Raw genomic sequence first — 115343 nt, 5'->3', positions numbered from 1 at the left:
GCCACCGAGGCCCAGTGGATGCGTAACAAGGGGCTCATGCGTCAGGTGATCAACAGCTTTACTGTGGGGGCATGACCCCCTGGAACCTGCTCGCCCTGCCCCCGCTCCCCGAGGAGCTCCTGCGTCATCTGCTCGCCCCGCTCGGCGACCAGGTGACCGTACGTGTGCCCGCGGCCCGCGACAGGGACGCCCTGCTGGCGGCGCTGCCCGAGGCGGAGATCGTGCTCGGCGACTGGACGGGCACACTCGCGCTGGACGCCGAGGCGGTCAAGGCGGCGCCGCTGCTGGCGTTCGTGCAGCAGCCGTCCGTGGGCGTGGACGGCCACGACCTGGACGCCCTGGCGCAGGCCGGGGTGCCGCTGGCCAACACGCCGGGCGTCAGCGCGGTGGCGGTCTCGGAGTGGTGCCTGGCCGCAACCCTGTCCCTGTCGCGGAAGCTGGCCGCCGCCGACGCCGCCGTACGCGCGGGCGAGTGGCCGCAGCAAGGCCTGCAGCCCCACGAGCTGCGCGGACGCCGGGTCGGCATCGTCGGCTACGGCGCGATCGGCGCCACCAGCGCGGAGATGTTCCGCGCGCTCGGCTGCCACGTCTCCTACTGGACCCGCACGCCCCGCGAGGACCCGGCCTTCGAGGACCTGACGACGCTCATCTCCTCCAGTGACGTCGTGGTCGTGGTGATCGCGCTCTCGGACGAGACCCGAGGTCTGGTGGATCCCCGCCGCATGAAGCAGGGCGCGCTGCTCGTGAACGCCGCGCGGGGCGGCGTCGTCGACCAGCAGGCGCTGGTCACGGCCCTGCGCGAAGGCCATCTGGGCGGCGCCGCGCTCGACGTCTTCGACGTGGAGCCCCTGCCCGCGGACGACCCGCTGCGTGACCTGCCGAACGTCCTGCTGTCGCCGCACGTCGCGGGCGTCACGCCGGAATCCACCGGCCGCCTGCTCACGGCCACCCTGGACAATCTCGGCGCCGCCATAGAGGGCCGCGAGGTGCAAAACGTGCTCAACGCGGCATCCCCGATGATCTCCAGGAAGTTTACGCAATCGCCTACCACATAGGCATTTCACCTGGCACTATGAACAGTTTTCGTGTCTTTAACGACCCCGGTCTGTTCGAGGTAGCTCGTGAGAGATACCGTCTTACGCGACGATCTCTACCAGCTCAAGGGGGGTGCTTACGCAGTGACGACGAAGATGTCGACACACCAACGGGCAGTAGAGCAGATCCGGCAGTCGTACGCCGAGATTCCGGGCGGTGCCGCCCCGCGCCTGGCCAAGTCCACGTCCAATCTCTTCAGGTTCCGCGACCCCGGCAGGACGGCCAAGCTGTCGGCCAGGGATCTCGACGAGGTCATCAGCGTCGACCCCGAGACCATGACGGCCGAGGTCCAGGGCATGACGACATACGAGCACCTGGTGGACGCCACGCTGCCGTACGGGCTCATGCCGTACGTGGTGCCGCAGCTCAAGACGATCACGCTCGGCGGCGCCGTCACCGGCCTCGGCATCGAGTCGACCAGCTTCAGGGACGGCCTGCCGCACGAGTCGGTGGAGGAGCTGGAGATCCTCACCGGCGACGGCCGCGTCATCGTGGCGCGCGAGGACAACGAGCACCGTGACCTCTTCCGGTCGTTCCCCAACTCCTACGGCACGCTCGGCTACGCCCTGCGCATCAGGATCAAGCTGCGCAAGGTCCAGCCGTACGTGCACCTCACGCACGTCAAGTTCACCGACGCGGCCAAGTGCATGCTGGCCATGCAGGAGATCTGCGACAGCATGGTGCACGACGGCGAGAGCGTCGACTTCGTCGACGGCGTCTTCTTCAGCCCGCAGGAGATGTACATCACGCTCGGCCGCTTCGCCGAGCGCGCCCCCTACGTCTCCGACTACACCGGGATGCGCATCTACTACCAGTCGATCAGGCAGCGCAACCGCGACTGGCTGACCATCCGCGACTACCTGTGGCGCTGGGACACCGACTGGTTCTGGTGCTCGCGCGCGTTCGGCGTGCAGCAGCCCGTCGTCCGCTCGCTCATGCCGCGCCGCTGGATGCGCTCCGACGTCTACCGCCGCCTGGTGGCGCTCGACAGGAAGTACGGCCTGACCGCCCGCATCGACAGGTGGCGCGACCAGCCCGTGCAGGAGTCCGTCATCCAGGACGTCGAGACGCCGGTGGAGCGAGGGGCGGAGTTCCTGGAGTTCTTCCACGACAAGGTGGGCATGACACCGGTGTGGATGTGCCCACTGCGGTCCGGCTCCCGCTGGCCGCTCTACCCTCTGGAGCCGGGCAGGCTCTACGTCAACTTCGGGTTCTGGGGCATGGTGCCACTGCCGCGGGGGCAGTTCGACGGCTACTACAACCAGCTGATAGAGCGAGAGGTGCACGAGCTCGACGGCCACAAGTCGCTCTATTCGACCTCGTTCTACGCTCGCGAGCAGTTCTGGGAGCTGTACAACGGCGACGCCTATTGGCCGGTCAAGCGGGAATACGACCCGAACGGTCGCCTGCTGGACCTGTACGAAAAGTGTGTACGGGGAAGGTGAGCAATCTTGGCTCTTGCATCCATCTTTGAGAAGATCGTCGGCACGGGTGCGAACGTCGCGTTCCAGGCGTACGACGGCAGCAAGGCGGGGCCGGATGGGGCCGACCTCGGCATCGAGGTCAAATCACCCATCGCGGTCGCCTATCTGGCGCAGGCGCCGGGCGAGCTGGGCCTCGCCAGGGCGTACATCTCCGGCCACCTCGACGTGCACGGTGACCTGTACACGTTGCTCGACCGCATGTGGAACATCACCACCAACGACCTGACCACCCAGGAGAAGCTCGCGGCCGTCCGCGCCCTGGGCGTCAAGCCGCTCCTCATGCGCGTGCCGCCGCCCCCGCAGGAGATGCGCCAGAGCGCCCTGGCCAGGCTGGGCTCCCGCCACGCCAAGCAGCGTGACGCGGAGGCCATCCACCACCACTACGACGTCTCCAACCGCTTCTACGAGTGGGTCCTGGGGCCCTCGATGGCGTACACGTGCGCCGTGTTCCCCTCGGAGGAGGCGACGCTGGAGGAGGCCCAGTTCGCCAAGTTCGACCTGGTGGCACGGAAGCTCGCACTCAAGCCCGGCATGCGCCTGCTCGACGTCGGCTGCGGCTGGGGCGGCATGGTCATGCACGCCGCCAAGCACTACGGCGTCAAGGCCCTCGGGGTGACGCTGAGCAGGCAGCAGGCCGAGTACGCGCAGAAGGCGATCGCCGAGGCGGGTCTGCAGGAGCTGGCGGAGGTCCGTTTCATGGACTACCGCGACGTCAAGGAGACGGGCTTCGACGCGGTCAGCTCGATCGGCCTGACCGAGCACATCGGCAAGGCGAACCTCCCCTCCTACTTCTCCTTCCTGTACAGCAAGCTCAAGCCGGGCGGGCGGCTCCTCAACCACTGCATCACCCGGCCGACCGGCAAGGAGAAGACGTTCAACAAGGGCGGCTTCATCAACCGGTACGTCTTCCCCGACGGTGAGCTGGAGTCGGTCGGCTGGCTGGTCAGGCAGATGGAGGACCTGGGCTTCGAGGTCCGCCACGAGGAGAACCTCAGGGAGCACTACGCCAAGACGCTGCGCCACTGGTGCGACAACCTCGACGCCAACTGGGACGACGCGGTCGAGGAGGTCGGCATGGGCACGGCCCGCGTCTGGGCCCTGTACATGGCGGGCTGCATCGTGGGCTTCGAGCGCAACAAGGTCCAGCTCCACCAGGTCCTGGGCGTGAAGCTCGACAAGAACGGCCACTCCGGCGTCCCGCTCCGCCCGGCCATCGACTGGCCGTGATCGCAGTTTCAGATGAGGCCCCGACGCTCACGCAGCCGGCGTCGGGGTGCTCTCACTCGACGTAAGAGTGCCCTCGCCAGCAGGGGTTCAACGCGCCGGCTGCTTCTCCTTGGCGTGCTTGCCGCGGCGGAGGACTGACCGGTGGTCACATGACGACGCCGTCGGCCAGGGCTTCGAGGGTGCCCGTGAGAGCGGTCCAGCTCACCTCGGCGTCCCGCGTGCGCCCGTGCGGCGAGCGGAACCACGCCACGAGCTCGGACACGTCATCCAGGGCCCAGCGCAGCCGGTAAAGCTCCAGAATCGCGCGGCTCGGCGTGTGGCCGGTGGCGTCGGCGTACCGGGCGAGGTCGTCGGCGTCCCTGGCCACCAGCCACAGGTCGCGCTCGGGCGGGGCCAGCCCGACCGTGTCCCAGTCGACCAGCAGCCGGCGCTCGCCGGAGCGCAGCAGATTGCCCGGGTGCGGCTCGCCGTGTGTCACGACGGGCTCGCCGGTGTCCGCCGCCATCCGGTCGAACTCCGAGAACCTGCGGCGCAGCGTCCCGGCGTGCTCGGCGATCAGCTCCCTGGCGGGCTCCGCGTACGGGCCGCCCAGCCAGGGCGGACCCGGGTCCTGGAGCGCCTGGTCCAGCCCCGCCCGGCCCGAGAGTTCGAGCGGACGCGTGGGCGTGGAGAGGGGCGGCGGGGTGGCGTGGAGGGCGGCGAGCAGGTCGATGACCGCGGCCCGGTCCTCGGCCGTCCGCTCCTGCCCGAACTCGCCGGAGGTCCCGTCCAGGAAGGGGAAGACGCTCATCGCCCACCGGTGGCGGTCGAGCCGCAGGAGCGTCGTGCCGTCGGCCGCGCGCAGCGGCGCCAGCACGAAGTCGAGCCCGGCCTCCTCGCGCAGCGCCGCCGCCGTGTCCATGGCCAGCCGGAGCCCGTCGAAGCTGCGGCGGCGTACGTCCGCGACCGTGATGAACCACCGCCCGTCGGCGATCCAGTGGAAGTCGCCGAACCCCACCGGCGCGTAGTCCAGCGCGCCCGCCTCGATGCCCCACGCGCCGAGCGCGGGCCGCAGCAGCTCCTCGTCGCACGAATCCGGGCGATCTCGCATGCGGCCACGCTATCGAGGCCGGAGGGGTCAGTTCAGCTGGATGAGCAGCTCGATGGCGGAGCGCGCGTCGCTCACCGTGTGATCCGCCACGACTCCGCCGGTGACGCCCCGGTCGATCCAGATGGTCCGCAGCCCCGCGTCCCGTCCGCCCGCGATGTCCTTCCCGGGGTCGTCCCCGACGACCCAGCCGCCGGAGTGCAGAGACGCGCCGCACCTGCGGGCGGCGATCTCGAAGAGCCGCACATCGGGCTTCCGTACGCCCTCCGCCCCCGAGATCGCCCACCCGTCCACCCGGTCCACCATCCACGGCACCGCCTCTTCGCCCAGCCCCCGCTGCGCGGCGAACTCGGCGGCCCACAGCCTGAACGCGCCCAGCCGGTCGATCAGCGTGTTGTCCAGGTCGAAGAGCACAAGAGGCCGCGTCGTGGGGCTCGGGCCCGCGGGCAAGCCGGTCAACGGAGTTCGCGCTTGAGGATCTTGCCCGTGGCGGTCATGGGCAGCGAATCGCGGAACTCGACGATCCGGGGGTACTTGTAGGCCGCCATGTTCTCCTTGGCCCACGCGATCAGCTCGTCCTCGCTGATCGTCGAGCCGGGTGTGCGGATGACGTACGCCTTGATCTCCTCGCCGTGCGACTCGTTCGGCACCCCCACCACGGCGGCCAGCGACACGGCCTCATGGGTCAGCAGGACCTCTTCGAGCTCGCGCGGATAGACGTTGAAGCCGCCGCGGATGATCATGTCCTTGGCCCGGTCGATGATCGAGTAGTAGCCGTCCGCGTCACGGGTCGCGATGTCGCCCGTGCGGAACCAGCCGTCCTTCATCACCTCGGCCGTGGCCTCGGGGCGGCCGTAGTAGCCCTTCATGATGTTGTGGCCGCGGACGGCGATCTCGCCGGGGCCCTCGCCCTCGACGGTCTTCCAGTCGCCGTCGATCAGCTTCATCTCCACGCCCCAGATGGGGAAGCCGATCGTGCCGGGCTTGGTGGGGCGGTGGATCTGGTTGAAGCTGGCCACCGGCGACGTCTCCGACAGGCCGTACCCCTCCAGGATGCCGATGCCGAAGGTGCGCTCGAAGTCCTTGAGCACCTCCGCGGGCGAGGACGCGCCGCCCGCGACGGCGACGCGGAGGGTGCGGGGCACCTCCGCTCCCTCCGCGTGGATCGTGGTGAGGAGGCCCCAGTACATCGTCGGCACGCCGGCGAAGAAGGTGACGCTCTCCTTGGCCATGAGCGCGAGCGCCTCGCCCGGCTCGAAGCGCGGCATCAGCACGACGGTCGCACCGCGCAGGAAGCCGGTGTTCATGACCACGGTCTGGCCGAAGGAGTGGAACAGCGGCAGCACCGCGAGATACGTGTCGCCGCCGTCGGTGCGGGGGAACATCTTGTCGTTGACCATGGCGTTCAGCAGCATGTTCTGGTGGCTGAGCTCGGCGCCCTTGGGCTGTCCCGTGGTGCCCGAGGTGTAGAGGATCACCGCGGTGTCGTCGGGGGCCGTCTGCACGGTCTCGAACTCGCTCGCCATGCCGCCCAGCGCCGCCCAGATCGACTCGCCGTACGGGGACTCGGTCGCGAGCGGGGTGGCGGGCAGCACGAAGAAGTGCTCGCAGCCCGGCGCCGCCTCGAAACCCGCCTTGCCGCGCTCACCCAGCGGCAGCTCGGGCGTGCCCTCGAAGCAGAACAGCGCCTTGGCGTCGCTGTCCTCAAGGTGGTAGGCGATCTCCCGCGACTGCAGCAGCACGTTGAGCGGCACCACCGTGGCCCCGGCCTTCAGGATGCCGAAGTAGACGAACGGGAAGTACGGCAGGTTCGGGCACGCCAGCGCCACCTTGTCCCCCTTGCCGACACCCCGGGAGACCAGCAGGTTCGCGACCTGGTTGGCGACGGCGTCGATCATGGAGTACGGGAGCCGCATGTCGCCGAAGACGACAGCCGTACCGTCGGGGGTGTTCCTGGCGCTGTCCTCGAGGACGATGGACAGGTTCAGCATGACGCCTTCCTCCTCTAAGCCGGGCTTCGAGCGCCATCCTTGCAGCCCTCCCATACCGACCGGTAGGGGCAAGTTGGCACCGCCCCTGTGGTGTTCCGCTGAACGCGGACCACCATAGGTAAAGCGAGGTCACAACTGCATATGGACGCGTCCGCCCGCCTGGAGTAAGCAAGTACCAAGTTACTTGGAGGAGCCATGGAGTACGACTACGTGATCGTAGGAGCGGGGTCCGCGGGGTGCGTGCTGGCCAACCGGCTCTCGGAGGACCCCGGCGTGTCGGTCGCGCTGGTCGAGGCGGGCGGGAAGGACGACAAGCTGGAGATCCGCATGCCCGCGGGCTTCGCCAAGCTCTTCAAGACCGACTACGACTGGAACTACACGACGGCCAAACAGGGCGAGATGTCCGGCAGGAAGCTCTACTGGCCGAGAGGCCGCGTGATCGGCGGCTCGTCCTCGCTCAACGCCCAGATGTGGGTGCGCGGCTGCCAGCGCGACTACGACCAGTGGGGCGTTCCCGGCTGGTCGTACGACGACGTCCTGCCGTACTTCACCAGGGCCGAGCACCGCGTCGGCAGCAACGAGGGCGACGTCTACGGCACCTCGGGGCCCCTCTACATCTCCGAGCTGCGCAGCCCCAACGTCACCACCGCCGCCTTCCTCAGGGCCTGCGAGGAGCTCGGCCTGACCCGCCTCGGCGAGCTGAACGGCCGCTCCAACGAGGGCTGCTCTCCCACGCCCGTCACCCAGTACCGCGGCCGCAGGTGGAGCTCGGCCGACGCCTACCTGCGCCCGGCCGCGTCGCGGCCCAACCTCCAGGTGATCACCGGGGCGACCGTGGACCGGGTGGTGTTCGACGGCAGGCGCGCGACCGGCATCGAGCACAGCGGGGGCGCCCAGGTCAGGGCCAGGAGGGAGGTCATCCTGGCCGCCGGCGCGATCGGCTCGCCGTACCTGCTGATGCGTTCGGGCGTGGGCGCGCCCGGCGAGCTGCGCGACGCCGGGGTCGCGATCGTGCACGAGCTGCCCGAGGTCGGCAAGAACCTGCAGGACCACCTCTCGAGCGGCGTGTTCGTCGAGTGCAAGCAGCCGGTGACGCTGACCAAGGCCGAGTCGATCAGCAACCTGCTGCGGTACATCGTCCTGCGCTCCGGCATGCTCACCACAAACGTGGGGGAGGCCGTCGCGTTCATCAGGACCTCGCACGAGGAGCCCGCGCCCGACGTCGAGCTGATCTTCGCTCCCGTGCCGTTCGTCGACCACGGGCTCACCCCGCCGACCGGCCACGGGCTCACCGTCGGCGTCGTGCTGCTGCAGCCGGAGAGCCGCGGCAGAGTCGGGCTCAACGGCAGGGACGCCGTCATCGACCCCGCTTACCTGACCGCGGAGGCCGACGCCAAGCGCCTGGTCGCCGGGCTGAAGATGGCCAAGCAGGTCTTCGCCACGGCGGCGATGGAGCCGTACGCGGGCGGGCCGATGGCGCCGTACTGGGCGCCGGAGAGCGACGAGGAGCTGGCGCGGTGGGTCCGCGAGCGCGGCGAGACGCTCTACCACCCGGTCGGCACCTGCCGCATGGGGACCGACGACGCGTCCGTGGTCGACCCCTCGCTCCGGGTGCGCGGCGTCGAAGGGCTCAGAGTGGTGGACGTCTCGATCATGCCGACGTTGAATCGCGGACATACTCACGCACCGGCCATTATGATCGGCGAGAAAGGCGCTGATTTGATAAGGAAGGCGCCTTAAGTCCCTTGACGTAAGTGGTTACTTGCAGAAGGCTTGGGTGGTATGACGCTGACCGCGGACCTGGACCTGTCGCAGATCCCGTTCTGGGGTCTGCCACAGGCCGAGCGTGCAGAGGCCTTTCGCAGGCTGAGGCAGATGGACCACCCGGTCTTCATGCGGGAGCAGGTCGTGCCGTTCGTCGGCGGCGGCCCGGGCTTCTACGCGCTCGTACGCCACGCCGACGTGATCGAAGCCAGCAGGAACGCGGCCGTGTTCAGCAGCGAGCCGTGCTCCAACAGCATTCCCGACATGCCGCGCTGGCTGAGCCAGTACTTCGGCTCCATGATCAACATGGACGACCCCCGGCACGCCCAGTTACGCAGGATCGTGTCCAGGGCGTTCACGCCGCGCATCCTGTCGAAGATGGAAGAGGACCTGGCCAGGGCCGCCGCCGAGATCGTGGACAAGGCGATCGAGGACGGTCCGGGCGACTTCGTCGCTCAGGTGGCCGCCCGGCTTCCCGTGCGGGTGATCTGCGACATGATGGGGATTCCGCCCGAATCTCATGACATGGTCCTGCAGAACACCAACATCATTCTGGGCAACACCGACCCCGAGTACACCGGCGTCGCCCCCGACCTCACCCGCCGCAACGTCGCCAAGGGCCTGGCCAAGCTGATGCGCGCCGGCTACTCGCTCAACCGGCTGGCCGCCCGCCTGGGCGACGAGCGGCGCAAGCGGCCCACGGGCGACCTGGTGAGCCTGCTGGTCAACGGCGAGGAACGGCTCACCCCGCAGCAGCTGGGCTCGTTCTTCATCCTGCTCGTGGTGGCGGGCAGCGAGACCACCCGCAACGCGATCGCGCACGGGCTCAAGCTCTTCACCGACCACACTGACCAGCGCGCGATCCTGATGAACAACTTCGAGGGCCACATCGTCTCCGCGTGCGACGAGATCATCCGCTACGCCACGCCGGTGATCCAGTTCCGCCGCACGCTGACGCAGGACCACGAGATGAACGGCACTCGGTACAAGAAGGGCGACAAGGTTCTGCTCTTCTACAACTCCGCCAACCGCGACGAGGCGGTCTTCTCGGACCCGGACGCGTTCGACATCACCCGCGACCCCAACCCGCACGTCGGGTTCGGCGGCCCCGGGCCGCACTACTGCCTGGGGGCGCACCTGGCGCGCAGGGAGATGACCGTGATGTTCCGGGAGCTGTACACCCGGCTGCCGCACATCAAGTCCGTGGGGGAGCCCGACTACCTGCTGTCCAACTTCATCAACGGCATCAAGCACATGCGCTACACCTTCTGACCGGCGCCAGATCTCCTCACTGGTACTCCTGAGGCGGGCCGAATGCTAGGTTTCGCATTCATGGAGATCAGGACTATCCACGCCAACGGTGTGGAGTTCGCGTATCTGACGGTTGGTGAGGGGCCGCTGGCGCTGTGCCTGCACGGCTTCCCCGACACGGCACACACCTGGCGGCACCTCATGCCCGCGCTGGCCGAGCGCGGCTACCGCGCGGTCGCGCCGTTCACGCGCGGTTACGCGCCCACCGAGGTGCCGGCCGACGGCGCGTACGAGGACGCCGCGCTGGTCGCCGACGTCCGCGCGCTGCACGAGGAGCTCGGCGGCGACCAGGACGCGGTCGTCATCGGGCACGACTGGGGCGCCTTCCCCGTGTACCACCTGGCCGGCCGCTTCCGCCGCGCGGTCACGCTGGCCGTGCCGCCGCCCGGCGCGCTCGGCGCCGGTTTCCTGGAGTACGACCAGCTCAAGCGGTCCTTCTACGTCTTCCTCTTCCAGACGTACCTGGGCGAGGCGGCCGTCGCGACCCCCGGCTTCCTCGAGAACCTCTGGCGCGAGTGGTCGCCGGGGTACGACCCGAGCGAGGACCTGGAGTTCGTACGGCGCAGCATCGGCGAGCCCGCCAACCTGAGCGCGGCACTCGGCTACTACCGGGCCATGCTCGGCACCACGCCGCCCTCCGGCCGCTACCCGGCGCTGGAGGGCGGCATCACCGGCCCGGTCCTCTACCTGCACGGCGCTCAGGACGGGTGCCTGAGTCCCGAGCTGGCCAAAAACGCGCTGAGCCACCTGCCCGCCGGCTCACAGGCGTTCCAGGTGCCGGGTGCCGGGCACTTCCTCCATCTGGAGCGCCCGGCCGAGGTCAACCGCCTCATCCTGGACTGGCTCGGCGCCCCGTCCGCAGCCGAGATGACCCAGGTCCGGCCGCTGGGGTTCACCTCCTGAGGCGGCGGCGCCCGGTGCCGTCGCCGGTCACCTCCGCGCTTTCCTGAGGACCGCGATGACGGGGTGCCGCCCCGACAGGCTGACCCGCACCGCCTCCTCCACCGCGAACCCCGGCGGGATCTCGTCGTGCACCAGCGCCACGGCCACCCCGTCGTCGGCGAGCACCCGCCGGACCTCCCGCCACAGCGGGCCGAGGTCCCGGGCCAGCAGCCCACGCGGCGGCACCTGCCGCCCCCAGGGCGGGTTCACCAGCACCCGGTCCGCGCCCCCTCCGGCCATGGGAATCCGCCCGGCATCCGCCGCGGCCCACCCGAACGACGCCCGGCCTTCCGCGCTGCGCGGATTCGCGAAGAGCCCGCGCCCCTTGCCGTTGTCCGACGGGTGCGCGGCGCGCTCTCCGTGGAAGCATCCGGCGGGGGGCGGTGCGCTTCCGGCGGTCCGGGCGTTGGAGGCCGCCGCGTGCAGGGCGGCGGGGTCGTGGTCGAAGCCCAGCAGGCGCGCGCCGGGCGCCAGCGCGTGGGCCTCGATCAGCGTGGTGCCCGCCCCGCAACACGGGTCGAGCACCGTCCCGGCATCCCCGAGACGGGCCAGCGCCGCCATGGCCGCGGCCACCGGCGGGTGCAGCGTGCCCCGGATCGAGGCCGTCTTGTACGCCCGCCGGTGCAGCGGCCGCGCCGCCGGCCTCAGCGCGATGAGCGCCTGGTCGCCCTCGATGGTGACCCGCCACGACATGGCGTCCCGAGGCGGCCGTGCTCCGTCCTTCCTGGAGTGGTACGGCAGCCGCAGCGGCCGCGCCAGCTCGGCCCCCACCGCGTCCTCGATCTCGAAGCGGGTGTAGTTACGGCGCCCGACGAACGAGGCCGACACCTCCACCGCACTCCCCGGATGCGCGAACCCGTCCACATCCATGGCGCGGACCGCGCGCGCCAGCCGGCGCAGCGCGGAGCGGTCGTGACCGATCCCGTCCACCACGGCGGCGGCGAGCAGCAGATCGTCCGCCGTCCGCAGGCTCATCAGGTCGGCCCCCGGCGAGGCCTCGAACCAGACCTCGCGATGGCGCACCCCACGCACCACGCCCAGCCGGGAACGTCGAATCTCCGTGGCCACCAGGGGCTCGATGCCATGCACGGCCCTGGCCACAGCAAACGTATGCAACTGTCCTTCTCCCACGTCGCGACCCGGGACGGCGCTTGCTCAGCCGTCCCGCATCGCCGGCGGTGGGGTGCTCCGCGACCCGCCGGCGGATCGCTAGCGTCGGTAGAAGAACGTCACGCGCGTCACCCTAGGGTCTGCCGCCCGGCGGGGGCCACAGGTTTTCCTGGCTCGCACGTACGGTGTACGTCCTCCCCATTGACGTAAGTGGCTGCTTTTCGAATGATGGCCTCATGGGCGTTCTCGACTTCGACCTGTCGGACCGCGACTTCTGGGCCAGGCCCATGAGAGAGCGCGAGGCGGCGTTCGAGCGCCTGCGTTCCCTGGAGGCCCCGGTCTTCTTCCAGGAGATGGAGATCGACTTCGCGCCCAGGGGCCCCGGCTACCACGCGCTGGTCAAGCACGCCGACATCCTCGAGGCCAGCCGCACTCCGGAGATCTTCTGTTCGGGTGACGGCGGCGCGACGAACGTGCCCGACATGCCGGCCGAGTTCGCCGAGTACTTCGGCTCGATGATCAACATGGACGATCCGCGCCACGCCAGGCTGCGCAGGATCGTCTCACGCGCGTTCACCCCCAAGATGATCAAGCAGTTCGAGTCGGACGTGGACGCCGCCGCGGCCGCCATCGTGGACGACCTCCTGGAGAAGGGGCCCGGCTGCGACTTCGTGACCGAGGTGGCCGCCCGCCTCCCGCTGAAGATCATCTGCGACATGATGGGCATCCCCGAGCGGGACTACCAGTTCGTCTTCGACCGTTCGAACATCATCCTCGGCGGCTTCGACCCCGAATACGGCGGCGCCGATCTCGAGCAGCTCGCCGAGCGCCTGCTCAACGCCGGCATGGAGCTGCAGCAGCTCGTCCAGGACCTCGCCGCCCACCGCGCCGACCACCCCACGAGCGACCTGACGTCCTCCCTGGTCAACGCCAACATCGACGGCGAGCGGCTGACGATGCAGGAGCTGGGGTCGTTCTTCATCCTGCTGGTGGTGGCGGGCAACGAGACCACCAGGAACGCCATCTCGTACGGACTGCGCCTGCTCACCAAGAACCCCGACCAGCGCGCGCTCTGGCTGGAGGACGTCGACGGGCACGCGGCCGGGGCCGTGGAGGAGATCGTCCGGCTCGCCTCTCCGGTGAACTTCATGCGCCGCAAACTCACCAGGGACCACGAGATGAACGGGCACCTCTACCGCAAGGGCGAGAAGGCGGTCCTGTTCTACTGGGCGGCGAACAGGGACGAGGCCGTCTTCGCCGACCCGTACCGCTTCGACATCACCCGCGACCCCAACCCGCACGTCGGCTTCGGCGGCCCGGGCCCGCACTTCTGCCTCGGCGCGCATCTGGCCAGGCGGGAGATCACGGTGATGTTCCGCGAGCTGCTGCGCCGCGTCCCGGGCATCGAGGGCGGCAGGCCCGACCGGCTGCACTCCATGTTCATCAACGGGATCAAGCACATGGAGTGCGTCTTCTAGCCCTGGGTGCCGAGCCTCAGCTGGTTCTTCACCGTGTGGATGTCGGGCATGAGCTGCTTGCTGTCCGCCGGGATCGACATGTAGACGATGGCCGGGACGTTGCCGCCGGTGTTGACGGCCATGGTCACGATCGTCGCCTCCTCGGTCGGCGACGTCAGCGAGTACGCGATCAGGCGTCCCGTCGAGTTGCCCACCTTGATGGGCTGCTGGGCGATCTTCTTGACCTTGTTGCCGGTGGGGAAGAAGCGCTTGCGGGCATCCAGCACCACCTGCCTGATGACCGGCTCCAGGTTGTCCTTCTGGTAGTACGTGGCCAGCTTCTGCGCCAGCGGACCCGACATGACCTGGGCGTACTTCTCCGGCGCGACCTGGACGTACTGGCGGGTGTCGTAGCCGTACGTGGTCTTGACCGTGGCGCGCTGGTCCAGCCGCCAGGTGCCGCCCAGGCGGGGCAGCGAGACGCCGGCCCCCGCGTCGGGCACCCGGCCGATCACCGGTGCCGCCTTGCCCGAGAACTTCGGCAGCGCGCCGATCGAGGTCGAGGACCTGGTGGGGGAGGACTTCGGCGGGGTCGTGGGCGCCTCCGCCACGGCGTTGGACGCCGGCTCGTCGCTGGCCAGCGGGCCCGCCAGGAACGCCCACAGCAGCGCGGCCACCAGCGCGATCGCCACGGACCCGCCGAGTGCGTAGATCCAGATGGGCTTGCCCTGGCCCTCGTCCAGGGAGTCCTGCTCGCCCATGGCCTGGTAGTCGTCGCCGAAGACGGTGTTCCAGAGCTCCTGCTGGCGTTCGGGAGGCGGGGTGCGGGAGCCGCTGATCTGGCCGGCGGTCACGAACGGGCGGTCGGGGTCCGAGGGGTCGCGGCTCAGGTTGGAGCCGGGGCGCGGACCGTTCTGGTCCTCGGCGGGGGGTGTGGTGCTGGAGTTCGATGAGTCCATGATGGGGGCGGCCCGGTCGTTGAGCAGGTTCTCTGAGTGCTGGGCGTACGTGACCGTCCGCTCCTCGGCGGGGTGGGCCTGGGGCGGCGCGTGCGCTCCCTGAGGCAGGTCGTCGATCTGGTACATCGCCGTGCGCTCCTCCGGCGCGTCGGCGGCGTTCCGCTCGGCGGGCGGCCAGGGGGCGGGGGAGGAGAGGTTCGACCAGGAGTCGGAGGACGAAGCCGGCGGCTGTGCCCACGCCGGGACCGGATCCGGGACCGGAGGGTGGTCACCGGCTCGGCCGGCGGGCTCCATGGGGGCCTGTGGCGACGCGTCCGGCCAGGAGGAGGGGCCCGACGCCTGGGGCCAGGAGGTGGGGACGTCCTGCTGGGACGACTCCGGCCACGACGTCGGCACGTCCGGCGGGCCCGCGTTCCGGCGCGGCGCCTCGGGCCAGGCCGGCGTCCCGAGGCTGTCCTGCGGCGACGCGTCCTGCCAGGACGACGGCCTGTTGCCCTGCTGCGGCCCGTTGCCCTTCTGCGGAGCGTCCAGCGGAGAGGAGGACGGCCCGGTGCCGCCCTGCTGCGGCATGTCCGGCCACAAGGACGGCTCGGTGCTGCCCGGCGGCGGCGCGTCCCATGAGGACGGGCCGGACGCGCTCCGCGCGTCCCACGAGGACGGGGCGGAGGCGCTCTGCGGGGACGGGTCCGGCCAGGAGGAGGCGGCCGGGGGAAGATCGGGCCACGACGAGGGGCCCGACGCCTCGTGGCGGGCGGGCTCGGGGCGGGAGTGGCGCGGCGGCTCGGGCCAGGAGTCGTCGTTGCGTGGCGGCTCCGGCCACGACGGGTCCTGGTGGGCGGGGCGCGGGGCCTCGGGCCATGACATGGGGACCTCCGAGGCCGGGGAGCCGGATGCGTCGCGACGGGGCGCCTCTGGCCAGGACGGTGGCAGGTGGGGTCCGGAATTCTCCGCTGCCATTGCTGCCGCCCCTCCCGAGGTTCTGTCCGGATAACCCGTTATATCCAGATTTGACGTACCAGGCATGATCTCATGGGATTTTCCAGGAGATGCAGGTGATCCCGCAGCCAAACCAGCGAAGCCATGAGGATCCGTGGGCGGGTCCTGCATGGGCAGGCCTACCTCCGGTCGATCAGGCTCAGCTGGGTACACCATGGTGACAAGGGTATTCTTCTGGGACGAATGGGTCACAACGGATACATCACCTTCAGGTCTCGCTGGACCTGAAGGACCCATTGTGCCTGCAGACCCCCCACGAGTATCTGCATTCAGCCGAAGACGTGCGCTACGCTTGACACGTGCGTTCCGCGACCCTGCTTCTTAGCGGGCCGCGACGGCCCTGAAGATTCCCGCCGTCGCGGCTACCCCTCGTTGTGTCCACGGGGGGTTTTCTTATGGGTCCGAATCAAGCCAGAAGGACAGTAGCCGTGAGTGAGTACGATCCGCAGGCGCTGCAGGCCAAGTGGCAGCAGCGATGGGAGGAGCAGGAACCCTACCGGGCGAACGAGGACCCGGCGGACCCGCGCGAGCGTCGCTACATGCTCGACATGTTCCCCTATCCGTCGGGCGACCTGCACATGGGTCATGGCGAGGTGTTCGCCATCGGCGACGTCGTCGCGCGTTACTGGTTCCAGAAGGGCTACAACGTCCTGCACCCGATCGGCTGGGACTCCTTCGGCCTGCCCGCGGAGAACGCCGCGATCAAGCGGAACGCCCACCCGGCCGAGTGGACCTACGCCAACATCGAGACGCAGGTCACCTCGTTCAAGCGCTACGGCATCTCCTTCGACTGGTCGCGCCGCCTGCACACCAGCGACCCCGACTATTACCGGTGGAACCAGTGGCTGTTCAACCGGTTCTTCGAGCGCGGCCTGGCCTACCGCAAGGGCGGCCTGGTCAACTGGTGCCCCAACGACCAGACCGTGCTGGCCAACGAGCAGGTCGTGGCGGGCAAGTGTGAGCGCTGCGGCGCCGACGTCATCCGACGCGAGCTGACGCAGTGGTACTTCAAGATCACTGACTACGCGCAGCGCCTGCTGGACGACATGGACCAGCTGAACGAGGGCTGGTCCGAGCGGCTGCTGACCATGCAGCGCAACTGGATCGGCCGCTCCGAGGGCGCCGACGTGCTGTTCCAGATCGAGGGCCGTGACGAGCCGGTCCACGTCTACACCACGCGGCCCGACACGCTGTTCGGCGCCACGTTCTTCGTGGTCGCAGTGGACGCCAAGCTGGCCGACGAGATCGTCACCGACGAGCAGCGTCCCGCGTTCGAGGCCTATCGCGCCGAGGTCGCCAAGCTGAGCGACATCGAGCGGCTGTCCACCGACAAGGAGAAGACCGGCGTCTTCCTGGGCCGCTACGCGATCAACCCGGTCAACGGCGAGCGCATCCCGGTCTGGGCGGCCGACTACGTGCTGTCCGACTACGGCCACGGCGCCATCATGGCCGTGCCCGCCCACGACCAGCGCGACCTGGACTTCGCGCTGAAGTTCGAGCTGCCGGTGAAGGTGGTCGTGCACACCGGCCTGGCCGACCCGGGCGAGACCGGCGAGGCCACGCCTGGCGAGGGCACGCTGGTCAACTCCGGGCCGCTGGACGGCCTGACCAAGGCCGAGGCCATCTCCAAGATCATCGAGATCCTGGAGCGCGACGGCAGGGGCACGGGCGCGGTCAACTTCCGGTTGCGCGACTGGCTGCTGTCCCGCCAGCGGTTCTGGGGCACGCCGATCCCGATCATCCACTGCGGCGACTGCGGCGAGGTGCCCGTCCCCGACGACCAGCTGCCGGTCACGCTGCCCGACATGCGCGGCGAGGCGCTGGCGCCCAAGGGCGTCTCCCCGCTGGCCAGCGCCACCGAGTGGGTCAACGTCGAGTGCCCCAAGTGCGGCGGTGCGGCCAAGCGCGACACCGACACGATGGACACGTTCGTCGACTCGTCGTGGTACTACCTGCGTTACTGCTCGCCCGGCTACACCGACGGCCCGTTCGACGTCGAGCAGGTGCGCAAGTGGGGCCCGATCGACCAGTACGTCGGCGGCATCGAGCACGCGGTGCTGCACCTGCTGTACTCGCGGTTCTTCACCAAGGTCCTGCACGACATGGGCATGGTCGACTTCAACGAGCCGTTCAGGCGCATGCTGAACCAGGGCCAGGTGATCAACGGCGGCAAGGCCATGTCCAAGTCCCTGGGCAACGGCGTGGACCTGGGCCAGCAGATCGACGACTTCGGCGTCGACGCCGTGCGCCTGACCATGATCTTCGCCGGGCCGCCCGAGGACGACATCGACTGGGCCGACGTCTCGCCGGCCGCGTCGCAGAAGTTCCTGGCCCGCGCGCTGCGCGTCATGTCGGAGGTGTCCTCCGCGCCCGGTGTGCCGTTCGAGACCGGCGACGTGGAGCTGCGCAAGGTCACGCACCGCACGATCGACGAGGTCACCAAGCTGGTCGAGTCCTACCGCTTCAACGTCGCGGTGGCGCGCATGATGGAGCTGACCTCCGCCGCCCGCAAGGCCATCGACTCCGGTCCCGGCGCCGGGGACCCGGCCGTGCGCGAGGCCGCGGAGACGCTGGCGATCATGCTGTCGCTGGTGACCCCCTACGCCGCCGAGGAGGGCTGGGAGCGGCTGGGCCGCACCGGCCCCGTCGCCTTCGCCGGCTGGCCTTCCGCCGAGCCGGAGCTGCTGGTGCAGGAGTCGGTCACCTGCGTCGTGCAGGTGGCGGGCAAGGTGCGCGACCGCCTGGAGGTCTCGCCCGACATCAGCGAGGAGGCGCTGCGGGAGCTGGCCCTGGCCTCGGAGAAGGTGGCGCCCTACCTGACGAACAGCCCCCGCAAGGTGATCGTCAGGGCTCCCAAGCTGGTCAACATCGTCCCGTGACCAGCTGAGTCCCCCCACCGTCCCGGGCGAGAGCCCGGGACGTGACGGGCCTTCAGCCGCCACGCGTTCACGGGGGCGGTCAGAGGCTGCGGAGGGCCGGGAGCAGTTCCTTCTCCGCCCAGTCGAAGAACGGCTCCTGCTGGTCGTGCCCGACCTGGACGAGCGCCACATGCGTGTAGCCCGCGTCGGCGTACTTCCTGACGCCCTCCACGACCGCGTTCACGTCGCTGCCGCACGCCACGCTCTCAGCCACGTCCTCCGGGCGCACGGTGCCCGCGGCGGCGGCGAAGTTCACCGGTCCGGGCAGCTCGGCCATGACCTTCCAGCCGCCGCACGCCGCCCACCGCCAGAGCTTGTGGGCCCGCTGCTTGGCGGCCTCGGCATCGGTGTCGTACGCGAGGGCCAGCTGCCCGTAGACGGGTTTGCCCTGCCCGCCCGCGGCGTTGAACTGCTTGACCACGTCCGCCATCGGATCGTTGACCACCAGCATGTCGCCGTACTCGGCCGCGATCTCCGCGGACTGCCCGCCGGAGGCGGCGATGGCGAGCGGCACCTGCCGGTCGGGCAGGTCGTAGAGCTTGGCGGAGTCCACGTCGTAGAACTCGCCCTGGTAGGTGACGTAGTCGCCGCTGAACAGCTCCTTGATGATCTGGACCGCCTCGGCGAACATCCGGTGCCTGGTGTCCACCGGCGGCCATCCCTCGCCGACGACGTGCTCGTTGAGGTTCTCGCCGGCGCCGAGGCCCAGCGTGAACCTGCCCTTGCTGAGCACGCCCATCGTGGCCGCCTTCTGCGCCACGACGGCCGGGTGGTAACGCATGATCGGGCAGGTCACGTACGTCATGAGCGGCATCCGCTCGGTCACCTGGGCCGCGGCGCCGAGCACCGACCAGCAGTACGGCGAGTGCCCCATCTCCTCGACCCACGGGAAATAGTGGTCGGAGATGACCGCGTAGTCGAAACCGACCCGCTCGGCCGCCGCGGCGTAGTCGACCAGTTCCCGTGCCGGAGTCTGTTCGGACATCAAGGTGTAGCCGATTTGTACCATGCGTCACTGGCTACCCGGGTTTGTCCGCCTTAGTGGTGGCGGACCGGAGATCATCGGTCGATGAGCTCCTCGACCACCAGCGAGAGGCCGATCCCCAGCAGCCAGACGTCCTTGACCAGCGCGATGCCCTGCTCGGACGGGCGCAGGCTGCCCTCCCGCCGCATCCCCGGCGTCTTGAGATACAGCCCGAGCAGCCCTGCCGCGAACCCTGTCAGCGCGGCCCCCGCCAGCAGCGACGGCACGAACGGGGCCAGCAGCGCCGTCCCGAGCGCGATCTCGCTCCTGGAGAGCAGCTTGGCGAAGGCGACCGGGTCCATGTCGCGCAGGAACGGGTAGGTGCCCGAGGCCATGCCGTGCAGGCCCGCCGCGGTCTGTTCGTCGGCGTCGACCTTGCCGAGTCCGGAGTTCAGGATGACGGCCCCGGCGGCCAGGCGGGCCGGGAACTGGTGGGTACGGGCGAGAAGCTTCATAGTTCTCGCCCTTCCCGTGCATTTCCGGCGCATCCCGCACTTGGCCGTTCACGGGACGTGGCAGGGCCGCCCGGGGGACAATTCTTGGGCTGACCTTGGCGGGCGGGCATTAGTGTGCACCTGTGACAAATGGCGCATACCTGAGATACCCGCATTTGCACGGCGACGTGGTGACCTTCGTCGCCGACGACGATATCTGGCTGGCTCCCCTGTCCGGAGGCAGGGCCTGGCGGTTCACCGCCGACCGGGCACCGGTGTCGCACCCCAGGTTCTCCCCCGACGGCGCCCGCATCGCCTGGACGAGCGGCAAGGAGGGCGCGCCCGAGGTGTTCGCGGCGGAGATCGACGGCCCCGAGGGCGATCGGCTGACCTACTGGGGGAGCGCCACGACCGGCGTGCGCGGGTGGACGGCCGAGGGCGACGTCATCGCGATCACCTCCGCCGCGGAGAGCGAGCGCAGCAGGAACTGGGCGTACGCGGTGCCGCTCGACGGAGGACCGGCCACGCGCCTGCCGTACGGGTGGGTCAGCGACGTGGCGGTGGACGGCGCGCGGGTGGCCACCGTGTCGGCGCTGTGGCGCGAGCCGTCCCAATGGAAGCGGTACAGAGGCGGCACGGCCGGCAAGATCTGGGTCGACGCCGAGGGCGACGGCGAGTTCAGCCGGCTGTTCGCCGACAGCACGGCGCAGTACTGGTCGGTCAGCTGGGTGGGGGACCGGATCGTCTTCCTGGCCGACATCGACGGCGTCGGGAACCTCTACTCCGCCCTGCCCGACGGCTCCGACCTGCGCCGGCACAGCTCCCATGAGGAGTTCTACGCCCGTCACGCGGCGGGCGACGGGGAGCGGGTGGTCTACAGCCACGCCGGTGACCTGTGGCTGCTGGAGAGCCTGGACGCGGAGCCGTACCGGCTGGATGTGCGGCTGGGCGGGCCGCGGCCGGGGCGGGCCAGGCGCCCCGCGCCGCTGCGGGTCGGCTCGTTCTCGCCGGACGCGACCGGGCGGGCCAGCGCCGTGGAGATCCGCGGGACCGCGCACTGGGTGACCCACCGCGACGGGCCCGTGGGAGCGCTGCGGGCGGAGCCGGGCGTCCGGGTACGCCTGCCGCGCGCCATCAACGCCGACGGGCGCGCCGTGTGGGTGTCGGACGCCAGCGGGGAGGACGGCCTGGAGATCGGCGCGCCGGGCGGCGAGATCAGGACGCTGGCCGCCGGGCAGCTCGGGCGCGTGCTCCAGCTCGAGGCCGCGCCCGACGGCAAGCACGTGGCGGTCGCCACGCACGACGGACGCCTGCTGGTGGTCGACCTCGAGTCGGGAGACACGCGGGAGCTCGACCGGACCACGCAGGGGGACGTCAGCGGGCTGACGTTCTCGCCGGACTCGGCCTGGCTGGCCTGGGTGCATCCGCATGACGAGCCGCTGTCGCAGATCAGGATGGGACGGGTCGACGGGACCTCGGTGATCGACGTGACGCCGGTGCGGTTCGCCGACTACGACCCGGTGTTCACCAAGGACGGGAAGCATCTGGCGTTCCTGTCGGTGCGGACGTTCGATCCGGTATACGACGCGCACGTCTTCGACCTGTCGTTCCCCGTCGGGTGCAAGCCGTACATCGTGCCGCTCAAGGCCACCACGCCGTCGCCCTTCGACCCCTCGCTGCAGGGGCGCGGGTTCAACGGCGAGGACGACAAGCCGGGCAAGGACGACAAGAAGGACGACGAGCCGCCCAGGACCGAGGTCGATCCCGATGGGCTCTCCTCGCGCGTGGTGCCGGTGCCGGTGGCCGCCGGCCGCTACGGCAACCTGCGTACGACCAAGGACGCCCTGCTCTGGCTGCGCCACCCGCTCGCCGGGCAGCTCGGCGACGGCACCGAGTCCGCCGGCGAGAGCGTGCTGGAGCGTTATGACCTCAAGAAGCGCGCCAAGGCCGAACTGGGCAGGGAGGTGCGCTCGTTCGAGGTGAGCGGGGACGGCGGCCGGCTCGTCACCAACGGCAAGAACGGCCTGCAGACCCGCGCCACCACCGAGGGCGACGAGGTGGTCGGCATCGACCTCGACCGGATCACCGTTCAGATCGACCCGGTCGCCGAGTGGCGGCAGGGCTTCCGCGAGGCGGGTCGTCTCATGCGCGACCATTTCTGGCGCGAGGACATGAACGGCATCGACTGGCAGGGCGTGCTTGACCGCTACGAGCCCCTGGTGGAGCGCATCGGCGCGCACTCGGAGCTGATCGACCTGCTCTGGGAGACGCAGGGCGAGCTGGCCACCTCGCACGCCTACGCGTACGTCAACGGCGGCGGCTACGACCCTCGCCGCCGTCAGGGCCTGCTCGGCGCGGACCTGTCCAGGGACGGCGACGGGGTGTGGCGGGTCACGCGCATCCTGCCGGGCGAGTCCTCCGACCACGCCGCCCGCTCGCCGCTGCTCGCGCCCGGGGTGGCCGTCCGTCCCGGGGACGCGATCGTCGCCGTGGGCGGGCGCCCGGTGGATCCGGTACGCGGCCCGCTCGCCCTCCTGGCGGGCACGGCCGGCCAGCCCGTCGAGCTGACCGTGCGGCCCGCCTCCGGCGGGGACACGCGCCGCGTCGTGGTCACCCCGATCACGGACGAGACCCAGCTGCGTTACCACGACTGGGTGGAGAGCCGCCGCACCCTGGTCCGGGAGGCTTCCGGCGGCAGGCTCGGGTACCTGCACGTGCCCGACATGGCGCCGTGGGGGTGGGCGCAGTTCCACCGGGACCTGCGTACCGAGATGGCCTACGACGGGCTGGTCGTGGACGTGCGGGCGAACGGCGGCGGGCACCTGTCGGAGCTCGTGCTGGAGAAGCTGTCGCGCAAGGTCACGGCCTGGGCGCGGGCGCGCGGGTACGAGCCGATGCGGTACCCGGCGGACTCGCCCCGAGGGCCGATCGTGACGATCACCGACGAGTTCGCGGGCTCGGACGGGGACATCGTCAGTGCCGGGATCAAGGTCCGCCAGATCGGGCCGCTGGTGGGGACGCGTACGTGGGGCGGGGTGATCGGGATCGACTCGCGGTACTCGCTGGTGGACGGGACCCGGGTCACGCAGCCCCGCTACTCGTTCTGGATCGAGGGCCAGGGCTGGGGGGTGGAGAACTACGGCGTGGAACCGGACATCGAGGTGGTGATCACGCCGCAGGACCGGGTGGCGGGGCGGGATCCGCAGCTGGACAAGGCGATCGAGCTGGCGCTGGCCGCCTTGGAGGAGCACCCGGCCGCCACTCCGCCCGACCTCCCACCCCTTCCCTGACCCCGGCGGCCCGGGCCGGCCCTGGTCGCTCGGCTCGGGCCGTCTCGGACCGGGCCGTCTCGGTTCGCGCCGTCTCGCCTGGGGCCATCTCGCCTCGGACCGGGCTGTGCTGCCGCTCGGGTTGCCCAGGCGTCCGCCTGCGATCGCGCGCTCGCCTCGCGGGCGGGTCCGTGGTCGTGCGTGCGTGCCGTCGTGAGGGCGTGAGGGCGTGAGGTCGTGCCGTTGCGCGGCGTGATAGCCCTCGGCCCCCGCGAGGCCCCGGCGTTGCGGGGCCTCGGGGCTGGAGGCGTGGAGGCCCCGCGGAGTCGCGCGGTGCCAGAGAAGCCGGGTCAGAGCACGCGGGCCAGGCGGTCGAGGATCTCGCTGAGGATCGGCTCCGTCGTGGCGAAGTTCAGGCGTACGTGCCCGTCACCGCCAGGTCCGAAGATCGAGCCGTCGTTCAGGCGCACCTTGGCCTCCCGCTCGTACACCTCCGCCATTCCCGGTCGGCCGACGTGCAGCCACGCCAGGTACGTCGCCTCCGGAAGCCGGTAGCCGACGGTCGAGGGCAGGCGGGAGGCGAGCGTGTGGCGGTTGCGGTCGAGGAGGGCACGGGTGGACTCCAGCCAGGCGTCTCCGTGCCGCCACGCCGCCACCGTGGCCTCCACGCCGAACAGGTTCGCCGAGCCGTACAGGAAGGGCGGCTGCGCCTCCAGGGCCTTGCGGACCCCCGCGTGTCCCACGTGGGCGACCGAGCAGCGGATGCCGCCCAGGTTGAACGCCTTCGTCGCGGACGTCAGCGTGACCGTGCGTTCGGGGAGGATCGTGGCGAACGGGATGTGCCGGTGCGGCCCGTAGGTGAGGTCCGCGTGGATCTCGTCCGAGAGGACCAGCAGGTCGTGACGCTCGACCTGTTCGGCCAGCGCGGTCAGCTCCTCGCGGGTGAAGACGCGTCCGGTCGGGTTGTGCGGGTTGACGAGGAGGAGCACCCGGCAGCCCGAGAGGTCGGGCACCTCGAAGCGCCAGGAGTCCCCGTCGGGCTCGAACTGGATGGGATGGAGGGGGCGTTCCATGACGTCCAGCGTCGTCAGGAACGGGTGGTAGGCCGGAGTGTGCAGGGCGACGCCGTCGCCGGGCCGGGTCCAGATCTGGAGGAAGACCTGGAGCGCCTGGTTGACGTCGTTGAACGAGCGCACGAGAGAGGGGTCGGCCGCCCAGCCGTACCGGTTCGTCATGCGTTCGGCGAACGCCTCCGCCAGCGGTCCGGCCGAGGGCTGGTCCAGCCAGGTGGGATAGCCGAGGTCTCCGGAGGCCCGCTGTCGGAGGGCTTCGATCACCTCGGGCGCGGTGGACAGGTCCATGTCGGCCACCCAGGCGGGGATGACGCCCGGCGCGACTTCTGCCCACTTGATCCCGTCGTGTGTTGCCTTGAGGTCTTCAGGGGTGTATGCCTCATTCACCCGGCAATTCTAGGATTGTTGAATGTGATGAGGCGGCGACCCCCCGTGTGGCAGGCTGGGCGGCCATGACGCCCTACCCCAAGATCGATGCCATTGTCGAGACCTACCTGTCGGTGGCCGACGCGGAGGCACCCGGGCTGGTGGAGGGTCTCTATCTGGAGGGCTCGGCGGCCCTGGGCGACTACCGGCCCGACACGAGCGACGTGGACTTCGTCGCGGTGACGGCCGCCGAGCCGCCGTTCGAGGTGCTGGAGCGCATTCACACCCGGCTGGGCGCGTACCCGTTCGAGGGCTGCTACCTCACCTGGGACGACCTCCGCCTGAACCCCTCCGAGCTGGGCCCGCGCCCCAGGGCGCACGGCGGGAAGCTGCACCCCCGGGGCCACCTCAATCCGGTCACCTGGCACACGCTGGCCAGGCACGGGCTGACCTGCCGTGGACCCAAGCCGGACGAGCTGGAACTCTGGCACGATCCAGCCGCGCTGGCCGCCTGGACGGACGACAACCTCGACCGCTACTGGCGACGCCTCGTGACCCGGGCCTCCCGACTGGCCGCGCCCTGGGGCCTGGCCAGCCTGGGGAACTACGGCACCGTGTGGATCGTCACGGGCGTCTCCCGGCTGCACTACACGCTGGCGACGGGCGAGATCACCTCCAAGGCGGGGGCCGGGCGGCACGCGCTCGAGGTGTTTCCGGAGCGCTGGCACCGTGTGGTGAACGAGGCGCTGCGCCTGCGCGAGGCGGACACCGCGCTGCCGACCGTCGCGAGCGCGGTGAGCGGGCTGGGCGACCACTTCGGCACGCCCAGGGCCTCCATGTACGCCTCTCCGTTCGAGCGCAGGCGCGACGTGCTGGGCTTCGCCGATCAGGCGATCACGGCCGCGCACGAGCTGTACGCCGCCCGATAGGGCCCGCACGGGGGGTGCGGCTACTCGGGCCGGCCGGTATTGACGGTGGCTCGGCCCGGGACGCGAATGCGCGTACCAAGGCTTCTCTGGGCGGCGAGGGGTGTCAGCGGGGTGAGCAACTTGCGGGGCGGCCTGCGTCGTGCCCTGCTGGGGCGGAGCGGGAGGATTGGGCAGGCCGGTGCCGCGAGGGGCTTCGTGAGGCGCTGTGGCCGGGCTTGAAACTGACGTCGGGGCGTGGTGCTCGGTCGCGTCCTGGCGCAGCGCCGAGGCCGGGACAGAAGCGGACGTGGCGGCGCATGGCGCAGTGACACCGCTTGGTGAGACGCCGTGCCGACGTCTCAGCGTGCCCCTGGGCCGGCGTCACGGGTGACGTCGGGTGGGGACATGATGATGCCCGCGAGGGTGTCCCCCGCGGGAGGTGTGTTTGGCGCGCGCCGGAACACGGCGCGTGTGAGATGACGCGCGCCGAGGCCCCTACAAGCCCTGGTCCGTTACAACCGGCGCAGGACCGCTACGACCTTGCCCAGGACGCTGGCCTCGTCGCCGGGGATGGGCTCGTAGTTGGAGTTGTGCGGAACGAGCCAGACGTGACCGTCCTTGCGCTTGAAGGTCTTGACGGTGGCCTCGCCCTCGATCATCGCGGCCACGATGTCGCCGCTCTCCGCCACCGGCTGCTGGCGTACGACCACCCAGTCGCCGTCGGCGATGGCGGCCTCGATCATCGAGTCACCGGCGACCTGCAACAGGAACAGCGTGCCCTCGCCGACGAGCTGCTTGGGCAGTGCGAAGACGTCTTCGACGCTCTCCTCGGCCAAGATCGGACCACCGGCGGCGATGCGGCCGACAAGCGGGACGTAAGCCGCCGTGGGGCGGTTGATCGTCGGCTCCTCATTGGTCGCGTCGGGGTCGACCCACAGCACGGGCTCACCCGGCAGGCGCACCTCGAGCGCGCGTGGCCGGTGCGGGTCACGTCGCAGATAGCCCTTACGCTGCAGCGCCGTCAACTGGTGCGACACGCTCGACGTGCTGGTCAGCTGAACCGCCTCGCCGATCTCGCGCATGGAGGGCGGATAGCCGCGCTGTTGCACTGAGTCGCGAATGACTTCGAGGATCTTGCGCTGCCTGGGCGTCAGGCCCAGAGAATCGCGCCGGCGCACCGCGAGGTCGCTGACCCCGTTTGCGCCATCCCGCTCACTCATGCTCTTCCTCCTCGCCTGGCGGGCCGCCTCACCGGCGAACCTCCCGGTCCGTGGTCCTGATGTCGCACACAGCGACCGTATCTCTGTTGAAGATCATCTTCAAACAATTGTTCGAGTCTTCCTCGAAATTGTCGCCAGTGTGGTGTACAACATCGTACGGGAGTTCGATCGACACCGTGTTCGATTTGCTGATCTTTATTTGGCCTTTCCCTCAGGCCGCACGGCAGGAGGTCAACCATGCGAACACCCACAAATGCGGACACGACCAGCCAAGACGCCAAACGACTCACACTCATCGCCGATGCCACGCAGAGTAACGATCGACGAGACAATACGCGGACGGAGGCCGGTTTCCGCGGCAATTCCGGGAAGAGGTTGGGGCCCCGTACGAGTCGCGGGGGAAGGCCCCATTTGCGATTGGTCCCGCCACCGCGCTCCGGCGCCGACGCGGCCGTCATCGTACCGCCGGGCAGGGGAGGAGCCCGTGCGGACGGCGGTGACGAGACGGCGCCTGGCCGGAGATCCGGCGCGGACGGGAGGCCGCGGCGCCCCGGGGGTGGTGCCGATGTGGATCGGGGGATGGGGATGAACGATCGAGGGGTGGTACGACCACCCGCCGCGGACGCGCGGCCGCGGGCAGCCGCGAAAGGGGGCGGGCTGGGCGGTTCCGGGGCAAGGACGACGGCGAGTAGGCGGGTGGTCGGCGGTTCCAGGGGTGGTGGCGTTGAGGGTCCTCCACGGGATCTTCGGAATGCTCGGGAAGGTCTCACCGGTGCGCGGGGAGGCGTGGCCGGGGATGTCAGGAAAGGCGGTCCGGGCACGCGGGGGCGCGTGGCGGGGACTGCACGGGAAGGCGTTTCAGGCATGGGACGAGCCCGCGCCGGAGGCAAGCGGGGAGGCATGACGGGCGATGCGCGGGTGGGCGTGCCCGGCGGTGCGCGGGACGGTGGATCGGCCGTCCAGGGAGGCCGTGCTGGGGGCCTGCGGGGAGGCGCCCGTGGTGGGGACGTAGGCGTCGTGCGTGGAGGCGCCCGCAAAGTTGGGGGTCGCCTCATGCGGGATGGGCGCTCTCGGCGTGGTGCCGGCGGTGTCCGGAAGCGGAGCGGTCGGCTGTTGGGTCGTCGGGTGGCGAGATGGCGTGAGCGGCGGGCGGTGGCGCGGATGCGCCGGCGTTCCGCACCGCCGTTGCGGCTGACCCGGCGCGGGCGGGTCGTGGTGGTGGTCGCGATGGCGCTGCTGTCGCTGGGCGGGTTCTGGCTCGGCACGCGCGCGGCCGGGCACGCGGAGGTCCGGGTCGTGGTGACCGGCCACGCGGGCCTGCCGTGGGTGGAGGTGCACGAGGGCGACACGCTCTGGCACATCGCCGAGGCGCTCACCCGGGGGGACGATCCCGGCCCTGTCGTGGAGGAGATCAAGCATCTGAACGGGCTGCCCGACTCGCTCATCCGGCCCGGCACCCGGCTTTACGTCCCAGGCGACACCGCCGCCTTACGCTGATCGCCCGCGCAGCCGTAGCCCGCGCGCCCGCAGCCGCACATCCGTAGCCCGCACATCCGTAGCCCGTAGTCGGGATGAACGCGGACTCGCCCGCACAGGCGTCACATCACCCCTCAGACTGATGCTCTGGGCGTGGGGCGGCATCGGCGGCATGGGCGGCATCGGGGTCGGTCGGCACATCCATGCGCCCCGGTGGGAACGCGGTCTTGGGCCTGTCTCTGGTCCCAGGCGACGCCGCGCCCAGGGGTGACCGTCTGCGTGGAGGAGTCCGGTGGATGGGTGGTGGTTCGTGTGCCGAGTGGCGTCGGATAGCTTTGTGAGGTTTGTTCACATCCGAGGCCGACCGCAACTCATGTGACGCCCCCAGCAGCGCAAAGATCGCCGTTCGGAGCGACACGCCCGGATCCCGGCGGTGACGATGGGCTGATCAGCGACTTCGCTCCGACAGTGCCGCTCAACTTGCGTTCATGGTCGCGCGCTTCTACGGTTGGACCACAACATCTAGTAGTTACACCGATGTAGTTCACCACACCTTGTGTTTCCGTGACCGCGCCATGGCCAGCCGTGGGGCGTGCGCGAGCGTCCCGTGAGGATGGTTTTTCGCGCGTGTGGTGGCCGCGGGTCTAGGAGGGCGAAAGCGTGCACTGTCCGTTCTGTCGCCACCCTGACACCAGGGTCATCGACAGTCGCTCCACGGATGACGGCGCGGCGATCAGGCGTCGCCGCACCTGTCCCGAGTGCGGGCGCCGGTTCACCACGCAGGAGACCGTACTGCTCATGGTGAGCAAGCGCAGCGGAGTGACGGAGCCGTTCTCGAGAGACAAGGTCGTCGCGGGCGTGCGGCGGGCGTGTCAGGGCAGGCCGGTAAGCGAGGATTCGCTGGCGCAGCTCGGGCAGCGGGTGGAGGAGGCCATCAGGGCCAAGGGCGCGGCCGAGCTCCCCTCCAACGAGGTGGGCCTGGCCATCCTGGGCCCGTTGCGGGACCTCGACGAGGTGGCCTACCTGCGGTTCGCATCGGTGTATCGCGGTTTCGAGAGCCTGGCGGACTTCGAGGCCGAGATCTCACAGTTGAAGGCGGAGAAGGGGGAGTCATGACGGAGACGGCCAGCGGTTCAGTCGCGCGGGGTGGCAAGCGTCCGCGCAAGGGACTGAAGATGAAGCGGATCTTCACCAAGCCCGGCGTGCACCCGTATGACGAGATCCAGTGGGAGCGCCGCGACGTCGTCATGACGAACTGGCGCGACGGCTCGGTCAATTTTGAGCAGCGGGGCGTCGAGTTCCCCGAGTCCTGGTCGGTCAACGCGGCCAACATCGTGACGACCAAGTACTTCCGCGGGGCCGTGGGCACCCCGCAGCGCGAGTGGAGCCTGAAGCAGCTGATCGACCGGGTCGTCGGCGTCTACACCGAGACGGGGATCGAGCACGGCTACTTCGCCAGCGACGAGGACGCCGAGATCTTCGACCACGAGCTGAAGCACGCCCTGGCGCACCAGGTGTTCGCGTTCAACTCGCCGGTCTGGTTCAACGTGGGCACCAAGTCGCCCCAGCAGGTGAGCGCCTGTCAGCCGTACGACGCCTTGGTGAGCACTCCGGGCGGGCTCGTGCCCATCGGAAGGCTGGTTGAGGACGATGCCGTGGGCACGAAGGTCTACGACTCCCACGGTCTCACCCGCGTCATCGCCACCAAGAGCAACGGCGTGAAGGACGTTCTGCGCATTCACACCAAGGCGGGTTACACGCTGGATGTCACGCGCGATCACCTGGTGTGGAAGGCGACCGGCGACGGCACCGGGTCGTTCGTGGAGGCGGGCACGCTCAAGCCGGGTGACCAGCTCGAATGGCATCGGCGTGAGGCGTTCGGCGAAGGCGAGATCGACTTCGAGGAGCTGTCCGAGGCCGCTCTGGCGGGGTGGCTGCAGTCGGACGGCTTCGTCGGGCAGTACGACGGCACCAACAAGTCGCTCACCATCGAGGCGATGACGGTGACCTCTGCCGAGCTGGCCTGGGTGACCAAGGCACTCGACAGCGTCTTCCCCGACGTCCACCGAAAGGAACGCCAGGTCGAGACGCAGGACACCACCCTGGATTGTCGGCGCACCCGCCTGTACGGCACCGTTCTCGAAACCTTTGTGGACAAGTGGGACCTGCGCGCGCGGGGCACCGAGATGGACGTCCCCGCCAGGCTGTTCACCGCGCCCCTCCCTGTGGTGGCCGCCTATCTCCGCAGCGTCTTCCAGGCTGAGGGCTTCGTGGGCGAACGGGAGAAGTCGACCGTCCTCGAGGTCGGCATGATCTCCGAGAAACTGATCCGCGGCATGCAGCGCCTGCTTCTGCGGTTCGGCATCTACGCCCGCGTGGGATTCAAGAAGGACCCACGCGAAGACCGCAAGGGCTGTTGGACGCTACGGATCCAGTCTGCAGGCGACCGGCGTACGTTCGCCGACGAGATCGGTTTCATCGACCCGGTCAAGGCGGACAAGCTCGAGCGCGGCTTCGACAAGCCCGGCCGGCCGACGCGAGCCACCAAGCGGCTGGAGATCGACCGCATCGAGCCGCTCGGCGCGATGGAGGTCTACGACATCCAGACCGAGAGCGGCGAATACCTCTCTGGAAACCTCCGGGTACACAACTGTTTCATTCTCTCGGTGGACGACCAGATGGAGTCCATCCTCGAGTGGTACAAGGAAGAGGGTGTGATCTTCAAGGGCGGTTCGGGTTCGGGGGTCAACCTGTCCCGCATCCGCTCGTCCAAGGAGCTGCTGTCGAGCGGCGGCACGGCCAGCGGCCCGGTGAGCTTCATGCGCGGCGCGGACGCGTCGGCGGGGACGATCAAGTCGGGCGGGGCCACCCGCCGGGCGGCCAAGATGGTCGTGCTCGACGTCGACCACCCCGACATCGAGGAGTTCATCGAGACCAAGGCGCGCGAGGAGGACAAGGTCCGCGCGCTGCGTGACGCCGGTTTCGACATGGACCTGGGCGGCAAGGACATCGTCTCCGTCCAGTACCAGAACGCCAACAACTCCGTGCGCGTCTCCGACGAGTTCATGCGCTCGGTGGAGAAGGGCGGCGAGTTCGGCCTGCGCGCCCGCCTGACCGGCGAGGTCATCGAGACGGTGGACGCCAAGGAGCTCTTCCGCAAGATGGCCAAGGCCGCCTGGGAGTGCGCCGACCCGGGTCTGCAGTACGACGACACGATCAACGACTGGCACACCACCCCGGAGACGGGGCGGATCACGGCCAGCAACCCGTGCTCCGAGTACGTCCACCTGGACAACTCCTCCTGCAACCTGGCCAGCATCAACCTGCTGAAGTTCCTGAAGGACGACAACTCCTTCGACGTCGCCAACTTCGTCAAGCTGACCGAGCTGATCATCACCGCGATGGACATCTCGATCACGTTCGCGGACTTCCCGACCGAGAAGATCGGCGAGACCTCGAGGGCGTACCGGCAGCTCGGCATCGGCTACGCCAACCTCGGCGCGCTGCTCATGGCGACGGGCCACGCGTACGACTCCGACGGCGGCCGCGCCGTGGCGGCGGCGATCACGTCGCTGATGACCGGCGTGTCCTACCGCCGCAGCGCCGAGCTGGCCGGGGTGGTCGGTCCGTACGACGGTTACGCCAGGAACGCCGAGCCGCACAAGCGCGTCATGCGCAAGCACGCGGCGGCCAACGACAACCTGCGCACGATCGGCTCCATGGACGCGAAGATACACAGCGAGGCGTCGCGCCAGTGGTCGGAGTGCCTCAAGCTCGGCGAGAAGAACGGCTACCGCAACGCCCAGGCCAGCCTGCTGGCCCCCACGGGGACCATCGGGCTGATGATGGACTGCGACACCACCGGCATCGAGCCGGACCTGGCGCTGGTGAAGTTCAAGAAGCTCGTCGGCGGCGGCTCCATGCAGATCGTCAACCAGACGATCCCGCGGGCGCTCAAGCAGCTCGGCTACCAGCAGGAGCAGATCGAGGCCATCGTCGAGTACATCGGCGAGCACAGCCACGTCGTCGACGCGCCCGGCCTGCGCAAGGAGCACTACGAGGTGTTCGACTGCGCGATGGGCGAGCGGGCGATCGCGCCGATGGGCCACGTGCGCATGATGGCGGCCACCCAGCCGTTCCTTTCGGGGGCCATCTCCAAGACGGTCAACCTGCCCGAGTCGGCCACGATCGACGACATCGAGCAGGTCTACCTGGAGGGCTGGCGGCTGGGGCTCAAGGCCCTGGCCGTCTACCGCGACAACTGCAAGGTCGGCCAGCCGCTGTCGGCGGGCAACGGCTCCAAGAAGGAAGAGCCCAAGAAGGAAGAGGCCAAGGAGCCCGAGGTCAAGGTCATCGAGGTCAACCGGCCGACCCGGCGGCGCATGCCCAACCAGCGGCCGAGCACCACCACCCGCTTCACGGTGGGCGGCGCCAAGGGCTACATGACCGCTTCGTCCTACCCTGACGACGGGCTCGGCGAGGTCTTCCTCAAGATGTCCAAGCAGGGCTCGACCCTGGCGGGCGTCATGGACGCCTTCTCCGTCGCGATCTCCATCGGCCTCCAGTACGGCGTGCCGCTGGAGACGTACATGAGCAAGTTCGTCAACATGCGGTTCGAGCCCGCCGGGATGACGGACGACCCGGACATCCGGATGGCGACGTCGGTGATGGACTACATCTTCCGCCGCCTGGCCCTCGACCACCTCCCCTACGAGGAGAGGGCGGCCCTGGGCATCTTCTCGGCGACCGAGCGCGCCGCGCAGCAGCGCGGCGAGGACCCGGCGGCGCTGCAGGAGGCGGTCGACCGCGAGGCGTTGGCCCAGTCGGCGCCCATCGAGGAGAAGCCGAAGGCGGAGGCGGAGCAGCAGCCGGCGGTCAAGGAGCTGACCCTGGAGAGCCACCAGCGCTTCACGGCTGACGCGCCGCTCTGCATGACCTGCGGCACCAAGATGCGCCCGGCCGGGAGCTGCTACGTCTGCGAGGGCTGCGGCTCGACCAGCGGCTGCAGCTAGCAGATAGGCGCGTAGCCGGCCAACAGGTGCGTCCGGAACGGGGAGTCGAGGCGAACTCGGCTCCCCGTTCTGTCATGTCCCCGTGCCCTGGCGCGTCGGCTCCAACAAGGGTGAGCGCCAGGTGCAGGGTCCCGCGTGTCGAATGCTCATCGCCCGGGCACCGCTCCGTTACTCTGCCCTCAACTCGCAGTCACGAGATCTCGTCATCGTCGAGTCGTAGTCCTCCCACACCCCGAGGAGACCCATGATCAGGCGACTCGCCGTCATCCTCGCGATCTCGACCACCGTCCTGACCACCCCCGCCCACGCGGCCACCGCCGTCACCGGCGTCGCCCACCGGGGCGCGTCCGCGTACGCTCCCGAGAACACCATCGCCGCCTTCGAGCTGGCGGGCAAGCAGCGGGCCGACATGTTCGAGCTCGACGTGCAGGAGACCAAGGACCACCAGCTGGTCCTGATGCACGACACGACCCTGACCCGCACCACCGACGCCGAGCGGGTCTTCCCCGACCTGTCCCCGTGGAAGGTCGGAGACCTCACGCTCGCCCAGATCCGCGAGCTCGACGCAGGCTCGTGGCTCTCCGGGGAGTACGAGGACGAGAGGGTGCCCACGCTCGGCGAGACGCTGAGCGAGATGAACGGCTCGGGCATGGGGCTGCTGCTGGAGATCAAGGAGCCGGGGCTCTACCCGGGCATCGAGGCCCGCGTCGCCTCCGAGCTGCGCCGCCATTCGAGCTGGCTCGCCCCCGGGCGGCTGGTGGTGCAGTCCTTCAGCTGGGCGTCGATGCGGACCTTCCACCGGCTGCTGCCCGGCGTGCCGATCGGGCTGCTCGGCACGCCGTCCACGGCGCAGCTGCCGGGACTGGCCAAGTTCGCCGACCAGATCAACCCGCCGTACACCACGCTGACCTCCTCGTACGTACGGCGCGTGCACGCACTCGGCATGAAGGTGCTCGCCTGGACGGTGGACGACCCGGACGTCATGCGCCGGATGCTGGCCTACAAGGTGGACGGGATCATCACCAACAGACCCGACGTCCTGCACGACCTCCTGAGCGCCTGACGAATAACCCCCGTGGGGCTGAGGTGTTCATGAAGCACTAGCCTGAATAGTGTGAAATATGGCGCTACGTTGGCCGTATTGCTGTCGGCCTGGTTCATGGCCCAGTTCGACTTCTTCGTCGTCAACGTGGCCGCCCCCTCCATCGAACACGACCTGAACGCGGGCCCGGCCGCCCTCGAGCTGATCGTGGGCGGCTACGCCTTCACCTACGCGGCAGGCATGATCACCGGAGGGCGGCTCGGCGACCGCTACGGCTACCGGCGGCTGTTCATCTGGGGCGTGGCCGCGTTCACGCTCGCGTCGGTCCTGTGCGGGATCGCCGCGAACCCGCCCCAGTTGGTGGCCGCGCGCCTGCTCCAGGGATTGACGGGCGCGGCGATGGTGCCGCAGGTGCTGGCCACGATCTCCGCGGTCTTCCCGCCGGAGCAGCGGGGGCGAGCCCTCGGCTGGTACGGCGTCGCGGGCGGCCTGGGCTCGATCGCCGGGCAGGTGCTGGGCGGCCTGCTGCTGACCACTGACGTGCTGGGGCTCGGCTGGCGGATCATCTTCCTGGTCAACCTGCCCGTCGGCCTGGTCGTGGCGCCGCTGGCCGTCCGGCTGCTGCCCGAGGTCGAGACCGCCCACCGCGCCAGGCTCGACCTGCCCGGCGCGGCGGGCCTGGCCGCCGGGCTGGCCCTGGTGCTGGTGCCGCTCGGCCTCGGCAACAGCCTGGGCTGGCCCGCCTGGACCTGGGTCAGCATGGCGGCGGCCGTTCCGGTGTTCGCGTTCACCTGGCACTGGCAGCGGGTGCTCGGAGCGCGCGGTGGGCAGCCGGTGCTCGACCTGGCGCTGCTCAAGGTCCACTCCTACCTGGCGGGTGTGGGGTCGATCGTCGCGTTCATGGCGTACTTCGCGTCGTTCATGTTCACGCTGACGCTGCTGCTCCAGGGCGGGCTCGGGCTGACGGCCTTCCAGGCAGGGCTGGCGTTCGCGCCGATGGGGGTGCTGTTCTCAGTGACCTCGATCCTGGGGACGCGGCTGGTCAGAAGGTACGGCCTGATCGTCGTCATGATCGGCGGCACGGTCACCGGGCTCGGCCTCACGCTGCTGGTGGTCACGGCCGGTCTCGGCCTGCCGTACGTCATGGCGGCGCTCATGCTCGTCGGCTCGGGCAACGGGCTGGTCCTGCCGCAGCTCATCGGGGCGGCGCTGGTCGAGGTCGCGCCGCACCAGGCCGGCATCGGGTCGGGCATCCTCAGCACGGCGCAGCAGTTCGCGGGCGCGGGCGGCGTGGCCGTGATCGGCGCGGTGTTCTTCGCGGCCGCCGAGGGCGGCCACCACGTCCTTGCCATGCGCTGGTCGGCCGGCATCGACCTGGTGCTGGTGCTGGTGGTGATCGCGTCGGTGGCCTACAACAGGCACCGCGCCATCAGGAGGACGCGGGCAGAGCGGTCCCGTACAGGCGCGAGGCCCGGATCCTGATCACCAGCCGCCGGTCCTCGACCATTTGGCGCAGGAACGTGTACGGGTCCTCGACGCTCTCGTGCATGGCGAGCAGCTCCATGCCCACCTCGTCGCCCGGCTCCGTGCTGACCGGCGACAGCTCCGCCTCGCCCTCGGCCACGGCGTACGACCAGAAGTCGTCGCTGGCCACGTAGAGCGCGCAGCGCGGGTCCTTGTGGAGCTGGCGGACCTTGAGCCGGTCGGCGATGGTCGAGATGCGCGCCACGCGCTGGTGCGGGTCCCAGGTGTAGATGACGGTGGACAGGTGCGGGTCGCCGCTGCCCTTGTTCGTGGCCAGCGAGCCGAACCGCTGGCCGGACAGCAGGCTCGAGAGCTCCTCGTCGCTGAGCGACCGGGGGGCCGGGCTCGTCTCTGGCCCGTACTCCTGCGACATTCGCCGTACTCCCTGCACGACCCATGCAAATGCGGATATGTCAGCCTATCCCCACCATCGGTGGGACTTGTGCCAGGCACGCCGCGCGAGCCCGTCGGGCAGGCGCTACGCCGTGCCCGATAAGTTTCAAGACGTGAATTTTGCCATTACCAGTGGATATGTCGTGCCGATCGACGGCGACCCCATCGACGGCGGCACCGTGCTCGTACAGAACGGGAAGATCACCGCGGTCGGCCGGGACGTGGCCGTGCCCGAGGGAACTCCCGTCGTGGACGCCGCGGGCGGCTGGGTACTGCCCGGTTTCGTCGAGGCCCACGGCCATCTTGGCGTGCATGAGGAGGCGGAGGGCTGGGCCGGTCAGGACACCAATGAGATGACCGACCCCAACGGCGCCCGCCTGCGCGCGCTCGACGCCATCAACCCCGCCGACCTGGCCTTCGCCGACGCGCTGTCGGGCGGCGTGACGACCGCGGTGATCAAGCCTGGCTCCGGCAACCCGATCGGCGGGCAGACGGTCGCGATCAAATGCTGGGGCAGGACCGTGGACGAGATGCTGGTCAAGGAGCCGGTGAGCGTCAAGAGCGCGCTCGGTGAGAACCCCAAGCGCGTGTACGGCGACCAGAAGAAGCTGCCCTCCACCCGGCAGGGCGTGGCCGCGGTGATCCGGGACGCGTTCATGAAGGCGCAGGACTACCAGGCCAGGCGGGCGGCGGCCGAGGCGGACGGCAAGCCGTTCGACCGCGACGGCACGCTGGAGATCCTCGCCCGCGTGCTGGACGGCGAGCTCCCGTGGTGCCAGCACACGCACCGGGCCGACGACATCGCCACCGCGCTCCGGCTGGCCGGCGAGTTCGGCTACCGGCTGATCATCAACCACGGCACCGAGGGCCACCTGCTGGCCGACACCCTGGCCGCCAGGAACATCCCCGTCATCATCGGCCCGCTCTTCACCAGCCGCTCCAAGGTCGAGCTGCGTCAGCGCTCGCTGCGCAACCCGGGCATCCTCGCACGGGCCGGGGTGGAGCTGGCCATCACCACCGACCATCCCGTCGTGCCGATCCACTTCCTCGTCCACCAGGCCACGCTGGCGGTCAAGGAGGGCCTGGACCCCGCCGAGGCGCTGCGCTCGATCACGCTGAACCCGGCCCGGATCATGGGCCTCGACGACCGGGTGGGCGCACTCAAGCCCGGCCTCGACGCCGACGTGGTGATCTGGTCGGGGGACCCGCTGGACGTCATGAGCCGGGCGCTGCGGGTGTTCGTCTCGGGCCGTGAGGTGTACACGTACGCCGACGGCGAGTCCGTCGTCGCGGATCCGTACTACCGGGAATCAAGTGACCGTTAAGCGGCTGTAGATGGGGGCCGCGCATAGTGGGCGCAGCGGTGGATAGAAAGGGATCACGATGACAGCGCAGCGGCCCAGCGTGGCACTCCTGATCGGCCTGGTCGTCTCCAGTGCCCTCGCCCTGCTCGTGTTGGCCGCCATGCTGGTGTCGGGCGGCCCTGTCGGGTTCGCCCTGTCGGCGCTGCTGGCCGTGGCCCCGCTCCCGGTGCTGCTCGCGGCCGTGCTCTCGCTCGACCGGCTGGAGCCCGAGCCCAAGCTGCACCTGGCGTTCGCGTTCGCGTGGGGTGGCGGGGTGGCGATCGTCCTGGGCGTCGCGCTCACGCTCGCGGGACAGGCGCTGTTCACCCGGGCCGGGCTCGGCGCCGCGGTCGTCGACGACGTGGGCAAGGTGCTGCTCGCCCCGCTGATCGAGGAGGCGCTCAAGGGCTCGGCGCTGCTGCTGCTCCTGCGCAGGCGGCAGGAGATCGACGGGCTGACCGACGGCATCGTGTACGCGTCCATGGCCGGCCTGGGCTTCGCCGCCGTGGAGAACATCGGCTACTACCTGCTGGCGTACGACGCGGACGGCGCCGGCGGGGCGGTCCAGCTGTTCGTGCTGCGAGGGCTCATCGACCCGCTCGGCCACCCCATCTACACCTCCTTGATCGGCCTCGGCGTCGCGTACGCGCTCACCCGCCGCACCCGGGCCAGGTTCGCCGCGATCCCGCTCGGCTACCTGGGCGCGGTCTCCCTGCACGGCCTCTGGAACGGCGCCGCCACCACGTCGTCACTGGCCTGGCTGGGGGCCGCGTACCTCGTGATCATGGCCGTGCTCGTGCTGCTGATCGTCGTGACCGTCGTCGAGCGCCGCCAGCTCGTCGCCAGGATGGGCCTCTACCTGCCCGGCTACCAGCAGACCGGCCTGGTCACGCAGGCCGACGTCCGCATGCTGAGCACGCTGTCCGCACGCAAGGCGGCCCGCAAGTGGGCCAGGAAAGCGGGGCTCGGCCGGGCCATGAGCGACTACCAGCACGCGGCGACCGAGCTGACCATGCTGCACGTGCGGGCCGAACGCCAGGACATGGACCCGGCCCGGTTCGCGGCGGAACGCGACACGTACCTGACCGCGATGTCCCACGCCCGCCGCTGGTAACCCAGCTCACCACCGCGCGGTGGGGGAGTCTCGCTCTGCGAAATGGCGCGGATTTACAGGCGCGGACCCTGACAAAATAGGGGAAACGCCGAAGGGAGAGCAGATGAGCTGGACGGAGATCGGGTCCGAGGCGGAGTTGCGTGAGGTGCTCGGTGAGGTCATGCCGAGGGCGGCGACCAAGGAGCGCGTACGGCTGCACGAACGCGACCGCGAGTGGCTGGCGGCCTCCCCGTTCTGTCTGATCGCCACGTCCGACGATGCCGGAAACTGCGACGTCTCGCCCAAGGGCGACCCTGCCGGGTTCGTCCACGTCATCGACGACGCGACCATCGCCATCCCGGACCGCCCGGGCAACCGCAGAGCAGACGGTTTCCGGAACATCCTCAAAAATCCGCATGTGGGATTGATCTTCCTGATCCCCGGCCGCCACGAGACCCTGCGCGTCAACGGCCGGGCCAGGCTCATCCGCGAGGCCCCGTTCTTCGACGAGATGATCGTCAAGGGTCACCGCCCGCACCTCGCGCTCGTGGTGGAGATCGAGCAGATCTTCTTCCACTGCCAGAAGTCGTTCCTGCGCTCCGCGCTCTGGAAGCCGGACACCTGGAACCCCGGTGTCCTGCCCGCGCACGCCAAGCTCGTCAAGGACGTGCAGGTGGTCGAGGAGACCCTCGAACAGCTGGAGGAGTACTACGGCGATGCCTACACCAAGCGCCTCTACGGCTGACGCGGAAAGCCGGCGTCAGGCGGCTGGGGTGGGACCGCCGGGAAACCGGATGATGTTGCGGCCGGTGTAGGCCCGCAGATCGATCACCTTGGGGTCGGCGGGTGGCTTGCGGTGGTCCGCGGAACGAATGTCGCGGACCTTGTGCCTGGCGATGTGTGGCGCCACCGCCACAAGCCTCTTGATCGTGAGCCCCCCGTGATGACTTTGTTACCTATGTATCTACAGAACCCACGATAAATTTGGTGTAAGGAGCGATTCAGTAGGGAAGCGGGCGACCCGCCGGCGTCCGCAGGTCCAGCTCCATGATCAGCCGCGTGCGCCGCTTGGCCGTCGACTTCGTGACTCTGACGCGTCTCATGGTCTCCCCCTCCCGAAGCCCGGCCCGTCTCTCCCGGCCCGGCGGCGGCAGGGCGGGCGCCTGTCGCCCGCCATGCGCGCCAACCTAACCGGCTACCTCCGATCGCTCAACGCATTTCCACGAATGGTCAGGTTCCGGGGGTGAGCCGGGCCGTGACCCCGATCCGGTTCCAGGCGTTGATCATCGCCAGGGCTACGACGAGCAGCCCCAGCTGCTTCTCGCTGTAGTGCCGCGCAGCCTCCTCCCACACCGCGTCCGGCACCGCCTCGCGGTCGGCCAGCCTGGTCGCCTCCTCCGTCAGGGCCAGCGCGGCCCGCTCGGCCGGCGTGTACACGGTGGCCTCCCGCCAGGCGGCGACCGACCAGAGCCGCTCGTCGCTCTCACCGGCCTTCTTCAGGTCCCGGCTGTGCATGTCCACGCAGTAGCCGCAGCCGTTGATCTGGCTGGCGCGCAGCTTGACCAGCTCGATGGTGGTGGTCGGCAGTTCGCTGTCGTGCAGCAGCTTCTCCACGGCGATGAAGTGGTGGTACGCCTGGGGGACCTGCTGTGCGACGTTGATCCGCTGGGTCATGTGTGCCTCCTCATGTTTCTTGCAAGAGGAGGACGGGACAGCCCCCCTACCTGTGACAACTTCCGCGAAAAAAGTGACATCTAACCCGCCATGGACGCGCTGAGCGCGGGGGATCCCCAGCGCATCGGGAATTACTGGCTCGCCGGCCGGCTCGGCTCGGGCGGGCAGGGCGTGGTGTACGACGCCTACGACGCCGAGGGCAACCGGGTCGCGGTCAAGGTGTTGCACGCGGCCGGCGATCGTGCGGTCCGCGGCCGGTTCGCGAAGGAGGCGACGGCCGCGAGACGGGTGTCGTCGTTCTGCACGGCGCGCGTGCTGGCCGCCGATCTGGACGGGCACCGGCCGTACCTGGTCTCCGAGTACGTGCCGGGGCCGAGCCTGGGCGCGGCCGTGCGCGAGGGACGCCGGTTCACCGGCGACGACCTGCACCGGCTGGCCACGGCGGTGGCCACCGCGCTGACCGCGATCCACGACGCGGGGGTCGTGCACCGTGATCTCAAACCGGACAACGTGCTGCTCGGGCCCGACGGCCCGCGGGTGATCGACTTCGGCATCGCCCGTACGCTCGACATGTCGCTGACCAGGACGGGCGAGGTGTCGGGCACGCCGGCGTACATGGCGCCCGAGGTGTTCACGGGGGAGCGGGCGGGCGCGCCCGCCGACGTCTTCGCGTGGGGCTCGATCATGGTGTTCGCCGCCACGGGACGCGAGCCGTTCGCCGCCGAGAACCTGGGCGGCGTCATGCACCGGGTGCTGTCGCACCGCCCCGACCTGAGCGCCTTGCCGCCGGGGGTGGCCGCGCTGGTCGAGGCGGCCATGGACAAGGACCCGGCGGCCCGTCCCGCGGCTCGCGACCTGCTGCTGGCCCTGGTCAGCGGGAACGGCTCCGACATCAGGGGACTGCTGGCGGCGGGCAGCAGGTCCGCCCGGGGCGTGCACGGGCCGGAGCAGGGCGATCCCGCGCTGGGGACGATCGCCGAGGACGCCTACGAGTCGCTGAGTCCCGAGGAGCGGGAGGTGGCGGCCGAGGTGTTCCTGCGGCTGGTGACCGTTGACGAGTACGGGCACGAAGCCGGGCGGTCGGCCGGGTACGACGAGCTGTTCGAGGGGCGTTCCGACCGGGAGTCGACGGCGGTCAGGCGGGTGCTGGACGCGTTCTCGTACGTGATCGCCAACGGCGACGGCACGGTGGCCCTGTCGCGCCCCGGCCTGCTGCGCGCCTGGCCGAGGCTGCGCATGTGGGTGGAGGCCGACCGCGACGGGCTGGCCCTGCTGAACGGCATCAACACCGCCGCCCGCCACTGGGCCGAGAACGGCAGGCGCGACGCCGACGTGCTCCAGGGCAGCCGCCTGGAGCAGGCGCTGAGCTGGGCCGCGACCGGTCGCCGCCACGTCACGCTGACCCCGTTCGAACGCGACTACCTGCGCGCCGGCACCGAGCTGACCAGGCGGCGGGCCAGGCGCAGGACGCTGACCACGGTCGCGCTGGCGGGGCTGCTGGTCGTGTCGCTCGTGGCCGGCGGACTGGTCGTCTGGCAGCGCCAGGAGACGGCCCGGCAACGCGACATCCTGGCCGCCAAGCAGGCGGCCACCGAGGCGGACCGCCAGCGGACCATCGACCCCTCCCTGGCGATGCTGCTGAGCGTGGCGGCGTGGCGGGTCTCGCCGGCGCAGCCGGAGGCCCGCTCCAGCCTGATGGCCTCGCTTCAGCAGCAGGAGACGGCCGTCTTCCGCGACCCGCCTGCCAGGGGCGCGGCGCAGCGGCTGCTCAGCCGCGACGGCCGCACGCTGGTCAGCGCCAGCGAGGGCGGTGTCAACGTGTACGACGTGCGCACCGGCAGGCGTACGGCGTCCTGGCCCCGCATGACGCTGAGCGGGACCATCGCGTTTCCGCCGGCGCTGAGCCGCAGCGGCCGCCTGCTGGCCGAGACCACCACCGAGAGTCTCGGCGTCTGGGACCTGACGACCGGCAGGAAGCTCCTCGAACGGCCGCTCCCCTCACCGGCCCAGGGCGGCTACAGCGTCGTGTTCGGCGAGCACGAGACCACGCTGACCGTGGTGTGGAGCTTGGAGGACATCTCCTACCTGCTCGACGTCTCGACCGGCAAGCGCTTCGGCAAGCCCGTCTTCGAGAAGCGCGGCGAGGCGGCACTGGGGCGCCCGCTCGTGGACCCGACGGGCAGGCACCTGCTGGTGCCGGGAGGCCGTTTGGATCAGTTCGCGCTGCCCGGATGGCAGGCGGAGCGGCCGTTCTCCTCCTGTGCGTATCATCCCGACGCAGTGGCGTTCAGCCAGGACGGCAGGACGCTCGCCTGCACTGACGGCGCCTCCATCGTGCTCGTCGACGCCGCCTCGGGCCGCGAGCGCGGCGATGGGATGATCTGCCACGCCTGCGGGTCCGAGGGCGGGTTGCGGTTCAGCCCGGACGGCCGCCACCTCGCCACCTTCCTCGGAAGGGACGTGCAGGCCTGGGACGTGCGCACTGGGAAGAAGGTGCTCGACTACCGCGCCGAGGGCGAGCTGACCGACGTCGCGTTCGATCCCGACGGCAGCACGCTCCGGTACGTCGTGGACGACGCGGTCGTCAGCGTGGACCTACAGCCGCGCACCCACGTGACGGCCGTGCCGGGCTCTGCCTATCTCAGCGAGGACGGCAGGTGGGCCGTGATCCGGTCCGGCAGGCGCTTCCTGATCTGGGACGTGGGCGCGGGTAAGGAGACCGGCCGTTTCTCCGCCGATTCGCCGGACGACTTCCCAGCCGACTTCTTCGGGACGAGGCTGGCCGTCGAGGACCTCAACGGCAGGGTCTCGCTCTGGGACCTGCGCACATCGACGAAGCTCTGGTCGGTACGGATTCCAGGGAAGGACGCCAGTCCCAGCGACGTGCACTTCAGCCCGGACGGCCGGCGGCTGGCGATGACCGTCGGGTACGGGCAGAGCCTGGTGTACAAGGAGGTCGTGCGCGACTCCGCCGACGGACACGTGCTGGGATCGTTCGACACGAGGTATCGCGGTGGGCCGTTCCTGCCGGGCAGCACGGCGTTCGCGTCGCCGGACCGCGGCAGGTTCGTCGACATCGGCACCGGTAAGCCCGTGGGAGCCGCGTTCGGCCCCACTGAGGCGCTCGCGATCAGAAAGGACGGGCTCCTCGCCGCGTACGAGTCCACGACCGGGCGGGTCGGGCTGTGGACGGTCGACGGGCCGGCGGCACCGCATCCCGCCCTGCCGCGAGCCGCCGGTGAGATCACCTATCTGGCTTTCTCGCCCGACGGCAAGACGCTCGCCACCACGGGGGACAGCCAGCTCCAGCTGTGGGACATCGAGTCCAGGCGGCGGCTCGGCGGGACCTACCTGTTGCAGGAGGGGGATCCGGAGTCGCTGGCGTTCAGCCCGGATGGAAGCACCGTCTACGTCGGGATGGAGAACGCCCTCCACGCGATTCCGGTCGACGGAGAGCGGGTCGCGCGGGAGGTGTGCGCGCGGGCCGGGCGTTCCCTGTCACCCGCCGAGTGGGAGCGGTACCTGGGCGGCGCGCCGTACCAGAACGTCTGCCCGTAGCGGACGGGGGCGGGTGCCCGCCTCCCGTCCACATGCGGAGCTGTTCAGCCCTTGCAGTTGTCCCAGTCCTTGCGGCCGCCCCAGGCCTCCACGCGGCCGCTGGGGTCGCGGGTCCAGCCGGCGTACCGCACGCACTTCCAGGCGCCGTCGATGTGGCCGGTCTCGGCGTAGTACTGGTACTTCTGCACGTCCTCCGACTTGCCGCCGTCCTTGACCTCCAGGTAGGCGCCGGTGAGCGTGCGGCTGCCCGTGTACGCGGTCTTGATCGCGGCCACGCAGTTCTTGCCGGAGCGCTTGTTGTACATCAGGAACACATGCCCGAACACCGCGCCCTCCCGGGTCTCCATCGCTCGGTGGCCGTCCTTGACGCGGTGGAAGCCGGAGCCACAGACGCGCTCGGGGGTGTAGGCGGCCGTGGCGGCGTACGCGGAGGAGGGGATGGCGGCGACACCGGCCGCGACCAGGGCGGTCGCGATGGCGGTTCGGATGAGCACGGTTTTTCCTTCGGCAGGGTATTAAGGACGTCGTTGATCTTTGCGGTGACACTACCGAAAATTGCACAGGGAGTTGTGGTAAATGCCGCTTATTGCGGTCTCTGCGGTCTGGGCCGTCTTCTGGGGCTCCTGGTCGGCCCTGCTGCCCGCCATCAAGCTGGAGCTGGGCATCTCGGCAGGCGATCTGGGGCTGGCGCTGAGCGCCGTGCCGGTGGGCGCCCTGCCGGCGATGGCGCTGGCCGGACGGCTGGTACGGGGCCGTGAACGGGCGGCGCTGATGACGACGACGGCTCTGTTCGGGCTGAGCGTGGCCGGGATCGGGCTGGTGACCGCGCCGTGGCAGCTCGCGGCGGCGCTGCTGGTGGTCGGCGCCGCCAGCGGAGCGCTCGACATCGCGCTGAACCTGGCCACCGGACGGGCCGAGCGCGAGACCGGCCGCCGCCTCTTCCAGCCGGTGCACGCGGCCTTTCCGATCGCGGTCATAGCGGCGGCACCCGCCACCGGCCTGGCCCGCTCCCTCGGCCTGAGCGTCGGCACGGTCCTCCTGCTCATCGCCCTGATCGTGATCGTCACGTCCTTGTCGGTCCTGGCCCTGCCGGCGGGCCAGGGGACACCCGTGAGCTCGCCGGACACCGGCAAGGGACGCCTGTGGGGCGCCGCGATCGTGCTGGGGGCGCTGGCGGCCTGCGTGCTGATCATCGAGAACTCGGTCGAGCAGTGGTCGGTGCTGCTCATGGAGGAGCACCGGGGCGCCGCCCCTCTGGTGTCGAGTGCCGCGCCCTCGGTCTACATGGCCGCGCTGACAGCCGGGCGGCTCCTCGTGCAGGCGCTGCCACGCGTGCCGTTGAAGGTGCTGTACCTGGTGGCGGGGTTAGGCGGGGGCGCGGGGATCGCCCTGGCGGGGCTCGGCGGGAGCGTGCTGATCTCCATGGCGGGCTTCGCGCTGACCGGCCTGGCGCTGGCGCCGCTGGTGCCCGCCCTGCTCAGCCGGGCCGCCGCCGACGATCCGAGCGGGACGCTGGTGTGGTGGGTCTCGACGATCTCGTACACGGGGTTCGTGGTCAGCCCGCTCCTCGTGGCCGGTCTGAGCGCCCGGCTCGGCCTGCCCATGGCCCTGGCCGCCCTCGGACTCCTGGGGCTGCCGTTGGTGGCCCGTTTCGCGGTGGATAAGTCATGAGTTTGGGGAAATTGATGGTTCTTTGGGGAAGAGAGACCACATAACCGGGTATCCCCCCGGCGGATCGACTACGAAGGGGATCACCATGGCTGTCTGCGAGACCTGCGGAAACGACTACGACATGGCGTTCGAGGTGCATGCGCAGGGAGCGGTGCACACGTTCGACTGCTTCCAGTGCGCGATCGAGGGCATGGCGCCCATCTGCGAGCACTGCGGCACCAAGGTCATCGGACATGGGGTGCAGTCCGGCGAGCACTGGTACTGCTGCGCCCATTGTGCGCGTGAGGAGGGCACCAAGGGCCTCGTCGACCGCGTCATGGCCTCCACCGGCACCTGAACGGGAGGGCTACGGCAGCAAGGAGCGGACGCGGGAGACGGCCTCGTCGAGGCGCTCCGGGGGGACCGGGGTCGCGAGGTCGACGGTGATGTGGCCGTTCCTGGCCTCCCAGACGCCCGCGACCCGCCCCTCGTGCACGACCACGGGGGAGATCCACCCCGCCTGGCGGCTCACCTTGGGCTTGAGCGGCGGCGGGATGAGCGGGGCGAGTGAGCGCGGCGCGCCCAGGATGTACTGGTCGAAGCCCGGCAGCAGGTGGACCTCGGCCGAGGCTCCGGTGCCGGCCAGGTCGTCGAGGTGCTCGGTCAGCGCCGACAGAGTCTGGCCGTCGTCCGTCTCCACCTCGGTCAGCTCGGGCGCGAGCTCACGGAACCAGCCCTTCAGCACCGCCTTCTTCGCCACGCCGCCGAACAGCCACGTGTCGAACATCTCCGGCGTCGCCGGCCCGTGCGCGCCCAGGAACGCCCGGGCCACCCGCACCCCGGCCTCCTCGTACGGGGGAAGCGCGGCCGGCCATCCCGGCAGCCAGGCGCGCGGGGCGGTGAAGGTCACTCTGCCGTCGCGCGGCGGGCCGTAGCACAGCTCGCCGAGGCGGCTCAGTGGCTTGAGCAGGGCGCCCCAGCCGGACGAGAGCGCCTCCCTGAGGTGAGCGTCCCCCGTCACCGCCACCACGGCATCGACGAGCTCTTCCCTGGTCAGCGCCCGCACGCCCCCGTCGCTCAGCACTCGCACGCCCCCGTCGCTCAGCGCGCGGGGCACGGCGTCGACGATCGCGGCGATCTCGTCGGCCGTGACCCCGTGGCCGCGCTGCCACGAGCCCTTCTCCCAGAACCGCAGCGTGCTCAGGGCCGCGCAGTAGTCGGCCAGCGTGTCGGAGGGGACGAGGTGGAGGGTGCCCCGCATGATCCACGTCTTGATCAGTGTGCGGTCACCCCACAGAGCCCTGTCGATCTCGTCGTGATCGGGCGTGGCCCGCCTGACCGCCACCGCGAGCTGGGCCGAGGAGGCGACCTGGGCCTGGACGCCGCAGAGCCGCCGCGCGACCGCCACGGCGTCCGGCGCGTCGCCCTCGCTCACGAACTGTCTGCGCAGGCGCCACGCGAGGATCTGGGACCAGGTCACCTTCGTTGCCACGCGTACACTTCTACACCCCGCCACCGACAGACCGGCGCGTCCGGAGCCAGGTGGTCAGCCGGTGAAGCCAATGTCCTCGTAGCGGGTGTCGTAGAAGCCGCGCGCCCCCACGTTGGCCAGCGTCTGCCGGGTGGCCACGTTCTGCGGGCGCTGGTAGAGGGGCAGCACGTTGACCGCCTGCCAGATCAGCTCATCCGCCCGGTTCGTCAACGTACGGGCCCGGGCCGGGTCCAGGGTCTGCGCGGCCCGGCTCATGGCCTGGTCGATGGCGGCCGAGCCGGTGCGGCCGAAGTTGGCGTTCCACGTCTTGCCGTCGGGGGAGTTCGCGTAGATCCCGTAACTGCTGGAAACGGGGAACGGCGTGCCGATGTACGCGAAGGGCGTGATGTCGAAGTTGCCGGGGATGACGTACTTGGTGAAGAAGTCGTCGCTGGGCACGGCCTTGATGGTCAGCTTCACGCCGATCTGCGCCAGCATGGTCTGCGCCAGCTCGCCCTCCTGCTTGCTCACCTGCACCCCCGAGGGCACCACGAACCGCAGGTCGAGTGGCTTGCCGTTCTTCTGCCTGACCGCGCCGTTCAGCTTCCACCCGGCGGCGTCCAGGAGCTGCCGGGCGCGAGCGGGATCGTACACGCCGAGCTTGCCGGCGTTGTCCTGGTAGCCCTCCTGGGTGTTCATGAAGAAGTGGTTGTTCAGCAGGGTGATCGGCCAGTCCAGGCCCTGGAGGTCCGACTGGGCGATGGCCTGGCGGTTGATGCCGAGCTGGATGGCCTGGCGTACGTTCTGGTCCTTGAGCAGGTCGCTGGAGCCGTTGAAGGTGAAATGCCGGAAATCGGGCCCGGCGGCCTGGCGCACCTGCGCGCCCGGCGTGCCCTTGGCCCGCGCGTAGTCGGGAGCCGACGGCCCCACGTCGATGATGTCGAGCTCCCCGTTGCTGAACGCCCCGATCAGCGAGTCCTGCTCCGAAGCCCGATAGATGATCTTGTCGAGCTTGGCCCGGTTGCCCCACCAGGAGTCGTCCCGCAGGAGCGTGATCGTCTTGGCCGTCTGGTCGAACCCGCCGAACTTGAACGGCCCCGCCGTCACCGGGATCTTGTTCAGCCAGGCGTTGTCGAAGGCCTCGGGCGTCTGGTTGGTGGCGGCCGGCAGCAGCGGCCCGAACAGCGACTGCCAGTCCCCGAACGGCTTGTCGAACGTCACCACCACCTCATAGTCGTCCTTGCCCCGCTCCACCTTCTCGATGTCCTGGTAGCCGGTGGGCGAGGCGATGTGGAACGCGGGGTTCCGTCCGTTCAGCGCGTGCCACTGCGCCTGGTAGTCGGCCCAGGTGATCGGCTTGCCGTCGGACCACTTGGCCTTGGGGTTCAGCCGGTACGTGATCACCTGCTTGGGCTGCTGCCGGGTGATCTCGGCGTCGAGCACATAGTCATGGTTGACCGAGATCTCCGCCTTCTCATTGGACAGGAACGGCGAGGGCAACAGCGCGTTGCTGACCGAGGCGGCCACGGCGAGGTTGCCGTCCACATGGTTCCTGTTCCACTGCGCGGGGAACTCGTTGATCCCCCACCGCAGGGTCCCGCCGTCCTTGACCTTGTCACGCGGCTGCAGGTTGATGTCGAAGGCCTTGATCGTACGCTCGTCCCCGCCGCTCGCCCGGCCGCCGGGGCCGCCCGCCCGCTCCCCGCCGCAGCCCGCCAGCAACAGCGAGCCGGTCACTGCGACGGCCACGACACGACGTGATGCTTTCATCGAGCGAATTCCTCCTGGTATGCGCGAGGTCTATACGACTTCGCGCCTCTCGGCGTAATGGCAGGCCGCCCCCTGGTCCTCGCCCAGCGGGCGTACCTCGGGCTCGACGTCCACGCAGAGCCGCCGCTCCTCGTCGGTGAGCTGGGCGCGGAACTTCGGGCACCTGGTGCGGAACCTGCAGCCCGTCGGAGGGTTGGCCGGGCTGGGCAGGTCGCCCTCGAGCAGGATCCGCTCCCGCGCGCGCTCGCGTACCGGATCGGGCAGCGGGATCGCCGACAGCAGAGCCTGCGTGTACGGGTGCGCCGGGCCGTCGAAGACGGCGTCCACCTGGCCGATCTCGGCGATCCTGCCCAGGTACATCACCGCCACCCGGTCGGCGATGTAGCGCACCACGGCCAGGTCGTGCGCCACGAACAGATAGGACAGCCCCAGCCGGGCCTTGAGTGAGCCGAGCAGGTTGATCACCCCGGCCTGGATCGACACGTCCAATGCCGAGACCGGCTCGTCGAGGACCAGCAGCTTGGGCTCCAGCGCCAGCGCCCTGGCGATGCCGATGCGCTGCCGCTGGCCGCCGGAGAAGTCCTGCGGGTAACGGGCGGCGTGTGAGGGGTCCATCCCGACCAGCGCGAGCAACTGGCCGATCCGCCGCCCCGGTCGCCGGTGTCCGTGCGTGCGCAGCGGCTCGGCCAGGATGTCGTGCACCGTCATGCGCGGGTCGAGCGAGGCCAGCGGATCCTGGAAGACCACCTGCATGTCGCGCCTGATCGCCCTGCGCTCGGAGCCGCCGAGCCGCGCGGTGTCGCGCCCGAGCACGACGATGCGGCCGCTCTGGGGCTGCGCCAGCTCCAGGATCTGCGTCAGCGTGGTCGTCTTGCCGCTGCCCGACTCGCCGACCAGGCCCAGCGTCTCGCCGTGCCGCAGGTCGAAGCTGACACCCGCCACGGCGTGCACGGTGCCCACCCTGCGCTTGAACACCGCCCCTTTGAGCAGCGGATATTCCTTGACCAGGTCGCTGATCTCCAGCACCGTACGCTCCTCGCGCACCTGCGGCCCCGGCTCCGCGTGGACGGGCTCAAGCACCCGTGGGCGCACCTCGGACCAGCGGATGCAGGCCGCCCGGTGCCCGGCCCCCACCTCGAACAGCGGCGGCTCCCCCTCGTCGCACGCGTCGATCTTCATCGGGCAGCGCGGCGCGAACGGGCACCCCGGCGGCAGCGCCCGCGGAGTGGGCGGGTTGCCCTCGATGGGCGCCAGCGGCTGCCGCCCGCCCCGGTCCACGCGCGGGATCGAGCCGAGCAGCCCCACCGTGTACGGCATCCGCATCCCGTAGAAGATGTCGTCGACGTCGCCCACCTCGACGGGCCGCCCGGCGTACATGACCAGCACCCGGTCGGCGAACCCCGCCACCACCCCGAGATCATGCGTGATCATGATGATCGCGGCGCCCGTCTTGCGCTGCGCCCGCTTCAGCACCTCCAGCACCTGCGCCTGGATGGTCACGTCGAGCGCCGTGGTCGGCTCGTCACAGATGATCACATCGGGGTCGTTGGCGATGGCCATCGCGATCACCACGCGCTGCCGCATGCCGCCGGAGAACTCGTGCGGGAAGGCCAGCGCCCGCTCGGCCGGATGCGGGATGCCCACGAGTTCGAGCAGCTCGACGGCCTTGACCATGGCCGTCTCCTTGCTCACCCGCTGGTGCACGCGCACTGCCTCGGCGATCTGGTCGCCCACCCGGTAGACGGGGGTCAGCGCGGACAGCGGGTCCTGGAACACCATCGAGATGGACTTGCCGCGGAAGGACGTCAACTCCCGGTCCGGGGTCCCGATCAGCTCCCTGCCGTGCAGCCGCACGGACCCGGTGACGTGCGCGCCCGGCGGCAGCAGCCCCATGACGGCCGCCGAGGTGACCGACTTGCCGGAGCCCGACTCGCCGACGATGCCGAGGACCTCACCCGGTCGTACGTCGAGGCTCACCCCGCGCACGGCGGGGACGCCGTCGAAGGACACGTACAGGTCGCTGACCTCGAGGACCGGACTCACCGCCGCGCCTTCCGTGCGGCCGAGGGGTCGAACGCGTCACGCAGCGCGTCGCCGACCAGGTTGACCGCGAGCACGGTGACTACCAGCAGCCCCGCCACGAACCAGAACGTCCACGGCGCGTAGACGGCCGTCCTGGACCCGTCGGCGATGAGCGTCCCGAACGACACGTCGGGCGGCTGGATGCCGAACCCGAAGTAGGAGAGCGAGGTCTCGGTGAGGATGGCGCTGCTGACGTTGAGCGTGGCGTCCACGATGAGCAGGGACGACAGGTTGGGGAGCACGTGACGGAAGATGATCCGTACGGGGGAGACGCCCATGTAGCGGGCGGCCTGGATGAACTCCCGCTCCTTCACCGAGATCGTCATCCCCCTGACGATCTTCGAGGTGACCATCCACAGGAACAGCGCCAGCATGATCACGAACAGCGGCCACTGCCCGGCGCCGAACAGCGGCGACATGATGGCCAGGATCAGGAAGCCGGGCAGCACGAGCAGCAGGTCCGTGATCCAGCTCAGCGCCCGGTCCGTCCACCCCAGGAAGTAGCCGCCGAACGCCCCGACCATGGCTGCCAGCGCCGTGGAGACCAGGGCCGCGAGCAGCCCCACGACCAGGGACTTCTGCATGCCGCGCAGCGTCACCGCGTACACGTCTGCCCCGGTTTGGAGCGTTCCGAACCAGTGGGTGGCCGACGGCGGCTGCATGAACGCGGTGAAGTCCTTGTCGGTGTACGTCCACCTGCTGAACAGCGGCCCGGCGAAGGCCAGCAGGAACATCAGCGCCAGCACCGCGAACCCGATCAGGCCCTGCGTGGAGCGGAAGAAGCGCGCGGAGACCACCCGCACCCTGGACGGCGCCCGGGCCAGGGCGCCGCCGGACAGCTCCTCGGCCAGCTCCTCGTCGGAAAGCGTCATCACGCCCGCACCCTCGGGTCGAGCGCGGCCTGCAGCAGGTCGGAGGCGAGCGAGGCACAGAGCACGGCGACCGCCGCCAGCAGGGAGATGGCCGCGACGGTGTTGACGTCGTTGCTGAAGATGGAGTTGATCAGTTGCTCACCGAGCCCGTGCCAGCCGAAGATCTTCTCGGTGAACGTGGCCCCCATCAGCAGCGCCGCGAACGTGAACGCGAAATACGTCGCCACCGGGATGAGCGCGGTCCGCAGCGCGTGCTTGATGAGCGCCTGGCGTCTGGTCAGCCCCTTGGCCCTGGCCGTGCGGACGAAGTCGGCGCCGAGCACGTCGAGCATCATGTTGCGCTGGTAGCGGCTGAAGACCGCGACGAGGCCCAGCGACAGCGAGATCGTCGGCAGGATCAGGTGCTGCAGCCGGTCGAGCAGCTGTCTCCAGAACCCGGCTTCGAGCCCGATGCTGTATTCGCCGCTCACCATGAAGACCAGGGTCCTGAAGACGTGCTCGTTGGCCCAGGAGCCGGCCAGGATCAGTGTGTTGGCCAGCACGACGACCGGCACGGCGAGCAGCACGAAGCACAGGGCCGTGGAGAGGCGGTCGAACCACCCGTACTGCCTGACCGCCGCGAAGGCGCCCAGCAGCACCCCGAACAGGCTCCCGAACACCATCCCGAGCATGACCAGCCGGAACGTCACGCCCATGCGCCGCTTGAGATCGTCGTTGACGGGAGCGCCCCCGACGGACCTGCCGAAGTCGCCGTGCAGCACCCCGCCCGCCCATGTGGCGTAACGCTGCAGCAGCGGCGTCTTGTCGTTGAGGTTGAGCGCCGTGAGCTGCGCGTCCACGACGGCGGGCGGAGGCTTGGGCGTGCGCTGCGCGTAGTTGGAACGCGGATCGAGGGCCGTGGCCGCCAGAAGGTAGGCGAGGCTGGCGGCCACAACGACCAGCACGACGTAGTTGAGCAGCCTGCGGGCCAAGAACCCCGCCATCGCTCCCCCTCCGCCGTGCACCGCACATCGGCCTGGTCACCGCCGACGTCGCTCACTCTACGACATCGCCCCGTCACTGTGGGGGAACATGGACCGGGACTCCGCCTTCGCCCCCGCGGGCGAAGGCGAGTGGCCTCAGCGCCCGGAGAGCTCGTCGACCGCGGTGCGCACGTCCTCGCTCGTGATCGTCGTCAGGTCGGCCGAGCTGGCGGACCCGCCGCGCGACGCGTGGGCGGCCAGCCGCACGTCGCGGCGCATGGCGGCGCGCTCGAACAGCGACCTGGCGAAGCGGCCGTTGCCGAGGCCGTCGATCAGCCGCTCCTCGCACACCCAGGCGAACACCTCGTCAAGGTCGCGCAGCGCCTCGTCGTCGAAGGTGTCGCCGGCCTTCTCCGCCAGCAGCACCGCGATCTCGGACAGCTCGCGGGGCGAGTAGCTGGGGAAGGCCACGCGCTGGTTGAACCGGCTGGCCAGGCCCGGGTTGGTGGTCAGGAACGCGTCCATCTCGCGCTCGTAGCCGGCCAGCACGATCACGAGGCGGTCGCGGTCGTCCTCGGCCCGCTTGAGCAATGTCTGCACGGCCTCGGCGCCGAACGCGTCACCGCCCTGGTAGCCGGGGTTGACCAGGCTGTAGGCCTCGTCGATGAAGAGCACGCCGCCGAGCGCCCTGTCGACCAGCTCGTTGGTCTTGATCGCGGTCGAGCCGAGGTGCTGCCCGACCAGGTCGGCCCGGTGCGCCTCGACCACGTCGGGCCTGGCCAGCAGGCCGAGCGCGGCGAAGATGCGGCCCACGACCCTGGCGACCGTGGTCTTGCCGGTGCCGGGCGGGCCGACGAACACGAAGTGCCGCATCTGCGGCGGCGTGGGCAGCCCGCGCTCCTGCCGCATCCGCGCCACCTGGAGCTGGGCCGCGATGGCGTGCACCTGCCGCTTGACCGGCGCCAGGCCCGCCATCCTGTCGAGGTCGGCCAGCGCCTCCTCCAGCGTGGGCGTGGCGACGTAGCCGCGGAAGCGCGCGGTCAGCTCGTCGAACGCCTTGGTCACGTCGGGCGTCGTGGTGGTCACCAGGTCCTGTGTGGTCGGGGTGCCGCCCGCGCCCACCACGCGCACGTCGCGGGCCTGCGCGGCGGCCTCGACCAGGCTGCGCGCGAACCTGGCGTTGCCCAGCTCGTCGACCAGGCCGCGCCGGTGCACGTCCTCGAACAGGCCGAGCAGCACCCGCCTGGTCTCGGCGTCCATCGTGTCGCCCCTGCGCCGCTGGAGCAGCTCGGTGACCTCGACCAGCTCGGCGGGGGAGTAGCCGGGGAAGCGCACCCGGGTGGCGAACCTGCTGGCCAGGCCGGGATTGCTGGACAGGAACGTGCTCATCTCCTGCTCGTAGCCGGCCAGGATGATGATCAGCCGCTCGCGGTCGTCCTCGGCCCGCTTGAGCAGCGTCTGCACGGCCTCGGCGCCGAACCTGTCGGGCTGCCCGTCGGAGGAGTTGACCAGCCCGTACGCCTCGTCGATGAAGAGCACGCCGCCGAGCGCCCTGTCGACCAGCTCGTTGGTCTTGATCGCGGTCGCGCCCAGGAACTCGCCCACCAGGTCGGCCCGCTGCGCCTCGACCACGTAGGGGGTCTCCAGCAGGCCGAACGCGTAGAAGATCTTGGCCAGCGCGCGCGCCACGCTGGTCTTGCCGGTGCCGGGCGGGCCGGCGAACACGAAGTGCCTGGTGGGCCGCTCGGTGGTGTAGCCGGCCTCGGCACGCAGCCTGGACGCCTCGATGGAGGCGGCGATCGAGCGCACCTGCTCCTTGACGGGGGCGAGGCCGACCATGCTCTCGAGCTCGCCGAGCGCCTCCTCGACGGAGATCTGCGGCGGAGCGCCCGTCTTGTCCTGCGGTGACTCGAGCCTGCCCTCGCGCACCCTGACCCGGACCTGCTGCTCCTCGGCCGCGGCGCGCTCCGCCTTGACCTTGCGGGCCAGCAGGAAGCGGTAGACCAGCACCGCGGCGGCCACGGCGTACGCCACCCAGACCGCCACGCTCGCGGTGACGAAGGAGAACGGCACGGCCAGGACGGCGGCGGGCGCGAGCGCCAGCAGCGTGGTGGCCCACGGCGCCACCCAGCGGATGAGGTGGGCGCCCGCGGCGACGGGCAGGGCCAGCGCCACCATCAGGTGCACCGCGTTGGAGCCGGAGGGGAACAGGTCGAGCCCGGAGAAGATGAGCAGCGCCAGGGGGATCCAGCCCGCCACCACCAGGACGGTGGCCGCCGCGCGGGGGAAGCGCATGGTCAGCGCGACGAACGCGAGCAGCAGCAGGACGACGGGGAACGTCGTGAGCAGATTCCACCCGAGTGCCGCGCCCACGCCCATGGTGGCGACCAGCGCGACCACGTAGAGCACCCGGCGCACGGCCGGGGGAATCTGGTAATAACGCAGCCGAACCTTCTCGAACAGATCCCGCGCCGCGACCCGCCCCGCGGTCTGGGCCCTGCCGGACTCCTGCATCACGCCTCCCCGGTCCGCCCCCGGTTATACCGCACCGGACCGACGATTGGGCGCTCCTGACACGCTAGGCGGAGGTCACGAAAGCGGCGATCAACCGCCCGAGTTCGGCGCCCGCGTCCTCCTGCAGGAAGTGGCCGGCGCCGCGGAGCACGGGATGCCGCAGGCCCGACGTGCCGGAGATCGATCTGAGCAGGACGGGCGCCATGCCCCCGGTGATCGGGTCTCCGTCGGAGAACGCCACCAGGAACGGCCGGTCGAGCGTCCTGAGAACCTGCCAGGCAGCGCGGTTGGCGGGCGCGGCCGGATCGTCGGGCGTGATCGGGACGAGGCCCGGCATGGCCTGTGGACCCGCTTTGTACGACTCGTCCGGGAACGGCGCGTCGTACGCCGCGCGCACCTCCTGGGACAGCTCCGTCTTGCAGCCCGCCTGGACCAGCCTGGCGATGTCCAGCACCGGGGCATTGCGCACGGCGTCCCTGAACCGGTGCCACACCTCGGGCATGGGAGTGTCACCCGTGGGCAAGCCCGTGTTGGCCGCCACGATCCTGGCGATGCGGCCGGGATGCTCGGCGGCGATCCGCAGCCCGATCAGGCCGCCCCAGTCCTGGCCGACCACGGTGATGCGGCCTAAGTTGAGCGCGTCCATCAGCAGCGCGCGGGTCCACTCGACGTGCCTGGCGTAGGTGTGCTCGGCGGGATCGACCGGCTTGTCCGAGCGGCCGAACCCGACCAGGTCCACCGCCATCGCGCGCAGCCCGGCCGCGGCCAGCTCGCGCATGACGTGCCGGTAGAGGAACGACCAGGTCGGCTCGCCGTGCAGAAGGACGACGGGCTCGCCGTCGGCGGGGCCGGCCTCGACGTACGCCATGCGCAGGCCGTCGCCGACCTCGGCGTAGCGGGGCTCGTAGGGGAAGTCGGGAAGGTCCGCGAAGCGCTCCTCCGGCGTGCGCAACGTACGCATAGAACAAGATTCTAGCTAGCGTCGCTGGTGCCGGCCGGGGAACTCCCCGACGAGCACCTCTTTGGGAGTGACGCGCAGGACGTCCGAGTCGGCCATGGCGATCCCGCGCACCTCGACCCAGAACCGCCGCTGCAGCGGGTCCGCCGCGAACACCGCCACCCGGGGATCGGTCTCGATGGCGTCCCACGCCTCCGTCTCCGTGATCACCCGCAGCTCGCCCGACGAGGTGACGGACGCGACCGCGCCCGCGACCCTGGGGCCGAGGGAGTCGCCGAAGGAGAGCACGATGCTGCGGGCGTACGAGAAGGTCTGGCGCACCTCCGCGTCCAGCGGGACGGAGGGCTCGGCGCCCACGGGCAGGTCGCACATGATCAGGGACGCCCGCCACGGGCCCGGCCCGCCCCGCCACCAGGCGCGGGCGGCCCTCGCGGCGAACACGGCCAGTGCCGCGCCCATCGCGCCCAGCCCGGCCCGCCACGCCCACGCCGCGGCAGGCTCGATCCGCCAGGCCTCCAGCAGGCCGCCCGCCGCGCAGGCGGCGGCGGACAGGACGACGAGCGCGACGGCGACCGGCAGCCACCGGTCGTCGCGGTGGCGGGCACGCAGGTAGCCGCGGATCATCGGGTACGGCACCGCGACCGCCGCGACGGCCGCTCTCGGCTCCACGGCCAGGGCTCCGCCCACCAAGGGGACCAGCACGGACCAGGTCCGGCCGAGGACGATCCAGAGCATCACGCCGACGTTCCTCTTCGCGCTCCGCTCCGCCTGCGCCTGGACCTGATCCGTCAGGACGCGCTCCGTCTCGGCCAACGCCGGCAGCGGGCGGCCCCGCCACGCCTCCGCCAGCGCCCGTACGGCCGCCAGCGCCGGCCAGCCCAGCACCACGATGCCCGCCAGCCCCGCCCACACCGGATCGAACGCGGACGGCACGGACGGCATCGCGCCCAGCAGCAGCCAGGCGGCGAACGCGAGCACCGACACCGCGCTCGACACGAGCGCCGCGCCGAGCCAGGGGTCCCTGCAGAGCATCGCGGGCACGTACGACCAGAGGCCCACCCGCCGCGCCTGCCTGACCGTCAGCGGCGCCAGCAGCATGAGCACCGCGAATCCGCCGAGCACGGCGCGGGAGCCCCAGTCGAGGAAGAGCGCCGCCCCGGCGATCGCGAGCGTGGCGACGGCGACCAGGAGGCGGGCCTGGCGGGACCAGACCTCCAGGGCCCGCCTGGCCCTGCCCGTGTCACGCGGGTCGACGGGCCAGGCGGGATCGTGGTGCGGGCGCGGCCGGTCCCAGCGCAGCAGGGCGAGGCCGAGGTTCACGCGGGCCTGGGGGTGTCCTGGGTCGATGACGAGCGCGGCCCGGTACGCCTGCTCGGCGCCGGTGTGGTCGCCGCGCAGCAGGGCCAGGTCGCCCCGCATGACCTCGGGGTCCGGCTCCTCCGGCGCGAACTTCCCGGCGAGCGTGGCGTGCTCCACCGCCTCCCGCCAGCGGCCGGGGACGCGGCGCAGGACCGCGGCCAGGCGCAGCCGGGCCGGCCAGGAGCCGCGGGCCAGCTCCACGGCCTGCTCGGCGGCCGGTGCCGCGTCGGCGTCGCGGCCCAGCCGTTCGTGGGCGAGGCTGATGAGCCGGTACGCCCATTCGGCGCCCGGATCCAGGTCGGCCGCGCGGCGGGCGGCGTCGAGCGCGGACTCCGGACGGCCGGCGGTCAGCTGGGCCAGAGACTCGTCACACCATTCGCGTGAGGACCTGTTGGAAATATCGTCATTTCTGCCACTTGCGTCGGTCCCCACAGGTCCATGATCGGTTGGCAGGCCAATGTTGGATAGATGCCGACATATGGCTGTATCTCTCTAGAGAGGTTCCGGTCAGGGGTGGATCGTCCGATACCGCTATGACGCACGCCTGACATACCCTAAGCTGCGACGCAAGCCGGAGCGGTGGGAGTCGAGGCTGAGCAGCTCGGGAGGAGCGAGCGTCGAGCCGGGACTTCCCGCACCACCGACCAAGAGCACGTGCGGGCCCTGTCAACGGATCGGCCCCGCAAGGAGCCCCATGACCGTCACACAGGCCGCACCTTTCATACGGACTGCCGATCAGGAGCACCGGGACCGCCGCTGGTCCATTCTCGTGCTGCTCTGCGTGAGCCTGTTGCTGATCACCGTTGATGCCACGGTGCTGCACATCGCGGTGCCCGCACTCACGGCCGCGCTCGAGCCCTCCGCGGTGGAGCTGCTGTGGATCATCGACACCTACTCCCTGGTGGTCGCGCCACTGCTGATCATGTTCGGCACGCTCGGCGACCGGTACGGGCGCAAACGGCTGGTCCTCGGTGGCTACGTGCTGTTCGGTCTGGCCTCGGCCGGGGCCGCGTTCGCCCCGACGCCGCTGACCCTCATTCTCGCCAGGGCGCTGCTCGGCGTGGGCGGCGCGATGATCATGCCGGCCACGCTCTCGCTGATCCGCCAGGTGTTCACCGACAGACGCGAGCGGGCCATCGCCCTGGGCGTCTGGAGCGCGGTCGCGGCGGCCGGAGCGGCGGTCGGCCCGCTCATCGGCGGCGTGCTCGTCGGCATCTGGTGGGGCGCCGTCTTCCTGATCAACGTGCCGATCCTCCTGGCGCTGCTGCCCGCCGCCGTACGCCTGCTCCCTGAGTCGCCCGTGCGCAAGGACCGCCCGTGGGACGGCGTGAGCGCGGTGCTGTCGGTCTTCGGCATCCTGGCGCTGGCGTTCGGGCTGAAGGAGGCGGGCGCGGGCAACCTGATGCCGCTGTGGGCGTCGGTGCTCGTGTTCCTCGGCGGGCTCGCCCTGCTGGGCCTGTTCGTCCGCCGGCAGCTGCGGTTGCGCGCGCCGCTGCTGGAGGTGGGGCTCTTCAGGCGGCGCGAATTCACGACCGGGGTGGCGGGCGTGCTGCTCGGCGTGTTCTCCCTCGTGGGCCTGCAGCTCATGCTCGCTCAATACCTGCAGCTCGTGCTCGGCGACAGTCCGCTGCACGCGGCCGTCAGGATGCTGCCGCTGGTGATCTCGGCCATCTCCGGCGGGCTCGCCGCCGCCCACATCCTGCCGCGGATCGGCATGCGGGCCACGATGAGCGGCGGGCTCGGGCTCGTCGCCCTCTCCCTGGCCCCCACCCTGAGCTGGGGGGTCGAGGCCCACCCCGTGACGCTGGCGATCTGTTTCGTGGGCATCGGGTTCGGGGTGCAGGTGGCGCTGCTCGCGGCCTCCGACACGATCATGTCGTCGGCGTCGGAGTCCCAGGCGGGCGGGGCCGCGGCCATCGAGGAGACCGCGTACGAGCTGGGCGCCGGTCTGGGCGTGGCCGTGCTCGGCACCATCACCACGATCGTGTACGCCCCCGGCCTGCCCTCCGTGCCCGGCGTGTCCCCGAGCGGCATGGACCAGGCCAGGCAGTCGCTCGCGGGGGCCGCGCACGTCGCCCACGAGGTCGGTGGCAGCGCGGGCGGCGCGCTCATGGACGCCGCCCGGTGGGCCTTCGTGAACGCCCTGCACACGACCGTGATCGTCAGCGTCGTCCTGCTCAGCCTGACCGCCGTCGCGGTGGCCATGCTGCTCAGCCGTGATTGAGGTGTGTCATGTCCCGATTAGGGCAAACAACTACCGTGAAACAGGCCCTCCGTGATCTTGCTGCTTTAGTCGCCCGCGTCGGCGTGGGCGGCATCTTCTTCGCCAACGGCTGGACCAAGCTGGAAGACGGGCTCAAGGCCACCGGAGCGAAGTTCCTCGAGCAAGGCGCTCCCGCGCCCGGCGCCTGGGCCACGGTCACCATGCTCACCGAGCTCATCGGCGGCGCGCTGCTGATCGCTGGTCTGGCCGTCTCGATCACCGGGCTGATCCTGTTCGCGGAGGCGCTGGCGGTCTTCCTGGTCGCCCCGCCGCTCAATCCGATCAGCATGAACGAGCTCATCCTCCTCGGGGCCGCCTCCCTCCTGCTCGCCGTGGTGGGCGCGGGACGGGTGTCCGTGGACCACATGGTGGTGATCAGGAGGAGGGAGACGGAGGCGGCGAACGAGTTCGCCGCGGACACGGAGGCCGACCGCGTCATCGCCTCACTCCGCGAACCCGACAAGCCGCTTGCCCCGGACCCGAAGGAGTCCCCGGTGTCCGCCACGGAGGACACGGCCCCGCAGCCGCGCCCCCGCGCCCAGAAGCGGGACACCACACAGGCGGAGGACCCGGCCCCGGCGCCGGGCGACACGCTGGTGGCGGGCCGCAAGAAGCCCCAGCCCCGCACCCGCCGCCCCGCCTCGGACTGACGCACCGACCGGTGTTCACATGCCGGCGGTGAGGCGGGCGACCACCCGCATCTTGTTCATCGCGTCCAGCGCGGCCACCTTGTACGACTCGGCCAGCGTCGGATAGTTGAACACGGCGTTGACCAGGTAGTCGATGGTCCCGCCGCACCCCATGACCGTCTGACCGATGTGCACGAGCTCCGTCGCCCCCGTGCCGAACACGTGGACGCCCAGCAACCGCCGGTCCTCGGGGGAGACGAGCAGCTTGAGCATCCCGTACGAGTCGCCGATGATCTGGCCCCTGGCCAGCTCCCGGTACCGCGAGACGCCCACCTCGAACGGCACCTTGTCCCTGGTCAGTTCGTCCTCCGAGCGTCCGACGAAGCTGATCTCGGGAATGGTGTAAATCCCGATGGGCGGCAGCTCGTGCATGTCGTCGACCGGCTCGCCGCACGCGTGCTGCGCGGCGAGCCGGCCCTGCTCCATGGAGGTGGCCGCCAGCGCGGGGAAGCCGATCACGTCGCCCACGGCGTAGATGTGCGGCACCTCGGTGGCATAGTTGGCGTCCACCGTGATCCGGCCGCGGTCGTCGGCGGCCAGGCCGGCGGCGTCCAGGCACAGCTCGGCGGTCTTGCCCTGCCGCCCGGCCGAGTACATGACGCAGTCGGCGGGGATCTTCTTGCCGCTCTCCAGCAGGGTCAGCGCCCCGCCCGGGCGGCGCTCGACCGCGGCCACGTTCTCCCCGAAGCGGAACGTCACGGCCAGGTCGCGCAGGTGGTACTTCAGCGCCTCCACGATCTCCAGGTCGCAGAACTCCAGCATGCGGTCGCGCCGCTCCACCACCGTCACCTTGGTGCCGAGCGCGGCGAACATGGAGGCGTACTCGATGCCGATGACCCCGGCCCCCACCACGACGAGCGTCTCGGGGATCCGGTCGAGATGCAGGATCGCGTCGGAGTCGATGATCGTCCTGTCGTCGAACTCGACGCTGTCGGGACGGGCGGGCGACGTGCCGGTGGCGATCACGATCTTCTCGGCGGTGATCTTCGTCTCCTCGGTCTTGCCCTCCTCATGCGTGATCCCGACGGTGTGCGGGTCCAGGAAGCGGCCGGTGCCCTGTAACACCGTCACGTGGTTGCGGGCGAGCTGGCTACGGATGACCTGGATCTCCCGGCCGATCACGTGCTGGGTGCGCATCCCGAGGTCGGTGACCGTGATCTCGTCCTTGACGCGGTAGCTGGCGCCGTACAGCTCCCGCTGGTTGAGCCCGGTGAGGTAGAGGACGGCCTCGCGGAGGGTCTTCGAGGGGATCGTTCCCGTGTTGATGCACACGCCGCCGAGCATGTGCCGTTTCTCGACCACCGCGACACGCCTGCCGAGTTTCGCCGCCGCGATCGCGGCCTTCTGCCCACCTGGCCCGGAACCCAGGACCACAACGTCAAAGTCCGCCACACGTCCAGTCTGGGGGCGGCGTGCCGACGGGAAAAGACCTGTCTGCGAGACTCCAGGTATGTTGCGCCCATTTACCGAGGTGGACGTCTTCACCGCCACCCCGTACCACGGAAACGCGCTCGCGGTCGTGCTCGACGGCGAGGGCCTCACGGCCGAGGAGATGCGGCGGTTCGCCTCGTGGACGAACCTCGCCGAGACCACCTTCCTGCTGCCCCCGAGCACACCCGAGGCGGATTACCGGGTGCGGATCTTCACCGCGAGCGAGGAGCTGCCGTTCGCCGGGCACCCGACCTTGGGCACCTGCCACGCCTGGCTCGAGACCGGGGGAGTGCCGCGGAAGGAGGGCGAGATCGTCCAGGAGTGCGGGGCCGGGCTGGTGCGGGTGCGCAGGACCGGCGACGGGCTGGCGTTCCAGGCGCCGCCTCTGGTGAGGTCCGGGCCCGTGGAGGAGCCGCTCGTCCAGAAGATCGCCGACGCGCTGGGGATCGAGCGCGCCGGCATCGTGGACGCGGAGTGGGCGGACAACGGCCCAGGCTGGGTGGCGGTGCTGCTGGCGGACGCCGAGTCGGTGCTCGCGCTGCGCCCCGGCCTCGTCCCGTGCTTCGTGGGCGTGGCCGGCCCGTACCCCGAGGGGTCGCCGTACGACTTCGAGGTGCGGGCGTTCACGCACGCGCACGGCTTCACCATCGAGGACCCCGTGACGGGCAGCCTCAACGCCTCACTGGCGCAGTGGCTGCTGCGCACGGGCCGGGCCAAGGCCCCGTACGTGGCGAGCCAGGGCACGGTGCTCGACCGTGCCGGACGGGTGCACATCTCCACCGACGAGGAGGGGAACGTGTGGGTGAGCGGCTCTGTCGTGACCTGCGTCACCGGCCAGGTCGAGCTGTGAACCGCACCTCGTCGCCCGGCCTGAGCTGGGCGGCGACCGGCAGGTCGGCCTCGCGCACGACGCCGATCACCGGATAGCCGCCGGTCGGCGGGTGGTCGGCGAGGAAGACGATCGGCTGCCCGCTCGGCGGCACCTGGATCGCCCCCGTGACCATGCCCTCGCTCGGCAGCTCGCCCTCCTTGGCCCTGACCAGCTCGGCGCCGCTCAGTCGCACCCCGACGCGGTTGCTGTCCTGGCTCACGGTGTACGGCCGCGCGCACAGCACGCCCAGCGCGTCCGGCGCGAACCAGTCGTCGCGCGGCCCGGGCGTCACCCGCAGCACCGCGGGGCCGGGCTCGGGCGGGGGCGCCAGATCGACGGAGATCTCGCCTTCCGGCGGGCCGACGGGCAGCAGCGTGCCCGCCCGCAGCGGCTCGGGCCCCAGCCCGGACAGCGAGTCGGTGGAGCGGCTGCCCAGCACCGGCTCGACCGCGATCCCGCCGCGTACGGCCAGGTAGGTGCGCAGCCCCCAGGCGGGCATGCCGAGCCGCAGCTCCGCCCCCGACGGCACCCAGAACGGCGCCCCCATCCCCGCCGCAGTGTCCAGAGGCGCGCCCGCAAGTGCCACCCAGGCGCCGTCGTGGAACAGCAGCCGCGCCATCCCCAGCGTCAGCTCGATCCCGGCCAGCCCCTCCGCGTTGCCCACGAGCCGGTTGGCCAGCCGCAGACTCCTCGCGTCGGCCGCTCCCGAACGGGGCACCCCCAAATGCGCGAAACCGGGCCGCCCGAGGTCCTGGACGGTCGCGTACGGACCAGGCGCCAAAACCTCGATCATGCCGGCTCGAACCGCACGCGCATGCCCGGCCTGAACAGGGAGGGCGGGTCGGCCGCCACGTCCCACACCCGCACGGACGTGCGCCCGAGCAACCGCCACCCGCCCGGCGAGGCGGTCGGGTAGACCGCGGAGTACGGCCCCGCCACCGCCACCGACCCGGCGGGCACCGACGTGCGCGGCGTGTCCAGCCTGGGCATCTCCAGCACCGGGTCGAGCCCCGTCAGATAGGCGAACCCCGGGGCGAACCCCAGCCACCCCACCACCAGCTCCCGCCCCGAATGCCGGGAGATCACCTCGTCCACCGAGATCCCCGCCAGCGCCGCGACGGAATCGAGATCCGCCCCGTCATAGACGACGGGAATCGTCACAGCCGCCCCCTCGGCCGCCACCGCGCCGCCCTTGCCGCGCTCCCGCTCCACGACGTCGGCCAGCCGCGCCCGCAACCGCCCCTGATCCGCTCCCGGAGCCAGCACGAGCACGGTCTCGGGCCCCGGCACGATCTCGACGACCTCCGCGGGCCGGTCGGCCCGCAGCGCCGCGTCCAGCCGGTGCGAGAGTTCCAGCGACCCGGTCTCCACGAGCAGCCCGTGCTCCCCGGCCGTACGGATCACGCGAACGCCTGCAGGACCACTCCGGCCGTCAGCAACGCGTCCCGCACCCCCTGTGCCAGCCGGACGGCGTCAGGCGTGTCTCCGTGGACGCAGATGGAACGGGCGGAAATCGGTACCCGGCTGCCGTCGACGGCCGTCACGGAGCCTTCCACGGCCATCTGGCGGGCACGGCCGGCCACGGCGGCGGCGTCGTGGACGACCGCGCCCGGCTCCCTGCGCGGCACCAGCGTGCCCTCGGGGGTGTACGCCCGGTCGGCGAACGCCTCGCTCACCGTCGGGACGCCCGCGGCCGCCGCCACCGCGTGCACCGCGGAACCGGGCAGCGTGAGCACCGGCAGCGAGGGCTCGTAGTCGGCCACCGCGTCGATCACCGCCGCGGCCTGCACCTCATCGCGGCAGATCCGGTTGTAGAGCGCGCCGTGCGGTTTGACGTAGGAGACCCGGCCGCCCATCGCCCTGGCGATGCCGTCGACCGCCGCGATCTGGTAGAGCACCTCGGCGCAGAGCTCCTCCGGCTCGACGTCCATCTCCCTGCGCCCGAAGTGCGCCAGGTCGCGGTAGGACACCTGCGCCCCGATCGTCACCCCGCGGTCGACCGCCGCCGCGCACGTGCGCCTGATCGTCACGGGGTCGCCCGCGTGGAAGCCGCAGGCCACGTTGGCGCTCGTGACGATGTCCAGCAGTGCGAGATCGTCGCCGAGCCGCCAGATCCCGAAGCCTTCGCCCAGGTCGGCGTTGAGGTCGATCACCATGGCAGTAGAGGCTATCTCGGCGCCTCTCCCGGCGTGGCGAACAACGACGGAGTTCCCCGTGCTCAAGGCCGATCGGCCGGTCCGTACCTAGATTTCGTCGGGAATGTCGGCGATGTCGTCGAGGGCGGCCGCCAGCTCGTCCGGGTCGTCGCCGATCCGCTCGGCGATCTCGATCAGCACGTGGAGCACGTCGTGACGGTCGTGGCCGAGGTCCAGCAGGCGCTGCGCGGCCTCCCAGAGCTGCGGCGGGTCGCCCTCCCAGAGCCGGGTGGCGATCTCCTCGTGCCAGGCCAGGTGCTCCTGGTCGATCGCGGACCCGTGGTCGATCTCGAGCAGCGTGCGCCGGTCGGCCTCGTCGGCCGGGTTGAGCTTGTCGAGCTCGATCCCGTTGTGCGTGCCCTGCAGGAACGGGAACGCGAAGGCCCGCCTGGCCAGCGCCGACAGGTCGCCGTCCGGCAGCAGCCGCTCCAGCAGCGGCCGGTCGAGGCCGAACGACGTCGGGTCGCGGTAGGCCTCGGGGAACTTGCCGATCGCCTCCCACACGGCGTCCAGCGTGGCCTTGAGCCCCTGCTCGGGCAGGCCGGTACGGGCGGCGGCGAAGCGCACCCAGGCCGACAGCACGTGCGGCATCGCCTCCTGCTCGGCCACGCTCAGCATCACCTTGCGCGGCAGCCAGTCGAGCAGGAACGTTTCGCACTTGGTCGGGGAGACCCGCAGCGGCCGGCTGAAGTCCTGGTCACAGCCGTAGTCGATGATGTGGTCGGCGCAGCGCGAGGCCGCCGAGGGGTCGGACAGGTGCTCGGCCGCGTCGGAGGCCAGGAACTCCGCCGCCAGCATGGCCCGCCGCTCCCTGCTGTACGGGGCCTCGGTGTGCCGCGGCGCCGGCCGCTTGCGTCCGGGCGGCAGCGCCTTGAGCCTGGCCCTGGCGAAGGCGTGGTAAGCGCTGTAGCTGTCGCTGACGGGCGGCGGCGTCTTCGGCTCACGCGTGGCCTTCATGGCCGACTCCAGCAGCGCCCTGGCCTGGTCGGGCTCGATCTCCTCGAACAGCAGCAGCGGATTGCCCGCCGCCTCGGCCCTGGCCTGCTCCAGCAGCTTGTCGACCTGGGAGGACACCCAGGCGTCGCGGGCCATGCCGCTCATGTTGTAGTCGACGACCATGACCAGCGCGTGGCGGTCCGCCGGGAGCGCGTCCTCGTTCCAGCGGTAGGCGAAGGTGCAGATCACCGTGTCCTGGTCGCCGTACGCGTCGCGGGAGACGTAGCATCCGGCGGGCTTCACCGCGCCCACCCGGTCGGCCCAGCCGGGCCTGGCCACGCCCGACTCCATCATCGCCAGCGCCGCGCCCTCGGCCTTGGCGCCCTGGCGGGCCGTGCCGAGGTAGGCCAGGCAGATCAGCAACGTCAGCGAGGCCGGCGTGCCGGCCTTGGCGGCGTAGTCGACCAGCCCCTCCCCGAGCACCTGCTCGACGTCGCCGCCCCTGACCCGCCTGCCCCACCAGGCACCGATCATGTCGGAGACCATGAGTTCCGCGTCAAGCGGGGTGCGCACGGCCAGCAGCTCGCGAGCCGCCTGCACCATCTCCTTGAACACGTCGTCTGGCGGGGTGCTCTCCCGGGGATCTCGTCGGTGTCGGCGCACGCCCTCACTCTCTCGTATTCCAGGCGTAAACGGTGCGTAGAACTCGGCCTGGTGACCCCGATGTTATCGGGGACTTCCGGATGGGACTTAACTGGACTTTCGGGCCTTCTTTGTCTTACCGGGAACTTCGGGGCGGAGGCGCTGAGTTGACGATCGCGAGCAGGTGCTCGCGAGCGATGCGCTCCACGATCTCCGGCGTCGCGGAGACGCCGAGATGCTGCGCACACGCGCACACGTCGGCCACGCAGCGGTCGATCGTGTCCACGGGCACGGTCAGGAACTCTTCGGCCAGCCTGAGACTGACCGGCTCCCGCAGGAACCGTGTGGCCAGAGCGAGCATAGATGTGAGATTCCTCTGGAGACCCAGGGGCAAACCCCCAGGAATGTCTGCAGGGCGACTTGCGCTCCCATTTCACCTTTTCTCGGGCGAGTGTCAAGGCTCCGCGATGGTTGTGTTCACTTCACCAGGTGTCCATTCATGCGAAGCTGTCTCCATGCGCATCCAGCTCGCCCAGCGGAGCGAGGCAGACGAGCTCCTGGGCCGAAGTCCGCTCGCCCTGCTCGTCGGCATGCTCCTCGACCAGCAGATCCCCATGGAGTGGGCGTTCACGGGTCCGTATACGATTTCCCAGCGGTTGGGGCACGACCTCACCGCCGGGGAGATCGCCTCCTACGATCCGGAGGCGTTCGCCGCGCTGCTGGCCGGCAAGCCGGCCGTCCACCGCTATCCCAAGTCCATGGCGGCCAGGGTCCAGCAGCTCGCGGCCTACCTCGTCGAGCATTACGACGGCCGGCCGGAGAAGATGTGGGCCGACGCGGCCGACGGCAAAGAGCTGTTGAAACGACTGATGGCCCTGCCAGGATACGGCAAGCAGAAGGCCCAGATTTTTCTGGCATTGCTGGGGAAGCAGTTGGGGGTCCAACCGCCAGGCTGGCGTGAGGCGGCCGGACTCTATGGCGAGGAGGGGTCACACCGATCGGTCGCCGACGTGGTCGACGGCGACAGCCTGGCCCGCGTACGGGCCGCCAAGCAGGAGGCCAAGCGCGCGGCCAAGTAGTTGGTGGCCGGGACTCGGCTCCCGGCAATCTGGCGCTGTAACCTGATCTTGCTGCGCAACGTGGAGCGACTTTGACAGGATGCGTAGACCCTAAAGGCGACCGAGCCGCGGCGGGGGCTTCCGTCCGCACCGGCCCATCGCCGATGATGTACTGCAGGATCCGGTCGCCCGGAGCTGCGCTACGCCGATACACAGTTATGGAGATGTGCCGCGTGGGAGACCCTGGCACGCGACGGAGGTGCCGACCATGAGCGCCGAGACCTCCGTTCCCCGTCCCCGGGAGTCGGATGTGGACATCTCAGACTCCGCCCTCTTCAAGGGCATGCTGTCGGAGGCCGAGTTCGCCTTCGCGTTCTTCGACGGCGATGGCCTCATCCACCGGGTCAACGACGTCTTCAGCGACGTCGTCAACGTGCCCGCCGAGCGGCTGGCCGGCAGGCAGCCCGTCGAGGTGCTCGCCGCCGACCTCAGCCAGATCATCACCCACGCCGTGCAGGCCGTCATCGAGAGCGACGCGCCGGTCACCGAGAGCCGCGTGCGCGTGCGGTCGGCGGAGGGCGACACCAGGCACTGGTCGCTGTCGTTCTCGCCGGTCCACGACGAGGCGGGCGAGCTGCGCGCGGTCGCCCTGATCGGGCAGGACGTCACCGAGAGCCGCCAGACCGAGGAGGCGCTGCGCCGCAGCGAGGAGCGCTACCGCTCCCTGGTCGAGGCCCAGTCGCAGCTGGTCTGGATCACCTCGCCCACCGGCGCCGTCGTCGAGGACGCGCCCCAGTGGCGCGCCATCACCGGCCAGGGCCTGGAGGAGTACCTTGCCAGCGGCTGGCTGGAGGTCGTCCACCCCGACGAGCGCCAGCAGACCGAGGAGGCGTGGCGGGAGGCGCTGCGCGGACGCACCATGTTCGAGTGGAACTACCGCGTGCGCACCCGCGCCAGCGGTTACCGCCACTTCGAGGTGCGCGCCGTGCCGATCATCAGGCACGGCAGGGTCGTCGAGTGGGTCGGCGCCAACACCGACGTCACGCCGCAGCGCGAGGCCGAGGAGATGCGCGGCAGGCTGACCGACCAGCTCGGCGCCGCCGCCCTGCGCACCGCCAGGCTCCAGGGCGCCACCGCCCAGCTGGCCGAGGCGCTGACGGTCGAGCAGGTGGTGCAGGTCATCATCGACGTCGGCCGCACCGCCCTGGCCGCCGACCGCTCGGCCGTGGCGCTGCTCGACCCCGACCGCGCGGCGCTCAAGGTGATCAACGGCGAGGGCATCCTGGAGGCCTCCGGGGTCACCGGCGACGAGATCCCGCTGTCCCACTCCAACGTCATGACCATGGCGGTCAACAGTCGCAGGCCGGTCTTCGCCGAGTCGCCCGAGTCGCTGAAGGCTCAGCTGCTCGAGGCGGGCGACGACGAGGAGGTCCTGGCCGGCTTCCTCACCCACGGCGACGAGCGCGCCTGGGTGGGCCTGCCGCTGCTGGCCGCAGGGCGGGCCTTGGGAGCGCTCCGATTCTCCTTCACCAGGCCACAGAAGATCTCCCAGGAGGACGGCGTCTTCCTGGAGGCGCTGGCCGGCCAGTGCGCGCTGGCGGTCGAGCGGGCCACGCTCTTCGAGCGCGAGCACCGCACCGCCGAGACGCTCCAGCGCAGCCTGCTGCCCGACCGCCTGCCCGTGGTCAAGGGCCTGGTGCTGGCCCAGCGCTTCCGCTCGGGCAGCCGCCACGTCCAGGTCGGCGGTGACTGGTACGACGCGTTCGTGCTGCAGGACGGACGGGTCGCGGCGGTCGTCGGCGACGTCATGGGCAAGGGCGTCAAGGCCGCCGCGGGCATGGGCCGCATCCGCAATGCCATGCGGGCGCTGGCGCTGACCAACCCGCCGCCCGCGGCCGTGCTCACCGGCCTCGACCGGGTCTTCGAGGCCACGGAGGAGGAAGAGCAGGTCACGACCCTGGCGTACATGGTCGTCGAGCCGGGCACCGGCGAGGGCACGCTGGCCCTGGCCGGGCACCCGCCACCCGTCCTGGTCTCGCCCCAGGGCACGGCGATCCTGAGCGACGGAGAGCCCGGCACGCCGCTAGGCTGGCCGACCAGCCGCAGGCAGTTCCGGTTCGTGGTGCCGCCCGGCCACACCGCTGTCCTGTACTCCGACGGCCTCGTGGAGAACAGGAAGCGCGGATTGGACGCGGGTTTGGCAGACCTTTGCAGTGTTGTGACCGAAGCGCCGCCTGAGGTGGTAAGTAGTCCGCATATGTTGCTGGACTTCCTGGTTGACCGGATGCTGTCTGGATATGAACAGGATGATGACGTTACCGCGCTAGCTATACACGTCCCGCCAGCCACGAAGAGTGACTGAATGAAACAGTCATAACGGTTGCTTTCGGGTATCAGTGCCCCGCTTCCGTACGCACTACTGTCTCGGTCGGCCTAGGGTGGAGGTCAACCGCCGGGAGGTGGCCGTATGGAGCGCAGGGTCGTGCCACAATGCTGTGCAGGTCCGTCGCGGTCCGCACGGCCTCACCGATCTCCGAGAGAGGCAACAGCCCCCCAGCGGGCATCTGGGTCCATTGTCGCCACGCGTTCGTTCGAGAGGTGTTCGTGTCGCCTGCAAGTTCGACTCGCTCGAAGCCACAAGAGCTGAACGAGCCCGTCATTCAGCGACTGCTCGAGCGTGGGCGCTCGCAGGGTTTCCTCGAGTCTGAGGATGTTCGTCAGGCCTTCGAGGAGGCGGACATCCCCATGTCGCACGCCGCCGCGTTCTTGCGGAACCTCAGCAAAGAGGGCGTGACCGTGGTGGTGACCGCCGCGGATTCGGCTGCGCCGAAGAAGTCTCGTGGTCCAGCAAAGCGCCGCGCCGCCGCCCCCGTCAAGACCAAGACGGCGGCGGCCGCCAAAGAGCAGCAGCCCGAGACCGTGACCGCGGTCGTGGGCGCCGCTGAAGCCGAGCCGGCCGCCAAGAAGGCGGCCCCAGCCAAGAAGGCCGCTCCGGCGGCGAAGAAGGCCGCGGCTCCCGCCGCCGCCAAGAAGGCCGAGCCTAAGAGTGCTGGGCCTGCCGAGACCAAGCCGAAGGCACCCGAGGCCCCCCGGGGCGACGTGGACGACGACGAGGACCTCGAGCTCGACGGCGACGTCGAGCTGGAGGACCTCGAGGACATCGACGTCGACGACGAGGAGATCGTCGCCGAGGGCGACTCCGACGAGGGTGACTCCGACTCCGACGACGACTCCGACGACGAGCCCAAGGCCGCCGACGTCGCCGCGGCGCAGAAGACCGAGGACGAGGTCCTCATCCTCTCCGACGACGACGATGACGCCCCGGTCGCGCAGGTCGCCGCCGCCGGCGCCACGGCCGACCCGGTCAAGGACTACCTCAAGCAGATCGGCAAGGTCCCCCTGCTCAACGCCGAGCAGGAGGTCGAGCTGGCCAAGCGCATCGAGGCGGGCCTGTTCGCCGAGGAGCAGCTGGGCGGCGGGGAGACCGACGGCCTGCCGGTCGACGTCAAGGCCGAGCTGGAGTGGATCGCCGAGGACGGCCGCCGGGCCAAGAACCACCTGCTGGAGGCCAACCTCCGGCTCGTGGTCTCGCTGGCCAAGCGCTACACCGGGCGCGGCATGCTGTTCCTCGACCTGATCCAGGAAGGCAACCTGGGCCTGATCAGGGCCGTCGAGAAGTTCGACTACACCAAGGGCTACAAGTTCTCCACCTACGCCACGTGGTGGATCCGGCAGGCGATCACGCGTGCCATGGCCGACCAGGCGCGGACCATCCGCATCCCGGTTCACATGGTCGAAGTGATCAACAAGCTGGCCCGGGTCCAGCGGCAGATGCTGCAGGACCTCGGTCGCGAGCCGACGCCGGAAGAGCTGGCCCGCGAGCTGGACATGACGCCCGAGAAGGTCGTCGAGGTCCAGAAGTACGGCCGCGAGCCCATTTCCCTTCACACCCCGCTGGGTGAGGAGGGTGACAGCGAGTTCGGCGACCTCATCGAGGACTCCGAGGCCATCGTCCCTGCCGACGCCGTCAGCTTCACGCTGCTCCAGGAGCAGCTGCACTCCGTTCTCGACACGTTGTCGGAGCGGGAGGCGGGCGTCGTCTCGATGCGCTTCGGTCTCACCGACGGTCAGCCCAAGACGCTGGACGAGATCGGCAAGGTTTACGGGGTGACGCGCGAGCGCATCCGCCAGATCGAGTCGAAGACCATGTCCAAGCTGCGCCACCCGTCGCGCTCCCAGGTCCTCCGGGACTACTTGGACTGACCCCTGCCCCACCCGCCGCCCCGCCCGGAGCTTTCCGGCGCGGGGCGGCGGCTTTTCATCCCAGTGTGGCCATGGCCGCTCGGGCCACGCTCCCACCCGCGCCCATCAGGCACCATCCCGCGCCGGGTCCGCGAGGCGTTGGGCGGCGGTGCTCGGCGCGACGTGGTCGGTGGCCGGCGCGCATGGCCGCCCAGCCGATCGCAGTCATCGCCCTCGAAAGGCCCCCGCCATCGGGTTCTCCCTCAAAGCGCCCCCCACGGTGAAGGACTCGCCCGGCGGGAAGGCCACGGATCAGGACGGCTCGGTGACGTGGACGTCGAGGGTCCAGGGGCGCTTGGCGCGGGTGGGTGCGGCGAGGTCGACGGTGTAGCCCAGGGCGTCGAGGGTCTTGGCCAGCTCGTCAGGCGTGCCGGGAGCGGTGTCGTGCCGGAGGAGGGCTCGGGCGATCTCGCCCCGGGTCGCCTTGGCCATGTGGCTGACGACCTTGCCGTCCCGGAACACCCGTACCGTCACCGAACGCTCACCGGCCTGCCAGGCGCCCGCGTACGTGGCCGAACGGAGGTCCACCACCAGCCCCGGCACCCGATCCAGCTCCTTGGCGATCAGCGGACGCCAGAACGCGGCCAGCCCCCCGATGGGCGGCAGATTCACGCCCATGGAGAGGCGGTACGGCGGGATGCGGTCGGTGATCCGCACCACGCCCCACAGGCCGGAGAAGATCAGCACCGACTCCTCCGCCCGCCTCCTGGGCTCGTCCTCGAGGGTGCCGAGGCCGAGGTTGTCGTAGAGGACGCCGGTGTAGAGGCCGGCTGCGGGCAGGGTGGGGGCCGTCTTGAGCGCCGTATTCCTGGCCAGCTCGCCCGCCAGCCCGGGTGTGAGGCCGAGCACGCCGAGGGCGTCGCGGCGCTTGGAAACCCGGATGAGCGCGTTCAGCACGCGCTTGCGGGCCTTGTCGAGGGCGGGGAAAGACAGCTCGCCGACGGGCGGTCCGCTGCCTTCGGAAGCTTTCCCCTCGGACGGCGGCAACAGGATCAGCACGCCCCTACCTTATTGCTCCTGGTAGGAGGCTTCTCCCCGCCGCGTACGGCTACGCGGTGAGCGCTCCCTCCAGCGGCAGGCCCGCTGCGGCCCAGTCCTCGATGCCTTCCCGGTACTTGCGGACCTGGGTGTAGCCGAGGCTCTCCAGGCGGTTGGCGACAGCCTGGCTGTTGTTGCAGGCGGGGTTGCTGCAGTAGGTGACGATCGCGGCGTTCCGGTCGGGCAGCAGCTCCGCGGCGCGATCGGCGACCTCGGCCTCCACCAGCGGGATCGCACCGGGAAGGTGCTGCTTGGCGTAGTAGTCACCACCGAGCGCGTCGATGACGGTGACGGTGCCGGCGTCGATGGCGGCTTTGAGCTCTTCCCGGGTGATGAGTGCGGTCATGGTGTACTCCCAATAAATGGACTGCGGTCCGATTTCTGTCGTTGGGAAATTATCGGACTGCGGTCCGGTTGGTCAAGGAGGCTTCAGGAGGTCGGTTAGGCTGCGCAGGTGAATTTCGACCTCCTTGTCCATGAGGCCTGGCCCGCCTACGAGCAGCACGTTCATGACGGATGGGTGTTCCGTCATGCCGGTGGCGTGACCAAGCGGGCCAACTCCGTGCTCGCTCTGGGCGAGCCCGCCGACCTGGGCGGCGCCATCGAGGCGGCGGAGGCGTTCTACGGGGAGCGCGGGCAGCGTTGTGTCTTCTCGCTGGGTCTGAACGCCACGCCCGGGCTGGATGAGGAGTTGGAACGGCGAGGCTACGAGCTGGTCGACCCGACCGTGGTCATGGCCGGTTCGCCCACTGCCGGCCCGCCTGCGTACAAGGTGAGGATCGAGGACCGGCCGTGGCGGGGCTGGCTGGAGGCGTGGTGGGCCGTGGACGGCCGGTACGGCAGCGGTTTCGAGGACGCGGAGCGCATCTGCACGGGGGTTCCGGCGTGGTACGCGGCGTACGAGGAGGACGGCGTGGCGCTCGCCGTCGGGCGCGCCGTGCCGCAGGGTGAGCTGGGGAATGCGCCGGGTGCGTCAGGAATGTCCCATGGCGACACGCTCGGGATCTACTGCATGGCCACACTGCCTCGGGCCCGCCGCCGGGGATTGGCCCGTGCGGTCCTGCGGGCGCTGGTGCGGCATGCGGACGCCGAGTCCGCCTACCTGGTCACCACCGCCGCGAACCTGACGGCGCAGGCGCTCTATCGCGGCGAGGGCCTGGAGATCGCGGGCCGGTATCACTACCGGGTGCGCTGACTCGCGCGGCCTGCCGCCCCCAAGCGCTTCTCGGTGTACGGACGCACCGAACGGCGGCCCCGGGTGGGCCCGGGGTCGCCGTTCGGTGCGACGCAATATGTGGTTATCTCAGCACGACCAGCGCTGCCTAGCGCTCGTCGTTGGGGGCAATTGAAGGGGTTTCGCTGAGTCGAGCCGACTCGTCCAGGATGTCGGCGCCCTTTTCGCGCAGCGCTGCAATGTGCTGACGCCCGTGATGGGCGCAGAACAGCAACTCCCCACCCACAGGCAGGGTCGCGCGAATGTAGGCCTGGGCGCCGCAGCGGTCGCAGCGGTCGAGGGCCGTCAGCGGCTTAACGGGGGCGAGAGCTCCAGTCACGTATCGCCTTTCGGGTCACCCCCGCCGAAGCGAGGATCTGGCGTCAGTCACTTGGAACAACATCTAACCGGACGTGGACGTTCCCAACCGCGCCCTCGCTACGCCCAGAGCGGAATGTGTCCCAAAGTAATGACGATCAGCCGGTTGGTAACGGCAAACGTGTCGGCGTGGCAAGCTTGTACGCGCGCGTGCGGGAAGAACGGTAGGCTACGCACACGTGTTCGATGCCTAGACCAGGGGAGCTGGAGTGACGCTAGTGGAGGCGGGTTACACGGCTCGTCACCTGTCGGTGCTTGAGGGGCTGGAAGCAGTCCGCAAGCGGCCCGGCATGTACATCGGGTCCACCGACAGCCGCGGGCTCATGCACTGCCTCTGGGAGATCGTGGACAACGGCGTCGACGAGGCACTCGCAGGGCACTGCGACCGCATCGAGGTCGAGCTCTACCCGGACGGCTCCATCGAGGTGCGCGACAACGGCCGGGGCATTCCCGTTGACATCCATCCCAAGACCGGCCTGGCCGGGGTCGAGCTCGTCTACACCAAGCTGCACGCGGGCGGCAAGTTCGGCGGCGGCTCCTACGGCGCCTCCGGCGGCCTCCACGGCGTCGGCGCCTCGGTGGTCAACGCGCTGTCCGCACGCCTGGACGTCGAGGTCGACAGCGGCGGCCGGGTGCACGAGATCAGCTTCCGCCGCGGCGTCCCCGGCGTCTTCGACGGCCCCGGCCCCACCGCGAAGTTCAAGAAGAAGTCCGGGCTCCGGATCGGCGACACGATCCCCAAGAACGTCACCGGCACCCGCGTGCGCTTCTGGGCCGACAAGCAGATCTTCCTGCCCGACGCCGAGGTCTCGCTCGACGAGATCCACGTGCGGCTGCGGCAGACCGCGTTCCTGGTGCCCGGCCTGACCCTGGCGGTCGTCGACAGCAGGCACGAGGAGCGTGTGGAGGAGGAGTTCCGCTTCGACGGCGGCATCTCCGAGTTCACCGAGTTCCTGGCCCGCGACGAGGCCGTCTGCGACGTGCTGCGTCTGCAGGGCGAGGGCCACTTCCACGAGACCGTGCCGGTCCTCGACGACCAGGGCCACATGACGCCCACCGAGGTGCAGCGCGAGCTCACCGTCGACGTGGCGATCCGCTGGGGCAAGGGCTACGAGTCGACCGTCCGCTCGTTCGTCAACGTGATCTCCACCCCCAAGGGCGGCACCCACGTGACGGGCTTCGAGCGCGGCCTGGTCCGCACGATCAACGAGCTGCTGCGCGAGACCCGCCTGCTGAAGAACGGCGACGACCCCGTCACCAAGGACGACATCTCCGAGGGCCTGACCGGCGTGGTCACGGTCCGGGTGCCGGAGCCGCAGTTCGAGGGCCAGACCAAGGAGGTGCTCGGCACCTCGGCGGCCACCCGCATCGTCTCGCACGTGGTCTCCCGCGAGCTGAGGGAGCTGTTCACCAACCCGCCGCGCGGCTACAAGCAGCCGCTCCGCGCCGTTCTCGAGAAGATCGTCGCCGCGGCCAAGGCCCGCATCGCGGCCCGCGAGCACCGTGACAACCAGCGCCGCAAGAGCGCCCTGGAGAATTCCGCGCTCCCGGCGAAGCTGGTCGACTGCCGCAATGACGCGGTGGACCGGAGCGAGCTGTTCATCGTCGAGGGTGACTCGGCGCTCGGCACGGCCAAGCTGGCCCGCGACTCGGAGTTCCAGGCGCTGCTGCCGATCCGGGGCAAGATCCTCAACGTGCAGAAGGCGTCCATGAGCGACATGCTCAAGAACGCTGAGTGCGCCGCCATCATCCAGGTGGTCGGGGCCGGGTCCGGGCGCTCGTTCGACATCGAGTCCGCCCGCTACGGCAAGATCATCCTCATGGCCGACGCCGACGTCGACGGCGCGCACATCCGCTGCCTGCTCCTGACCCTCTTCCATCGTTACATGCGGCCGATGGTGGAGGCGGGGCGTGTGTTCGCCGCGGTGCCGCCGCTGCACCGCATCGAGCTGACCAACCCCGGCCGGGGCAAGGAGAAGTACATCTACTGCTACTCCGACGGCGAGCTGCAGAAGGTGCTGCGGGATCTCGAACGGCGCGGCAGGCGATGGAAGGACCCGGTGCAGCGGTACAAGGGTCTGGGCGAGATGGACGCCGACCAGCTGGCCGAGACGACCATGGACCCGCGGCACCGCATCCTGCGCCGGGTCCGCATCGAGGATGTCGAGGAGGCCGAGGCCATCTTCAACCTGCTGATGGGCAGCGACGTGGCGCCCCGGCGGGAGTTCATCGTCAAGAGCGCCGCCGAGGTGGATCGCGACCACATCGACGCCTGACGATCCGCCCGGCTGTCGGTCCCGGCGCGCATGGTGAGGACTGCCGGGGCTTGGCGCTGGTCAACGCCTTCGCGCGCTTGTGCAGGGCCGGTGCCTCGACCGGTGACGTGCTCGTCGTAGGCAGCGGGTGGACCATGGGGCCAGGAACGGCGTACGGCGCCAGGAGGCCCACAGGGGCGCGGCCGCCGGCGCATGCGGCCGCGTAGGAACGCCTCAGAGGCGCCTGTAGGGCCGTGTGGCGGCTGTTCTCAAGGGATTCCGCTCCAAGGGGCTCCCCGTGCGCTCCGGGGGGCTCTGAGCGCGGTGGTTTGCGTGCCCGGTCATGCTGTGCGGCCACTCGTCCCGTGCCGCCGCCCACAACCGGGCACCTGTCGTACGTGAAGGAGCTCAGAACGGCGCAGGGGTCAGGCGGCCGGTGCGGACGTCGTAGATGGCGCCCGCCACCGGCATCCCCTGAGGCAGGAACGGCGTGGACCTGATCCGGGTGAGGTCGTGGCGGAGCGCCTCGTTCTGGTCGGGCACCGTGTGGAACTCCAGGCTGCGGGTGTCCACCCCGCGTTCCTGGGTCAGGGCGTGTACGTCCGGGTCCGTGACCTTGGCCATGCCGCAGTCCGTATGGGGCATGACGAGCACGCGCTCCACCCCGAGCACGTAGACGGCCAGCACCAGGGTGCGTAGCACGTCGTCCGTCACCCGGGCCCCGGCGTTGCGGAGGATCTTGGCGTCGCCGGCTTTCAGGCCGAGCAGGCCGAGCGGGTCGATGCGGGAGTCCATGCAGGTCACCACGGCGAGCCCGCGAGCGGCGCGGCCGGTGAGCCCGGAGTTGGCGAACCTCTTGGCGAATTTCGCGTTGGCGGCATACAGGTCGTCGAACGCACTCATGCCACAAATGATGCCCTGTGCCCCATAGCTGGTGGTGAACGGGGTCGCGACTGGCTGGAGTTGGCAAACATCCCACGAAAGCGCGTGACTTTGCGTGATGATGTCGTAGCCCTTTGTACGTGATCGAAGAAGGTCTGTCGTGAGTAGGTCCGAATCGCTCGCCGCGTATCTCCGTGCCCAGGCATGGCGCCGCCTCGACCGCGTGGAGTCCAAGGACGAGGGCCGCAACGCCAGGACAGCCCTGGCTCTCCTCGACACCGCCGCCTACGCGGCCAGGCTCCCCGACGACGACCCGCTGATCCTCATGCTGGATCAGGCGGGCTGCTTCGGGCCCCTGGGCTGTGAGGGCTTCGACCCCGGCGAGGCGGGCAACCGGCTGGTCCGCCACTGGCAGGGCGGCGAGCCGCACGAGCTGCTGCTCGCGCTCCCGTCCGCCATCAGCGCCGCCAGCCAGTAGCCGCCGACGGAAACGGTGTGCACGCGGATCACGCGGGTGCGTTGCCCGGTTTCCACTTGATGCCGCAGCCCAGTGACGGGTTCTGCTCCTCGGGCACCGGCCGGCCGTCGAGCACGGCGTCGATGGCCGCACGGAGCGACTCCCCGGTCACCGGCAGCGCGTTGCCCGGCCTCGCGCCGTCGAACTCACCCCGGTAGACGAGCCGGAGCTGCGCGTCGTACAGGAAGAAGTCCGGCGTGCACGCCGCCCGGTACGCCTTGGCCACCTCCTGGGTGTCGTCCAGCAGGTACGGGAACGTGAACCCGGCCCGAGCGGCCTGCTCCGCCAGGTGTGTCGGATCGTCGTCCGGGTAGTTCACGCTGTCATTGCTGCAGATCGCGACGATCGACAGCCTGGCGCCGTAGTCGGCGGCAAGGGCGCCGAGGCCTTTCTCGATGTGCCGCACGTACGGGCAGTGGTTGGAGAGGAAGACCACGAGGGTGGCGGGAGAATCTTTGAGGTCTTCGAGCGATACGCTGCCGCCGTTGATGGCGGTCAGGTCAAAGGCGGGCGCTGGAGTGCCCAGCGGCACCATGAACGAGTTGGCAGCCATGGCATTCATTCTTGTCTGACGCTGTCCCGGCAAAACGACCCTGAGAGGTGAATCGAGTGAGCGGCATCGCGGAGTTCCGCACCACCGTGCTGGACTGTCCCGATCCGAGGGCCCTGGCCGAGTTCTACTCGCGCGTGCTGGGCTGGCCCGTCACGTACGCCGACGACGAGTGGGTGGTGGTGAGCGACGGCGGGTCCCCCAAGCGGCTGGGGTTCCAGCTCGCGCCCGACTTCCGGCCCCCGACCTGGCCCGATCCCGAACGGCCTCAGCAGCTCCACCTCGACCTGACGGTCACCGACATGGACAAGGCGGAGAAGCAGGTGCTCGAGATCGGCGCGACCAAGCACGAGCACCAGCCCAGCGAGGACGACAGCTTCCGGGTGTTCCTGGACCCGGCGGGGCACACGTTCTGCCTCTGCAAGGACTAGCGGAGCCTGCCCCGGGCCCGAGGAGACCGGCCGCCTCCTGGGGAAGAGGGGCTGACCCCGCGCCGCGCGGGGTCAGCCCCTCTGTCGTTTCAGCGGGCGGCCTGGGCCAGCAGGTCCGCCGCCTTGCGCAGGTTGCCCGCCGCCAGCTCGTGGTCGGCCGACGCCTGCAGGTCGGGGCGCCTGCCCGCGCTCTGCGCGATGTCCCTGGCCACCGACACGACGGCGTCGTCCACGGCGTACGTGTCGGTCTTCGACCGTTCGAGCAGCGCCGCGGCCGTGCCCAGGACAGCCAGGACGGCGCGCGCGTCACGTACCGACCCGTCGGCGTTCCAGCTGCGCCCGGACAGCGTCAGGACCGCCGCCGCGGCCTTGGAGGCCCCGTCACCGGAGGCGAGCCGGTCGCGCGCGGCCTTGAGCCGGTCACGGGGCCGGTCGGTGCGCAGCCCCCACCCGTACGGCCAGAGCGGGTCGTACGCGGCGTCGCCCACGTTGATCGGCACCTGCTCCACCGAGCGGAACCAGGTGAACGGCAGCCGCCCGGTGTACGGGACCGCGCCGAACAGCGGGTCGGCCACGCCGTCGCCCTCGGTACCCGGCAGCCAGGAGGCCACCACGGCCTCTACGCCCGACAGGTCGCCGAGCAGCAGCGGACGCCCCGAGACGACCAGGACGACGCACTTCATCGCCCCGCACACCTTGTCGATCGCCGCCCGGTCGGCGGCGGCCAGGTTCAGCGTGCGGCCGGCGCGGCCCACGTCGCCCTGGCCCTCGGCGTAGGGAGTCTCGCCCACCACCACGACGCCCACGTCGTGCCCGGACAGGCCGGCGGAGGCGTCCTTCGAGTAGGTCACCGAGGCGGCACGGGAGCGGATCGCCTGCAGGATCGTGGTGCCGGGGGTGATCGGCCCCGACGAGCCCTGCCAGCTGATCGTCCAGCCGCCGGTCTGGTTGCCGAGGTCATCGGCGTTCGAGCCGGCCACGTAGACCTTGGCGTCGCGGCGCAGGGGCAGCAGGCCGCCGTCGTTCTTCAGCAGCACCTGCGACCTGGCCGCGGCCGCGCGCGCGACCGCCCGGTGCGCCGCGGAGCCGACGTCCGCGATCCCCGACCGGTCGGCGTACGGATGCTCGAACAGCCCCAGCCTGAACTTCTGCGTCAGGATCCGCGCGACCGCGTCGTCCACGCGCCGCACGGGCACGCGCCCGGCCTCCACCTCGGCCGTCAGCGTGCTCTCGAACGCCGGGTAGGCGTACGGCACCATGATCATGTCCAGCCCGGCGTTGATCGAGGTGCGCACGTCGCTCGCGTAGTCGCCGGGGATCTGGTCGATGGCCTGCCAGTCGCTGATCACGAACCCCTTGAAGCCGAGCCGGCCCTTGAGCGCGTCCGTGATCAGCTCCTTGTGGGCGTGCATCTTGAGCGGGCCGTCGCCGAAGTCCACGCTCGAGAACGACGGCATGACGGTGGCCACGCCCCGCTTGACCGCCTCCTTGAACGGCGCCAGGTGGATCGCCTCCAGCTCCTGACGGCTGACCTTGGTGACGCCCTGGTCGATGGTGTAGTCGCCGCTCGTCGAGGAGCCGTACGCGGTGCCGCCGTCGCCGACGTAGTGCTTGGCGGTGGCCAGCACGCCGTTGTCCTGGAGGCCGTCGATGATCGTGGTCATCCGCGACACCAGCGCCGGGTCCTCCCCGAACGACTCATACGCCCGGCCCCACCGGTCGTCGCGTGACACGCACAGGCACGGCGCGAAATCCCACGGGATGCCGGTGGCCTTCACCTCTTTTGCGGTGATCTCGCCCTGCCGCTTCACAAGGTCGGGGTCGCGGGTGGCGCCCATGCCGGCGTTGTGCGGGAAGATCGTCGCGCCGGCCACGTTGTTGTGGCCGTGTACCGCGTCCACGCCGTAGATCAGCGGCACCTGGAGCCGGGTCCGCTGCGCCTGGAGCTGGAACGCGTCGATCATGTCGGCCCACGCCTCCGGGGTGTTGGGCGCGGGGGCGGAGCCGCCGCCCGACAGGAGCGAGCCGAGCGCGTACGTGGCGATGTCGCTCTGCTTGCCCAGCGCGTTGCGCTCGGCCTGCGTCATCTGCCCGATCTTCTCCTCCAGCGTCATCCGCTGGAGCAGGTCGGCCACGCGCTCCTTGACGGGCTTGCGGGGATTCGCGTACGGGAGACCGTGCGCGTTGATCACGACGACCGGCGCCTCGGCCGGGGGTCTGGTGCCGGCGCCGGACAGCTCGATCGGGATGGTCTCGGCCACCTCGTCCTGGCCGTCCTTCAGCGTCGCGATCGTGAACGACCTGGCGGCCCCGGAGGCCGTTCCCGCCGGGAACGTCAGGGTGCCTTCAGCGGGCGTGTAGTCGCTGCCGGGGGTGGCGGTGCCCGTACCGGTCCGGTAGTTCACGGCCAGGTCGGCGGGCAGGGGGCGGCCGGTGGCGGTGGTGACGGTGACGATCACCTTCGCCTCGCCCTTCTCGTTCACCGGGTAGACGGGCCTGTCGGTGGAGAGCCTGGCGGGGCGTGGGGGAGCCGTCCCGTAGAGCTCGACCTGGTCCCATTCCAGCGTGCCCTGCGCGGTCGGCAGCCGCATCGAGTAGCCCCACATGGCCACCAGATCCAGCTCGCCGTCCGTGGGGGCGCCGCCGGGCTGGTAGTCGGCGCGCCTGGTGAAGCTGGAGAACGGCACCTTCACCTGCCGCCAGCCCGCCGCGTCGTCGGTGAACGACGACTCGAACAGCTCGGCGGCGCCCGCTCCGGCGCCGCCGTCCTTGATCTCGAAAGAGATCTTCTGGCCCGAGCCCGCACCCTTCACCCAGAAGGAGAAGCCCTCGTACGGGGACCAGTCCTGCGCGGCGGCCAGATCGTGCGACCATCCGCCCCATTGGCTCACGTTGTACACGGACTTGAGCACCCGGTTGGCCTCCGCCGCCCCTGGCCGGTCCGGTCCCGGCTCGACCGTGAGCGTGGGGGTCGAGGCCGCGTCGTTGCCCCAGGCGTACACGCCGGTGGGAACGGCGTCCGACTCGAAGTCGGTGATGGTGCCCGGCTCGGCGGCCACGGCGGCGTGCGGTGCGACGATCAGGGACGCGACCAGGGCGAGGGCCGCCCATAACGGGGTTCTGGATCGGGACACGGTACCTCCGGCTGGCAAAGAGAGCGCTCTCAGAGGAGATCGGCGGCGGGAGGCATTTCATAACAGCGGGCCGCCGCCGGACCCATGGGAGAGTCCGGCAACGGCCCGGGGAAGCGTCAGAGCTGGGGTTGCTCGTCCTCCGCGACGGCCGGTGTCGCCGTGACCTCCGTGAGCAGGGACTCGGGGGTCGAGGCGAGAGCGCCGCCGACGGCGCCGATGGTGTGGGTGAGGCGGACGCCGGAGCCGTCCCGGCGCCCCACCTCCTCCGGAAGCGGCACGGGCTTGCCCACGGTGGAGACCGCCTTGGCCGGAGCCGGGCCGGCCCAGGCCAGCAGCAGTTCGTCCTCGCCCTTCAGGAAGCGCTGGGCGCGCACCCCGCCCGTCGCCCGGCCCTTGGCGGGGAACTCGGCGTAATCGGACACCTTGCCGCCCCCCACCTGCGTGCCGGGCAGCGCCGTGGAGGAGCCGGCGACCGTCACCACGTGCGCGGGACGTTCGGGATCCACCACCCCGAACCAGATCACCCGGGCGCCGTCGTCGAGCCGGATGCCCGCCATGCCGCCCGCCGGGCGGCCCTGCGGGCGCACCAGCGAGGCCGGGTAGCGCAGGAGCTGGGCGTCGGAGGAGATGAACACCAGGTCGTGGGACTCGGACACGAGCTCGACGGCGCCCACCACGCTGTCGCCGTCCTTCAACGTGATCACTTCGAAGTCGTCGCGGTTGGCCGGGTAGTCGGGCACCACCCGCTTGACCACGCCCTGAGCCGTGCCCAGGGCCAGACCGGGGCCGTCGGGGTCGAGTGAGCCCAGGCCGACCACCTTCTCGTCGGGCTGCAGCGAGACGTACTCGGCGACCGGGTGCCCGCCCGACAGGGACGGCGGGTTGGCCGTGGTGGGCAGCGTCGGCAGGTCCACGACCTGGACCCGGATCAACCGGCCCAGCGACGTCACCACGCCGACCTCACCGCGTACGGACGTCTTGACGACCGACACCAGCACGTCGTGTGCCGAGCGCTCGCCCTCTCCCGGCAGCGGCGAGGCGTCGGAGGTGCGGGCCAGCAGGCCGGTCGAGGAGAGCATCGCCAGGCACGGGTCGTCGGCCACCTGCAGATCCACGACCGGGGTGCGGGTGACGCCCGGCGCCTCCAGCAGCACGGTGCGGCGCGGCGTGCCGTACTTCTTGGCCACGTCGGCCAGCTCGCCCGAGACCACCTGGCGGAGCTTGGTCTCCGAGGAGAGGATCTCGTTGAGCCGCGCGATCTCCTCGCTCAGCGTCTGCTTCTCCCGGTCGAGCTCGAGCTTGTCGAACCTGGTGAGCCGCCGCAGCGGCGTGTCCAGGATGTAGGCGGCCTGGATCTCGGTCAGGTCGAACACGTCCATCAGCCGCGTGCGCGCCTGCGCCGAGTCGTCGGAGGCGCGGATGACCTGGATGACCTCGTCGATGTTGAGCAGGGCGATGATGAGGCCGTCGACCAGGTGGAGGCGCTCCTCGCGCTTGCGCCGCCGGAACTCCGACCTGCGCCGCACCACCTCGAGCCGGTGGTTGACATAGACCTGGAGCATCTCGCGGAGCCCGAGCGTGCGCGGCTCGCCCTCGACCAGGGCGACGTTGTTGATGCCGAACGTCTCCTCCATCGGCGTCAGCCGGTAGAGCTCCTCGAGGACCGCCTCAGGGATGAAGCCGTTCTTGATCTCGATGACCAGCCGCAGGCCCTTGTGGCGGTCGGTGAGGTCCTTGAGGTCGGCGATGCCCTGCAGCTTCTTGGACGTCACCAGCTCCTTGATCTTGGTGACGACACGCTCGGGGCCGACGTTGTAGGGGAGCTCGGTGACCACGATGCCCTTGCGGCGCGGCGTGATCTGCTCCACCGTGCACTTGGCCCGCATGCGGAAGGTGCCGCGCCCGTTCTCGTAAGCGTCGCGCACCCCCTGGAGCCCGATGATCGAGCCGCCCGTCGGCAGGTCCGGACCCGGCACGAACGTCATCAGCTCGTCCAGCGACGCGTCCGGCTTCTTGATCAGGTGGCGGGCGGCGGCCACGACCTCGACGAGGTTGTGCGGCGCCATGTTGGTGGCCATGCCGACCGCGATGCCGCTCGTGCCGTTGACCAGCAGGTTGGGGAAGGCCGACGGCATGACGACCGGCTCGGTCTCCTGCCCGTCGTAGTTGGGCTTGAAATCGACGGTGTCCTCGTCGAGCGACTCGACCATGAGCATCGCCGCCGGGGCCAGCCTGGCCTCGGTGTAACGCATGGCCGCGGGCATGTCGTCGGGGGAGCCGAAGTTGCCGTGGCCGTCGACGAGCGGCAGGCGCATGGAGAACGGCTGCGCCAGGCGCACGAGAGCGTCGTAGATGGCGCTGTCGCCGTGGGGATGCAGCTTGCCCATGACGTCGCCGACGACACGCGACGACTTGACGTGCCCGCGGTCGGGCCGCAGGCCCATCTCGCTCATCGAGTAGAGGATGCGCCGCTGCACGGGCTTGAGGCCGTCACGCGCGTCGGGCAGGGCGCGCTGGTAGATCACCGAGTACGCGTACTCGAGATAGCTGGTGCGCATCTCCGAGGTGACGTCGATGTCGACGATCCGCTCCTCGAAGTCCTCAGTAGGGGGTGCAGTCGTGCGTCGGGCCATCTTGTGCTGCGCGGCTACCTCGGCCGTCGCGCCGAGGGGAAGCGCATCCTCCTTCTGTCCTTGTGCTGTAACCGTATCCGTCAGCTCGCTGGAGAAGCGTCAGATCGGCGGGTGAGGCGGCGGGTTGCGGGGTGTTTGCCCCTGGAGATGATGGCACGAGCGACGTCCACTGTGACGTATCCATCGCGCCTCTCACGCGTAGGCGGGTGAAGCCGCCCACGTCACCGAAGCACCTCCTCGCCGAAGGCCGGGCATTGCGCCGAAGTCAAGATGATACTTGATCCGGGTCGCTTCTCGCATACCTGTTCGATGCGCGTCGCCGCAAGTCGTCTTGACCAAGCAATTGCTTGGTGTTACGTTCGCGGCAGGAGGATACGGCTGTCCCGGAGGCGTCATGATCGAGTTTCATCCCGTGACCAAGCACATCGGCGCCGAGGTCACCGGGGTCGATCTGCGCAAACCGCTGTCGCAGGAAGAGGTCGCGACCCTGCGCGCCGGCTGGCTCGAGCACCTCGTGCTGTTCTTCCGCGACCAGCACATCGACGACGAGCAGCACCTGCAGTTCGCCCTGAACTTCGGCACGCTCAACCACCCGGCCTTCAAGAAGGACTCCACCAGCCCCATCCACGTCCTCGACCAGACCTCTCCGAAAGGCGAGGGCGGGGACGAATGGCACAGCGACAACACCTTCGAACCCACTCCGCCGATGGGCTCCCTGCTCCGCTGCGTCCAGCTGCCCAGCGTGGGCGGGGACACGTGCTGGGCGAACACGTACCTGGCGTACGAGACGCTCTCGCCCTGGCTGCAGCGGCTGTGCGACGAGCTGACGGCCGTGCACGACATCACGATGTCGATGAGGAAGGCGATCGCGAAGGGGCACCCGTTCGACCTGGCCGAGATCCAGGCGCAGTGGCCGCCGGTGGAGCGCCCGGTGGTCCGCGTGCACGCGGAGACCGGCCGCAAGGCCCTGTTCGTCAACCGCGCCTCCACGACGCGCCTGGTCGGGCTGACGGACCGCGAGAACGAGGCGCTGCTGCCGCTCCTGATCGACCACATCCGCTCACCCGAGTACCAGCTACGCCTGCGCTGGCGGCCCGGCACCCTCGCCTTCTGGGACAACCGGCCGACGCAGCACTACGCCGTGGCCGACTACACGGAGCGCCGCCGCATGCACCGCGTCACGATCAACGCCTTCCCCGAGCACACCGACCCCGCCTGACCACGAGGACGGTCATAGGGGCCGCGGGAGCGTGGTAACAAGGGGGAATGATTGAAGCCCCCGATGTGGCGATGCTGCGGGAAGAGGCCGAGGAGCGGTTGCGGGCGCTGGCGGGCGAGCACGCCGTGCTCCGCGACGACCAGTGGGCCGCCATCGAGGCCCTGGTGGTGGACCGGCGGCGGGTGCTCGTCGTGCAGCGCACCGGCTGGGGCAAGTCGGCCGTCTACTTCGTGGCCACCGCGCTCCTGCGGGAGCTCGGCGAGGGCCCCACGGTCATCGTCTCGCCGCTGCTGGCGCTCATGCGCAACCAGATCGCCGCCGCCGAGCGGGCCGGCATCAGGGCCGTCACGATCAACTCCGCCAACCCCGAGGCGTGGGAGGAGATCTACGGCCAGGTCGCCGACGGCATGGTCGACGTGCTGCTGGTCAGCCCCGAGCGGCTCAACAACCCCGACTTCCGCGACAACGTCCTGCCCGAGCTGGCCGAGAGCGCCGGGCTCGTGGTGGTGGACGAGGCGCACTGCATCTCCGACTGGGGGCACGACTTCCGGCCGGACTACCGCCGGCTGGCCACGTTGTTCGAGGACCTGCCGCCGGGCATCCCCGTCCTGGCCACCACCGCCACCGCGAACGCCCGCGTCACCCGTGACGTGGCGGAGCAGATGCGCCTGCCCTACGACGACGGTGACGGCACGCTCGTGCTGCGCGGGCCGTTGGAGCGGGAGAGCCTGCACCTGAGCGTCGTCCGCCTGCCCACCGCCGAGCAGCGGCTGGCCTGGCTCGCGCAGACGCTGCGCGAGCTGCCCGGCTCCGGCATCGTCTACACGCTCACCGTCGCCGCCGCCCACGAGATCGCCGGATACCTGCGCGAGCAGGGGTTCGAGGTGGCCGCCTACTCCGGGCAGACCGACCCGGCCGAGCGCCTGGCGGCCGAGGAGGCGCTGCTGAACAACAAGCTCAAGGCGCTGGTGGCGACGAGCGCGCTGGGGATGGGCTTCGACAAGCCGGACCTGGGGTTCGTGGTGCACGTGGGGGCGCCGCAGTCGCCCGTCGCCTACTACCAGCAGGTCGGCCGGGCGGGGCGCGGCGTGGAGCGGGCCGAGGTGATCCTGCTGCCGGGGGTCGAGGACCGCGAGATCTGGGCGTATTTCGCCTCGCTGGCGTTCCCGCCCGAGCCCGTCGTGCTGACCACCCTCCGTACGCTCGAAGAGGGCGGAGTCATGTCCACACCGGCGCTCGAGACGGCCGTCGACCTGAGCCGGAGCCGGTTGGAGATGATGCTCAAGGTGCTCGACGTGGACGGCGCGGTCCGGCGGGTCAAGGGCGGCTGGCAGGCCACCGGCGAGCCGTGGACCTACGACGCCGAGCGTTACACCCGCATCGCCGCCGAGCGCCGCGCCGAGCAGGAGGCCATGCTCGCCTACCTGACGACGTCCGAGTGCAGGGAGCAGTTCCTGCGCCGGCACCTCGACGACGAGGCCGCCACGCCGTGCGGGCGCTGTGACAACTGCACCGGGCGGCACCGCTCGCCGGAGATCGGCACGCAGGCCGTCGAGAGCGCCCGCCAGCGGCTGAGCAGGCCGGGCGTCGAGATCGAAGCACGCAAGCAGTGGCCGACCGGGCTGGCCGACCTGTCCGGACGGATCAAGCCCGAGCTCGGCGCCGAGCCCGGCAGGGCGCTCGGCCGGCTGACCGACATCGGGTGGGGCAACCGGCTGCGGGAGCTGTTCAACGGCGACGACGGCCCCATGGCCGACGACATGTTCAAGGCCGTGGTGCAGGTGCTGTCCGCCTGGGAGTGGCGTGAGCGCCCCGTCGCCGTGGTGAACGTCCCGTCCGCGACCCGGCCCGCGCTCGTGCGCGCGTTCGCCGAACGGCTGGCGTCGGTGGGGCGGCTGACCTACCTGGGAGAGCTGGGCTATCGGGCGGGCTCGCCGGGGCAGCAGTTCAACAGCGCGAAGCGGGTGCAGGCGGTCCGGGCCACGCTCGCCATGCCCAAGGAGCTGAGCGCGTCGATCGCCGGCTGCGGCGGGCCGGTGCTGCTCGTGGACGACCGTGTTGACACGGGGTGGACGATGACGCTGGCGGCGGCCCTCATACGGCACGCGGGCGCCCCTGCGGTGCTCCCGCTCGCCCTGGCCACCACTACCTGACGCCCATGGTCAGCAGGTCGTAGTCGCCATAGACCGGGCTGACATGGACGTTCGTGGCGTTCTGGCCGCGCAGCAGCACAGGGCGCGTCCAGGCCAGCGGGACGAGCACGGCCTGCTCGGCGAGCTTCGACTCCACCTGGCTCCACAGAGCGGCGCGTCTGCCCGGGTCGAGTTCGGCCCTGGCCTGGTCCATGAGGGAGTCGATGGCGCTGACGCGGACGCTCACGTTGAACGAGTACTCCTTGGGGTTGATCTGCCTGCTGTCCGCGATCAGCGTGAGGAACGACTCGGGGTCCGGCCAGTCGGGTGCCCAGGACTTCGCGATCAGGCCGATCTTGTGCTGCTTGAGGTATTCGGGGCTGCCGCCGTACTTCCGGAAGAAGTCCGCGACGGTGACCTGCTTCAGCGTGACCTTGATGCCCACGCGGGCGAGGCTCTGCTGGACGGCCACGGCCGCGTTCCGCTCCGAGGCCACGTCCCGATAGACGTACGTGACGGCGAACCCGTCCGGATGCCCGCACGCGGCCAGCGACTCCCTGGCGGCCTGCCGGCCGCCCTCCGCCGTGAGGTCGGGATCGCGCTGACGCCGGCCGATGACCAAGGGCGGCAGGAGTGAGGTCGGCACCTCCGCCTGAACGGTGCCGTAGGCGAGGGCGAGGTTCTTGAGCTGCAGGGCCCGGACCACGGCCCGGCGGCACTCGACGTTGTCGAACGGCTGCACCTCAGGGTTGATCGCCAGCATCCGCACGACCGTGGTCACCGGCGCGTCCGCCCGCTTCTTGAGCGCCGGGTCGTTGAGCACCGCCGCCGCGCCTTCCTGCGGGACCGAGGGGCCGAACTCGGCGCGGCCTTCGCGCAGCCGGCGTTCCGCGTTCTCACCGTCGTACTCGATCGCGTACCTGTCGGGGAGCGGCCTGCGGTTGGGGTCCGTCGAGGCATCCCACTGGTCGTTGCGCGTGAGGACGACCCTGTTCTTGTCGGCCGACACGGTCTCGATCTTGTAGGGGCCCGAGGCCAGGACGGTGTCCTTGCCCTCCGGTACGGGGACGGTCTCCGGCATCTGCACGACCTCGTCGAACGTGGAGTACGGCCTCCTGAGACGGAAGATGATCGTGCGCTCGTCGGGGGTCTGGATGGCCGAGTCGGTGTTCATGCCCGGCGACTTGACGGGGCCCTGGTAGCCGGCGGGGAGGTCGAGCATGAGGTCGAAGTAGGTCGAGCCTCCCGGGCGGCTGGGGTCCATGCTGCGCAGGACCGCGTACTTGACGTCCTTGGCGGTGATGGGGGTGCCGTCCTGAAATTTCACGCCTTGTCGGAGTTTGTAGGTCCAGGTCTTCCCGTCGGCGCTCGGCACGCCCAGCGACTCGGCGAGATCCGGGACGATCTGCGTCCCGGCGGTCCCCGGCACGGGCTTGAACATCGTCAGCGCACGTCCGTAGAGGCGGACCAGGTTCAGCGACAGCGGTAGGTAGATGTCTCCTGGATCGGTGGTCTCCAGGGGTTGCGCCGAGACGACGCGCAGGGTGCCGCCGGTCTTCGCCGAGGGGCTCGCGACCGACTCCACCGCCGCTCCGAACCCGGACGCCGCCGAGGCCGAGGCGGTGGGGGAGAGGCCCGGCCGGGTGATGACGCCGGTCTGGGTCACGAGCCACACCGCGACCCCTGCCACCAGGGCGGTGGCCGCCGCGCCCGCAGTGATCATCGCCGCCCGCCGCCGTCTCCACTGAGGCTGGGTCGTGAACCCCTGCTGGGGCGGCGTGACGGGCCCGCCCACCGGATAGGGCAGCGGCCCGTACGCCGGCGGCCCGCCGGCCGGCGGCGTTCCGGCGTGCGGCGTTCCGCCCTGTGGCGTTCCTACCTGAGGGCCGCTCGTCGGCTGCGGGGTCGTGCCCGGCGAGCCGGTGGTGCCGGCGCGGATCAGGTCCCGCATCAGCTGCTCGGCCGTGGGCCGCTGCCGGGCGTCCTTGGCCAGCGACGCCCACAGCAGCGGCGCTATGTCCCCCGGCACGCCCGACAGATCGGGATCCAGGCTGAGGATGCGGTGCATCACCACGGGCAGCGGCCCGAACCCGAAAGCCCCCCGCCCCGTGGCCGCGAACACCATCGTCCCCGCCCAGGCGAACACGTCGCTCGCCGGGGACGCCTCCCCGAGGAACTGCTCGGGCGCCATGAACGCGGGCGTCCCCACGATCCCGGTCGTCATGCTCTGGCTGATGTCGAGCGCCCGCGCGATCCCGAAGTCGATCACCCGGGGCCCGTCGGGACCGAGCAGGACGTTGCTCGGCTTGAAGTCCCGGTGCACCACCCCGGACCCGTGAATGGCCACCAGCGCGGTGGCGGTCGTGATCGCCAGCCGCATCAGCGCCGGTCCCCGTACCGGTCCTTCCCTGGTGACCTGGTGCTGCAGGGACGGCCCGTCGACGTACTCGCCGACGATGTACGGCTGGTCGTTGACGGCTCCGACCTCGAGCACGCGGGCGGTGCAGAACTCCGCCACCCGCCGCGCCGCCTCGGCCTCGCGGCGGAAGCGGCGTACGGCCTGCTCGTCGTCGGCGAACCGGGCGTGCAGCAGCTTGATCGCGACCCGCTCGCCGGCAGGGGAGATGCCGAGGTAGACGCTGCCCTGACCGCCCTCGCCCAGAAAGCCGGTGACCTCGTACGAGCCGACCGAGGTGGGATCGCCCGGCCGTAACGGACGCACGCCCTGCATCCGGCTCCCTTATGTCGCGCTAAATCCCGACCTGCCCACCATAGCGATCGAGGAGCCGCTCACAAGGGGATCAACGCTCAAGCCTGAGCGCCCGGCGAGAGGGGCTGGTCAGAACGGCGGGCGGGCACCCAGGTGCATGATCGCCTTCGCCGCCAGCCGGCAGCCCGAGGCGAGCGCCTCCGCCGGAGGCTTGCCCGCCAGCCAGGCCGGCAGGAAGCCGGCAGAGAACGCGTCGCCGGCCCCGGTGCCGTCCACGATCTTGTCGACCGGCTCGGCGGCCACGCGGACCGGGTCGGGGCGGCCGTTGCTGTACCAGAGGGCGCCTTCGGCGTTCATCTTGATGACGACCTGCGGGAACCACGCGGTCAGCACCTTGGCGGCGGCCTCGGCGTCGTCGCGCCCGGTCAGCACCTTGGCCTGCTCGATGTTGGCGAACAGCAGCTTGACCCCGTTGGTCCACTCCAGGAACGGCTCCGCCCCCGTGCGGTCCAGAGGCGCGGACGAGGCGCAGTCGACCGAGATCGACATGCCGCCGCGCCTGGCCATGTCGAGCGCCGCGAGGCCCGCGTCGCGCGAGCCCTCGTTGATCAGCGTGTAGCCCGACAGGTGGAGGTGCGAGCCTCCGGTGAACAGGTCACGCGGCAGGTCCTCGGGGGACAGCGCCGCGTTGGCGCCCGGGTCGGAGAGCATGGTGCGCTCGCCCTTGTGCGTGACGAGCACCACGCAGGTGCCGGTGGGGCGCTCGGGATCCATGACGAGCCGGGCGTCCACGCCGTAGCCCATCAGCTCCATGTCACGGTTGCGCCCCGTGATGTCGGCGCCCCTGCGGCCGATGAAGGCCACCTCGGCGCCCTCGACGGCGAGCCACGAGGCGATGTTCGCCCCCGAGCCGCCGCCGTGCATGGTCACGATCGCCGGGGTGTCGCTCGCCCTGGCGAGCGCATAACGGGCGCGCGCGACCGCGTCGGTCATGAGATCGCCCACCACGACGACCCGCGTCATGATGTCACCACCTTGCTGCCTTCAGAACGAGCCTGGCCACGGCAAAAGTAACAGCTTCCGGGCTGCCCGTGGGGCGGTCCCAGGACACCGGGCCGCAGTCGATGCACAAGCGTTGCCCAACAGGGGCCCAACAGGGGCTGAGGTCTTGGCATGTGGGATGCGGGTTTACGCTCGTGGTTGTGGAGGCACACTATCCGGCCCACTGGGAGGCCGATGTCGTCCTGGCCGACGGTGGCACGGCACATGTCCGTCCGATCAGGCCCGCCGACGCGGACCGCCTCCGCTCTTTTTACTCGCGTCTGTCGGACGAGTCGATCTATTTCCGGTTCTTCGGGCCGAGGCCCCGGCTGTCCGACAGGGAAGTCGAGCGGTTCACGAATGTCGACTACGTCAACCGGGTCGCCCTGATCGCCACCATCGGCACCGAGATGGTGGCCGTCATCCGTTACGACCGCACCGGGCCGGGCGAGGCCGAGGTGGCCTTCCTCGTCGAGGACGCGCACCAGGGCAGGGGCGTGGCCTCCGTGCTCCTGGAGCACCTGGCGGCCACCGCCCGCGAGAACGGCATCGAACACTTCGTCGCCGACGTCCTGCCCGCCAACATGCGCATGACGGGCCTGCTGCGCCAGGCCGGTTACACGGCCCAGAGCCAGTTCGAGGACGGCGTCGTACGCATGACGCTCGACCTCACCCCCACCGAGACCTCCACGGAGGTCACGCTCGCGCGCGAGCACCGGGCCGAGTCCAGGTCCATCGCCAGGCTGCTCACCCCAGGCTCGGTCGCCGTCATCGGCGCCTCACGCGAGCCCGGCGGGGTCGGCCAGACCGTCCTCCGCAACCTGCTGGCCGCCGATTTCACCGGCCCCGTCTATCCGGTGCACCGGGAGGTGCGGGCCGTGGCGGGCGTGCGCGCCTATCCGAGCGTGGGGGCCATCGACGGCGACGTGGACCTGGCCGTGGTGGCCGTGCCCGCCTCGGGCGTGGTCGACGTGGTCAAGGAGTGCGCGGAGAAGGGCGTCCACGGGTTGGTGGTGGTCTCCTCGGGGTTCGGGGAGACGGGCCCGGAGGGCAGGGCCAGGCAGGACGAGCTGGCCCGCATCGCGCGTTCGTACGGCCTGCGCGTCGTGGGCCCCAACTGCCTGGGCATCGCCAACACCGACCCCGGCGTCAAGCTCAACGCCACCCTCGCCGCCACCCTGCCGTGCCGGGGCAAGGTGGGCTTCTTCAGCCAGTCGGGCGCGCTCGGCACCGCGCTGCTCCAGCGGGTGGCGCAGCGCGGCATGGGCATCTCGTCGTTCGTCTCCGCGGGCAACAGGGCCGACGTCTCCGGCAACGACCTGCTGCAGTACTGGGAGGAGGACGACTCGACCGAGGTGATCCTGCTCTACCTGGAGTCGCTCGGCAATCCGCGCAAGTTCACCCGGCTGGCCAGGCGCATCTCCCGGAGCAAGCCGGTCGTGGTGGTCAAGAGCGGCGGCACGCCCGCCGGCCACTCGGCTGAGGAGCTGGGCCTGCCGGACTCGGCGATCAGCTCGCTGTTCGAGCAGGCGGGGCTGATCAGGGTCGACGACCTCATCCAGCTCTTCGACGTCGGCCAGTTGCTGGCCTACCAGCCGCTGCCGGCCGGTCCCAGGGTCGCGCTCGTGACCAACTCCGACGCGCTCGGCCTGCTCGCCGCCGACTCCTGCGTGGCCGCCGGGCTGGAGCCGCGCCCGCCGGTCAACCTCGGTCCCGCCGCCGGAGCCTCGGAGTTCGGTACGGCGCTCGCCGGCGAACTGGCCTCCCCCGACGTGGACGCCGCCGTCGTGATCTACATGCCGCCCATCCCGGGTGACACGGACGAGGTGGCGGCCGAGCTGCTACGGGTCTCCAAGGACGCCGCCAAGCCGGTGCTCGCGACGTTCCAGGGCCATCTGGGCATGCACCCGTCGCTGCGCGTCGAGACCAGCGCTCCGGGGTGCGAGGTGACGCCGTCGCGCGGCTCGATCCCGTCGTACGCGGCGCCTGAGGAGGCGGTCAGGGCGCTGGCCCACGTGGTCCGCTACGCGAGGTGGCGCGCCCATCCGGCGGTGCCGCCACCGGAGCTCGACGGCATCGACACGGTCCGCGCCAAGCAGCTGGTCCGCACGGTCCTGCCCACCGGCACGGTCCTGCCCACCGCCGCGCCCGCTTCGGCTCCCGCTCCGGGCGCCCAGTCCCCATCCACCCCGGGCGGTCCCGTGGAGTGGGCATCGGAAGTGGCGCGTGAGACGACGACGGCGGGCTCGCCCGACGTGCCCTCTGGTCCCGGCGCGCCGACGGCGGCCGACGCGCCCTCCGGCCGGTTGCCGGGCGCGTTCACCGAGCGGGGCACTCCGAGCGCTCCTGGGCCGCGGGACGCGGTCAACGAGTCGCCGTCCGGCGTGTTCGCGCAGCCGGGGCCGCCGGTCGAGGTCGACGCCACCGAACTGCTCTCCTGCTACGGCCTGACCGTCTGGCCGGCCGAGGTGGTGCGCTCGCCGGACGAGGCGGTGGAGGCGGCCGAGCGGCTCGGGTGGCCCGTGGTGCTCAAGGTGTCCGACCCCGGCGCCTCGCGCCGCGCGGGCACCGTACGGCTCGGGCTGACCGGCCCCGAGATGGTGCGTCACGCCTTCGCCGGGTTCGCCGGTCAGCTGGGCGAGGGGGTGGAGCTGGCGGTCCAGCGGATGGCGCCGCAGCCCGCCGTGCCGACCGTCGTGGGCGCCGTCGAGGACCCCGCGTTCGGCCCCGTCGTGTCGTTCGGGCTCGGCGAGGTGACCGCGCGCCTCCTGCTCGACCAGGGGTACCGGCTGGCGCCCCTGACCCGTGAGGACGCCGCCGCCCTCGTGCGCTCCGTGCGGGCGGCCCCGCTGCTCTTCGGCCAGTACGGCTACCCGCCCGTGGCCGTGGAGGCCCTGGAAGACCTCCTCGTACGCGTCGGCCGCCTGGCCGGCGACCTGCCGGAGGTGGCCAGGCTGGACCTGGACCAGGTGCTCGTCGGCGAGTCGAACGTCATCATCCTCGGCGCCCGCGCCACCCTGCGCACTCCGGCCGGTCCGCGCCTCGACGGCGGTCCTCGGAGACTCTCCTGATCCGCTCTCAGCGAATGACGGCGAGTGGCGGCGAATGGCGGCGAATGAGGTGAACCCAAGTGCCACCTGATGCCTGGATAAAAGACGTTATAGAGCGTTATATCCGGCGGGTGAGTGTACTGCCCGTCCCTGGCAGGATGGACCCATGAGGGAAACCCGAGTCTCCGCCGCGGGCCTGCGCGAAGCGATCGAGCGCAGCGGCTACTATCCCGACCTCGTCACCGACGCGGTCGAATCCGCGCTGGGCAAGGAGGCGGTGACCGCCTTCGTGGTCCATCACGAGGCCACGTTCGATCCCGCGATGGAGGTGCGCCGGCACGTCACCGTCCTGGTGCTGTCGGCGACGCGGCTGCTGGTCTGCCACACCGACGAGCACCCCGCGGTGGAGGGCGTCTCGACATCCCACGCTTCCACGACCACGGAGGCCGTACGGCTGAGCCGCATCCAGTCGGTCGCCGTCACCCGCGTCGTGCCCGACCCAGCCTCCTACGTCCCGGGCGTCCCTCCGACGGAGGCGACGCTCACGATCGGCTGGGGCGCCATCTCGCACGTGGACCTGGAGCCGGCGACGTGCGGCGACGAAAACTGCGAGGCCGACCACGGCTACACGGGCGCGATCACGGCCGACGACCTGTCGCTCAGGGTCAGCGAGGCGGCCGACGGCCCGGAGGCCGTCACCCACGTCCTCGCCTTCGCCAAGGCACTGTCCGAGGCCACCGCCCGCGCCGCCTCCTGACCCCCGCCCATATCAGCGTCAGGATCGCGCCGGGCTCGCCTGGGCCCTGGACCGGTTCGGTGGCGGGGGCGTGTCGCGTGCGGTCGTCGGTCAGGGCGCCGCGTGGGGGGCTCGGCCGCGCCCACGCCGGTCGGGCCGGCGCTGGACCTGACGGACCTGGCGGAGCGATCCGCGCGAAAAGGGAGAAATCCGCGAAGGCATAGGATGATGGGCATGCTGGTGCCGGGGTACGGCGGCGGGTCGCTGGCAGATCTGCCTGGTGCGTTGCTGACGGCGCTGGGCGTCCACGAGCCCGGCACCTCTGGTGCGTCGAGCGCTCCCGAGACGACAGCCGCAGGGCCTGGCGCCGCGCGCACCCCATCGCACGACCCCCCGCTCGTCCTGGAGCCCGCCGAGCGCGTCTGCCTCTTCCTGGTGGACGGTCTGGGGGCCGAGCTGCTGCGGTCGCACGCCGAGGCCGCCCCGTTCCTGTCCTCGATGGTGAGCAGAACGCTCACCGCCGGGTTCCCCGCCACCACCGTCACCAGCCTCTGCTCCCTGGGCACCGGCCTGACGCCGGGCGAGCACGGCATGCTCGGGCTGACGCTGGCCGTGCCCGGCACCGGCCACCTGTTCAACTGCCTGCGGTGGAGCCTGCCCGGCGGCCTGACCATGGATCCGGACCAGTGGCAGCCCGCCCCGACCGTCTACCAGCGCGCCGTACGGGCCGGGATCGACTCCGTCTACGTCGGTCCCGCCGAGTTCGAGGGCACCGGGCTGACCAGGGCCGTCTATCGAGGCGTGCGCTACGTGGCCGCCGACGCCGTGGGCGACCGCGTGGCGCGGGTGCACGAGGCGATGCGGGCGGGTTCGGCGCACGTCACCGTCTACTACGGCGACCTGGACGCCGCCGGCCACATGACGGGATGGGGGAGCGAGGAGTGGCTCCGGCAGCTGGCCGTCGTCGACGACATGGCGCGCCGGCTCGCCGAGGGACTGACTCCCGGCTCCGCGCTCTACGTCACCGCCGACCACGGCATGGTCAACGCCACCGAGAAGATCGACGCCGAAAAGGTTCCCGAGCTGGCGGAGGGTGTGGCACTGCTCGGTGGCGAGGCCAGGGCCAGGCACGTCTACGCCGAGCGGGGCGCGGGGAAGGACGTGCTGGAGGCGTGGCGCGACACCCTTCGAGGCAAGGCCTGGGTAGTGTCCAGGCAGGAGGCGGTCGAGTCGGGCTGGTTCGGGCCACGGGTGCGGGACGCGTGGCTGGAACGCATCGGCGACGTCGTGGCCGTGCCCCACACCGACCTGGCCATCACCGCCCCCACCCGCAACCCGATCGAGGCGCTCTTCATCGGATACCACGGTTCGATGACGGCGGCCGAGCAGCATGTCCCGCTCCTGGAGGTACGCACTTGACCAGCCCGCTGATCACACCTGCCGCGCTCGACGCGCTCGACGACGTGACGGTGCTCGACGTCCGCTGGCGGCTGGGCGGGCCGCCCGGCGTGGAGTTCTATCACGAGGGGCACATTCCCGGAGCCGTCTACTGCGACCTGGACAGAGACCTCGCGGCGCCTCCCGGCGCGGGCGGCCGGCATCCGCTGCCCGAGGCGGGCGCGTTCCAGAGCGCGATGCGGCGGCTCGGCGTGTCGAACGGGCGGCCGGTGGTGGTCTACGACGACACCGCCTCCACGGTCGCGGCCAGGGCATGGTGGGCGCTGCGCTACTTCGGCCACCAGGACGTCCGCGTGCTCGACGGCGGACTGCCCGCGTGGACCGAGGCCGGGCTGCCCACGACCAAGGACGTGCCGGCGTCCGGCCTGACCGAGGGAGACTTCACCGCGAGGCCGGGCGGAATGCCGGCGTTGACCGCTGACGAGGCGGCGGCGCTGGCCACCGAGGGGGTGTTGCTCGACGCACGGGCCGCCGAACGCTACCGGGGCGAGGTGGAGCCGGTCGATCCGGTGGCCGGGCACGTCCCAGGGGCGGTCAGCGCGCCCACGACCGAGAACGTCGGACCCGACGGCCGCTTCCTCGCCCCAGCCGCGCTCCGTGACCGCTTCACCGGGCTGGGGGTCGGCGAGGGCGTTCCGGCAGGGGCGTACTGCGGCTCCGGCGTGACGGCCGCGCACGAGGTGCTGGCGCTGGAGGTGGCGGGCCTGCCCGCCGCGCTCTATGTGGGCTCCTGGTCCAACTGGGTCGCCGACCCCACGCGACCGGTCGCCACCGGCTGACTCCGTCGTCCTGCCGACCGGCCGCCCGGCTGCTCCGGCCGCCCGCCTGATCCGGACGGCCGACCGCTCCGGACGGCCGGTGTCTGCTGCGGGCGCTCCGCGTCAGTACATCCGCGTCAGTACAATGGGCGGCTCCCTGCGCCGAAGCAGGCGAAGCCGGTTTCGCCCGTCTTGGCCGCGGCGGACGCCAGCGCCGCGTCCGGCGGCAGACCGGTCGCCACAAGCTCGTGGAACATGCTCATCAGCGCCCGAGCCGCTTCATCGCGCACCGGCACCAGCCCGGCCACCACGCACGACGACCCCTTGGCCAGGAACGCCCCCGGCAGGCCCAGCGGCGCCCCCTCGACCGGCGCGCGCGACATCCCGGAATTGCAGGCCGACAGCACCACCAGGCCCGGCGACCGCGGGATGTCCAGCAGGTCGTACGCCATGAGGGACCCGTCCTCCATGGTGATCCCGGACACCAGCGGACTACGTGCGTGAAAGACCCCGTGCGCGGCCAGATGCAGCACATCGGCCGCCTCCAGGGCCTCCAGCACCGCCTTGGTGCGCCCCGGAACCTCGCGACCGTCCGGATGGCAGGCCAGGACGTTCGCCACCTCGGCGTGCGCGTGCGCCAGAGCGGGGCCGGCCGCCGCCACCACGACCGGCGGCCCGCCCCGGCCGGAGAGAGCGACCTCCCTGGCGTGCACCCAGGCGGCGGCGCTGGCGGTCACGGTCACCGGGCGTTCGCGCAGGCACGGCAGCGCACCCCACGGCAGCGTGTGCAGGGCGCCCACCGGCACCATCACCAACGGCCCGTCGCCCAGCTCGGCCAGCAGCGGGCGCAGCAGCAGCCGCTCGACCTCCAGGCCCGCCGCCTCGACGTTCCCCACGTCGCAGACCTCGGGATCACGCCGTGGCGCGGCGGACCGCCGGCGTAGCGCGTACCGCAGGCGGACGATCGCCTCCTTGACCGCCCGCACCTCGCCCACCCGCCGCAGCGCCAACCGCTCCCCGGTGATCACCACGGCCAGCAGCGCGTCCTCGTCCGCCACGAACTCCACCAGCGCCCCGGACCCCAGCCCGGCCCGTACCCGATCGGGAGTCGCCGGCGAGCACGCGTGCGAGGGCGCCGCCACCGCCCGCCACCGCTCCGCGAACTCGAACACCTCCCGCGCGCATCCGCCACGCACCGCCAGCCCCAGCCCGAACGCCGCCAGCCGCTCACCGGCCCTGGCCGCGTGGGCGCGCAGCGAGGGGTCGTCGAACGTCTCCACCCGCTCGCTCACCTCCGACAGCCCGGTACGGACCGCCCGGAACGCCCCCGTGGCGTCCTCCTGCAGCGAGGCCTCCAGCGCGAGCGCGTGCTGGCGTACGGGCACCGGGATGTCGGGCGTCCGCGCGGGCTCCGCGGCCAGGGAGGTCAGCCGGGTGCCGACCGGGGCCCACGGCTCCTCGCGTTCGGCGTGCTCGGTGAGCCGGGCGAGCTGCGCCGAGGCCGTCGGGTGGTCGTCGAGGGCCAGCGCCGCCTCGGCCGCCACCAGTCGCAGCGCGGCCGCTCCCTCGAGATGGGCGGCGTCGTCCTCCAGCTCGTCCGCGCACGCGACCAGCTCGGCGACCAGGGCGGGAGTGACGGGTTCGAGCGCCAGCCGGGCACGCAGGACGACCTCGTTCGCCAGCGGCAGCCACGAGGTCCGGTCCTGGGCGGCCAGTTCGGCGGCCGCCTGCTCGGCCACCTGCCGTGCCCGGTGCGGGTCGCCGGTGAGCAGCTCCACCTGGGCCAGCTTCAGCCGCGCCTCGGCCAGCGCCACGTGCGCGCCCGACGCCTCGAGATCGGGTACGGCCAGGCTCAGCATGGCCCTGGCCTCGCCGGGCAGATGGGCGGCCAGCAGGGCGCCGGCGAAGTCGGCCCGCATCGTGGCCAGCCGCTCGGGGAAGCCGAACAGGGTGTCCTCGGCCTCGCGGTAGTGCTTGAACGCCCCCGCGATGTCGCCACGCCGTACGGCGAGGAAGGGCAGGTTCGCGGCGGACAGGCGGGCCAGGTGCCGCAGCCCCGAGCGCTGGGAGATCTCCAGGCAGGCGGTGAGGTCGCGCATGGCGGCGTCCCAGTGGCCGCGGTAGGAGTGGACCAGGCCGCGGTTGAGCAGCCCGCCCGCCAGGAACCTGCGGTCGTCGATGGTGCCGGGAGCGGTCACGAGCACCCGCAGCGCGCGGTCGCAGGCGGCGATGGCCTCCTGGTGGCGGCCGAGGCGGGCCAGGGCCACCGCGCGCTGCGTGTCGAGCTTGGCGCGGTCGAGCGGCGAGAGGTGCGACCAGGCCAGTGCGGCCACGTGGAGGGCCTGGCGCGGGTGGCCGCGTTCGGTGCGCACGGAGACGAGGGAGAGGCGGGCCTGGGCGACCCTCTCCGGTGGGGCGTCCTCGGTGGCGATGGCCTCGCGGAGGTGGTGCTCGGCGCTGCGGAGATCGCCCAGCTCGCGGGCGGCCAGCGCGATGGCTCTGAGCGCGACGGCCTCGGCCTCGGGATGGCGGGCGCGGCGGGCGGCGGCCAGGACGAAGCGGCCTGCCTGGAGTGCGTGGTCGGGATCGACCAGGGAGCGCATGACGGCGGCCTCGGCCGCCACGACGAGCGGGTCGCGGTCGCCGGGTGGGTCTGGTGTCGCGCTCATGTCGGGGCCTTGGAACGAAACGGCCGAGAGAGGGATCGCGGCTCTCTCGGCTGGTCGGTGGGTCGTCAGGTCGGGGGGTCAGGGACGGATGCGTACCCATCTGGTCTGGACGGGTTTCTGGCCGACCCGGTGGCACACGAGGCTGAGCCAGCCCGGTGGCAGGCCGGTGACGGCGAACTCGCCGGTGGGCGTGATCCGCCGGGACAGTGTCAGATGAGGGGTTTTCACATCGATGAGGGCGCCCTCTCCGGGGTTGGGGGAGATGTGTCCGGCGACATCGATGAGGCCGTCGCCGATCGTCACCTCCAGATCGAAGGTGAGATCCGCCGTGACGAAGCGCACCAGGTGGGAGCCCTCGCCATCGCGTACGCCGCCGGCTGCGGCGCACTCGCCGGGCGCGGCCGTGACCGCTCCCGGGACCCGAAGCCCGTAGGCGTCACGTGCGGCGGCGGACACGTGACCGGGGATCGGGTCGTTCCCGGAGGCCAACCGGAGGGCCGCCAGGAAGTATTCATCGTTGATCATTGCGCTGTCTCCTGTAGTGAGAGCAGAGTGCGCAGTTTTTCCAGACAGCGGGCCTTGGTCGGCCCGATGCTGCCCACGGGGAGTCCGAGCCGAGCCGCGATCTGCTGGTTGCCGACGTCGATGGCGACCAGCTGGAGGAGTGACCGGCAGGGTTCGGGCAGGGTGGAGACCGTCTTCCAGAGCAGGCGTCTGCCGTCGGCCTCCAGGACGGCGGACTCCGGGTCAGGGTCTTCGACGACCTCGAAGGAGGAGATGCGCGGGCTCTCCTTCCGCAGCAGCAGGAGGGCTTCGCGGCGCACGGTCGTCATGAGCCAGCCCCCCACTCCCGCGGGATCCCTGATGCTCTGGAAGTGCTGCAGCAGGCGCAGCCAGGAGCCCTGGACCGCGTCCGCCGCGTCGGAGGGGCTCAGACCGCACGCGCGGGCCACAGCCCACATCCGCGGCCCGAACCTGGACTCCAGCTCGTCCCAAGCCGAGCGGTCTCCCTCAGCGGCCGCGACAAGCAGCTCCGCTGGATCCCGCATGCGGCCTCCTTCCGCCCGACACGGACAGGCGATCATGCCTCCCCGTGATTGTCTGAGGACTGAGCGTAAACTCTACAGACTCGCCGGGATGAGAACCCCCAGATCGGGAATTTGCCGGGCGTCCTCCGAGTCGAAGAGCCGCCTGGCCACTTCCTTGGCCGGCTCGCTCTTGGCCGCGTCCGCGAGGGCCCCCGCCACCAGGGCGGTGGCGAAGGACGTGCCGCTCCATGTCGCGTATCCCGCGAAGTCGCCCCCGTCCAGGAAACTGCTGGTCAGCCAGTCGCCGCGGGCGCAGGCGTCCACCCAGGTGCCGTAGCCGGAGTAGGGTGCCCGGCGCTCCTCGGACGCGTCCACGGCGGCCACGCCCACCACGTTGGGCATCGCCGCGGGCCAGAACGGCCGGTCGGACCCGGTGTTGCCCGCGCAGGCCACGGTCACCGTGTCCTGCAGCGCGGCGATGGCGTCGCCCAGGAGCTGAGGCGGCCGGTCGTCGAAAGTGTGGCCACCGAAGGAGAGGTTGAGCACGTGCGGCGGGCGCTCCCGCATGCGGAAGAGGGCGCGCGCGACGGTCGCCTCGTCGCTGACGCCGTCGCCGTCGAGCACCCGGTGCACGCGCAGCGCCGCGCCCGGTGCCTGGCGGGCCAGCAGGCCGGCGATGAACGTGCCGTGTCCGGCCTGCGAGCCCTCGGTCGCGTCGCCGTCCTCCGGGGCGGTCTGGCCGTACCAGTCGGTGCCGGCCCACCACGGATGCTTGGCCACGCCGGTGTCGAGCAGCCCCACGACCACGTCCGAGTGGGACCGGCCCGGTTTGTGGGGGATGGGTGGGACGGGGAAAGGTCTGGACGCGGGACCGCCGAAGAACAGGGGCTGGCCGCGGAACACGTGGTTCGGCGACGCCCTGAGGCCCTGTTCGCGTAGTTCGGCTGTGATCTCGCAGGGGTCGGCGCCGGGCGACAGGTGGATCACGCAGACGCCGTCCGCCTCCGACACCGCCTGGGTCCACCGCCTGGCGGCGGACAGCGCGGTGCGGTCAGTCAGCAGCTGACCAGGCCGGATGAACGCCGCGCCGACAGATTGCATTTCCATGAGGCGGTATGTTTCCCCGCTCGTCCAACTGTCACATGCCACTCCCGCACCAAGTTGGTATGGCCCCCCTCTGGTGCCGGATAGCGACCGACGGTAGTCTCTCCCTAGTCACTTGTGATCATCCCGTGGCGAGGCCGTTGGGGAAGGCGCACCTCGTACCGAAACGGGAGGTCCGGTGTCTGCTCGTGGCGTCCTTTACGTCCACTCGGCTCAGCCCGCGCTGTGCCCACACATCGAATGGGCAGTCGCGGGTGTCCTTGGCGTGCCCGTAGACCTGACGTGGACGCCGCAACCCGCCGCGCCCAATGTCGTACGCGCGCAGGCGGAATGGGAAGGCAGACCGGGCATCGCCGCGGCCATCGCCTCCTCGCTGATGGGCTGGCAGCGCCTCCGGTTCGAGATCACCGAGGACGCCTCGCCGGGTGTGGACGGGTCCCGCCACGCCTACACGCCGACCCTCGGCGCCTTCACGGCGGTCATCGGCGTCGCGGGCGACATCATGATCCCCGAGGACCGGCTCAGGGCCGCGATGATGATGGCGGCTCAGGGGAGGTGTGTGCTGGAGGACGAGCTGGACAAGATGCTCGGACGGCCCTGGGACGAGGAGTTGGAGCCCTTCCGGTACGCGGGCGACGGCGCACCGGTCCGCTGGCTCCACGCCGCCGTCTGACCTCCGCCACGGCCTCCCGTAAGCCGCAGAGGCCCCGCACCGACGCCGGTGCGGGGCCTCTTGGGAAGTCGGCCCAGGTCCGCTTGTGATGCGGCGCCGCCTCCGCCGGCGTGAATGCGGGTCCCGTAGGGGTGGGATCGGCGGGACACTCGACGGCCCGAACGCCGCCCGCTCCGCGCCTCCGGCCGCCTGCTCCGCGTCTCGCGCCGCGCGCACGCCGCCGCGCCTTCGGCCGCGTGCTCCGCGTCCCGTGCTCGGCGTCCCGTGCTCCGCGTCTCGCGCTGCACGCCCTGCGTCCCGCTCGCGTCCCCTTGCGCCTCAGCCCCGCGCCCCGGCGAGGGGATGCGGGTGGCCCAGGGAGGTGGACGCGCCAGAAGGGCGCATGCAAAAGGACCCCGCCGAGGTCGGCGAGGTCCTTCGGAAGAGCCCTGGGGAGGGTTATAGGGGGATGTTGCCGTGGGCGCCGCGGGCAGGCGTCGCCTGGGCGAGGATCTTGGCGATGGCGCCGCGCGTCTCCTCGGGCTTGATCACCTCGTCGATGACCCCCAGCTCCTGCGCCCGTACGAGCCCACCGGCCAGCTTCTCGTGCTCGGCGGCCAGCTTCTGCTCCAGCTCCGCCCGCTCCTCCTCCGGCGCCGCGGCCAGCTCGCGCCGCTTGAGGATGCGTACGGCCGCCACCGCCCCCATGACCGCCACCTCGGTGGTCGGCCAGGCGAACACCTTGGTGGCGCCGAGCGCGCGGGAGTTCATCGCGATGTACGCCCCGCCGTACGCCTTCCGCGTCACCAGCGTGACCCGGGGCACCGAGGCCTCGGCGAAGGCGTGCAGCAGCTTGGCGCCCCGCCGGACGACCCCGTCGTGCTCCTGTCCGACCCCGGGCAGGTAACCGGGCACGTCCACGAGGACAACCAGCGGCACTCCGAACGCGTCACACATACGAACGAATCGGGCGGCCTTCTCGGCGGACGTGGCGTCGAGGCAGCCGCCGAGCCGCATCGGGTTGTTGGCGATCACACCGACCGTCCGGCCACCGAGGCGGCCGAGCGACGTGACGATGTTGGGCGCCCACTTGGGGTGCAGCTCGATGCCGGGCTCGTCGAGCAGGCCGTTGACCAGCGGCTTGACGTCGTATGCGCGCCTCGCCGACTCGGGCAGCAGTGTGGAGAAGTCCACTTCCTCGATTTCTCCGGTGCGCACCCGGCCCTGGTGGCCGAGGAGCGTGGCGAGCTGGCGCGCCTTGACGTACGCGTCGGTCTCGGACTTGGTGACGACGTGCACGACGCCGCTGCGCTTGCTGTGGGGCTCGGGGCCGCCCAGGGCCGCGGCGTCGACGCTCTCGCCGGTGACGCTGCGGACCACGTCGGGGCCGGTGACGAAGATGCGGCCGGAGTCGGCCAGGATGACCAGGTCGGTCAGCGCGGGGCCGTAGGCGGCGCCGCCGGCGGCCGGGCCGACGACCACGGAGATCTGCGGCACCACACCGGACGCCTTGGTCATGGCGGCGAAGACCGTGCCGACGGCGTGCAGCGACTCGACGCCTTCGGCGAGTCGCGCACCGCCGGAGTGCCAGATCCCGATGATCGGCACCCGTTCACGGACGGCCACGTCGTAGGCGTGCACGATGTGCTCGCAGCCCTCGCTGCCCATCGCGCCGCCCTGGAAGCGGGCGTCACTGCAGAAGGCGACGACGGGAACACCCTCGACGCGGCCCATGGCGGTCAGCACACCGCTCTTGTCCTGGGGAGTGATCAGCCGCAGCGAGCCCTCGTCGAGCAGCGCGTTCAGCCGGACGACTGGATCACGGGGATCGGCGGGCTCCTGTTCGGAACCGTCTGCCGCCATCCGGTTGTCCAGCACGGTCATGTCAGGCCCCCTTAAACACGACGGCCACGTTGTGGCCGCCGAATCCGAACGAGTTGTTGACCGCGGCGATGTCGCCTTCGGGCAGCGTCCGGTTCGCCCCGTGAACGATGTCCACCTCGATGCCGTCGTCGAGGTTGTCGAGGTTGATGGTGGCGGGGACGATCCGCTCCTGCAGCGCCTTGATCGTGAAGACGGATTCGATGCCGCCGGCCCCGCCGAGCAGGTGCCCGGTCATGGACTTGGTGGAGGTCACCAGCGGGTGGCTGCCGATGGCCTTGGCCACCGCCTGCACCTCGCCGACGTCCCCCGCGGGGGTCGAGGTGGCGTGCGCGTTGACGTGCTTGACGTCGAGACCGGTGATGTCCGCGTCGTTCAGCGCCTGCGTCATCGCCATGATGATGCCGCGGCCCTCGGGCTCGGGCTGGGTGATGTGGTGGGCGTCGGCGGAGTAGCCGACGCCGGCGCAGTAGGCGTAGATCCGCGCGCCGCGCGCCTTGGCGTGCTCCTCGGACTCCAGCACCACGATGCCGGCGCCCTCGCCGAGCACGAACCCGTCACGGTCGCGGTCCCACGGCCGGGAGGCGCCCTGCGGGTCGTCGTTGCGCTGGGACATGGCCCGCGCGGCGGCGAAGGCGGCCATGTTGAGCCCGTGGATGGCGGCCTCGGTGCCGCCGGCGACCACGATGTCGGCGCGGCCGGCCCTGATCATGTCCATCGCGTGGCCGATGGCCTCGGCTCCGGACGCGCACGCCGAGACAGTGGCGTGCACGCCTGCCTGGGCGCCCAGGTCGAGGCCGATCCAGGCGGCGGGACCGTTGGGCATGAGCATCGGCACCGTGAACGGCGAGAGCCGGTTCCAGCCCTTCTCGCGCCAGGTGTCGTACGCGGTCAGCGTGGTGCTGATGCCGCCGATGCCGCTGGAGACCACGACGCCGAGCCGCTCCGGCGCCACCTCGGGAGCGCCGGCGTCCTGCCAGGCCTCCCTGGCGGCGACCAGCGCGAACTGCTCGCTGCGGTCGAGGCGGCGGGACTCGGGCCGGGGCAGCACCTCGGTGGGATCGACCGCGGCCGTCCCCGCGAACTTCACGGGGACGTGGTCGATCCAGTCCGTGGTGAGGGTCTCGACGCCCGACTGACCGGCGAGGAGCGCCGTCCAGGTCGAGGTGACGTCTCCACCGACGGGCGTCGTCGCGCCAAGGCCGGTGACGACGACACGTGCCCGGTTCGCACTCACTTTTTCGCGCTCCTTGCTAGTCAGAATGAGGTGGGTATCGGACAAGAAACCTGCTCATCGGCCTGCCGCCCAACTGCCGTTCACGGTCGAGGCCGTAGCGGCAGTCCATTTAGCAGGTTTCTCATCCGTCAGCCCTGGATGAAGTTGAGGACGTCCTTGACCGTCTTCAGGTTCTTGAGCTGGTCGTCGGGGATCTCGACGCCGAACTCGTCCTGGGCGGCCACGGCGATCTCGACCATGGACAGGGAGTCGATGTCGAGGTCGTCCACGAAGCTCTTCTCGGGGGTCACGTCAGAGGCCGGGATGCCGGTGATCTCGTTGATGATCTTGCCGAGGCCCGCGAGGATCTCCTGCTCGGTGGCAGCCATGTCGATGGTTCTCCTTTGGTTTCTGGGTTCTGTACGGCTGTGCCGTACAAGCTCTTGATGGGTGGGGGGAGGCTAAGGGATCTCGATCACTTGGCCCGCGTAGGTGAGGCCCGCGCCGAAGCCGAGCAGCAGCGCGAGGTCGCCGGAGCGGACCTCGCCGCGCTCGATCATGCGCGAGAGCGCCAGCGGGATCGAGGCGGCCGAGGTGTTGCCCGCGTCGACGATGTCGCGGGCGATCACGGCCTTGTCGGCGCCCAGCTTGCGGGCGATGGCCTCGATGATACGGAGGTTGGCCTGGTGCGGCACGAACGCGCTCAGCTCCGCCGGGTCCACGCCCGCCCGCTCGCAGGCTTCGAGCGCCACCGGGTGGAGCGCGGTGGTCGCCCAGCGGAAGACGGTCTGGCCCTCCTGGTGGAGGAAGTGCTCGCGGTCCTTGATGCTGATGGCCTCGGACCTGTCGCCGGAGCTGCCCCACACCACGGGGCCGATGCCCGGGGTCTCCGAGGGAGCCACCACCGCGGCGCCCGCGCCGTCGGCGAAGATCACGGCGGTGGACCGGTCGGTCCAGTCGACCCACTGCGACAGCTTCTCCGCGCCGATGACCAGCACGTTCCTGGCCGCGCCGCCACGTACGGCGGCGCTCGCGGTGGCGAGGGCGTAGCAGAACCCCGCGCAGGCGGCGTTCACGTCGAACGCGCCGGGCGCCTTGATGCCGAGACGGTGGGCCACGACGGCGGAGGCGTTGGGGATCTGGGTCTCGAGCGTGCAGGTGGCCACGATGACCAGGTCGACGTCCTCCGGCGACAGGCCGCTCGCGGCCAGCGCCTTGCCGCCGGCGATGGTGGCCATGTCCTCGACGGACTCGCCGTGGGACGCGATCCGGCGCTCCTTGATGCCGACCCGGGACTGGATCCACTCGTCGTTGGTGTCCATGGTCTTGGCCAGGTCGTCGTTGGTGACGACGTTTGCCGGCTGGTAGTGGCCGAAGGCGAGAATCCTGCCGCCCGGGGCGATGTCGGGGACCTTCACTTGATCAGCTCCCTGGCCGCTTCGATGTCGTCGGGGGTCTTCAGCGCCACAGTCTGAACGCCGGACAGGCCGCGCCTGGCCAGGCCGGTGAGCGTGCCGCCGGGCAGCAGCTCGATCATCTTCGTGACGCCGAGCGCGCCCATGGTCTGCATGCAGGCGTCCCACCGGACGGGGCTGCTGATCTGCTTGACCAGCCGCTCCACGAACTCGGCGCCGCCGGAGACCGCCTGGCCGTCCGAGTTGGACAGCAGCGTGATGGCGGGGTCGGCGGGGACGACGTTGGCTGCGGCCTCGCGCAGGCTCTCCACCGCGGAGGCCATGTGGCGGGTGTGGAAGGCGCCGGCCACCTTCAGCGGGATGAGGCGGGCGCGGGCCGGCGGGTCGTCCTTGAGCGCGGCGAGCTGCTCCAGCGTGCCGCCCGCCACGATCTGGCCGGCGCCGTTGATGTTGGCGGGGGTCAGGTCGTGCTTCTCGATGGCGGCCAGGACCTCGTCCTCGGCGCCGCCGAGCACGGCGGTCATGCCGGTCTCGGTGACGGCGGCGGCCTTGGCCATGGCCTTGGCGCGCTCACGGACCAGCGTGAGCGCCTGCTCCTGGGTGAGCACCCCGGCCAGCGCGGCGGCGGCGAACTCGCCCACACTGTGGCCGGCGACCACGTCGGGGGCCGCGCCGAGCACCTCGGCCGAAGCCAGTGCGGCGGCCACGAGCAGGGGCTGCGCGACCGCGGTGTCGCGGATCTCGTCGGCGTCGGCAGTCGTGCCGTAGGCGATCAGATCGAGCCCGACGACCTCCGACCAGGCGCCGATTCTGTCGGCCACGCCGGGCAGCTCGAGCCAGGGGGCCAGGAAGCCTGGCGTTTGGGCACCTTGGCCCGGAGCGACGAGTACAAGCACAAACCCCACCTTGCCCTGTAGAACTCCGACACGCGGATAATGATCCGCACGAACTTCCTCCGGGGGGTTTTGTAGGAAGCCTACAGTGGGGGTTTCGCCGCCATTACGTTAGGGCGCGCCACGTTTCGGCGCTCTCCGCCAACCGCCCGAGAATCAGTCCGACCTGGAGGGTGAAGGCCGACCTGCCCTCGGTGGGCTGGTAGCCGGTCAGCTCGGTGATCTTCTTCAGGCGGTAGCGGACGGTGTTGGGATGGACGAACAGCAGCCGCGCCGTCGCCTCCAGCGAGGTGCCCTGCTCCAGGTACGTGGCCAGCGTGTCGAGCAGCGGCGTGCCGGCGAGCGGCAGGTAGACGTTCTCGATGAGCTGCTGCCTGGCGTCGTCGTCGCCGTCGAGCGCCCGCTCGGCCAGCAGCTCCTCCGAGTGCACCGGCCTCGGCGCGTCGGGCCAGCCGCACGACGCCTTCAGCCCCGCCAGCGCCGCCCTGGCGGAGCTCGCGGCGGCGTGCAGGTCGGCGACCTCGGGGCCGATGACGATGGGGCCCATTCCGAAGCGGTGCACGACCTGCTTGGCCGCGTCGTTGACGCTGCCCGCGCCGCCCACGATCACGATCAGGCGGTCGCCCTGCACGCCGGCCAGCAGGTCCATGCCGATGCGGCGGCCCTTCTCCCGCAGGCCGTCGATCACCGCGCGGGGATCGTCGTCGGGAGCGTGGCCGGCGATGACGACCACGGGGGAGGAGGTCCAGCCCAGCGCGGCCGCCCAGGAGTGCAGGCCGTCGTCGACCTCGCCGCGTACGAGGGCGTCCACGATCAGGGCCTCCAGCCTGGCGTCCCACGAGCCCCTGGCCTCGGCCTCGCGGGCGTAGACGTGGGCGGCGGCGAAGGCGACGTCGCGGGTGTAGCGGAGCATGGCCTGCTGGAGCTGGTCCTCCCCGCCGGGCGCGGCCAGCTCGTGGGCCTGCGCCTCGACCACCTCGACCACGACCCTGACGATGTCGACGGTCTGCTGGAGCGAGATGGACCGCTTGAGCTCGCGCGGGGCCGTGCCGAAGAACTCGATGCTGGGGGTGGGGCGATCCTCGCCGGCGGTCGAGAACCACTCGACGAACGCGGCGATGCCGGCCTGCGCCACGAGCCCCACCCACGACCGGTCCTCCGCGCTGAGCGCGCGGAACCACGGCAGCTGCTCGTCCATGCGCGCCATCGCGGCCGTGCCGAGCGAGCCCATGGCCCGCTCGAGCCTGCGTGTGGTGTCCTCGCGGGTCCGGTCTGTCACGCCTCCTAGAGTGCCAGCTCCGCCCGGATGACCGCGACGGCCACCACGCTGCCGTGACGGCCGCCGGCCGCTCTGCCGCGGCCGGGACCGCCGTGCGGGAGGCTGGATGGCCGCCGTACGGGAGGCTAGATGACCGCGACCGCGGTGATGAGGCCGATCGCCACGTGCGTGACGGCGAGCAGCCGCGCGCCCGGCTGCAGCTCGGGCTCCTTCACCAGATCGCGTACGGAGATGCCCACGACCCGGTCGAACAGCAGCATCGCCACGGTCTGCACCACGATGCCGACCAGACCGAACACGGCCGTGCCCGCCAGCCCTTCGGCGAGCCGGCCGCCGGAGGCCCAGATGGAGGAGGCCACGATCAGGCCGACAGCGGCCAGGGCGGAGGTGGTGAGCAGGGTGGCGTTGGGGTTGCGCTGGGTGCGGATGATCTCGCTCAGCTTGCCGGGAGTGGCCCAGTCGATCACGTAGAAGCCGACGATCATCAGGATCACGCCGACGGCGGCGTACGCGGCGATGGCGCCCGCGCCGCGGGCGAGGGTCTCGAGAAGGGTCACGTTGATTCCTCTTCAGGGGGTCAGGCGATGAGGTGGGGGACGAACGAGGAGGTGTCGTCGGTGATCAGGCCGGTCGTCTCCCTGATACCCAGTCCGGCGGCCTCGTCGGCGACCACCCAGGCGCCGAGCACCGGCCGCTGCCCCTCGAACTCGGGCAGCGCCTCGAAGCCCTGGAAGACGTAGCCCTCCTGACCGTAGGAGCCGGGCGTCTCCTGGGCGCCCTCGGGGGTGACGATGCGCATGGAGGCGCCCTCCCTGCCGAGCAGCGGCTTGGCGATGTAGGAGGTCAGCTCGCGTGGCCCGTCGAGGTAGGCGGGCAGCAGGTTGGGATGGCCGGGGAAGAGCTCCCACAGGACGGCCAGCAGCGCCTTGTTGGACAGCAGCGTCTTCCACAGCGGCTCGACCCAGGTGCCGTGCCGTACGGCGTGCCGCCCGAACTCGTCGGCCAGCATCCACTCCCAGGGGTAGAGCTTGAACGCCGAGCGGATCGGGCGCTGCTCGACGTCCACGAAGCGGCGGTTGAGCGCGTCCCAGCCGATGTCCTCCATGGCGATGGCCATGGTCCGCAGGCCGCCCTGTTCGGCGGTCTCCTGCAGGTAGGCCACTGTCATGGCCTCCTCACCGGTCTCGTCCACGTTCGTGAACGCGAAGTGCGTCGGCCCCGGCGGCAGCCGCAGCTCGCGCCAGCGCTCGATGAGCCGTTCGTGGACGGAGTTCCACTGGTCGGCGCCCGGGTGGACGTCCTGCAGCCAGAACCACTGCACGACCGACGACTCCACGAGGGAGGTCGGCGTGTCGGCGTTGTACTCCAGCAGCCTGGCCGGGCCCGTGCCGTCGTAGCGCAGGTCGAAGCGGGCGTACAGATGGGGGTCGCGGCGCTCCCACGAGCGCGCGACCTCCTCCCACGCCCACTCGGGGATGGCGAAGTCGGCGAAGCGCCCCGTCGCGACCACGTGCTCGGCGGCGCTCAGGCACATCTCGTGCAGCTCCCCGACCTGCTCCTCCAGCGCCTCCACCTCGTCCAGCGAGAAGACGTAGTGAACGGACTCGTCCCAGTAGGGCCGGAACAGCCCTGACGGGTGGGCGGCCCGGTGGTAGGCCAGGCCCTGGCTCTCGATCGTCTTCTCCCAGTCCGGCCTGGGAGTGCCATGCTCGCGCCGCATGCGTCAGCTCCCGCTGCTCCAGCGGTTGCCGAAGCCACCGCGCTGGATGTCTTTCCCCGAGCGGCTGCTGATGGTCACGTCGGACGGGCGGTAGGTGCTGCCGCCGTACACCCGATTGCCCCTCCTGGTGCCGCCGTAGTACCAGTGGTACGCCCCGTGCGAGCCGCCGTTGCCGATCCGGTACGAGCTGTTGCCGTCGTCGTCGCAGTAGGAGTCGTCGACGACCTGGTAGGAGCCCGGGTCGGGAGTCGGTGTGGCGCCGTCGGTCGTGAGCGTGGGCGTGTCGTCGTCCACGAGGAGGACGCAGTCGGCGGTGACGTCGTCGTCGTTGGACTCGGCGATCGCCCAGACGGCGACCAGCGTCACGGACAGCGCGCCGAGGACTGTCAGGGCGACGGCCTTGGACGACTTGCGTTCTGGCGCCTCTTGGTGCTGGGGCGGTGGTGCCATCAAGCTCCTGCTTTCATGGGCCGATCAGCCTATCGGTGGTGCTTGTCCGCGTTCAATGCGGAGGGTGGTCGATCTGGCGGGTGCCATCTACCGGGGGTATGAAGTGACGTATGGAACCGGTTGAGGCACTGCGCGAGATCGCCTTCCTGCTGGAGCGCGCCGGAGAGCCCACGTATCGCGTGCGCGCCTTCCGCCGCGCCGCCGAGGTCGTCGCCGACCTGCCCAGGGACGAGCTCGTGCGGTTGTCCCGCACCGGCGGACTCGGTGATCTGCCGGGGATCGGGAAGGTCACCACACTGGTGATCAACGAAGCGCTGGAGGGTGAGGTTCCAACCTATCTGCGCAGAATGCGGGCGACCGCCGGAGTCCAGCTCGACGAGGAGACCGCCGCGCTGCGGGCCGCGCTGAAAGGGGACCTGCACAGCCATTCGGACTGGTCGGACGGCGGCTCGCCGATCGAGGAGATGGCGGAGGCGGCCGTCGGGCTCGGCCACTCCTACCTCGCGCTGACCGACCATTCACCCCGGCTGAGCATCGCCAAGGGGCTGTCGGCCGAGCGGCTGGAGCGTCAGCTCGACGTGGTGGCCAAGCTGAACGAGCGGCTGGCCCCGTTCAGGATCCTGACCGGCATCGAGGTGGACATCAACCTGGACGGCTCGCTCGACCAGACCGATGAGCTGCTCGGGCGGCTGGACGTGGTGGTGGCCAGCGTCCACTCCAAGCTCCGCATGGACGGCGAGGAGATGACCCGCCGGATGGTCACCGCCGTCGCCAACCCCCTGGTGGACGTGCTCGGCCACTGCACGGGGCGGGTGGTGCAGGCCGGGGGTAAGCGTGGCGAGCGCCGCCCCGAGTCCTCGTTCGACGCTGAGCTGGTCTTCGAGGCGTGCCGCCGCTTCGGGGTGGCGGTGGAGATCAACTCCCGGCCCGACCGCCTCGATCCGCCCAAGCGGCTGATGCGGCTGGCGTACGAGATGGAGTGCGTGTTCTCGATCGACTCCGACGCCCACGCGCCCGGTCAGCTCGACTGGCAGCGGTACGGCTGCGAGCGCGCGGCGAGGTGCGGCATCGAGGCGGACCGGATCGTCAACACGTGGCCGCTGGAGCGGCTGCTCGAGTGGACGGCCTCCTGAGCCGCTCCCTACTTGCCGACGCCGTCGGCGAGACCCTTGATGATGTAGCGCTGGCCGAGGAAGAACAGCAGGACCACGGGGAGCGCCGCGATCACCATCCCGGCGAAGACGACCGGGTACTCGGTGCCGTGCTTGCTCATCAGGCTGGTCAGGCCCACGGGGAGGGTCTGCACGCCGGTCCCGCTGGTGAAGATCATCGCGAAGAGGTACTCGTTCCAGGTGAAGAGGATGTGCAGCAGCACCGTCGAGGTGAGGATCGGCTTGCACATCGGCAGGATGATCCGCCAGAACGCCGTCCACCGGCCCGCGCCGTCCATCTCGGCCGCCTCGTCCACCTCGCGGGGCAGGTCGATCATGTACGCGCGGATGAGGAAGGTCGTGAACGGGACGCGGAAGGCGGTGTAGAGGATGAGCAGCGCCCAGAACGTGTTGTACAGCCCCATCGCCTGGAACATCTTCACCAGCGGCACGAGCGCCACGGTCGGGGCGAGCATGAGCCCGCCGAGTATCGCCGCCGTGAGCGTCCTGTTGAGGGGGATGTTCACGCGGGTGAGGCCGTAGGCGGCCCACGCGCTGATGAGCACGGTGGCGACCGTCGAGGTCAGCGTGACCAGCACGCTGGTGGTGAGGTAGTCGCTGACGCCGCGGTTCCACGCCTTCGCGTAGTTGTCGAAACTCCAGTGCAGGGGCAGCGCGAACGGGTCGCCGAACAGCTCGGCGTTGGTCTTGAACCCGTTGAGCGTCATCCACAGCAGCGGATAGAGCACGACCACCGCGAGGGCCAGCAGGAAGGCCCACATGAAGACGCGGGCGATCACTCCGAGGAAGCTCAGGCGCGTCACCATTCCACCCTTCTCCTGCGGGTGACCCACAGCTGTGCCACCGCGATGCCGAGCGTGATCGCGAACAGCACGGTCGCGATCGCGGCGGCGTAGCCGAAGTTGTTGCGGACGAACCCGCTGCGGTACAGCCAGGTGCCCAGCACCTGGGTCGAGTTGTTCGGCCCGCCGGCGGTCATCACCATGACCTCGTTGAACACCTGGAACGCGCCCGAGATGGTGACGATCGCCATGAGCCCCGTCATCTCGCGCACGAGCGGCACCGTCACGTGGAAGAACCGGCGGACCGCGCCGACGCCGTCGATGGCGGCGGCGCCGTAGATCTCCGAGGGGATGCGCTGGATCGCGACCGCGAACAGCAGCGTGGAGTAGCCGAAGCCCTGCCACTGGCTCATCGCGACGATCGCGGACATGGCCGTGCTCTCCTGGCCCAGCCACGCCTGGGCGAACTGGCCGAGGCCCACGGCCTTGAGCGCGTGGTTGAGCGGGCCGAGGTTCGGCTCGTACACGAAGTAGAACAGCAGCCCCGCGACGGTCAGCGAGATCGCCGAGGGGATGAAGTAGACCGCGCGCAGGCCACGCCGCCACCGCTCGCTGCCGATGCTCTCGATGAGCGCGGCGAGCAGGAGCGCGCCGAACACCTGGAACACGATGGAGACCACCGCGTACAGCACGTTGTTCCCCAGCGACGTCCAGAACACCGGGTCGTCGACGAGCTTGACGTAGTTGTCGAGCCCGACGTATTCCTGGCTGCCGCTGTAGATGTCCCACTTGAGCGTGCTGAACTGCAGGTTCTGCACGAGCGGCAGGTAGACGAACACTCCTACCAGCACGAGGGCCGGCAGAACCCACACGAGCCTGAGCGTGGCGCGCACGTACGCTCTCCCCTACTTGGCCTGGGCCGAGGCCTGGCGCACGCTTTCGAGCACCTGCTCGGCGGTCTTGCCACCGCTGACGATCGCCTCGCCGCCGGCCAGCCACGCGTCCGCCACCTCGGGCACGGTGACCATGTCCAGCCAGATGGCCAGCTTCGGCGCCTTGTTGACCTGCTGGACGCCCTCGTAGACGGCCTTGCTCGAGGTCTCCGGCGTGACCGCTCCGACGACCGTGCTGGGCTGTCCGTACGGCGGCGCGGACAGCGTCTTGGCGTTCTG

Annotated in this window: 92 protein-coding genes (2 of these 92 cut by a window edge); 40 read left to right on the top strand and 52 right to left on the bottom strand. The window is 70.6% G+C overall.

The window, feature by feature from the left end; genetic code table 11:
* From ABD830_RS20085 to ABD830_RS20070, 4 genes are all read left to right on the top strand, one after another.
* A protein-coding gene (locus ABD830_RS20085; RefSeq protein WP_344989302.1) for a serine/threonine-protein kinase crosses the window boundary here: on the top strand, window positions 1–75 show its final stretch. Its footprint begins 1464 nt before the window's first position; 75 of the gene's 1539 nt are visible here — the last part of the coding sequence; the start codon falls outside the window, past its left edge; it ends in the stop codon at window positions 73–75.
* Window positions 72–1055 (top strand): NAD(P)-dependent oxidoreductase, encoded by a 984-nt coding sequence (locus tag ABD830_RS20080; RefSeq protein ID WP_344989300.1) that lies wholly within the window; start codon window positions 72–74, stop codon window positions 1053–1055. Before ABD830_RS20085 ends, ABD830_RS20080 begins: the two co-directional genes overlap by 4 nt.
* Window positions 1056–1190: 135 nt before the next feature.
* A complete protein-coding gene (locus ABD830_RS20075; RefSeq protein ID WP_344992929.1) occupies window positions 1191–2540 on the top strand; it encodes an FAD-binding oxidoreductase in 1350 nt (449 codons plus the stop codon).
* Window positions 2541–2546: 6 nt separating this feature from the next.
* On the top strand, window positions 2547–3806 hold the full coding sequence (locus ABD830_RS20070) for a class I SAM-dependent methyltransferase (protein WP_344989298.1): 1260 nt from the start codon (window positions 2547–2549) through the stop codon (window positions 3804–3806).
* Between the two features lie 145 nt (window positions 3807–3951).
* Here ABD830_RS20070 and ABD830_RS20065 read toward each other — a convergent pair whose 3' ends face one another.
* Genes ABD830_RS20065 through ABD830_RS20055 form a run of 3 tightly spaced genes read right to left on the bottom strand, consistent with a single transcriptional unit; the run spans window position 3952 to window position 6884 of the window.
* Complete coding sequence (locus ABD830_RS20065; RefSeq protein ID WP_344989296.1) at window positions 3952–4896, bottom strand: phosphotransferase; 945 nt, start codon at window positions 4894–4896, stop codon at window positions 3952–3954.
* A gap of 27 nt (window positions 4897–4923) precedes the next feature.
* Entirely contained in the window at window positions 4924–5307 is a 384-nt protein-coding gene (locus tag ABD830_RS20060; protein WP_344989293.1) for an HAD family hydrolase, read from the bottom strand.
* Window positions 5308–5348: 41 nt separating this feature from the next.
* The gene (locus tag ABD830_RS20055) at window positions 5349–6884 is read right to left on the bottom strand and encodes a long-chain-fatty-acid--CoA ligase (protein ID WP_344989290.1); all 1536 of its coding nucleotides are present in this window, start codon (window positions 6882–6884) and stop codon (window positions 5349–5351) included.
* A gap of 195 nt (window positions 6885–7079) precedes the next feature.
* Here ABD830_RS20055 and ABD830_RS20050 point away from each other — a divergent pair, with 195 nt between their 5' ends.
* The 3 genes from ABD830_RS20050 to ABD830_RS20040 are packed head-to-tail and all read left to right on the top strand — an operon-like array spanning window position 7080 to window position 10862.
* Window positions 7080–8624 carry a GMC family oxidoreductase gene (locus ABD830_RS20050; protein ID WP_344989287.1) on the top strand — a complete coding sequence of 515 codons (1545 nt, stop codon included), beginning with the start codon at window positions 7080–7082 and terminating at the stop codon, window positions 8622–8624.
* Between the two features lie 42 nt (window positions 8625–8666).
* The gene (locus tag ABD830_RS20045) at window positions 8667–9920 is read left to right on the top strand and encodes a cytochrome P450 (protein WP_344989284.1); all 1254 of its coding nucleotides are present in this window, start codon (window positions 8667–8669) and stop codon (window positions 9918–9920) included.
* 60 nt (window positions 9921–9980) lie between these two features.
* The gene (locus tag ABD830_RS20040) at window positions 9981–10862 is read left to right on the top strand and encodes an alpha/beta fold hydrolase (protein WP_344989281.1); all 882 of its coding nucleotides are present in this window, start codon (window positions 9981–9983) and stop codon (window positions 10860–10862) included.
* A 27-nt stretch (window positions 10863–10889) separates the two neighbouring features.
* On the opposite strand, the gene ABD830_RS20035 is transcribed toward ABD830_RS20040, so the two are convergent.
* On the bottom strand, window positions 10890–12017 hold the full coding sequence (locus ABD830_RS20035) for an RNA methyltransferase (RefSeq protein WP_344989278.1): 1128 nt from the start codon (window positions 12015–12017) through the stop codon (window positions 10890–10892).
* Between the two features lie 230 nt (window positions 12018–12247).
* Here ABD830_RS20035 and ABD830_RS20030 point away from each other — a divergent pair, with 230 nt between their 5' ends.
* Window positions 12248–13489, top strand: a complete 1242-nt coding sequence (locus ABD830_RS20030; RefSeq protein ID WP_344989275.1) for a cytochrome P450 — start codon at window positions 12248–12250, stop codon at window positions 13487–13489.
* Here ABD830_RS20030 and ABD830_RS20025 read toward each other — a convergent pair.
* The gene (locus ABD830_RS20025; protein ID WP_344989272.1) at window positions 13486–15291 is read right to left on the bottom strand and encodes a hypothetical protein; all 1806 of its coding nucleotides are present in this window, start codon (window positions 15289–15291) and stop codon (window positions 13486–13488) included. The two genes, ABD830_RS20030 and ABD830_RS20025, sit on opposite strands and share 4 nt — an antisense overlap.
* 560 nt (window positions 15292–15851) lie before the next feature.
* On the opposite strand from ABD830_RS20025, the gene leuS reads away from it, so the two are divergent.
* The gene (leuS, locus tag ABD830_RS20020) at window positions 15852–18302 is read left to right on the top strand and encodes a leucine--tRNA ligase (RefSeq protein ID WP_425567110.1); all 2451 of its coding nucleotides are present in this window, start codon (window positions 15852–15854) and stop codon (window positions 18300–18302) included.
* 79 nt (window positions 18303–18381) lie between these two features.
* Here leuS and ABD830_RS20015 read toward each other — a convergent pair whose 3' ends face one another.
* Together ABD830_RS20015 and ABD830_RS20010 are read right to left on the bottom strand one after the other, a co-directional pair.
* Complete coding sequence (locus ABD830_RS20015) at window positions 18382–19350, bottom strand: TIGR03557 family F420-dependent LLM class oxidoreductase (protein ID WP_344989266.1); 969 nt, start codon at window positions 19348–19350, stop codon at window positions 18382–18384.
* 50 nt (window positions 19351–19400) lie between these two features.
* The gene (locus ABD830_RS20010) at window positions 19401–19820 is read right to left on the bottom strand and encodes a hypothetical protein (RefSeq protein WP_344989263.1); all 420 of its coding nucleotides are present in this window, start codon (window positions 19818–19820) and stop codon (window positions 19401–19403) included.
* Window positions 19821–19942: 122 nt separating this feature from the next.
* On the opposite strand from ABD830_RS20010, the gene ABD830_RS20005 reads away from it, so the two are divergent.
* Complete coding sequence (locus ABD830_RS20005; protein WP_344989260.1) at window positions 19943–23089, top strand: S41 family peptidase; 3147 nt, start codon at window positions 19943–19945, stop codon at window positions 23087–23089.
* Window positions 23090–23418: 329 nt separating this feature from the next.
* Here the strand turns inward: ABD830_RS20005 and ABD830_RS20000 are convergent, their stop codons facing one another.
* Complete coding sequence (locus ABD830_RS20000; RefSeq protein WP_344989257.1) at window positions 23419–24528, bottom strand: MalY/PatB family protein; 1110 nt, start codon at window positions 24526–24528, stop codon at window positions 23419–23421.
* A 65-nt stretch (window positions 24529–24593) separates the two neighbouring features.
* Between ABD830_RS20000 and ABD830_RS19995 the strand changes: the two genes are divergently transcribed.
* Entirely contained in the window at window positions 24594–25436 is an 843-nt protein-coding gene (locus ABD830_RS19995) for a nucleotidyltransferase domain-containing protein (protein WP_344989254.1), read from the top strand.
* Between the two features lie 491 nt (window positions 25437–25927).
* Here the strand turns inward: ABD830_RS19995 and lexA are convergent, their stop codons facing one another.
* Window positions 25928–26635, bottom strand: a complete 708-nt coding sequence (gene lexA / locus ABD830_RS19990) for a transcriptional repressor LexA (RefSeq protein ID WP_344989250.1) — start codon at window positions 26633–26635, stop codon at window positions 25928–25930.
* A gap of 1125 nt (window positions 26636–27760) precedes the next feature.
* On the opposite strand from lexA, the gene ABD830_RS19985 reads away from it, so the two are divergent.
* The 5 genes from ABD830_RS19985 to ABD830_RS19965 all read left to right on the top strand — a co-directional run bounded on the left by ABD830_RS19985 (window position 27761) and on the right by ABD830_RS19965 (window position 35647).
* Entirely contained in the window at window positions 27761–28132 is a 372-nt protein-coding gene (locus ABD830_RS19985; RefSeq protein ID WP_344989247.1) for a LysM peptidoglycan-binding domain-containing protein, read from the top strand.
* 639 nt (window positions 28133–28771) lie between these two features.
* Window positions 28772–29227, top strand: a complete 456-nt coding sequence (gene nrdR / locus ABD830_RS19980) for a transcriptional regulator NrdR (protein ID WP_344989244.1) — start codon at window positions 28772–28774, stop codon at window positions 29225–29227.
* On the top strand, window positions 29224–33123 hold the full coding sequence (locus ABD830_RS19975; RefSeq protein ID WP_344989242.1) for a vitamin B12-dependent ribonucleotide reductase: 3900 nt from the start codon (window positions 29224–29226) through the stop codon (window positions 33121–33123). Before nrdR ends, ABD830_RS19975 begins: the two co-directional genes overlap by 4 nt.
* Window positions 33124–33367: 244 nt before the next feature.
* The gene (locus tag ABD830_RS19970; protein WP_344989239.1) at window positions 33368–34186 is read left to right on the top strand and encodes a glycerophosphodiester phosphodiesterase; all 819 of its coding nucleotides are present in this window, start codon (window positions 33368–33370) and stop codon (window positions 34184–34186) included.
* Window positions 34187–34237: 51 nt separating this feature from the next.
* Entirely contained in the window at window positions 34238–35647 is a 1410-nt protein-coding gene (locus tag ABD830_RS19965; RefSeq protein ID WP_344989236.1) for an MFS transporter, read from the top strand.
* Here ABD830_RS19965 and ABD830_RS19960 read toward each other — a convergent pair.
* A complete protein-coding gene (locus tag ABD830_RS19960) occupies window positions 35595–36062 on the bottom strand; it encodes a PPOX class F420-dependent oxidoreductase (RefSeq protein ID WP_344989234.1) in 468 nt (155 codons plus the stop codon). The genes ABD830_RS19965 and ABD830_RS19960 overlap by 53 nt on opposite strands.
* Window positions 36063–36195: 133 nt before the next feature.
* Here ABD830_RS19960 and ABD830_RS19955 point away from each other — a divergent pair, with 133 nt between their 5' ends.
* From ABD830_RS19955 to ABD830_RS19945, 3 genes are all read left to right on the top strand, one after another.
* A complete protein-coding gene (locus ABD830_RS19955; protein WP_344989232.1) occupies window positions 36196–37407 on the top strand; it encodes an amidohydrolase in 1212 nt (403 codons plus the stop codon).
* A 58-nt stretch (window positions 37408–37465) separates the two neighbouring features.
* Window positions 37466–38539, top strand: coding sequence for a PrsW family intramembrane metalloprotease (locus ABD830_RS19950; RefSeq protein ID WP_344989229.1), 1074 nt, complete (start codon window positions 37466–37468; stop codon window positions 38537–38539).
* A 103-nt stretch (window positions 38540–38642) separates the two neighbouring features.
* Window positions 38643–39263 carry a pyridoxamine 5'-phosphate oxidase family protein gene (locus ABD830_RS19945; RefSeq protein WP_344989226.1) on the top strand — a complete coding sequence of 207 codons (621 nt, stop codon included), beginning with the start codon at window positions 38643–38645 and terminating at the stop codon, window positions 39261–39263.
* Window positions 39264–39278: 15 nt separating this feature from the next.
* Here the strand turns inward: ABD830_RS19945 and ABD830_RS19940 are convergent, their stop codons facing one another.
* Window positions 39279–39428, bottom strand: coding sequence for a hypothetical protein (locus tag ABD830_RS19940; RefSeq protein ID WP_344989223.1), 150 nt, complete (start codon window positions 39426–39428; stop codon window positions 39279–39281).
* A 320-nt stretch (window positions 39429–39748) separates the two neighbouring features.
* The gene (locus tag ABD830_RS19935) at window positions 39749–40192 is read right to left on the bottom strand and encodes a carboxymuconolactone decarboxylase family protein (protein WP_344989220.1); all 444 of its coding nucleotides are present in this window, start codon (window positions 40190–40192) and stop codon (window positions 39749–39751) included.
* A gap of 90 nt (window positions 40193–40282) precedes the next feature.
* Between ABD830_RS19935 and ABD830_RS19930 the strand changes: the two genes are divergently transcribed.
* Complete coding sequence (locus tag ABD830_RS19930) at window positions 40283–43750, top strand: protein kinase domain-containing protein (RefSeq protein WP_344989218.1); 3468 nt, start codon at window positions 40283–40285, stop codon at window positions 43748–43750.
* A 44-nt stretch (window positions 43751–43794) separates the two neighbouring features.
* Here the strand turns inward: ABD830_RS19930 and ABD830_RS19925 are convergent, their stop codons facing one another.
* Window positions 43795–44244 carry a hypothetical protein gene (locus ABD830_RS19925; RefSeq protein ID WP_344989216.1) on the bottom strand — a complete coding sequence of 150 codons (450 nt, stop codon included), beginning with the start codon at window positions 44242–44244 and terminating at the stop codon, window positions 43795–43797.
* Between the two features lie 82 nt (window positions 44245–44326).
* Here ABD830_RS19925 and ABD830_RS19920 point away from each other — a divergent pair, with 82 nt between their 5' ends.
* Window positions 44327–45421, top strand: a complete 1095-nt coding sequence (locus tag ABD830_RS19920; protein ID WP_344989212.1) for an MFS transporter — start codon at window positions 44327–44329, stop codon at window positions 45419–45421.
* An 85-nt stretch (window positions 45422–45506) separates the two neighbouring features.
* The gene (locus tag ABD830_RS19915; RefSeq protein WP_344989209.1) at window positions 45507–45758 is read left to right on the top strand and encodes a hypothetical protein; all 252 of its coding nucleotides are present in this window, start codon (window positions 45507–45509) and stop codon (window positions 45756–45758) included.
* Between the two features lie 9 nt (window positions 45759–45767).
* Here ABD830_RS19915 and ABD830_RS19910 read toward each other — a convergent pair whose 3' ends face one another.
* From ABD830_RS19910 to ABD830_RS19875, 8 genes are all read right to left on the bottom strand, one after another.
* Window positions 45768–46892: a winged helix DNA-binding domain-containing protein gene (locus ABD830_RS19910; RefSeq protein WP_344989206.1), complete on the bottom strand. Its 1125-nt coding sequence runs from the start codon at window positions 46890–46892 to the stop codon at window positions 45768–45770.
* A gap of 54 nt (window positions 46893–46946) precedes the next feature.
* Window positions 46947–48641 (bottom strand): ABC transporter family substrate-binding protein, encoded by a 1695-nt coding sequence (locus tag ABD830_RS19905; RefSeq protein WP_344989203.1) that lies wholly within the window; start codon window positions 48639–48641, stop codon window positions 46947–46949.
* Between the two features lie 30 nt (window positions 48642–48671).
* On the bottom strand, window positions 48672–50684 hold the full coding sequence (locus ABD830_RS19900) for a dipeptide ABC transporter ATP-binding protein (protein WP_344989200.1): 2013 nt from the start codon (window positions 50682–50684) through the stop codon (window positions 48672–48674).
* A complete protein-coding gene (locus tag ABD830_RS19895; protein ID WP_344992926.1) occupies window positions 50681–51595 on the bottom strand; it encodes an ABC transporter permease in 915 nt (304 codons plus the stop codon). Before ABD830_RS19895 ends, ABD830_RS19900 begins: the two co-directional genes overlap by 4 nt.
* Window positions 51595–52578, bottom strand: a complete 984-nt coding sequence (locus tag ABD830_RS19890; RefSeq protein ID WP_344989197.1) for an ABC transporter permease — start codon at window positions 52576–52578, stop codon at window positions 51595–51597. Before ABD830_RS19890 ends, ABD830_RS19895 begins: the two co-directional genes overlap by 1 nt.
* 135 nt (window positions 52579–52713) lie before the next feature.
* Entirely contained in the window at window positions 52714–55071 is a 2358-nt protein-coding gene (locus tag ABD830_RS19885; protein ID WP_344989194.1) for an AAA family ATPase, read from the bottom strand.
* A 64-nt stretch (window positions 55072–55135) separates the two neighbouring features.
* The gene (locus tag ABD830_RS19880; RefSeq protein ID WP_344989190.1) at window positions 55136–56032 is read right to left on the bottom strand and encodes a haloalkane dehalogenase; all 897 of its coding nucleotides are present in this window, start codon (window positions 56030–56032) and stop codon (window positions 55136–55138) included.
* Window positions 56033–56047: 15 nt separating this feature from the next.
* Window positions 56048–57820, bottom strand: a complete 1773-nt coding sequence (locus ABD830_RS19875; RefSeq protein WP_344989187.1) for a CHAT domain-containing protein — start codon at window positions 57818–57820, stop codon at window positions 56048–56050.
* A 262-nt stretch (window positions 57821–58082) separates the two neighbouring features.
* Between ABD830_RS19875 and ABD830_RS19870 the strand changes: the two genes are divergently transcribed.
* Both ABD830_RS19870 and ABD830_RS19865 read left to right on the top strand, forming a co-directional pair.
* Window positions 58083–59612, top strand: coding sequence for an MFS transporter (locus ABD830_RS19870; RefSeq protein ID WP_344989184.1), 1530 nt, complete (start codon window positions 58083–58085; stop codon window positions 59610–59612).
* A 35-nt stretch (window positions 59613–59647) separates the two neighbouring features.
* Window positions 59648–60301, top strand: coding sequence for a DoxX family protein (locus tag ABD830_RS19865; RefSeq protein WP_344989182.1), 654 nt, complete (start codon window positions 59648–59650; stop codon window positions 60299–60301).
* A 15-nt stretch (window positions 60302–60316) separates the two neighbouring features.
* Here the strand turns inward: ABD830_RS19865 and sthA are convergent, their stop codons facing one another.
* A complete protein-coding gene (sthA, locus tag ABD830_RS19860) occupies window positions 60317–61732 on the bottom strand; it encodes a Si-specific NAD(P)(+) transhydrogenase (RefSeq protein ID WP_344989179.1) in 1416 nt (471 codons plus the stop codon).
* A 58-nt stretch (window positions 61733–61790) separates the two neighbouring features.
* Between sthA and ABD830_RS19855 the strand changes: the two genes are divergently transcribed.
* Window positions 61791–62621: a PhzF family phenazine biosynthesis protein gene (locus ABD830_RS19855; protein WP_344989176.1), complete on the top strand. Its 831-nt coding sequence runs from the start codon at window positions 61791–61793 to the stop codon at window positions 62619–62621.
* On the opposite strand, the gene ABD830_RS19850 is transcribed toward ABD830_RS19855, so the two are convergent.
* From ABD830_RS19850 to ABD830_RS19830, 5 genes are all read right to left on the bottom strand, one after another.
* Complete coding sequence (locus ABD830_RS19850; RefSeq protein ID WP_344989173.1) at window positions 62599–63435, bottom strand: 5-oxoprolinase subunit C family protein; 837 nt, start codon at window positions 63433–63435, stop codon at window positions 62599–62601. The two genes, ABD830_RS19855 and ABD830_RS19850, sit on opposite strands and share 23 nt — an antisense overlap.
* A complete protein-coding gene (locus tag ABD830_RS19845) occupies window positions 63432–64046 on the bottom strand; it encodes a 5-oxoprolinase subunit B family protein (RefSeq protein ID WP_344989171.1) in 615 nt (204 codons plus the stop codon). Before ABD830_RS19845 ends, ABD830_RS19850 begins: the two co-directional genes overlap by 4 nt.
* Window positions 64043–64798 (bottom strand): LamB/YcsF family protein, encoded by a 756-nt coding sequence (locus ABD830_RS19840; RefSeq protein WP_344989168.1) that lies wholly within the window; start codon window positions 64796–64798, stop codon window positions 64043–64045. The genes ABD830_RS19845 and ABD830_RS19840 overlap by 4 nt, the downstream gene beginning before the upstream one ends.
* Before the next feature lie 87 nt (window positions 64799–64885).
* A complete protein-coding gene (locus ABD830_RS19835; protein ID WP_344992923.1) occupies window positions 64886–66376 on the bottom strand; it encodes a hypothetical protein in 1491 nt (496 codons plus the stop codon).
* 175 nt (window positions 66377–66551) lie between these two features.
* Window positions 66552–66776, bottom strand: a complete 225-nt coding sequence (locus ABD830_RS19830) for a hypothetical protein (RefSeq protein ID WP_185078019.1) — start codon at window positions 66774–66776, stop codon at window positions 66552–66554.
* 154 nt (window positions 66777–66930) lie between these two features.
* Between ABD830_RS19830 and ABD830_RS19825 the strand changes: the two genes are divergently transcribed.
* The 3 genes from ABD830_RS19825 (at window position 66931) to ABD830_RS19815 (ending at window position 71736) form a co-directional block, all read left to right on the top strand.
* Entirely contained in the window at window positions 66931–67494 is a 564-nt protein-coding gene (locus tag ABD830_RS19825) for an HhH-GPD-type base excision DNA repair protein (RefSeq protein WP_344989161.1), read from the top strand.
* 247 nt (window positions 67495–67741) lie between these two features.
* Entirely contained in the window at window positions 67742–69835 is a 2094-nt protein-coding gene (locus tag ABD830_RS19820; RefSeq protein ID WP_344989158.1) for a SpoIIE family protein phosphatase, read from the top strand.
* Window positions 69836–70077: 242 nt separating this feature from the next.
* Window positions 70078–71736 carry an RNA polymerase sigma factor gene (locus ABD830_RS19815; protein WP_344989156.1) on the top strand — a complete coding sequence of 553 codons (1659 nt, stop codon included), beginning with the start codon at window positions 70078–70080 and terminating at the stop codon, window positions 71734–71736.
* 291 nt (window positions 71737–72027) lie between these two features.
* Here the strand turns inward: ABD830_RS19815 and ABD830_RS19810 are convergent, their stop codons facing one another.
* Both ABD830_RS19810 and ABD830_RS19805 read right to left on the bottom strand, forming a co-directional pair.
* Window positions 72028–72774, bottom strand: coding sequence for a YaaA family protein (locus ABD830_RS19810; RefSeq protein ID WP_344989153.1), 747 nt, complete (start codon window positions 72772–72774; stop codon window positions 72028–72030).
* 49 nt (window positions 72775–72823) lie between these two features.
* Window positions 72824–73159, bottom strand: a complete 336-nt coding sequence (locus ABD830_RS19805) for a rhodanese-like domain-containing protein (RefSeq protein ID WP_344989150.1) — start codon at window positions 73157–73159, stop codon at window positions 72824–72826.
* Between the two features lie 108 nt (window positions 73160–73267).
* Here ABD830_RS19805 and ABD830_RS19800 point away from each other — a divergent pair, with 108 nt between their 5' ends.
* A complete protein-coding gene (locus tag ABD830_RS19800; RefSeq protein WP_344989147.1) occupies window positions 73268–74008 on the top strand; it encodes a GNAT family N-acetyltransferase in 741 nt (246 codons plus the stop codon).
* Window positions 74009–74135: 127 nt separating this feature from the next.
* On the opposite strand, the gene ABD830_RS19795 is transcribed toward ABD830_RS19800, so the two are convergent.
* Entirely contained in the window at window positions 74136–74366 is a 231-nt protein-coding gene (locus ABD830_RS19795) for a DUF7455 domain-containing protein (RefSeq protein ID WP_043614520.1), read from the bottom strand.
* 247 nt (window positions 74367–74613) lie between these two features.
* Between ABD830_RS19795 and ABD830_RS19790 the strand changes: the two genes are divergently transcribed.
* A complete protein-coding gene (locus ABD830_RS19790) occupies window positions 74614–76680 on the top strand; it encodes a DNA gyrase/topoisomerase IV subunit B (RefSeq protein WP_344989144.1) in 2067 nt (688 codons plus the stop codon).
* A gap of 387 nt (window positions 76681–77067) precedes the next feature.
* Here the strand turns inward: ABD830_RS19790 and ABD830_RS19785 are convergent, their stop codons facing one another.
* Window positions 77068–77562, bottom strand: a complete 495-nt coding sequence (locus ABD830_RS19785; RefSeq protein ID WP_344989141.1) for a beta-class carbonic anhydrase — start codon at window positions 77560–77562, stop codon at window positions 77068–77070.
* Window positions 77563–77701: 139 nt separating this feature from the next.
* On the opposite strand from ABD830_RS19785, the gene ABD830_RS19780 reads away from it, so the two are divergent.
* A complete protein-coding gene (locus tag ABD830_RS19780; protein ID WP_344989138.1) occupies window positions 77702–78019 on the top strand; it encodes a hypothetical protein in 318 nt (105 codons plus the stop codon).
* 28 nt (window positions 78020–78047) lie between these two features.
* On the opposite strand, the gene ABD830_RS19775 is transcribed toward ABD830_RS19780, so the two are convergent.
* Window positions 78048–78611, bottom strand: a complete 564-nt coding sequence (locus ABD830_RS19775; protein ID WP_344989136.1) for a thioredoxin family protein — start codon at window positions 78609–78611, stop codon at window positions 78048–78050.
* Between the two features lie 56 nt (window positions 78612–78667).
* On the opposite strand from ABD830_RS19775, the gene ABD830_RS19770 reads away from it, so the two are divergent.
* A complete protein-coding gene (locus ABD830_RS19770) occupies window positions 78668–79039 on the top strand; it encodes a VOC family protein (protein ID WP_344989134.1) in 372 nt (123 codons plus the stop codon).
* Between the two features lie 89 nt (window positions 79040–79128).
* On the opposite strand, the gene ABD830_RS19765 is transcribed toward ABD830_RS19770, so the two are convergent.
* Both ABD830_RS19765 and ABD830_RS19760 read right to left on the bottom strand, forming a co-directional pair.
* On the bottom strand, window positions 79129–82173 hold the full coding sequence (locus tag ABD830_RS19765) for a glycoside hydrolase family 3 N-terminal domain-containing protein (RefSeq protein WP_344989131.1): 3045 nt from the start codon (window positions 82171–82173) through the stop codon (window positions 79129–79131).
* Between the two features lie 116 nt (window positions 82174–82289).
* On the bottom strand, window positions 82290–84806 hold the full coding sequence (locus ABD830_RS19760) for a DNA gyrase/topoisomerase IV subunit A (protein WP_344989128.1): 2517 nt from the start codon (window positions 84804–84806) through the stop codon (window positions 82290–82292).
* A 394-nt stretch (window positions 84807–85200) separates the two neighbouring features.
* Between ABD830_RS19760 and ABD830_RS19755 the strand changes: the two genes are divergently transcribed.
* Complete coding sequence (locus ABD830_RS19755; RefSeq protein WP_344989125.1) at window positions 85201–86025, top strand: TauD/TfdA dioxygenase family protein; 825 nt, start codon at window positions 85201–85203, stop codon at window positions 86023–86025.
* 47 nt (window positions 86026–86072) lie between these two features.
* Entirely contained in the window at window positions 86073–88178 is a 2106-nt protein-coding gene (locus ABD830_RS19750) for a RecQ family ATP-dependent DNA helicase (protein ID WP_344989122.1), read from the top strand.
* Here ABD830_RS19750 and ABD830_RS19745 read toward each other — a convergent pair.
* Entirely contained in the window at window positions 88171–90888 is a 2718-nt protein-coding gene (locus ABD830_RS19745; protein ID WP_344989120.1) for an ABC transporter substrate-binding protein, read from the bottom strand. The two genes, ABD830_RS19750 and ABD830_RS19745, sit on opposite strands and share 8 nt — an antisense overlap.
* Before the next feature lie 108 nt (window positions 90889–90996).
* Window positions 90997–91890, bottom strand: a complete 894-nt coding sequence (locus tag ABD830_RS19740) for a carbohydrate kinase family protein (protein WP_344989117.1) — start codon at window positions 91888–91890, stop codon at window positions 90997–90999.
* A gap of 179 nt (window positions 91891–92069) precedes the next feature.
* On the opposite strand from ABD830_RS19740, the gene ABD830_RS19735 reads away from it, so the two are divergent.
* The 4 genes from ABD830_RS19735 (at window position 92070) to ABD830_RS19720 (ending at window position 97931) form a co-directional block, all read left to right on the top strand.
* Window positions 92070–94979 (top strand): bifunctional acetate--CoA ligase family protein/GNAT family N-acetyltransferase, encoded by a 2910-nt coding sequence (locus tag ABD830_RS19735; protein WP_344989114.1) that lies wholly within the window; start codon window positions 92070–92072, stop codon window positions 94977–94979.
* 145 nt (window positions 94980–95124) lie between these two features.
* A complete protein-coding gene (locus ABD830_RS19730) occupies window positions 95125–95715 on the top strand; it encodes a DUF5998 family protein (RefSeq protein ID WP_344989111.1) in 591 nt (196 codons plus the stop codon).
* 213 nt (window positions 95716–95928) lie between these two features.
* Window positions 95929–97113: an alkaline phosphatase family protein gene (locus ABD830_RS19725; protein ID WP_344989108.1), complete on the top strand. Its 1185-nt coding sequence runs from the start codon at window positions 95929–95931 to the stop codon at window positions 97111–97113.
* The gene (locus tag ABD830_RS19720; RefSeq protein WP_344989105.1) at window positions 97110–97931 is read left to right on the top strand and encodes a sulfurtransferase; all 822 of its coding nucleotides are present in this window, start codon (window positions 97110–97112) and stop codon (window positions 97929–97931) included. The genes ABD830_RS19725 and ABD830_RS19720 overlap by 4 nt, the downstream gene beginning before the upstream one ends.
* A gap of 116 nt (window positions 97932–98047) precedes the next feature.
* Here the strand turns inward: ABD830_RS19720 and ABD830_RS19715 are convergent, their stop codons facing one another.
* From ABD830_RS19715 to ABD830_RS19700, 4 genes are all read right to left on the bottom strand, one after another.
* Complete coding sequence (locus ABD830_RS19715) at window positions 98048–100579, bottom strand: CHAT domain-containing protein (protein WP_344989102.1); 2532 nt, start codon at window positions 100577–100579, stop codon at window positions 98048–98050.
* A gap of 78 nt (window positions 100580–100657) precedes the next feature.
* The gene (locus tag ABD830_RS19710) at window positions 100658–101104 is read right to left on the bottom strand and encodes a hypothetical protein (protein WP_344989100.1); all 447 of its coding nucleotides are present in this window, start codon (window positions 101102–101104) and stop codon (window positions 100658–100660) included.
* Window positions 101101–101628, bottom strand: a complete 528-nt coding sequence (locus ABD830_RS19705) for an RNA polymerase sigma factor (protein WP_344989098.1) — start codon at window positions 101626–101628, stop codon at window positions 101101–101103. The genes ABD830_RS19710 and ABD830_RS19705 overlap by 4 nt, the downstream gene beginning before the upstream one ends.
* A gap of 72 nt (window positions 101629–101700) precedes the next feature.
* On the bottom strand, window positions 101701–102714 hold the full coding sequence (locus tag ABD830_RS19700; protein WP_344989096.1) for a S8 family peptidase: 1014 nt from the start codon (window positions 102712–102714) through the stop codon (window positions 101701–101703).
* Between the two features lie 175 nt (window positions 102715–102889).
* Between ABD830_RS19700 and ABD830_RS19695 the strand changes: the two genes are divergently transcribed.
* On the top strand, window positions 102890–103384 hold the full coding sequence (locus tag ABD830_RS19695) for a DUF3145 domain-containing protein (protein WP_344989094.1): 495 nt from the start codon (window positions 102890–102892) through the stop codon (window positions 103382–103384).
* Window positions 103385–103822: 438 nt separating this feature from the next.
* Here ABD830_RS19695 and ABD830_RS19690 read toward each other — a convergent pair whose 3' ends face one another.
* The 9 genes from ABD830_RS19690 to ABD830_RS19650 all read right to left on the bottom strand — a co-directional run bounded on the left by ABD830_RS19690 (window position 103823) and on the right by ABD830_RS19650 (window position 112217).
* Window positions 103823–105247, bottom strand: coding sequence for a carboxyl transferase domain-containing protein (locus tag ABD830_RS19690; RefSeq protein WP_344989092.1), 1425 nt, complete (start codon window positions 105245–105247; stop codon window positions 103823–103825).
* Window position 105248: 1 nt separating this feature from the next.
* Window positions 105249–106481: a beta-ketoacyl-ACP synthase II gene (gene fabF / locus ABD830_RS19685; protein WP_344989090.1), complete on the bottom strand. Its 1233-nt coding sequence runs from the start codon at window positions 106479–106481 to the stop codon at window positions 105249–105251.
* A gap of 128 nt (window positions 106482–106609) precedes the next feature.
* Entirely contained in the window at window positions 106610–106849 is a 240-nt protein-coding gene (locus ABD830_RS19680; RefSeq protein ID WP_344989088.1) for an acyl carrier protein, read from the bottom strand.
* A gap of 72 nt (window positions 106850–106921) precedes the next feature.
* A complete protein-coding gene (locus ABD830_RS19675; protein ID WP_344989086.1) occupies window positions 106922–107878 on the bottom strand; it encodes a beta-ketoacyl-ACP synthase III in 957 nt (318 codons plus the stop codon).
* Entirely contained in the window at window positions 107875–108771 is an 897-nt protein-coding gene (locus ABD830_RS19670; RefSeq protein WP_344989084.1) for an ACP S-malonyltransferase, read from the bottom strand. Before ABD830_RS19670 ends, ABD830_RS19675 begins: the two co-directional genes overlap by 4 nt.
* Window positions 108772–108874: 103 nt before the next feature.
* On the bottom strand, window positions 108875–109999 hold the full coding sequence (locus ABD830_RS19665) for a PucR family transcriptional regulator (RefSeq protein ID WP_344992921.1): 1125 nt from the start codon (window positions 109997–109999) through the stop codon (window positions 108875–108877).
* Between the two features lie 173 nt (window positions 110000–110172).
* A complete protein-coding gene (locus ABD830_RS19660; RefSeq protein ID WP_344989082.1) occupies window positions 110173–110604 on the bottom strand; it encodes a DUF350 domain-containing protein in 432 nt (143 codons plus the stop codon).
* Window positions 110605–110624: 20 nt separating this feature from the next.
* Complete coding sequence (locus ABD830_RS19655) at window positions 110625–111767, bottom strand: glutathionylspermidine synthase family protein (protein ID WP_344989080.1); 1143 nt, start codon at window positions 111765–111767, stop codon at window positions 110625–110627.
* A gap of 3 nt (window positions 111768–111770) precedes the next feature.
* Window positions 111771–112217: a hypothetical protein gene (locus ABD830_RS19650; protein ID WP_344989078.1), complete on the bottom strand. Its 447-nt coding sequence runs from the start codon at window positions 112215–112217 to the stop codon at window positions 111771–111773.
* A 110-nt stretch (window positions 112218–112327) separates the two neighbouring features.
* Here ABD830_RS19650 and ABD830_RS19645 point away from each other — a divergent pair, with 110 nt between their 5' ends.
* Window positions 112328–113350 (top strand): PHP domain-containing protein, encoded by a 1023-nt coding sequence (locus ABD830_RS19645; protein ID WP_344989076.1) that lies wholly within the window; start codon window positions 112328–112330, stop codon window positions 113348–113350.
* An 8-nt stretch (window positions 113351–113358) separates the two neighbouring features.
* On the opposite strand, the gene ABD830_RS19640 is transcribed toward ABD830_RS19645, so the two are convergent.
* The 3 genes in view from ABD830_RS19640 to ABD830_RS19630 are tightly spaced (at most 12 nt apart) and all read right to left on the bottom strand, a layout consistent with a single transcriptional unit that may run on beyond the window.
* The gene (locus ABD830_RS19640; RefSeq protein ID WP_344989074.1) at window positions 113359–114195 is read right to left on the bottom strand and encodes a carbohydrate ABC transporter permease; all 837 of its coding nucleotides are present in this window, start codon (window positions 114193–114195) and stop codon (window positions 113359–113361) included.
* Window positions 114189–115064: a carbohydrate ABC transporter permease gene (locus ABD830_RS19635; RefSeq protein ID WP_344989073.1), complete on the bottom strand. Its 876-nt coding sequence runs from the start codon at window positions 115062–115064 to the stop codon at window positions 114189–114191. Before ABD830_RS19635 ends, ABD830_RS19640 begins: the two co-directional genes overlap by 7 nt.
* 12 nt (window positions 115065–115076) lie before the next feature.
* On the bottom strand, window positions 115077–115343 hold the 3' portion of the coding sequence (locus ABD830_RS19630; protein ID WP_344989072.1) for an ABC transporter substrate-binding protein. The gene runs 1047 nt beyond the window's last position; 267 of the gene's 1314 nt are visible here — the last part of the coding sequence; its start codon lies off the right edge, out of view; the stop codon is at window positions 115077–115079.

Source organism: Nonomuraea helvata (genome assembly GCF_039535785.1).
GTDB classification, from domain to species: Bacteria; Actinomycetota; Actinomycetes; order Streptosporangiales; family Streptosporangiaceae; genus Nonomuraea; species Nonomuraea helvata.
The sequence above is the reverse complement of the archived record's forward strand: the minus strand, read 5'-3'. Positions and strand labels throughout refer to the sequence as shown.

Bases quoted from the DNA above. Each gene is read 5' to 3' on its own strand.
- ABD830_RS20080 (WP_344989300.1), top strand. From the start codon at position 72: ATGACCCCCTGGAACCTGCTCGCCCTGCCCCCGCTCCCCGAGGAGCTC.
- ABD830_RS20075 (WP_344992929.1), top strand. From the start codon at position 1,191: ATGTCGACACACCAACGGGCAGTAGAGCAGATCCGGCAGTCGTACGCC.
- ABD830_RS20065 (WP_344989296.1), bottom strand. From the start codon at position 4,896: ATGCGAGATCGCCCGGATTCGTGCGACGAGGAGCTGCTGCGGCCCGCG.
- ABD830_RS20055 (WP_344989290.1), bottom strand. From the start codon at position 6,884: ATGCTGAACCTGTCCATCGTCCTCGAGGACAGCGCCAGGAACACCCCC.
- ABD830_RS20050 (WP_344989287.1), top strand. From the start codon at position 7,080: ATGGAGTACGACTACGTGATCGTAGGAGCGGGGTCCGCGGGGTGCGTG.
- ABD830_RS20045 (WP_344989284.1), top strand. From the start codon at position 8,667: ATGACGCTGACCGCGGACCTGGACCTGTCGCAGATCCCGTTCTGGGGT.
- ABD830_RS20040 (WP_344989281.1), top strand. From the start codon at position 9,981: ATGGAGATCAGGACTATCCACGCCAACGGTGTGGAGTTCGCGTATCTG.
- ABD830_RS20030 (WP_344989275.1), top strand. From the start codon at position 12,248: ATGGGCGTTCTCGACTTCGACCTGTCGGACCGCGACTTCTGGGCCAGG.
- ABD830_RS20025 (WP_344989272.1), bottom strand. From the start codon at position 15,291: ATGTCATGGCCCGAGGCCCCGCGCCCCGCCCACCAGGACCCGTCGTGG.
- ABD830_RS20015 (WP_344989266.1), bottom strand. From the start codon at position 19,350: ATGGTACAAATCGGCTACACCTTGATGTCCGAACAGACTCCGGCACGG.
- ABD830_RS20010 (WP_344989263.1), bottom strand. From the start codon at position 19,820: ATGAAGCTTCTCGCCCGTACCCACCAGTTCCCGGCCCGCCTGGCCGCC.
- ABD830_RS19995 (WP_344989254.1), top strand. From the start codon at position 24,594: ATGACGCCCTACCCCAAGATCGATGCCATTGTCGAGACCTACCTGTCG.
- lexA (WP_344989250.1), bottom strand. From the start codon at position 26,635: ATGAGTGAGCGGGATGGCGCAAACGGGGTCAGCGACCTCGCGGTGCGC.
- ABD830_RS19975 (WP_344989242.1), top strand. From the start codon at position 29,224: ATGACGGAGACGGCCAGCGGTTCAGTCGCGCGGGGTGGCAAGCGTCCG.
- ABD830_RS19970 (WP_344989239.1), top strand. From the start codon at position 33,368: ATGATCAGGCGACTCGCCGTCATCCTCGCGATCTCGACCACCGTCCTG.
- ABD830_RS19960 (WP_344989234.1), bottom strand. From the start codon at position 36,062: ATGTCGCAGGAGTACGGGCCAGAGACGAGCCCGGCCCCCCGGTCGCTC.
- ABD830_RS19950 (WP_344989229.1), top strand. From the start codon at position 37,466: ATGACAGCGCAGCGGCCCAGCGTGGCACTCCTGATCGGCCTGGTCGTC.
- ABD830_RS19945 (WP_344989226.1), top strand. From the start codon at position 38,643: ATGAGCTGGACGGAGATCGGGTCCGAGGCGGAGTTGCGTGAGGTGCTC.
- ABD830_RS19935 (WP_344989220.1), bottom strand. From the start codon at position 40,192: ATGACCCAGCGGATCAACGTCGCACAGCAGGTCCCCCAGGCGTACCAC.
- ABD830_RS19930 (WP_344989218.1), top strand. From the start codon at position 40,283: ATGGACGCGCTGAGCGCGGGGGATCCCCAGCGCATCGGGAATTACTGG.
- ABD830_RS19920 (WP_344989212.1), top strand. From the start codon at position 44,327: ATGCCGCTTATTGCGGTCTCTGCGGTCTGGGCCGTCTTCTGGGGCTCC.
- ABD830_RS19915 (WP_344989209.1), top strand. From the start codon at position 45,507: ATGGCTGTCTGCGAGACCTGCGGAAACGACTACGACATGGCGTTCGAG.
- ABD830_RS19905 (WP_344989203.1), bottom strand. From the start codon at position 48,641: ATGAAAGCATCACGTCGTGTCGTGGCCGTCGCAGTGACCGGCTCGCTG.
- ABD830_RS19895 (WP_344992926.1), bottom strand. From the start codon at position 51,595: ATGACGCTTTCCGACGAGGAGCTGGCCGAGGAGCTGTCCGGCGGCGCC.
- ABD830_RS19890 (WP_344989197.1), bottom strand. From the start codon at position 52,578: ATGGCGGGGTTCTTGGCCCGCAGGCTGCTCAACTACGTCGTGCTGGTC.
- ABD830_RS19885 (WP_344989194.1), bottom strand. From the start codon at position 55,071: ATGCAGGAGTCCGGCAGGGCCCAGACCGCGGGGCGGGTCGCGGCGCGG.
- ABD830_RS19880 (WP_344989190.1), bottom strand. From the start codon at position 56,032: ATGCGTACGTTGCGCACGCCGGAGGAGCGCTTCGCGGACCTTCCCGAC.
- ABD830_RS19870 (WP_344989184.1), top strand. From the start codon at position 58,083: ATGACCGTCACACAGGCCGCACCTTTCATACGGACTGCCGATCAGGAG.
- ABD830_RS19855 (WP_344989176.1), top strand. From the start codon at position 61,791: ATGTTGCGCCCATTTACCGAGGTGGACGTCTTCACCGCCACCCCGTAC.
- ABD830_RS19850 (WP_344989173.1), bottom strand. From the start codon at position 63,435: ATGATCGAGGTTTTGGCGCCTGGTCCGTACGCGACCGTCCAGGACCTC.
- ABD830_RS19840 (WP_344989168.1), bottom strand. From the start codon at position 64,798: ATGGTGATCGACCTCAACGCCGACCTGGGCGAAGGCTTCGGGATCTGG.
- ABD830_RS19835 (WP_344992923.1), bottom strand. From the start codon at position 66,376: ATGGTGCAGGCGGCTCGCGAGCTGCTGGCCGTGCGCACCCCGCTTGAC.
- ABD830_RS19830 (WP_185078019.1), bottom strand. From the start codon at position 66,776: ATGCTCGCTCTGGCCACACGGTTCCTGCGGGAGCCGGTCAGTCTCAGG.
- ABD830_RS19825 (WP_344989161.1), top strand. From the start codon at position 66,931: ATGCGCATCCAGCTCGCCCAGCGGAGCGAGGCAGACGAGCTCCTGGGC.
- ABD830_RS19820 (WP_344989158.1), top strand. From the start codon at position 67,742: ATGAGCGCCGAGACCTCCGTTCCCCGTCCCCGGGAGTCGGATGTGGAC.
- ABD830_RS19805 (WP_344989150.1), bottom strand. From the start codon at position 73,159: ATGACCGCACTCATCACCCGGGAAGAGCTCAAAGCCGCCATCGACGCC.
- ABD830_RS19785 (WP_344989141.1), bottom strand. From the start codon at position 77,562: ATGAGTGCGTTCGACGACCTGTATGCCGCCAACGCGAAATTCGCCAAG.
- ABD830_RS19775 (WP_344989136.1), bottom strand. From the start codon at position 78,611: ATGGCTGCCAACTCGTTCATGGTGCCGCTGGGCACTCCAGCGCCCGCC.
- ABD830_RS19760 (WP_344989128.1), bottom strand. From the start codon at position 84,806: ATGGCCCGACGCACGACTGCACCCCCTACTGAGGACTTCGAGGAGCGG.
- ABD830_RS19755 (WP_344989125.1), top strand. From the start codon at position 85,201: ATGATCGAGTTTCATCCCGTGACCAAGCACATCGGCGCCGAGGTCACC.
- ABD830_RS19750 (WP_344989122.1), top strand. From the start codon at position 86,073: ATGATTGAAGCCCCCGATGTGGCGATGCTGCGGGAAGAGGCCGAGGAG.
- ABD830_RS19745 (WP_344989120.1), bottom strand. From the start codon at position 90,888: ATGCAGGGCGTGCGTCCGTTACGGCCGGGCGATCCCACCTCGGTCGGC.
- ABD830_RS19740 (WP_344989117.1), bottom strand. From the start codon at position 91,890: ATGACGCGGGTCGTCGTGGTGGGCGATCTCATGACCGACGCGGTCGCG.
- ABD830_RS19730 (WP_344989111.1), top strand. From the start codon at position 95,125: ATGAGGGAAACCCGAGTCTCCGCCGCGGGCCTGCGCGAAGCGATCGAG.
- ABD830_RS19725 (WP_344989108.1), top strand. From the start codon at position 95,929: ATGCTGGTGCCGGGGTACGGCGGCGGGTCGCTGGCAGATCTGCCTGGT.
- ABD830_RS19715 (WP_344989102.1), bottom strand. From the start codon at position 100,579: ATGAGCGCGACACCAGACCCACCCGGCGACCGCGACCCGCTCGTCGTG.
- ABD830_RS19710 (WP_344989100.1), bottom strand. From the start codon at position 101,104: ATGATCAACGATGAATACTTCCTGGCGGCCCTCCGGTTGGCCTCCGGG.
- ABD830_RS19705 (WP_344989098.1), bottom strand. From the start codon at position 101,628: ATGCGGGATCCAGCGGAGCTGCTTGTCGCGGCCGCTGAGGGAGACCGC.
- ABD830_RS19700 (WP_344989096.1), bottom strand. From the start codon at position 102,714: ATGGAAATGCAATCTGTCGGCGCGGCGTTCATCCGGCCTGGTCAGCTG.
- ABD830_RS19690 (WP_344989092.1), bottom strand. From the start codon at position 105,247: ATGACCGTGCTGGACAACCGGATGGCGGCAGACGGTTCCGAACAGGAG.
- ABD830_RS19680 (WP_344989088.1), bottom strand. From the start codon at position 106,849: ATGGCTGCCACCGAGCAGGAGATCCTCGCGGGCCTCGGCAAGATCATC.
- ABD830_RS19665 (WP_344992921.1), bottom strand. From the start codon at position 109,999: ATGGGCTCGCTCGGCACGGCCGCGATGGCGCGCATGGACGAGCAGCTG.
- ABD830_RS19655 (WP_344989080.1), bottom strand. From the start codon at position 111,767: ATGCGGCGCGAGCATGGCACTCCCAGGCCGGACTGGGAGAAGACGATC.
- ABD830_RS19650 (WP_344989078.1), bottom strand. From the start codon at position 112,217: ATGGCACCACCGCCCCAGCACCAAGAGGCGCCAGAACGCAAGTCGTCC.
- ABD830_RS19645 (WP_344989076.1), top strand. From the start codon at position 112,328: ATGGAACCGGTTGAGGCACTGCGCGAGATCGCCTTCCTGCTGGAGCGC.
- ABD830_RS19640 (WP_344989074.1), bottom strand. From the start codon at position 114,195: ATGGTGACGCGCCTGAGCTTCCTCGGAGTGATCGCCCGCGTCTTCATG.